Annotated in this window: 95 protein-coding genes, 1 tRNA gene and 1 pseudogene (2 of these 97 cut by a window edge); 38 read left to right on the top strand and 59 right to left on the bottom strand. The window is 39.5% G+C overall.

What is annotated here, in order from left to right:
* Nucleotides 1–197 carry the beginning of an ATP phosphoribosyltransferase gene (gene hisG, locus HUW48_RS10470; protein ID WP_182415619.1) on the bottom strand. It extends 655 nt beyond the left edge of the window, so 197 of the gene's 852 nt are visible here — the first part of the coding sequence; the start codon lies at nucleotides 195–197; its stop codon lies beyond the left edge, outside the window.
* Nucleotides 198–680: 483 nt separating this feature from the next.
* Between hisG and HUW48_RS10465 the strand changes: the two genes are divergently transcribed.
* A complete protein-coding gene (locus HUW48_RS10465) occupies nucleotides 681–1,559 on the top strand; it encodes a DUF2911 domain-containing protein (protein WP_182415618.1) in 879 nt (292 codons plus the stop codon).
* 119 nt (nucleotides 1,560–1,678) lie between these two features.
* Here the strand turns inward: HUW48_RS10465 and HUW48_RS10460 are convergent, their stop codons facing one another.
* The 5 genes from HUW48_RS10460 to mnmA are packed head-to-tail and all read right to left on the bottom strand — an operon-like array spanning nucleotide 1,679 to nucleotide 8,389.
* Nucleotides 1,679–4,129, bottom strand: a complete 2,451-nt coding sequence (locus tag HUW48_RS10460) for a TonB-dependent receptor (protein ID WP_182415617.1) — start codon at nucleotides 4,127–4,129, stop codon at nucleotides 1,679–1,681.
* Nucleotides 4,130–4,139: 10 nt separating this feature from the next.
* Nucleotides 4,140–4,796, bottom strand: coding sequence for a ribulose-phosphate 3-epimerase (gene rpe, locus HUW48_RS10455; protein ID WP_182415616.1), 657 nt, complete (start codon nucleotides 4,794–4,796; stop codon nucleotides 4,140–4,142).
* A gap of 57 nt (nucleotides 4,797–4,853) precedes the next feature.
* Nucleotides 4,854–6,530, bottom strand: coding sequence for a S8 family serine peptidase (locus tag HUW48_RS10450; protein ID WP_182415615.1), 1,677 nt, complete (start codon nucleotides 6,528–6,530; stop codon nucleotides 4,854–4,856).
* 6 nt (nucleotides 6,531–6,536) lie between these two features.
* On the bottom strand, nucleotides 6,537–7,274 hold the full coding sequence (locus HUW48_RS10445) for a hypothetical protein (protein WP_182415614.1): 738 nt from the start codon (nucleotides 7,272–7,274) through the stop codon (nucleotides 6,537–6,539).
* A gap of 11 nt (nucleotides 7,275–7,285) precedes the next feature.
* On the bottom strand, nucleotides 7,286–8,389 hold the full coding sequence (mnmA, locus tag HUW48_RS10440; protein ID WP_182415613.1) for a tRNA 2-thiouridine(34) synthase MnmA: 1,104 nt from the start codon (nucleotides 8,387–8,389) through the stop codon (nucleotides 7,286–7,288).
* 249 nt (nucleotides 8,390–8,638) lie between these two features.
* Between mnmA and HUW48_RS10435 the strand changes: the two genes are divergently transcribed.
* Nucleotides 8,639–9,262 (top strand): phosphoribosylanthranilate isomerase, encoded by a 624-nt coding sequence (locus HUW48_RS10435; RefSeq protein WP_182415612.1) that lies wholly within the window; start codon nucleotides 8,639–8,641, stop codon nucleotides 9,260–9,262.
* 83 nt (nucleotides 9,263–9,345) lie between these two features.
* On the opposite strand, the gene trmB is transcribed toward HUW48_RS10435, so the two are convergent.
* The 9 genes from trmB to holA all read right to left on the bottom strand — a co-directional run bounded on the left by trmB (nucleotide 9,346) and on the right by holA (nucleotide 20,748).
* Nucleotides 9,346–9,999 carry a tRNA (guanosine(46)-N7)-methyltransferase TrmB gene (gene trmB / locus HUW48_RS10430; RefSeq protein ID WP_182415611.1) on the bottom strand — a complete coding sequence of 218 codons (654 nt, stop codon included), beginning with the start codon at nucleotides 9,997–9,999 and terminating at the stop codon, nucleotides 9,346–9,348.
* 6 nt (nucleotides 10,000–10,005) lie between these two features.
* On the bottom strand, nucleotides 10,006–11,298 hold the full coding sequence (locus HUW48_RS10425) for a bifunctional folylpolyglutamate synthase/dihydrofolate synthase (RefSeq protein ID WP_182415610.1): 1,293 nt from the start codon (nucleotides 11,296–11,298) through the stop codon (nucleotides 10,006–10,008).
* Nucleotides 11,299–11,325: 27 nt separating this feature from the next.
* The gene (locus tag HUW48_RS10420) at nucleotides 11,326–12,201 is read right to left on the bottom strand and encodes an energy transducer TonB (RefSeq protein WP_182415609.1); all 876 of its coding nucleotides are present in this window, start codon (nucleotides 12,199–12,201) and stop codon (nucleotides 11,326–11,328) included.
* Between the two features lie 10 nt (nucleotides 12,202–12,211).
* On the bottom strand, nucleotides 12,212–12,613 hold the full coding sequence (locus HUW48_RS10415; RefSeq protein WP_182415608.1) for an ExbD/TolR family protein: 402 nt from the start codon (nucleotides 12,611–12,613) through the stop codon (nucleotides 12,212–12,214).
* Nucleotides 12,614–12,616: 3 nt separating this feature from the next.
* Nucleotides 12,617–13,312 (bottom strand): MotA/TolQ/ExbB proton channel family protein, encoded by a 696-nt coding sequence (locus HUW48_RS10410; RefSeq protein WP_182415607.1) that lies wholly within the window; start codon nucleotides 13,310–13,312, stop codon nucleotides 12,617–12,619.
* 1 nt (nucleotide 13,313) lies between these two features.
* Nucleotides 13,314–14,747, bottom strand: coding sequence for an HU domain-containing protein (locus HUW48_RS10405; RefSeq protein WP_182415606.1), 1,434 nt, complete (start codon nucleotides 14,745–14,747; stop codon nucleotides 13,314–13,316).
* Between the two features lie 11 nt (nucleotides 14,748–14,758).
* Nucleotides 14,759–16,444: a TonB-dependent receptor gene (locus HUW48_RS10400; protein ID WP_182415605.1), complete on the bottom strand. Its 1,686-nt coding sequence runs from the start codon at nucleotides 16,442–16,444 to the stop codon at nucleotides 14,759–14,761.
* Complete coding sequence (locus tag HUW48_RS10395; protein ID WP_182415604.1) at nucleotides 16,444–19,515, bottom strand: tetratricopeptide repeat protein; 3,072 nt, start codon at nucleotides 19,513–19,515, stop codon at nucleotides 16,444–16,446. Before HUW48_RS10395 ends, HUW48_RS10400 begins: the two co-directional genes overlap by 1 nt.
* A 189-nt stretch (nucleotides 19,516–19,704) precedes the next feature.
* A complete protein-coding gene (gene holA, locus HUW48_RS10390) occupies nucleotides 19,705–20,748 on the bottom strand; it encodes a DNA polymerase III subunit delta (protein WP_182415603.1) in 1,044 nt (347 codons plus the stop codon).
* 145 nt (nucleotides 20,749–20,893) lie between these two features.
* Between holA and tyrS the strand changes: the two genes are divergently transcribed.
* Nucleotides 20,894–22,201, top strand: a complete 1,308-nt coding sequence (tyrS, locus tag HUW48_RS10385; protein WP_182415602.1) for a tyrosine--tRNA ligase — start codon at nucleotides 20,894–20,896, stop codon at nucleotides 22,199–22,201.
* Between the two features lie 340 nt (nucleotides 22,202–22,541).
* On the opposite strand, the pseudogene HUW48_RS10380 reads toward tyrS, so the two are convergent.
* Nucleotides 22,542–22,709 (bottom strand): annotated as a pseudogene (locus HUW48_RS10380) (histone H1); the annotation flags it as partial.
* 105 nt (nucleotides 22,710–22,814) lie between these two features.
* Nucleotides 22,815–24,053 carry an aminotransferase class I/II-fold pyridoxal phosphate-dependent enzyme gene (locus HUW48_RS10375; RefSeq protein WP_182415600.1) on the bottom strand — a complete coding sequence of 413 codons (1,239 nt, stop codon included), beginning with the start codon at nucleotides 24,051–24,053 and terminating at the stop codon, nucleotides 22,815–22,817.
* Nucleotides 24,054–24,249: 196 nt separating this feature from the next.
* Here HUW48_RS10375 and accC point away from each other — a divergent pair, with 196 nt between their 5' ends.
* The gene (gene accC / locus HUW48_RS10370) at nucleotides 24,250–25,749 is read left to right on the top strand and encodes an acetyl-CoA carboxylase biotin carboxylase subunit (protein WP_182415599.1); all 1,500 of its coding nucleotides are present in this window, start codon (nucleotides 24,250–24,252) and stop codon (nucleotides 25,747–25,749) included.
* Nucleotides 25,750–25,858: 109 nt separating this feature from the next.
* Here accC and bshB1 read toward each other — a convergent pair whose 3' ends face one another.
* From bshB1 to HUW48_RS10330, 8 genes are all read right to left on the bottom strand, one after another.
* A complete protein-coding gene (gene bshB1 / locus HUW48_RS10365) occupies nucleotides 25,859–26,575 on the bottom strand; it encodes a bacillithiol biosynthesis deacetylase BshB1 (RefSeq protein ID WP_182415598.1) in 717 nt (238 codons plus the stop codon).
* 10 nt (nucleotides 26,576–26,585) lie between these two features.
* Nucleotides 26,586–27,626, bottom strand: a complete 1,041-nt coding sequence (locus HUW48_RS27475; protein ID WP_182415597.1) for a peptidoglycan DD-metalloendopeptidase family protein — start codon at nucleotides 27,624–27,626, stop codon at nucleotides 26,586–26,588.
* A gap of 311 nt (nucleotides 27,627–27,937) precedes the next feature.
* Nucleotides 27,938–28,876, bottom strand: coding sequence for a thioredoxin-disulfide reductase (gene trxB / locus HUW48_RS10355; RefSeq protein WP_182415596.1), 939 nt, complete (start codon nucleotides 28,874–28,876; stop codon nucleotides 27,938–27,940).
* A 154-nt stretch (nucleotides 28,877–29,030) separates the two neighbouring features.
* Entirely contained in the window at nucleotides 29,031–29,894 is an 864-nt protein-coding gene (locus HUW48_RS10350; protein WP_026464485.1) for a sigma-70 family RNA polymerase sigma factor, read from the bottom strand.
* Nucleotides 29,895–30,139: 245 nt separating this feature from the next.
* Complete coding sequence (gene pnp, locus HUW48_RS10345; protein ID WP_182415595.1) at nucleotides 30,140–32,284, bottom strand: polyribonucleotide nucleotidyltransferase; 2,145 nt, start codon at nucleotides 32,282–32,284, stop codon at nucleotides 30,140–30,142.
* Between the two features lie 112 nt (nucleotides 32,285–32,396).
* The gene (rpsO, locus tag HUW48_RS10340) at nucleotides 32,397–32,672 is read right to left on the bottom strand and encodes a 30S ribosomal protein S15 (protein ID WP_182415594.1); all 276 of its coding nucleotides are present in this window, start codon (nucleotides 32,670–32,672) and stop codon (nucleotides 32,397–32,399) included.
* Between the two features lie 106 nt (nucleotides 32,673–32,778).
* Entirely contained in the window at nucleotides 32,779–34,191 is a 1,413-nt protein-coding gene (locus HUW48_RS10335) for an LptF/LptG family permease (protein ID WP_182415593.1), read from the bottom strand.
* Nucleotides 34,192–34,319: 128 nt separating this feature from the next.
* The gene (locus HUW48_RS10330; protein WP_182415592.1) at nucleotides 34,320–34,715 is read right to left on the bottom strand and encodes an START-like domain-containing protein; all 396 of its coding nucleotides are present in this window, start codon (nucleotides 34,713–34,715) and stop codon (nucleotides 34,320–34,322) included.
* Nucleotides 34,716–34,827: 112 nt separating this feature from the next.
* Here HUW48_RS10330 and HUW48_RS10325 point away from each other — a divergent pair.
* A tRNA-Met gene (locus HUW48_RS10325) sits at nucleotides 34,828–34,901 on the top strand.
* Between the two features lie 237 nt (nucleotides 34,902–35,138).
* Here HUW48_RS10325 and rplT read toward each other — a convergent pair.
* The 9 genes from rplT to HUW48_RS10280 form a co-directional block, all read right to left on the bottom strand.
* On the bottom strand, nucleotides 35,139–35,483 hold the full coding sequence (gene rplT / locus HUW48_RS10320) for a 50S ribosomal protein L20 (RefSeq protein ID WP_182415591.1): 345 nt from the start codon (nucleotides 35,481–35,483) through the stop codon (nucleotides 35,139–35,141).
* A gap of 121 nt (nucleotides 35,484–35,604) precedes the next feature.
* Complete coding sequence (gene rpmI / locus HUW48_RS10315) at nucleotides 35,605–35,799, bottom strand: 50S ribosomal protein L35 (RefSeq protein ID WP_106927223.1); 195 nt, start codon at nucleotides 35,797–35,799, stop codon at nucleotides 35,605–35,607.
* Nucleotides 35,800–35,860: 61 nt separating this feature from the next.
* Nucleotides 35,861–36,412: a translation initiation factor IF-3 gene (gene infC, locus HUW48_RS10310; protein ID WP_182416340.1), complete on the bottom strand. Its 552-nt coding sequence runs from the start codon at nucleotides 36,410–36,412 to the stop codon at nucleotides 35,861–35,863.
* A 78-nt stretch (nucleotides 36,413–36,490) separates the two neighbouring features.
* The gene (thrS, locus tag HUW48_RS10305; RefSeq protein WP_182415590.1) at nucleotides 36,491–38,431 is read right to left on the bottom strand and encodes a threonine--tRNA ligase; all 1,941 of its coding nucleotides are present in this window, start codon (nucleotides 38,429–38,431) and stop codon (nucleotides 36,491–36,493) included.
* Entirely contained in the window at nucleotides 38,424–39,575 is a 1,152-nt protein-coding gene (locus HUW48_RS10300) for a tetratricopeptide repeat protein (protein WP_182415589.1), read from the bottom strand. The genes thrS and HUW48_RS10300 overlap by 8 nt, the downstream gene beginning before the upstream one ends.
* A gap of 265 nt (nucleotides 39,576–39,840) precedes the next feature.
* Complete coding sequence (locus tag HUW48_RS10295) at nucleotides 39,841–42,333, bottom strand: DUF5686 and carboxypeptidase-like regulatory domain-containing protein (RefSeq protein WP_182415588.1); 2,493 nt, start codon at nucleotides 42,331–42,333, stop codon at nucleotides 39,841–39,843.
* A gap of 217 nt (nucleotides 42,334–42,550) precedes the next feature.
* Complete coding sequence (locus HUW48_RS10290) at nucleotides 42,551–43,330, bottom strand: tetratricopeptide repeat protein (RefSeq protein WP_182415587.1); 780 nt, start codon at nucleotides 43,328–43,330, stop codon at nucleotides 42,551–42,553.
* Between the two features lie 21 nt (nucleotides 43,331–43,351).
* Entirely contained in the window at nucleotides 43,352–46,096 is a 2,745-nt protein-coding gene (locus HUW48_RS10285) for a DNA gyrase/topoisomerase IV subunit A (protein WP_182415586.1), read from the bottom strand.
* Nucleotides 46,089–47,963 (bottom strand): DNA topoisomerase IV subunit B, encoded by a 1,875-nt coding sequence (locus tag HUW48_RS10280; protein WP_182415585.1) that lies wholly within the window; start codon nucleotides 47,961–47,963, stop codon nucleotides 46,089–46,091. The genes HUW48_RS10285 and HUW48_RS10280 overlap by 8 nt, the downstream gene beginning before the upstream one ends.
* Nucleotides 47,964–48,277: 314 nt before the next feature.
* Between HUW48_RS10280 and HUW48_RS10275 the strand changes: the two genes are divergently transcribed.
* The 3 genes from HUW48_RS10275 (at nucleotide 48,278) to HUW48_RS10265 (ending at nucleotide 51,669) form a co-directional block, all read left to right on the top strand.
* On the top strand, nucleotides 48,278–49,426 hold the full coding sequence (locus HUW48_RS10275) for an AI-2E family transporter (RefSeq protein WP_182415584.1): 1,149 nt from the start codon (nucleotides 48,278–48,280) through the stop codon (nucleotides 49,424–49,426).
* 104 nt (nucleotides 49,427–49,530) lie between these two features.
* Entirely contained in the window at nucleotides 49,531–50,004 is a 474-nt protein-coding gene (locus HUW48_RS10270) for a ferritin-like domain-containing protein (protein ID WP_182415583.1), read from the top strand.
* A 261-nt stretch (nucleotides 50,005–50,265) separates the two neighbouring features.
* Complete coding sequence (locus HUW48_RS10265) at nucleotides 50,266–51,669, top strand: exonuclease domain-containing protein (RefSeq protein ID WP_182415582.1); 1,404 nt, start codon at nucleotides 50,266–50,268, stop codon at nucleotides 51,667–51,669.
* 129 nt (nucleotides 51,670–51,798) lie between these two features.
* Here HUW48_RS10265 and HUW48_RS10260 read toward each other — a convergent pair whose 3' ends face one another.
* Nucleotides 51,799–52,869 carry a DNA topoisomerase IB gene (locus HUW48_RS10260; RefSeq protein WP_182415581.1) on the bottom strand — a complete coding sequence of 357 codons (1,071 nt, stop codon included), beginning with the start codon at nucleotides 52,867–52,869 and terminating at the stop codon, nucleotides 51,799–51,801.
* Nucleotides 52,870–53,032: 163 nt separating this feature from the next.
* Here HUW48_RS10260 and HUW48_RS10255 point away from each other — a divergent pair, with 163 nt between their 5' ends.
* The 3 genes from HUW48_RS10255 to HUW48_RS10245 all read left to right on the top strand — a co-directional run bounded on the left by HUW48_RS10255 (nucleotide 53,033) and on the right by HUW48_RS10245 (nucleotide 55,725).
* Nucleotides 53,033–53,443, top strand: coding sequence for a hypothetical protein (locus HUW48_RS10255; protein WP_182415580.1), 411 nt, complete (start codon nucleotides 53,033–53,035; stop codon nucleotides 53,441–53,443).
* A gap of 236 nt (nucleotides 53,444–53,679) precedes the next feature.
* The gene (locus tag HUW48_RS10250) at nucleotides 53,680–54,501 is read left to right on the top strand and encodes a M48 family metalloprotease (protein WP_182415579.1); all 822 of its coding nucleotides are present in this window, start codon (nucleotides 53,680–53,682) and stop codon (nucleotides 54,499–54,501) included.
* 72 nt (nucleotides 54,502–54,573) lie between these two features.
* A complete protein-coding gene (locus tag HUW48_RS10245) occupies nucleotides 54,574–55,725 on the top strand; it encodes an App1 family protein (RefSeq protein ID WP_182415578.1) in 1,152 nt (383 codons plus the stop codon).
* Between the two features lie 159 nt (nucleotides 55,726–55,884).
* Here the strand turns inward: HUW48_RS10245 and mtgA are convergent, their stop codons facing one another.
* Nucleotides 55,885–56,598, bottom strand: a complete 714-nt coding sequence (gene mtgA, locus HUW48_RS10240) for a monofunctional biosynthetic peptidoglycan transglycosylase (RefSeq protein ID WP_246343813.1) — start codon at nucleotides 56,596–56,598, stop codon at nucleotides 55,885–55,887.
* A gap of 146 nt (nucleotides 56,599–56,744) precedes the next feature.
* On the opposite strand from mtgA, the gene HUW48_RS10235 reads away from it, so the two are divergent.
* Both HUW48_RS10235 and HUW48_RS10230 read left to right on the top strand, forming a co-directional pair.
* Nucleotides 56,745–57,380 (top strand): LON peptidase substrate-binding domain-containing protein, encoded by a 636-nt coding sequence (locus HUW48_RS10235; protein WP_182415576.1) that lies wholly within the window; start codon nucleotides 56,745–56,747, stop codon nucleotides 57,378–57,380.
* A 57-nt stretch (nucleotides 57,381–57,437) separates the two neighbouring features.
* Complete coding sequence (locus tag HUW48_RS10230; RefSeq protein WP_182415575.1) at nucleotides 57,438–58,643, top strand: metallophosphoesterase; 1,206 nt, start codon at nucleotides 57,438–57,440, stop codon at nucleotides 58,641–58,643.
* On the opposite strand, the gene HUW48_RS10225 is transcribed toward HUW48_RS10230, so the two are convergent.
* The 3 genes from HUW48_RS10225 to HUW48_RS10215 form a co-directional block, all read right to left on the bottom strand.
* Nucleotides 58,640–59,545, bottom strand: coding sequence for a diacylglycerol/lipid kinase family protein (locus tag HUW48_RS10225; RefSeq protein WP_182415574.1), 906 nt, complete (start codon nucleotides 59,543–59,545; stop codon nucleotides 58,640–58,642). The two genes, HUW48_RS10230 and HUW48_RS10225, sit on opposite strands and share 4 nt — an antisense overlap.
* A 198-nt stretch (nucleotides 59,546–59,743) precedes the next feature.
* Nucleotides 59,744–60,556 carry a M48 family metallopeptidase gene (locus tag HUW48_RS10220; protein WP_182415573.1) on the bottom strand — a complete coding sequence of 271 codons (813 nt, stop codon included), beginning with the start codon at nucleotides 60,554–60,556 and terminating at the stop codon, nucleotides 59,744–59,746.
* 520 nt (nucleotides 60,557–61,076) lie between these two features.
* Nucleotides 61,077–61,877, bottom strand: coding sequence for a murein L,D-transpeptidase catalytic domain family protein (locus HUW48_RS10215; RefSeq protein ID WP_182415572.1), 801 nt, complete (start codon nucleotides 61,875–61,877; stop codon nucleotides 61,077–61,079).
* A 133-nt stretch (nucleotides 61,878–62,010) separates the two neighbouring features.
* Between HUW48_RS10215 and HUW48_RS10210 the strand changes: the two genes are divergently transcribed.
* On the top strand, nucleotides 62,011–62,412 hold the full coding sequence (locus tag HUW48_RS10210) for a hypothetical protein (RefSeq protein WP_182415571.1): 402 nt from the start codon (nucleotides 62,011–62,013) through the stop codon (nucleotides 62,410–62,412).
* A gap of 65 nt (nucleotides 62,413–62,477) precedes the next feature.
* Here HUW48_RS10210 and HUW48_RS10205 read toward each other — a convergent pair whose 3' ends face one another.
* A complete protein-coding gene (locus HUW48_RS10205; protein ID WP_182415570.1) occupies nucleotides 62,478–62,945 on the bottom strand; it encodes a DUF4199 domain-containing protein in 468 nt (155 codons plus the stop codon).
* A gap of 344 nt (nucleotides 62,946–63,289) precedes the next feature.
* Here HUW48_RS10205 and HUW48_RS10200 point away from each other — a divergent pair, with 344 nt between their 5' ends.
* Together HUW48_RS10200 and HUW48_RS10195 are read left to right on the top strand one after the other, a co-directional pair.
* Complete coding sequence (locus HUW48_RS10200; protein WP_182415569.1) at nucleotides 63,290–64,906, top strand: ABC-F family ATP-binding cassette domain-containing protein; 1,617 nt, start codon at nucleotides 63,290–63,292, stop codon at nucleotides 64,904–64,906.
* A gap of 78 nt (nucleotides 64,907–64,984) precedes the next feature.
* Nucleotides 64,985–65,818: a hypothetical protein gene (locus HUW48_RS10195; RefSeq protein ID WP_182415568.1), complete on the top strand. Its 834-nt coding sequence runs from the start codon at nucleotides 64,985–64,987 to the stop codon at nucleotides 65,816–65,818.
* Nucleotides 65,819–65,983: 165 nt separating this feature from the next.
* Here HUW48_RS10195 and HUW48_RS10190 read toward each other — a convergent pair whose 3' ends face one another.
* Together HUW48_RS10190 and HUW48_RS10185 are read right to left on the bottom strand one after the other, a co-directional pair.
* Nucleotides 65,984–66,136 carry a lmo0937 family membrane protein gene (locus HUW48_RS10190; protein ID WP_106927268.1) on the bottom strand — a complete coding sequence of 51 codons (153 nt, stop codon included), beginning with the start codon at nucleotides 66,134–66,136 and terminating at the stop codon, nucleotides 65,984–65,986.
* Between the two features lie 47 nt (nucleotides 66,137–66,183).
* Nucleotides 66,184–66,336, bottom strand: coding sequence for a lmo0937 family membrane protein (locus HUW48_RS10185; RefSeq protein WP_182415567.1), 153 nt, complete (start codon nucleotides 66,334–66,336; stop codon nucleotides 66,184–66,186).
* A gap of 410 nt (nucleotides 66,337–66,746) precedes the next feature.
* Here HUW48_RS10185 and HUW48_RS10180 point away from each other — a divergent pair, with 410 nt between their 5' ends.
* Complete coding sequence (locus HUW48_RS10180; protein WP_182415566.1) at nucleotides 66,747–67,634, top strand: 3-hydroxyacyl-CoA dehydrogenase family protein; 888 nt, start codon at nucleotides 66,747–66,749, stop codon at nucleotides 67,632–67,634.
* 139 nt (nucleotides 67,635–67,773) lie between these two features.
* On the opposite strand, the gene HUW48_RS10175 is transcribed toward HUW48_RS10180, so the two are convergent.
* Nucleotides 67,774–68,589: a 2,3,4,5-tetrahydropyridine-2,6-dicarboxylate N-succinyltransferase gene (locus tag HUW48_RS10175; RefSeq protein ID WP_182415565.1), complete on the bottom strand. Its 816-nt coding sequence runs from the start codon at nucleotides 68,587–68,589 to the stop codon at nucleotides 67,774–67,776.
* A 53-nt stretch (nucleotides 68,590–68,642) separates the two neighbouring features.
* Between HUW48_RS10175 and HUW48_RS10170 the strand changes: the two genes are divergently transcribed.
* The 9 genes from HUW48_RS10170 to HUW48_RS10135 all read left to right on the top strand — a co-directional run bounded on the left by HUW48_RS10170 (nucleotide 68,643) and on the right by HUW48_RS10135 (nucleotide 78,095).
* Nucleotides 68,643–69,770, top strand: coding sequence for a glycosyltransferase (locus tag HUW48_RS10170; RefSeq protein WP_182415564.1), 1,128 nt, complete (start codon nucleotides 68,643–68,645; stop codon nucleotides 69,768–69,770).
* A gap of 97 nt (nucleotides 69,771–69,867) precedes the next feature.
* The gene (locus tag HUW48_RS10165; protein WP_182415563.1) at nucleotides 69,868–70,869 is read left to right on the top strand and encodes a 3-oxoacyl-ACP synthase III family protein; all 1,002 of its coding nucleotides are present in this window, start codon (nucleotides 69,868–69,870) and stop codon (nucleotides 70,867–70,869) included.
* A gap of 214 nt (nucleotides 70,870–71,083) precedes the next feature.
* Complete coding sequence (locus tag HUW48_RS10160) at nucleotides 71,084–71,740, top strand: metal-dependent transcriptional regulator (protein WP_182415562.1); 657 nt, start codon at nucleotides 71,084–71,086, stop codon at nucleotides 71,738–71,740.
* 140 nt (nucleotides 71,741–71,880) lie between these two features.
* Nucleotides 71,881–73,767, top strand: coding sequence for an Nramp family divalent metal transporter (locus HUW48_RS10155; protein ID WP_182415561.1), 1,887 nt, complete (start codon nucleotides 71,881–71,883; stop codon nucleotides 73,765–73,767).
* A 156-nt stretch (nucleotides 73,768–73,923) separates the two neighbouring features.
* Nucleotides 73,924–74,499 (top strand): thioredoxin family protein, encoded by a 576-nt coding sequence (locus HUW48_RS10150; protein WP_182415560.1) that lies wholly within the window; start codon nucleotides 73,924–73,926, stop codon nucleotides 74,497–74,499.
* Between the two features lie 17 nt (nucleotides 74,500–74,516).
* On the top strand, nucleotides 74,517–75,902 hold the full coding sequence (gene mnmE, locus HUW48_RS10145; RefSeq protein WP_182415559.1) for a tRNA uridine-5-carboxymethylaminomethyl(34) synthesis GTPase MnmE: 1,386 nt from the start codon (nucleotides 74,517–74,519) through the stop codon (nucleotides 75,900–75,902).
* A 94-nt stretch (nucleotides 75,903–75,996) separates the two neighbouring features.
* Nucleotides 75,997–76,368, top strand: coding sequence for a hypothetical protein (locus HUW48_RS10140; protein WP_182415558.1), 372 nt, complete (start codon nucleotides 75,997–75,999; stop codon nucleotides 76,366–76,368).
* 1,062 nt (nucleotides 76,369–77,430) lie between these two features.
* Nucleotides 77,431–77,712: an HNH endonuclease gene (locus HUW48_RS27580; RefSeq protein WP_394368459.1), complete on the top strand. Its 282-nt coding sequence runs from the start codon at nucleotides 77,431–77,433 to the stop codon at nucleotides 77,710–77,712.
* A gap of 32 nt (nucleotides 77,713–77,744) precedes the next feature.
* Nucleotides 77,745–78,095: a hypothetical protein gene (locus tag HUW48_RS10135; RefSeq protein ID WP_182415557.1), complete on the top strand. Its 351-nt coding sequence runs from the start codon at nucleotides 77,745–77,747 to the stop codon at nucleotides 78,093–78,095.
* A gap of 766 nt (nucleotides 78,096–78,861) precedes the next feature.
* Here the strand turns inward: HUW48_RS10135 and HUW48_RS10130 are convergent.
* The 5 genes from HUW48_RS10130 to HUW48_RS10110 all read right to left on the bottom strand — a co-directional run bounded on the left by HUW48_RS10130 (nucleotide 78,862) and on the right by HUW48_RS10110 (nucleotide 81,209).
* On the bottom strand, nucleotides 78,862–79,053 hold the full coding sequence (locus HUW48_RS10130) for a hypothetical protein (RefSeq protein ID WP_182415556.1): 192 nt from the start codon (nucleotides 79,051–79,053) through the stop codon (nucleotides 78,862–78,864).
* Between the two features lie 491 nt (nucleotides 79,054–79,544).
* Nucleotides 79,545–79,805 (bottom strand): hypothetical protein, encoded by a 261-nt coding sequence (locus HUW48_RS10125; RefSeq protein ID WP_182415555.1) that lies wholly within the window; start codon nucleotides 79,803–79,805, stop codon nucleotides 79,545–79,547.
* Nucleotides 79,806–79,985: 180 nt separating this feature from the next.
* Entirely contained in the window at nucleotides 79,986–80,546 is a 561-nt protein-coding gene (locus HUW48_RS10120) for a hypothetical protein (RefSeq protein WP_182415554.1), read from the bottom strand.
* A 108-nt stretch (nucleotides 80,547–80,654) separates the two neighbouring features.
* Complete coding sequence (locus HUW48_RS10115) at nucleotides 80,655–80,879, bottom strand: hypothetical protein (protein ID WP_182415553.1); 225 nt, start codon at nucleotides 80,877–80,879, stop codon at nucleotides 80,655–80,657.
* A 138-nt stretch (nucleotides 80,880–81,017) separates the two neighbouring features.
* A complete protein-coding gene (locus HUW48_RS10110; RefSeq protein WP_182415552.1) occupies nucleotides 81,018–81,209 on the bottom strand; it encodes a cold-shock protein in 192 nt (63 codons plus the stop codon).
* A 446-nt stretch (nucleotides 81,210–81,655) separates the two neighbouring features.
* Between HUW48_RS10110 and HUW48_RS10105 the strand changes: the two genes are divergently transcribed.
* Nucleotides 81,656–82,735 carry a PAS domain-containing sensor histidine kinase gene (locus HUW48_RS10105; RefSeq protein WP_182415551.1) on the top strand — a complete coding sequence of 360 codons (1,080 nt, stop codon included), beginning with the start codon at nucleotides 81,656–81,658 and terminating at the stop codon, nucleotides 82,733–82,735.
* 148 nt (nucleotides 82,736–82,883) lie between these two features.
* Here the strand turns inward: HUW48_RS10105 and HUW48_RS10100 are convergent, their stop codons facing one another.
* Complete coding sequence (locus HUW48_RS10100; protein WP_182415550.1) at nucleotides 82,884–86,234, bottom strand: glycosyl hydrolase; 3,351 nt, start codon at nucleotides 86,232–86,234, stop codon at nucleotides 82,884–82,886.
* Between the two features lie 980 nt (nucleotides 86,235–87,214).
* Here HUW48_RS10100 and HUW48_RS10095 point away from each other — a divergent pair.
* Nucleotides 87,215–89,059: a malectin domain-containing carbohydrate-binding protein gene (locus HUW48_RS10095; protein ID WP_182415549.1), complete on the top strand. Its 1,845-nt coding sequence runs from the start codon at nucleotides 87,215–87,217 to the stop codon at nucleotides 89,057–89,059.
* Nucleotides 89,060–89,654: 595 nt separating this feature from the next.
* On the opposite strand, the gene HUW48_RS27265 is transcribed toward HUW48_RS10095, so the two are convergent.
* On the bottom strand, nucleotides 89,655–89,783 hold the full coding sequence (locus HUW48_RS27265) for a hypothetical protein (protein WP_262891506.1): 129 nt from the start codon (nucleotides 89,781–89,783) through the stop codon (nucleotides 89,655–89,657).
* Between the two features lie 237 nt (nucleotides 89,784–90,020).
* On the opposite strand from HUW48_RS27265, the gene HUW48_RS10090 reads away from it, so the two are divergent.
* The 5 genes from HUW48_RS10090 (at nucleotide 90,021) to HUW48_RS10070 (ending at nucleotide 98,194) form a co-directional block, all read left to right on the top strand.
* The gene (locus HUW48_RS10090; protein WP_182415548.1) at nucleotides 90,021–90,947 is read left to right on the top strand and encodes a Nif3-like dinuclear metal center hexameric protein; all 927 of its coding nucleotides are present in this window, start codon (nucleotides 90,021–90,023) and stop codon (nucleotides 90,945–90,947) included.
* Between the two features lie 414 nt (nucleotides 90,948–91,361).
* A complete protein-coding gene (locus HUW48_RS10085; RefSeq protein ID WP_182415547.1) occupies nucleotides 91,362–92,750 on the top strand; it encodes a TolC family protein in 1,389 nt (462 codons plus the stop codon).
* 66 nt (nucleotides 92,751–92,816) lie between these two features.
* Nucleotides 92,817–96,116: an efflux RND transporter permease subunit gene (locus HUW48_RS10080; protein ID WP_182415546.1), complete on the top strand. Its 3,300-nt coding sequence runs from the start codon at nucleotides 92,817–92,819 to the stop codon at nucleotides 96,114–96,116.
* Nucleotides 96,117–96,163: 47 nt separating this feature from the next.
* Nucleotides 96,164–97,312 (top strand): efflux RND transporter periplasmic adaptor subunit, encoded by a 1,149-nt coding sequence (locus HUW48_RS10075; protein WP_182415545.1) that lies wholly within the window; start codon nucleotides 96,164–96,166, stop codon nucleotides 97,310–97,312.
* Nucleotides 97,313–97,735: 423 nt separating this feature from the next.
* Complete coding sequence (locus HUW48_RS10070; protein ID WP_182415544.1) at nucleotides 97,736–98,194, top strand: DoxX family protein; 459 nt, start codon at nucleotides 97,736–97,738, stop codon at nucleotides 98,192–98,194.
* Nucleotides 98,195–98,384: 190 nt separating this feature from the next.
* Here the strand turns inward: HUW48_RS10070 and HUW48_RS10065 are convergent, their stop codons facing one another.
* Nucleotides 98,385–98,666, bottom strand: coding sequence for a SemiSWEET transporter (locus HUW48_RS10065; protein WP_220464011.1), 282 nt, complete (start codon nucleotides 98,664–98,666; stop codon nucleotides 98,385–98,387).
* Nucleotides 98,667–98,939: 273 nt separating this feature from the next.
* Here HUW48_RS10065 and HUW48_RS10060 point away from each other — a divergent pair, with 273 nt between their 5' ends.
* On the top strand, nucleotides 98,940–99,353 hold the full coding sequence (locus HUW48_RS10060; protein ID WP_182415542.1) for a hypothetical protein: 414 nt from the start codon (nucleotides 98,940–98,942) through the stop codon (nucleotides 99,351–99,353).
* 138 nt (nucleotides 99,354–99,491) lie between these two features.
* Here HUW48_RS10060 and HUW48_RS10055 read toward each other — a convergent pair whose 3' ends face one another.
* From HUW48_RS10055 to HUW48_RS10045, 3 genes are read right to left on the bottom strand one after another with little or no spacing between them, the layout of a single operon-like run.
* Nucleotides 99,492–100,085 (bottom strand): LutC/YkgG family protein, encoded by a 594-nt coding sequence (locus HUW48_RS10055; RefSeq protein WP_246343811.1) that lies wholly within the window; start codon nucleotides 100,083–100,085, stop codon nucleotides 99,492–99,494.
* Complete coding sequence (locus tag HUW48_RS10050; protein ID WP_182415541.1) at nucleotides 100,072–101,460, bottom strand: LutB/LldF family L-lactate oxidation iron-sulfur protein; 1,389 nt, start codon at nucleotides 101,458–101,460, stop codon at nucleotides 100,072–100,074. Before HUW48_RS10050 ends, HUW48_RS10055 begins: the two co-directional genes overlap by 14 nt.
* A complete protein-coding gene (locus HUW48_RS10045; RefSeq protein ID WP_182415540.1) occupies nucleotides 101,453–102,196 on the bottom strand; it encodes a (Fe-S)-binding protein in 744 nt (247 codons plus the stop codon). The genes HUW48_RS10050 and HUW48_RS10045 overlap by 8 nt, the downstream gene beginning before the upstream one ends.
* Nucleotides 102,197–102,551: 355 nt before the next feature.
* Between HUW48_RS10045 and HUW48_RS10040 the strand changes: the two genes are divergently transcribed.
* Nucleotides 102,552–102,827: a hypothetical protein gene (locus tag HUW48_RS10040; RefSeq protein ID WP_182415539.1), complete on the top strand. Its 276-nt coding sequence runs from the start codon at nucleotides 102,552–102,554 to the stop codon at nucleotides 102,825–102,827.
* 172 nt (nucleotides 102,828–102,999) lie between these two features.
* Here HUW48_RS10040 and HUW48_RS10035 read toward each other — a convergent pair whose 3' ends face one another.
* From HUW48_RS10035 to HUW48_RS10025, 3 genes are all read right to left on the bottom strand, one after another.
* Nucleotides 103,000–103,224, bottom strand: a complete 225-nt coding sequence (locus HUW48_RS10035) for a hypothetical protein (RefSeq protein ID WP_182415538.1) — start codon at nucleotides 103,222–103,224, stop codon at nucleotides 103,000–103,002.
* Nucleotides 103,225–103,459: 235 nt separating this feature from the next.
* Complete coding sequence (locus tag HUW48_RS10030; RefSeq protein ID WP_182415537.1) at nucleotides 103,460–103,669, bottom strand: hypothetical protein; 210 nt, start codon at nucleotides 103,667–103,669, stop codon at nucleotides 103,460–103,462.
* A gap of 92 nt (nucleotides 103,670–103,761) precedes the next feature.
* Nucleotides 103,762–105,411, bottom strand: coding sequence for a hypothetical protein (locus HUW48_RS10025; RefSeq protein WP_182415536.1), 1,650 nt, complete (start codon nucleotides 105,409–105,411; stop codon nucleotides 103,762–103,764).
* Nucleotides 105,412–105,646: 235 nt separating this feature from the next.
* Between HUW48_RS10025 and HUW48_RS10020 the strand changes: the two genes are divergently transcribed.
* Nucleotides 105,647–108,802: a CHAT domain-containing protein gene (locus tag HUW48_RS10020; RefSeq protein WP_182415535.1), complete on the top strand. Its 3,156-nt coding sequence runs from the start codon at nucleotides 105,647–105,649 to the stop codon at nucleotides 108,800–108,802.
* Nucleotides 108,803–109,312: 510 nt separating this feature from the next.
* Here HUW48_RS10020 and HUW48_RS10015 read toward each other — a convergent pair.
* Together HUW48_RS10015 and HUW48_RS10010 are read right to left on the bottom strand one after the other, a co-directional pair.
* Nucleotides 109,313–109,963 (bottom strand): hypothetical protein, encoded by a 651-nt coding sequence (locus tag HUW48_RS10015; RefSeq protein WP_182415534.1) that lies wholly within the window; start codon nucleotides 109,961–109,963, stop codon nucleotides 109,313–109,315.
* A 9-nt stretch (nucleotides 109,964–109,972) separates the two neighbouring features.
* Nucleotides 109,973–110,524 (bottom strand): RNA polymerase sigma factor, encoded by a 552-nt coding sequence (locus HUW48_RS10010; RefSeq protein WP_182415533.1) that lies wholly within the window; start codon nucleotides 110,522–110,524, stop codon nucleotides 109,973–109,975.
* 564 nt (nucleotides 110,525–111,088) lie between these two features.
* Here HUW48_RS10010 and HUW48_RS10005 point away from each other — a divergent pair.
* Both HUW48_RS10005 and HUW48_RS10000 read left to right on the top strand, forming a co-directional pair.
* Nucleotides 111,089–111,934 (top strand): class I SAM-dependent methyltransferase, encoded by an 846-nt coding sequence (locus HUW48_RS10005; RefSeq protein ID WP_182415532.1) that lies wholly within the window; start codon nucleotides 111,089–111,091, stop codon nucleotides 111,932–111,934.
* Between the two features lie 423 nt (nucleotides 111,935–112,357).
* Nucleotides 112,358–115,343 carry the 5' portion of a GEVED domain-containing protein gene (locus tag HUW48_RS10000; RefSeq protein ID WP_182415531.1) on the top strand. 1,379 nt of this gene lie beyond the right edge of the window, so 2,986 of the gene's 4,365 nt are visible here — the first part of the coding sequence; it begins with the start codon at nucleotides 112,358–112,360; its stop codon lies off the right edge, out of view.

The following is a 115,343-nucleotide window of genomic DNA, read 5'->3' as shown; positions in this document are numbered from 1 at the left end:
ATTCCAATGTCGGCTACTCCATCAGCAACGTAACCGGGTATGTCATCGTCGCGCAGAAATAAAATTTCAAGAGGAAAGTTGGTGGCTTCGGTTTTAAGTTTTAAAGAAGAATTAACAAAAGAAATACCGCATTCCCGAATGAGATTAAGGGAATCTTCGCTTAATCTACCCGACTTTTGAATGGCTAATCGAATCATTTTTAATTTTTATATGCTTCCTGAATATTAAAGTGAAAAGCTATTGATGAAACAGCTTACAACCAGGAGTTTCCTCCTTCCCGAACGTAAAAACTATTATTCTCCCCGGGAGGAATGATGGTAATGGTGAAAATGGACAGCAAAATCAAACGCGTGAGAAGGCGTTGAAAGAGGAAAAAAATTGTATTGTTTGCTGTATTTCATCATAAGATGATGCAAATGTAAGCCAGAAAATGAATTATAAAAACTTATCCTAAATTTTTCTGTTTCCGCATATAATTTTCTATCATTTTTTGTAATTTGCCTGAAAATTATAGTATTACGCCTTTACTACATCTCAGTAGATTTTAAATTGTCCATATTAATGCTGTATTTTGGCATTATTTTTTACTTCTGAATAAGATAATCTGCTTCGGTTAGTAGTTGATTAAGATTGGTTGTTCCTGAGAAAAACAATTAACTTTTTGAATTTACCTTTGTACTATGCGTGCTATTTTAGCTTTTGCTTGTTTCACTTTCTTTTTGGTCCCGCAATTTGTTCAGGCGCAATTGCGCTTACCCCAACCTAGCCCGGCTGCTATGGTAATGCAAACCATAGGTTTAACAGAAATAACCTTAAAATACCATACTCCCGGAGTAAAAGGGCGAGAAGTTTGGGGAAAATTGGTGCCGTATAACGAAGTATGGCGCACCGGAGCCAACGAGGCTACTCTTATAACTTTTTCGGATGCCGTTAAGTTAAACGGAGAGAATGTGGCGGCCGGAACGTACAGCTTATATTCCTTACCTGAAAGTGCTGATTCTTGTTTGTTTATCTTAAACAAAAATACCAGCTTATGGGGCGCCGAAGGATACGATCCTAAAGATGATATTTTAAGAATTCCGGCGCAAGTAAAAGAAGTTCCTACCCAAGAAACATTTCAATTTGTATTTTCTGATGTACTGCAAAATACCGGTACTCTGAGTTTTTTCTGGGAGCGGAAAAAAGTTTCGGTAAAAATAGAAGTGGACACCGATGCCAAAGTATTGGCCATGTTGCAGGAAGATCTAACCAAAGCTAAACCAGACGATTGGCAAATTTACGCGCAAGCAACCAATTATTTAATTTCAAAAAACACGCTGCACGAATTAGCTTTAAAATGGATTGATAAATCGTTATCCATTAACGATAACTTTTATAACAATTGGATTAAGGCGCAGTTGCTGGCTCAAAAAGACGAATATGAAGGAGCCGTAGACTTGTGCAAAAAAGCTATAAAATTAGGCAAAAAGGACCAGGAAGAATATAAAAAATACGAATCCAATATTGAGCGTAATTTCAATGTCTGGAAGTTTAAGCGCTTTGAAGCGAACATAAACTAAATGGCTTATTTTCAAAGTTTTAATATTTTGATAAAAGCAAAAAGCGGAAGGTATCTTCCGCTTTTTGCTTTTATGATTTAGTAGCCAATTTTACAGGTTACTTTTGCACTTTTACTAATTTAGAATTGAGCGATAAAGCGTAGATTTACTAAACGGGAAGACAAGTAATTGGGTACGGCGTAGGTAATGTTTTGAACATCTTTCACGTAATTATAGGAAACTACGTTGTTTGCCGCAATTAAATTTAGAATTTCTAAACTTATCCAGAGGCTTTCCAGACTAACTGTTTTATCCGTAGTTGAACTATTAAAAGAGAGTAACTTAGAAAATCCAATATCTACGCGCTTGTAAAAAGGCATATTAAATTGATTACGGATAGACTCATTTCCCGGCGGACTAAAGGGTAGTCCAGTACCCACTACTCCGTTCAGGTACATTTTGTAAGACGGATGGTCAGGAATGTGATCCTGAAAAAAAACGCCAAAAGTTACCCGTTGATCAGTAGGCCGCCGAATGTAGTTGATGGGCCTTTTACTTACCGGTTTAAAGGTCCCCAGATCATAAATGGTAGAATCGCCGGATATATTTTCTTTTGTAGTAAGAATTCCTAAGCTAAACCACGATTCAGCTCCTCGTATAAATTCTCCGTTTACGCGTAAGTCAATCCCGGCAGCATAAGCTTTCGCATTATTCTGAGCAAAATAACGTAGCCGCACATTATCTACCTCGTAAGGCACCACGTTCGTCAGTGTTTTATAGTAAACTTCGGCTGTTAGTTTAAAAGGACGGTTCCAGGATAAATACCTGTATTCTGCTCCGGCAATAAAGTGCAGTGATTTTTGCGCCCTTAAATTTAAATTCAAGTCACCTTGCCGGTCACGCAATTCACGGTAAAAAGGAGGTTGATAATAAACGCCCAGCGCCAATTTGTAAGACCAATTTAAATGAGTTGGTACGATTCCCGTATACTGCACTCTAGGGCTAATGAGTAATTCGCGGTTAACGGTCCAATAATTTAATCGTACCCCGTAGGTGAGCGTACGCAAAGAATCTAGTTGCCAGGTATGTTGCCCGTAACCTTGGTAGCGATAAGAAGGCAGTTTTAAGTTAGAAGCAAATTGCTGGTTTACCGTTATATAATCGGCGGAATCCATTAATCTGTATTCCTTTAATTGATCCGTAATATCTTCGCGCGCCGCTTTTATTCCTAATTGCCACTCCTGCCGGTTGGTTGGCTGCCAGGTATACCGGTTTTCTAAAGCAAAAATTTTAGCAGTTAAACTATTCCGGGAATGTTCGAAATCGGTGCCAGCCTCCACATTACGTACTTCTTCGTTCGGGTTCCGGGTTTGTTTATCATCTATTACTTCGTAAAAAGAATAACTCGCCGCTACATCTCGTAATTCCCTCTCACGAGCGATTACAGATGAAGCAGTTATTTCGGTAAAAAACTTTGGGGTAAAGCGATGTATTAAATTCAATCCACCTTGGTACGATTCATACTCCATTCGCTCGTGCCCGTTGTAGTCTATACCTAATTGCACCACCCGGTCCCTGGTGCCAAAGGAAGTTTCCCGGTAAAAAGGTATAACTTCGTATTTATTACGAGCTACACTGGCTAGTATTCCTAAAGTAGTTTTGGGTAATTCTAATGATCGGCGAGATTTACGGGTTAAATCTATTGTAATATAACTTTGAGCATCTGTGAAACTAGGCTGGTAGTTGCCGTTTGTTTCCAGAGAGTTAAAAACTAATTGTGCATTTTTATAACGTACTCCGGCTAAATAAGTAATTCTTTTATCTTTAGAAGCAGCTTCCAGGTGTACCCCTCCACCAATTAATCCGCCATTTACAGAGCCGGCCAGCTTTTTAGGAGTTTTATAAGTAATATTTAATACCGAAGAAAGTTTATCGCCCCATTTAGGTTGCCAACCGCCCGATGAAAATTGCACGTCTCGCACTAAGTCTGGGTTTACGAAGCTAAGCCCTTCTTGCTGCGCGTTACTTACTAAAAATGGCCGGTAAATTTCAATGCCATTTACATAAACTAAATTTTCATCGTAATTACCGCCCCGAACGGAATAAGTTGAAGTAAGTTCGTTATTACTAGATACACCCGGGAGAGTAGCTAAAATTTTATTAAAATCGTTGAATGCAGAAGGCAATTGCTTGGTTATACGCGGATTCAGGCGCATAATACTTACTGCAGAGTTAGCATTAGTAAAATTTTGATCGGTGACAACAATGGTGGAAAGCGCGTTACTTGCCGTTAGAAGCTTTACTTTAATTTCCCGGTTTTCTTTATTTTTTAATCTAAGCTGAATTTCCTGATTCTGATAACTCAAGTAATTTATTACTAAAACTATGTCTTTTTCAGCAGGAACCGTAATCTTAAACATTCCGGCAGCGTTGGTTTGACTTCCGTAGGTCTTTCCTTTTATAATTATACTAGCGTATTCAAGCGGAGCACCGGTTTCATCCATAACCAGGCCCGTAACAGTTGCTTGTTGGGCATAAACTAAAACAGGAAAAAATAACCAGGCCAGCCATAAAACCAGTCTCAGATGCATAAAAAATAAATCAGGAAGCGATATTTTGTAAATTAGCGATGGTCTGTAACGGATCACTCGCTTGAAATACAAAGGACCCGGCCACCAAAACATTTGCCCCCTGTTCTAAAAGTAAGGGTGCTGTTTCTTCGTTTACTCCACCATCTACTTCAATTAGAGCATGCGCGTTTTTTGATTGTATTAACTCGCGCAAAGCAGCCACTTTGGTATAGGTATGCGGAATAAATTTCTGGCCACCAAAGCCCGGATTAACAGACATAATGAGAACTAAATCCACATCATTAATAATGTCTTCGAGCAAAGCAACAGGGGTATGCGGATTTAACGCTACTCCCGCCTTGCAATCTACATTTTTAATCTGTTCAATAACCCGGTGTAAATGCGGGCAAGCTTCATAATGTACCGTAATACTATTGGCTCCGGCTTTTTGAAATTGTTCAATGTACAACTGAGGGTCAGCAATCATTAAATGAACATCCAATGGCTTTCGGGCATGTTTATGAACCGCTTGCAACACTGGTAAACCAAAAGAAATATTAGGCACAAACCGGCCGTCCATTATATCACAATGAATCCAGTCGGCAGCACTTTGGTTAAGTAATTCAATTTCGGTCTGTAAATTAGCAAAATCAGCTGCTAAAATAGAAGGAGCAATAATTGGTTTCATGCAGCAAAGATAGGCACTTTGTTAGTACTACTCGGAGTAATTTAGCTGATAATTCAATCAGAGTTTTAAAAACCGAATTGTTTCGGAGCGGTTCAAGCTAGTAATAACGCATTGATACATACCCGCAGAAAGCCCGGTGATTTCAAAAGTAACGAAAGTACGGTCGGTTTTTATTTTATCGTAATGGTAGGTAAATACGTTTACTTCCTGCCCAATAGCATTAAAAATTTTGATTTCCGTGTTCTGGTCGGCATTTACGGGCACTAATACGGTAAAATGATTATCCTTGACTGGGTTGGGAAACAATTTAAATCCAGTTAGATTTTTTTCAGAATCTTGTTGAGCCAATAACTGGGCTCTTTTAAAATGCGGTATGCCAAAACCTAAACGATTATCGGGCTGTGTAGCTTGCGAACCTGATAATTTCAGATAATCCATTACTTGTAAATTGGTTAACTGCCGGTTGGCTTGCCAAAAACCAGCGACCAAGCCACATATAATGGGGCTAGAAAACGAAGTACCATTGGCACCAATTATTTTTCCGGTTGAATCAATAACTGCTGATTTTAGTCCTTGACCTGCTAATTCGGGTTTAATGCGCCCATCAGAAGCGGGACCAAGCGAACTAAATATGGCCCGGTTCCCTAATGAATCAGTTGCTCCAATACTTAACACCGAATCAGCATCGGCGGGAGCGGTAATATATTGCCAGCCATTGTTTCCTTCGTTGCCGGCGCTTACCACTACCAGCATGCCCGTAGCGGCCGCAAAATCAGCAGCGCGGGTACAAATAGCTTTATCCCCGTTCATATCCTGGTAAGAATAGTTACCACTGGAACCATCAAAAGTATTATAACCTAAAGAGGTTTGGATAATGTCTACTCCAGCGCTATCGGCAAACTCTGCCGCCAATAACCAATTAATTTCTTCGATCTTCTGCTCTCGTTTTACATCTTCCGTAATAAACAACGAATATACTGCCTGAGGAGCCGTGCCCACAAATGTTCCCGGCTGATTTGCTGCCAAGGTAGATAGAACTTCGGTGCCGTGGTTATCTTTCTTAAATACATTGGCATTCTTATCCACGAAATCAAAAGTCGCTTTAATTTTTTTATCTCTAAATAAGTGATTAAAAGCCGCGATTCTATTTACTCCCGAAAAGCCACCATCAAATACAGCAATACTAATTCCTTCGCCTCGGTACCCATCGGCGTGCATGGCTGGCACACCAATTAATTTAGCCTGGCCGTAAGATTCCCCGAATTCTTGTTGGATTTTTACGAACGAAAGTTTTTGATCATTTTGATTTTTTAGGGTGATGTAATTTTGCCCGTTAGTTGAAGGATTCTTACTAGCTCTTAACCCAACCGTTTGGGTTTCTTTAACAAAAGGTAAAGCTTTTATTTTGCGGTACGTACTTGTATCGCATTGCACTAAAGCACCATTAAACCATCGAGAGGTATACCACACACGGGCACCATTTGCTTTGAGTTGAGCTACATACTCAGGCGTAACGGGTAAATCGCGGGAAACAACGGGTATTTGGTAGCGTTGCCGCCGGTCAAGAGCAGCTGTTGACAGAAATGTTTTTGGTTCCTGAATAGAAAAAGGAGTATTAGTTTTATCTTTAAAATAAATAAAATGTTTGCTTAAACCAGTTGAGCCAGGGTTTATTTGGCTCTGACTAGTCAATGCTCCTAGAATTAAAATACTCGTCAGAATCCAAATTTTCATTTATGGTTATTTAATGGAACCATGTTCCTGTAATTTCTCTGTCCGTTTTATTCCGGTAACGATAAATTGTTTTCCTACTTCACAGCCATTTTGCCGGTCCGGATCCGAACAATAATTAAAGTCTATTATTTGTTTATAAACTCGACCTACCCCGTAGGCATAGATTTCAAACGCTTCCTGTTTTTCTATTGCATTGTCGTTTGAAAATTGTTCTACTTTTACTGTATTCGGGTAAGTAAGGCCATTTAGTAAAAATGCTACGTTCTGGTTGGCAAAAGAGTAAAACTTTTGTTCGGAGGTGTTGTTTACTCCGGATTGCGTATTATATATGTTTGCATTCCACTTTTTACCTTCTTTAACCGGAAAAATAAACTTAACTACTCGTAAATTATTTTGCGTTACGCTTACATCAGAAGCTGATTTATTTACTACGTACACCGAATCTGAACTCCATTCTTCGGCAGTAGAATTGCGGCGCGAACGAATAATTTTATACGTGTCTTCATTCGTTAAGTCTTTAAAAACCGTATCTACTCGTTCGCGCACAAAATAATTAACAGAATCGCTGGCTTGATGGGCAAACTGGTTTTGGTAACTTGTTTCGGTAACATGGTAAATCCAATAATCGCCTACTTGCAAAGGGTAATATTGTAATCCTAGCCCCTCTGGATTAGGATCAATCTTTTCGGTGCAGCCGATAAAAAAGAAACAAATAAACAGAACCAGCAGCCCTTGTTTTAACATTATTTAAGCTACTAAACGTTATAACTGGCTTCAATCCAGCCACCGCCTATTACATCGTTGCCTTCGTAAAAAACAGCGGCTTGCCCGGGAGCAATGGCGTGTACTCCCCGTTCAAAATGCACTTCCATTTTGTCTCCTATTTGCTCAATTACCGCCTCCGTACCCGGATCGTTGTAGCGTACTTTCGTAACAGAAGCAGTAGGTTTATCCATCAGGTCGGCATATTTACTTAAAGTTAGCTTACCCACCCGCATGGCATTTTTAGCCAGATTATCGTAATTACCTAAAACTACCCGGTTTTTATCTTTCTCTATTTTAGTAACATAAGCGGGAAACCCTAAAGCAATACCTAAACCTTTGCGTTGCCCAATGGTATAAAACGGATACCCCTCGTGTTTACCTACTACTGTTCCATCTTCCAGCACAAATTCACCACCGGCTACTTCTGTTTGTAATTCCGGCACCCGACGTTTTAAGAAACCCCGGTAATCGTTATCTGGAATAAAGCATATTTCGTAAGACTCTGGTTTTTGCACCAGTTCCATAAAACCACGTTCTATGGCCATTTGGCGAATTTCAGTTTTACGAAGATTACCTAACGGGAAAATAGTACGGCTTAAACTCGCCTGAGAAATTCCCCATAATGCATAAGATTGATCTTTATTCTCGTCTAAACCTTTCGAAATTACAAAGCGGTCATTTTCTTCGCGGATGTTCGCGTAATGCCCGGTAGCAATAAAATCACAACCTAATTTATCCGCCCGACGCAACAAAGAATCCCACTTAATGTGCGTATTGCACAGTACACAAGGGTTTGGGGTACGACCGGCAATATATTCGTCGGTGAAATGATTAATTACATAATCGCCAAACTCCTCACGGATATCAATTATATAATGCGGAAAGCCTAAAGAAACAGCAATATTACGGGCATCATTAATAGAATCCAGGCTACAGCAACCAGTTTCTTTTTTATTTCCTCCGGCAGAGGCATAATCCCAGGTTTTCATGGTCATGCCTACTACTTCGTAGCCTTGTTCATGCAGCATTACAGCGGCTACCGAAGAATCGATCCCACCACTCATGGCTACTAAAACCCTACCTAATTTACTCATTATTAAAGTTATGCTAAAAATTAAAGTTATTGCAATAAGTTGCAAATATACCAACAAGCTTTCACTAATATAAGTTTAGGAATTGTTTTTAGCAGTTAATTGTTGATTGCCAACCTTATCTTTCTTTAAACACTATATATTTTTATTAGAAAAGCTTACTCATTTCCCAAATACTTACTTATTTTGACTTTGGAATACTTTGCAACAATGTTATAGTATAAATGTTAGCTAAACTTCATTTTCTTCGTTATGGCTTTAATCACTTCGGTAATAGTAAATAGTATTAATAATTTAAGCGATGCCCGGTATTGTGCCGGTATGGGCGTGGATATGCTTGGTTTTTGCCTCGACGAAAGCCAACCAAATTATATATCATCCCAGGAGATAAAGGAAATAGCCGGTTGGGTAGCTGGTGTACAATTGGTAGGTGAATTTAAAAAGGCTACCGTAGAGCAAATAAATGCGTTAACCGAAGCTTGCCAACTAGATTACGTACAGCTTGAAAAGCAATATTTAATTGATGAAATTCAACAAATTAATTGCCCGGTAATTCAACGGGCACGCTTTACCAAAGACACCATTGAAAGTGAGCTAATTGAAGAAATGCATTTGTATAAAGATCATGTGGCTTCTTTTTTGATTTTCTCGGATGATTACCAAACCATTGATGAAACCAACATTCGTTTTCTGCAAGATTTAGCCCGGGACTTCAAAATCATAATTGGTTTTGGAATTTCAAAAGAAAACGTAAACGAGGTGTTACAAATTATAAAACCTGATGGTATTGCCCTTAAAGGCGGCCAGGAAATTAAACCAGGCTTGAAAGATTTTGATAAGCTTCAGGAAATTTTTGAAGAACTAGAAGAAGTTTAGTCAATAGACGATAGTCCACAGTCCCTAGTAAATGTTATGAACTATTTTCTGTCGACTATGGACTATAGTCTATCGTCTACCTTCTATATGGTATACTGCAAATATTTAATAGTTTGTCTTTCCGAGAGAAAACGTTTTTCGTACGTAGTCTGAATACCAAGGGTATGATGCTGCAAATCGGATTGGTATAAATCAAATGTATAAAGCAGGTTTTTTGCTTCGCGCATTTGCAACAAATTCAGGGTAAATTCAAATAAAACTAAATCATCGGTTTTAAAATGAATAATCCCGTCTGGTTTTACCAAAGACTGATAAATATCTAAAAACCGGACGGAGGTAAGGCGTTTTTTCTCATCCCCTCTTTTAGGGCGAGGATCCGGAAAAGTTACCCAAAGTTCACTAATTTCTCCGGGAACAAATTGTTCCGATAACTGTTCAACAAAATTCCGGAGAAAAGCTACGTTAATTAAACCATGCTTTTGCGCCAAACGACTACCTTTCCATAATCGGGAACCTTTTATATCTACACCAATAAAGTTTTTATTCGGAAATAAATTAGCCATGCCAATGGTATAATCTCCTTTGCCGCAGCCAATTTCTACTATTATTTCGTGGTTATTTTTAAAGAATTCTTCGTTCCAGTTTCCTTTTATCTGGTCAAAAATTGATTTTCCTGGTTCTACTACAATATTATTTTCTGCAATCTCTTTAAATCTTGCTAGCTTCGATCGGGCCATTTTGTATTATAATTCTTCTATTTCAGCGACGACAAACGTACTGCCGCCAATAAATATAACTTCGTTTTCTTTAACATTAATTTTTGCAGCTTTAACAGCATCACTCACGGTTAAAAAAGGCTCCCCTTTCAATCCTGCTTCATCTGCTAATTTCATTAGCTCATCTACCGGTAAAGCTCTAGGAATTTGCGCCTGACAAAAATAATACCGGTAATGTTTGGGTAAAAGCTGCAGAATTTCACTTACGTCTTTATCCTTTACCGCTCCAAACACAAAATGAACCAACTTGTTGGTTGTAGTTTCCAACTGAGCTAATACTTGCTTTATACCATCCGGATTATGTCCGGTATCGCAAATAATCAATGGATTATCCTGTAATATTTGCCAGCGTCCTTTAAACCCAGTTATGCTGTGTACGTGAGAAAGCCCGTCTTTAAGATTTTTTTCGCTAATATCGTAACCTTTCTCTTGTAAAATATCCACTGTAGCCAATACTCCTGGTAAATTATCACGCTGATAATTTCCCATTAAATCCAGTTCCAGATCTTCCCATAATACCCGTCCATTTTCTCTTACCTGGAAGTACTGTTTCCTAAAAGTTCGATGGTTAAAATGAATTTGATACTGTTGATCAGCAAATAAAATAGTTGCATCCACTTCAGCAGCCTTTTTAATAAAAACTTCACTCACCTCCGGTTGCGTTTTGCTGATTACAACCGGTACGTTAGGTTTAATTATACCAGCCTTTTCCAAAGCAATGCTGGGTAAGTCATCGCCTAATAAACTTTGATGGTCGAGGCTGATGTTGGTAATAAGGGAAACCAATGGGGTTATAATATTGGTAGAGTCTAACCGGCCACCTAAACCAACCTCTACAATAGCAATATCCACTTGTTCATCGGCAAAGTATTTAAATGCCAAGGCAACCGTCATTTCAAAAAAGGAAGGTTTAATCCGGGCAAATAATTCTTTATTATTTTCTACAAAAGCTACAACGTACTCCTGCGGTATATCCTTGCCGTTAATTTTAATTCGTTCGGTAAATTCTTTTAAATGGGGAGAAGTATATAGCCCGGTTTTATAACCGGCCTGCTGTAAAACAGCCGCTAACATGTTCGAAGAACTACCCTTTCCGTTAGTGCCGGCCACATGTACCGACTTAAAGTTATGCTGCGGATTATCTAATACAAGACACAGGCTTTCAATATTTTCTAAGCCTTTATTAAAAGCAATATTGCCGACGCGGTGAAACATCGGCAAGTGCTGGTATAAATAAGAAAGACATTCCGGATAAGTCATGCCCGAAACTTAGTTGAATAGTTGATGTTACTTTGCCCGGATAATAAACCGAATTGTTCCGGTAGCTCCCACATTAGCCGCTGCACTAGAATTAGTACGCGTAAAAGTAGATCGATATACTTCATCGCGGTATAATTTTTCTAAAGCCGGTGAAACGTTGCCGCTTACTTTCACTACAGATTCCACTTGGCCATCTTCGTCAATTTTGATGCGGAAAACTAATTCTCCGGTTTCACTGGAGGTATCGTTCGGTCGTGGTTCACGGTCGTAACCCCAGCCCGGCATGTTTAATGAACCGGAGCCACTTCCCCCGGATCCTGTTCCAGGTTTACCATATAATGCCTTCGAGTTTAATGACCCATTCGAGTCGCCCTGATCCCCAACCTTTCCGGGGCGGTCACCGTTGTTATTACCCGTGGCCGCATTGCTGGACCCGGCATCCCCATTTCCAGTACCATTGGTAGCTTTGGATTTACCCGGATAAAGGGCTTTTGGTTTTTCCTCGACCTTTATTTCCTCTTTAGGTTTTTCAATAACTTTTGGCTGCGGTTTCTCTATTACTTTAACGTTCACCGGACTTTCTTCAGTAGTAGTAAGTAATTTTTCTTCTACCTCTTCTTTTACCGGTTCTGGCTTTATTTCGGGTTGCGCCGCTTTAGCAGGGCTAGCCGGAGCAGGCCGGCTATCTTCGGTATTTTTGGATTCGTTGGCAGGAGCTGTAGTTTGCACATCTCCAAAACCTTCTGCATCTACGCCATAATTAAGAACAATTCCCTCGCCACCGGATAACGGCGGTTGCGGTTGCCGTAATATTATAAAGAAAAATAAAGCTATTAGTCCACCGTGAAACAGTAAGGTAACTAACAAGCCGTATTTTCGATAATCCTGTTCATTTACGGTCATAGCCTTTCCCCTAACCTTTTGGCGTTTGAGTCGCCATAATCATTTTAATCTTTAATTTATTACCTACCTCCAGAATATCCACCAAAGTTTGTACGTTTAAAGTCGCATCAACCCGTAAAACAACTGTTGGCTCAGCTATACCGGCTACCACCGCTCCCAATTCCTGTTCTAAATTTTCCGGAGAAATCAAGCTTTTGTTGATATAGTATTCTCCTTTTTCGTTTACCGATAAATTTATTTGTTGTTTTGTTACAGATTTACCGCTGTTGGCACTAGGTAACAAAAGTTTAATTACATTGGGGTTCACCATGGTAGAAACAATAAGGAAAAACAACATCAGGAAAAACATGATGTCGTTCATGGAACCCGTTTCTACGTGCGAGGTCACCCTCCTACGACCGCGTAATTGCATATTTTAATTCTCCTGTAATAAATCGGTAAATTCAATGGCGTTATTCTCCATTTTAAAAACTACCCGATCTACCATCAAGCTTAAATAATGATAACCAACGTGCGCTATAATACCCACAATTAAACCAGCCGCCGAGGTAACCATTTTAGTGTACAAACCACCCGAAATCTGGGCAATACCAAAATCTCCGGAAGCCGAAATAGCATAAAATATTTTAATTACGCCGATAATGGTTCCAATAAAACCTAACATGGGAGCAATACCGGCTATAATACCCAGAATACTAATGTTCTTTTCCAGTTTAGTTACTTCCAGTTTTCCAACATTTTCGATTGAGGTTTCAATATCTTTTAATGGTTGGCCAATCCGCTTAATACCTTTTTCAATCATGCGGGCAATGGGTGTACGGGTTTGACCGCAAAGCAACAAAGCTCCCTGCAAATCGTGGCGCAGAATTAACCCTTTTACCTGATTCATGAATGAATCCGGGTTTTGCGAAGCTCTTTTAATGGCCACGTAGCGTTCGGCCATAATGTAAATAGAGATAATAGAAAGAATTAGAATCGGGATCATTACCCAACCGCCTTTAAAAAGCAAATCAATAAGCGATAATTCAGGATCTACGGTTGCGGCCGCAGTTGCTACATTGTTTAAAGAATCGGTGGCAGTGGTGGAAATTTGTAAGAGAAAAGAATTCATGTTAACGTTTAAGTATCCAGATAGTATTTCCGTATTTATTTTTTAATGCCGGTAAGTTTTGCAATGCCTGCTCCCGGGAAGTGTATTCTGCAATAGCAATCCGATAAAGTTTGGCATCTCCAAACGGGGCAATAATCTTGCCCGGCCTACCCTTTTTCGCAATTATTTTCCGGTTACGTTCGGCACTCTCATAATTAGAGTATCCGTTTACAATAATGTAGAAACGCTCCGATGTAGTATTAATTGTAGCCGGGATATTTGCTTTTGCGGTACTTTCTTTCCGTTCCGTTACTTTGGCAGGAGGATTTACTTTTGGAGTAGTTGTACTTGCGGTTGCGGTTGATTTAACGGTGTTGGTCGATTCTGATTTAGAACCAGTGGCTTCTTTACCTAAAGCCGCATTAATTTCGTCAATGCTAAAATTACGTTTAACCTCGACGGGTTCAGTGGAAGTATTAACTTTTTGAGGAGCTTTGGCCGGAGAGTTTTTTGTTGCGCTCGCTCTCGCCGAAATAAGAACCGCTTCACCGGGAGCAATACTTACTTTTTTAAGAACTTTTTGGTTTTTCTCTTCCGCATTATCCGTTTTTACTTCTTCTAAACTCTTTTCAGGCGTAGTATTTACTTCTCCTATTTCCTTGTTGGCAGAACTTGCCGAAGTGGATGCAATTATAATATCTGAATCCGTGCTTGAAGGTGAATCTTCATAAGAACCCAGGTTGGTGTCATCCGTAGTTAAATCAACAACAGTGTTATCGATAGTGGAAGAATCATCTACATTAACTGGTTCTTTTAAAGTAGAGATTGTTTCGCTGGTTGGTTGAAATAAGGTAATAGGATTAATGGCGCTTATATTATAGTCGGTCTGTAAAGAAAGTAAATAAAGACCGGTTACTACAACCCCTCCAATCATTAAGGCTGCCGCCGCCCGGTAATACTGGCGAACTTTATTCCGGAAACCTTTTTTAGATTTAACTGATTGATCTTTTAACAAAGTCCGGAGAATAACCGGCTCAGAAGCTATTATTGGTTTAGAAATAAGCTCGGGCAAGCCAAAAGAATCACTTAAGTAATTTTCATTTTCTACGTATTCAAAAATAACTTTACTTTCTTCATTTAACCGGAAAATGCCAATTCCTTGTAAATCAAACCGACGGTTTTGATTCAGCTCCCGTTGTAATTCGTGCACAAAATGCATTACCTGCAACTGGGCTTCTTCCGCGCTTAATTTATAATTGTAAGCCAGGGTACTAATTAGTAAGCCATCGTTCAGCTTTAACTTTTCGTTAAAGGCAACGCGCTTAGCCGGTGGCAAAAATGTATGACGAATGGGATGAATTTTTGCTGGCTCATAATGCGTTATCAGGCCGCCAAAATCGGGCATAATCACGCAGTCATGGTCAAACAACAATTTTTGAATATGTTCTAATACCATAAGCTAGGCTTTTAGAAAGAATACGAAATACCACCAATTACATTAAGTCCTTTTGTAGGATAGTTCACATAACGCTCGTATTTCTTATTTAAAATATTATTCAGCATCACGAAAGTCGAAAACTTATCTGAGAACCGGTAATCAGCTTTAAGATTTAAATCTACTATGTTGTCTGTTTTTTTCAGTATCCGGGAAACAGTTGTATTATCCGAATTAGTTCGGGCAATACTGCCGTAGGAGCTGCTAATATAGTAAAGTTCGCCGTTAAAGAAGAGCTTATTGTAAATATTATACGTTCCAAAAAAACTAGCCTGGGTGGCGGGACGGTGAAATGGCTTGGCTAAACTTGCCGTTTTGTACTTATTGTATTCTGTACGGGCACCTAAACGTAACTTTTCGGATTGATTAAATACCAGTTCGCCAAAAAAGGTTAACACATTCGTGTTATCATTATCATAAAAAATATCGAAACGGGAAGAATCGGAAGCGGCATTATTAAAGAAGTATAAGTTACGATAGCTTAAATAAGACACCCGGGCCGTAAAACTTAAATTTTTACTAATGTTACCCGTTAAACCACCGTTTACATCCAGTGCCTTATTTACATCGGCAATTTGTAAATTACTATTCAGGTAAGGATTTTCCTGAGTTAATTGGTACAAAGACGTGCGCTGCAAATCGCCGGATAAATTTCCGAATAAAACTAATTTATCATCGGCTACTTCATAAGCTATTTTTAATACCGGATAAATATTCATTTTTTTTGCATCATTTACCTTATCGCCGGTATATGCCAAATTCACGCCTACACTGTAGTCAAACCGATCACCATCTACTTCGTAGGCCGGTTTTAATTTAAAAAATCCGCGGGTAGTTTTGCTGGAGTCCTGGTAAGAAATGCCCGAAAAATCGGCATTAAGGCTAAACCGGGAAATAGCCGATAAAGCATAAGTTGCGCCTAAATTAATGGCGACATTACTTTCCCGCGCCTCAAAGTTGTCCCGGAAAATAGAAACACCTACGCCTGCCTGGTACTGCAAAGGGCTTTCAGTATTCTTATTATTTAGATAACCTTGGAGCGAAATACGGTTAAACAATTGCTTAATTGAATCTTCTTTAACACTCTCATCTAAAGGAGAATATCCGTAGAAGTTATACTTATCGTGTCCGTAGTTAAACTTACCTCCAATAGTTAAGCCATTAGTGTACGATTCGCCGTTTAGGCCAATGCTGCTATTGCTTACCCCGGAATTTGGAACAGGTCCTTTTGAAGATGAAATATGGCTAATATTGGCACCGTACGAATACTGCTCATCGCGGTTATTATGGAAATAACCTTTTACGTACGGAGTGCCATAATTCCCATAACCTAATTTTAAGTAATTACCAGGAAGCGGAGTTTGGTCTTCCGGCTTAATGGTTAACACGCGCATGTTCAGGTTAAGGTCCTGCTGGGCAAGTTTGTAGTCCGTAAATTTATACGATACGGCCGTTGGTTTTTTCTGCGGCGGATCTACTTTAAACTTTTCAAAATTCCGGCTCGCTTCGGGTAATTCATTAACCCGGCTTTTTTCTACTACAATTTCAGCATCTTCTAGCTTACCTGTATTTTTTTGTGCCCAGACGGGTGAGGCAATCAAGGTACAAATTCCAGCTAATAATGCTAAGCCCGCCGTCTTCATTTTTTTATTTTTCATTATTTAATAGAATCCGTCAGAACGTTAGTTAAATCAGTTTTTGTAGAATCTTCTTTTTTCAGGCTGGTGTTGGCACCGGGTTCAAGAGCGGCCAATTTAGCTTTAGCTTCTTGTACAATCTCCTGGTTCGGGGAATTTTCGATTACAGAATTTAAGGTAGCTTTTGCCTGAAATAATTCGTTAGTAGCAGTATAATTATCGGCAATTAAAATAAAGGCTTTACCGAGCCAATATTCATAAGCCGAGTAATTGCTGCTAATTTTAAATAAATCGTTCAGCGATTCTTTGTATTTCTTTTGTTTATAATGGATTTCACCTACTAAATACTGCGCCTCAGCTCCGTTTGCATCGGTGGCAGAACCTACGGTGGTAGATAATTCATTAAGAGCTTGTTCTAAATTTCCGGCTGCGTAAGAAGCTTTACCTTTGAATAAAAGCGCAGAATTGTACGCATTTAAAGAAGCATTTCCTTGGGCAATTAATTCATCAGCAATTTTACTGGTATTGGTATAATCGTTCGTTAAAAAATAACTTCGCATTAAACCCATTAAGGCATTGGATTGATCTTTCTTGCTGGTAGCTGTTTCGTGTAGCCGGTTATAGTAAGTAATGGCTTCCGGATAATTCTTATTTTCGAATTCAATTTCGGCCGTCCGGTAAATGGCACGGCTTAGATATTCGGATTTACTTTCAGCTACCACTTCTTTAAAGGTGGCTAAAGCGGCCTCTTTATCGTTATTTTTTAAGTAAGCATCGGCTAAAAAGTAGCGGGCTTCCGGAGCGTACGGGCTGGTTGGGTAAGATTTTAAATAAGTTTCCAGGCGCGGAATAGCAGGTTCATATTTTCCACCAAGGTACAGGGATTTAGCTGCTTCAAACTCTACGCTTTCTAAGGCACCGTTTTGTGGATTAGCTGCCTTGAATCGGGCCAGATAAACATCAAATTCTTCGCTCTGATTAGTGGCTGCCAATACTTCCTGCAAACTATACAAAGCGTTTTGTGCTACTTTAGAAGAAGGATAATCGTTTAATATGCGTTTAAAATCAGCTAAAGCTTCGGTAGGTTTATTTAAGTTGGAATAAGCTACTCCGCGTTTATGTAAGGCATTCGGTATTAAACGGCTATCGGGTCTGGTATTAATCAAGTTAGAGAAACCCGTTATAGACGGCGCATAGTTCCCTGCTTCAAAATCAATTAAAGCCCGTTGGTAAGCGGCTTCGTCGGCATATTGCGAACGTGGGTAGTTGGCTACCAGAGTGCGCAGGCTTTCAACAGCCTGTTCCCGTTTGCCCTGAATACCATAAATTACGCCTTTCTGGAAATAAGCAAAATCGGCATCAGCAGCTTTTAGCTCGATGACTTTATCGTACAAGGCTAAAGCCTGGCTGTAGTTTTTCTGAATATAATAGCAATCGGCTAAACGAATGGTAGCATCGTTAATATTAGAATTATTAGCCTGCGCTCCTGCATCGCTGATGAAAGTTCTAAAATGCGGTAAAGCTTTATCGTACTGCTGGGTATTGTAATAAGCGTACCCAATTCCATAACGGGATTTAATGTAATAATCGGTTTTAGAAGCGTTGGAGGTTTTAAAAACGGCTCCGTAACTCGCTATAGCTTCGTCCCACAACTGCGCAATGGATTGAGCTTCGCCTTTTAAGAAAAAGCTAGCCGCCCGGATTTCGCTATCGTATTTATGTTCCAACGACTTATTCAGAGCGGTTAAAGCTTCCTGAAAACGTCCATCGTTAAATAATTGTACGGCCTGGAAATAAGTAACCCGCTGATAGGTTTCGTTAATGCGCGATGAACGATTACTTAAAGACTCAATGTGCCGAACCGCATCCCCGTAATTACTGGTATTTAAATACGATTCACTTAAAATATCGTCGGCTTCCGAAATTAACTTTGATTGGGGAAATTTCTTCCGGAATTCACCTAAAGCATTTATTGATTCGTTGAAATTGCCATTCTCATAATTTAATTGGGCGTATTTAAGCGTAGCCGCTTCAGTAACGGGCAAGTCAAAATTTACCCGGCGCGCTTGGTCAAAGGCCGCCATAGCAAATTGCTTATTTTCTTCTTTTATGTAACTTAACCCTAAATGATAGGCCGCATTTTGTCCTAAAACTTCTTTCTGCGACGCAACCGGCTGAAAATATTGAACAGCGTTTTTGTAATCACCGGTTTTGTAATTGGCGTAGCCTAACTTATAAGTAACCGTATGATCTAATTTCTTTTTACCCTTAGCGTACTCGTTAAAATAAGTAAGTGCTTTTTTATAATTGTTTTTCTTATAATAGCCATCTCCTACTAAAATTCTAATTTCATCTGCATTCTGAGGTTCCGGCTGTTGTTTGAGCACCCGCTCGCCGTAGGAGATTACTTCGTCTGTATTACCTTCTTTATAATAAATTTCGGTGAGCATATAAGGCACAATTTGCTTATAGGCTTCATTTTGCTCCGCTACTTGTAAGTCTTTTTTTGCTTTGGCATAATCAGCATTCCGGTACGATAAATAACCAGCGTAATAATTAGCCGCGTACACGTAGTTATGATCACCCGTTTTGTTCCGATCGAAAAGTACTTTGGCTTTGTCGAATTGTTTTTGGGCAAAATAAGAATACGCTAATTTAAATTCTGCTTCCCGCATTTGCTTATCATTCAGGCTAGCGGAAGGAGTTTTCTCTAAATATTCAATTGATTTCTCGTAATCTTTTTTATTAAAATAGAACTTACCCAATTCCATGTAAGCTACGGAGGCTTTAGGATGCGCCGGATAATTGGCTGCAAAATCTAAAATTAATTTCTCGGAATTGGCGTGCATTAAGTACAAACCACTTAAAGCATAATAATATTGGGCATCAATGGTTTTGGTATTATCCCCGATAAGACTGACGTATTGGGCAAATGCTTGTTGGGCAGCGCCATATTTCTCCCGGTCAAACAACTCAAGTCCTTCCTGATAGTAATGATCTGGGTGGGAAAAAACCTGCGTATGTTGGGCTTCAGCAAAGGAAGCACTTCCCAAAAGGGCAGATGTTATTAATAAAGAATGGAGTTTTCTCATGGTAAAAGAACCGGTTAAATCCGGCGCGGCGCAATTAAAAAATCAAAATTAATAAAAACCGGCAAAGCGGCGCAGCATTTTTTTATATTCCGGTAGAGCTGTTATATAAAAGCGGCCTTTTGGTTGTGGAATAATAACGGCAAGCAATCACATAAATTTTACCTGAATATTAAATTTTACAAATATTATTTAATAAGCGAGTATTTCTTCCGGCATGGGATGTAAAATCTTAAAAACTAATTCCTGCATTATTTCGCCGTCCGTCATATTTCCTCCTTCAATGCCTTTACTCTGCAAATCGGCCACTCTAATAAAGTGAATAATCTGAGCCGTACGATAATAAGTAAACGTTCGCATGGCTTGCTGGTACTCTTTTACCAAAAAGCTACGATTGCCTAAGCTTTTACTAATTGCTGCCTCAGATTTATCCGGAGAAGCGTGCAGGCACAATAATTTAGTAAAAAAAGAAAAGAGTAACGTTAAATTGGGTATGATGGGGTTGTTTTTAGGATTGGCTTCGAAGTACTGAATAATACGATTAGCTTTTAAAACATTGCCCTGAATAAGTGCTGTTTGCAGTTCAAAAATATTGTATTCTTTACTAATACCCACATTTTCCTGCACCATCCGCTCATCGATGGTTTGCTCCGGTTTTAAGTTAAGGGCGAGTTTATCAATTTCATTTGCCAAACGCGAAATATCTGCCCCAATATATTCACTTAACATTAAGGTTGCCTTTGGTTGAATTTGTAAATTTTTTGATTTTACGTATCCGGTAATCCAAGTGGGCACCTGGTTCTCGTATAACTTCTTAGTAGTAAGCAAAACGGCATGTTTGTTTACTGCTTTGGCTAATGACTTACGCCCATCCAGCACTTTTAGCTTGTAGCAAAAAACCAGAATGGTAGAAGGCAAAGGATTTTGCAGATACGCCTCGAATTGCTTCATGCCCGCCTCACGATCAATATCTACAATGGATTGGGCTTCTTTCACGATTACCACCGAGCGCTCCGACATCATGGGGTAACGTTTGGCTTGCAGTAAAATAGTGCTGATATCCACATCTTTGCCGTATAAAATCACTTGATTAAAACCTTTTTCGCTTTCGGCTAAAGCATGCTGTTCAATGTAATTAGAGATTAAATCAATAAAATAAGGTTCTTCACCTTGCAAAAAATAAACAGGGGCATACTGCTTATTTTTTAACTTTTGTAGTATTTCCTCGGCCGTCATTTAACAAAAATATGGGAAGCAGTAACAAGGAACAAGGAACAACTGATATCTTTGCGCCCGAAAATTACTTTTATAATAAAGTTCTTACCTAAGTAATTTTTAATCTGAGATTATACCTATTCACCATATAATGGAAGGCTCTTACATGAATCTAGTACAAGAATTAAAATGGCGCGGCATGTTTCATGATGCTATGCCAGGCACCGAAGAACAACTTACCAAAGAAATGACTACCGGTTACGTTGGCTTTGATCCTACGGCTGCCTCTTTGCACATTGGTAATTTAGCCACCATTATGTTGCTGGTGCATTTACAACGTTTTGGCCATAAACCTATTGCCTTAGTAGGTGGTGCCACCGGCATGATTGGCGATCCTTCGGGTAAGTCCGCTGAACGCAATTTGCTCTCCGAAGATACCCTTCGCCAAAATCAGGATGGAATCCGGAATCAGTTAGAAAAATTTTTAGATTTTAACTGTGGACCTAACTCGGCTGAAATGGTAAACAATTACGACTGGTTCAAAGAATTTAATTTTCTGGGCTTTTTGCGGGATGTTGGCAAACACCTCACCGTAAATTACATGATGAAAAAAGAATCGGTACAAAAGCGGATACAAGTTGATGAAGAAGGTGAAGGCCGGGCCGAAGGCTTGTCTTTTACGGAGTTTTCGTACCAGTTATTGCAAGGGTATGATTATTACCATTTGTACAAGCACAAAAATGTGCGGTTGCAAATGGGTGCTTCTGATCAATGGGGCAATATAACTACTGGCACCGAATTAATCCGGCGGATAGATGGTGGAAAAGCGTATGCTTTAGTAGGGAAATTAGTTACTAAATCTGATGGTACTAAATTTGGGAAATCCGAAGGAGGTAATATTTGGCTGGATCCCAACTTAACTTCACCTTACAAATTCTATCAGTTTTGGTTAAACTTAGCGGATGATGAAGCCCAAAAGCTGATTAAAGTTTACACCTTATTGCCGCAGGAAGAAATTGACACTTTAATTACGCAGCACAACGAAGCGCCTCATTTGCGTACTTTGCAAAAAGCGCTGGCAAAAGATGTAACTACCCGGGTGCATACCGAAGAAGATTATTTAGCTGCTATTCAGGCCTCAGAAGTTTTATTTGGCAAAGGAGATATTAGCGCATTACGCGCCTTATCTGAAGATTTACTTTTAGCGGTTTTTGAAGGTGTACCACTTATAAAAGTTTCGAAACAATCTTACCAAGAAGCTGGTTCTGTAGTAGAGTTTTTAGCAGATACTACTCATTTTCAAATATTTGAATCAAGAGGCGAAGCGAAACGCATGCTGCAGAATGGTGGGGTAAGTATTAACCGCGATAAAGTAGCTGCTTCTGCTACAGATTTAAATTTTGAGCTTCTGCAAGGTAAATATTTAGTTATTCAAAAAGGTAAAAAGAACTACTACTTGGTGGCAGTGGAGTAGTTAATTTTTGGTTGCAGGTTGCAAGTTTCTTAATTAAGTAACTAGGCTAAATCAGTTTACTATACTGGTTGTTTGGATTGATGTAATATAATATTGATATACAATCATTTATTTACAAAAAATCTAACATTTAATATCTTGTACTTATATCTTTTTACTTATAAAAAGTTATTCCAATGTAACTTTTAACCTGCAATTTGTAAACATATTAAAGCAAAAAAAGTGGTCCTGTGAGGGCCACTTTTTTTGTTGGTTGGTGTGGAAAGTTCTTGAATTACTTTTTAGCCTTTGAAGTGCTTTTTTTAGCACCAGCATTCTCCTCAGAGCCACCAGCCGCATTGTTCTTCATGTCTTGTACCTCTTTTCTAAGGTCTTGAGCAAGGTTTTTCAGGTCTTGCATCCCTTTTCTTACCCGGGTACCAGCTGCTGAATTTCCTTTTTCGTAGAACTTTTCGAAATCGCTCTCCAAAGACATTACTAAGTCTTTAACACTGCTAAACTTGTTCATTAGAGTTTTATTAGTTGTGGAACATAAATATTTGATCGCTCTAATATACACAATATTCAATACGAAGCAAAAAAAAGGGGCTTTTTATAATATTTTTCGTAAGTTCTAGACAGTTAAAGCTGATTTTGAATACAGACCTTTGTCCAACTTCTCTGAAATTCGTTCAAAAGCTTCAATAGTTTCCTTTACATCTTCCAAAGTATGCGCGGCAGTTGGGATTAATCGAAGCATGATAACATCTTTAGGCACCACCGGATATACAACTATAGAACAAAAAATACTATAATTTTCACGCAAGTCTAAAGTAAGTTGGGTAGCATCCGGAATCTGGCCTTTTAAAATAACCGGAGTAACGCAGGATTGGGTAGTACCTATATTAAAGCCTTTTTCCCGTAAACCATCCTGTAAGGCATTGGTAATTTCCCAAAGTTTATCTTTTAACTCCGGTTTACTCCGAAGTAATTCTAATCTTTTAATTGCTCCTACTACCAAAGGCATCGGTAACGATTTCGCAAATATTTGCGAACGCATATTATAGCGCAAATATTCTATTACCTGCTCCGGACCTGCCACAAAAGCACCTATGCTGGCCATAGATTTAGCGAAAGTAGAAAAGTAAACGTCAATTCCGTCCTGTATCCCAAAATGCTCGCCGGTACCGGCGCCGGTTTTACCCTGAGTACCAAATCCATGCGCATCATCTACAAACAAACGGAATTTGTATTTTTCTTTCAGAGCTATAATCGCCGGAAGATTACCTAAATTACCCGACATTCCAAAAACACCTTCGGTAATTACTAAAATGGCACCTCCGGTTTCGCTGGCTAAACGGGTAGCTCGTTGTAATTGCTTTTCCAGGTTTTCCATATTATTGTGCGTATACACAAAGCGTTTCCCCTGGTGCAATCTTACTCCATCTATAATACAGGCGTGCGATTCTGCGTCGTACACAATTACATCGTGGCGACTTACTAAGGCATCAATAATGGACACTACGCCCTGGTAACCAAAATTCAGCAATAAAGCATCTGGCTTCATTACAAAATCGGCTAATTCTGCTTCCAATTGCTCGTGTAAATTAGAATTACCCGACATAATCCGAGCCCCCATTGGGTAAGCCATACCCCATTCAGCGGCGGCTTCCGCATCCACCTTACGAACCTGCGGGTGGTTGGCTAAACCTAAATAATTATTTAAACTCCAGGTAAGCACCGGTTTACCCCGAAATAACATACGGGGAGCAATCTCTCCTTCTAATTTAGGAAATGTAAAATAACCGTGTGCGTAATGTGAATGGCTGCCTAATGGTCCTCGGTTGGCTAACAGTTTATCAAATAAATCCACTCTGTCTTGTATTAAGTGATGGAAAAAACAAATTAATCTTTAAATTCAACCGGCAAGTTACCGGTCACTAAACCCCGGCAAATTTAGGATTTAAATGTTTTATAAACAATTTTAATAATTGACGGGAATAATATAATTAGTAATACTATAAGCTTAGTAGAGATTACGTTATTAAAGCCAAATTGTACACAGCGGCATGAGAAAAATAAATAAAATTTTAGTAGCTAACAGAGGCGAAATTGCTTTACGCGTGATGCGGTCGGCCCGGGAAATGGGCCTGAAAACGGTAGCCATTTACAGCGAAGCCGACCGTAATGCATTACACGTGCAATATGCCGACGAAGCTATTTGTGTAGGAAAAGCAAAATCCGCCGAGTCTTACTTGCGGGGAGATAAAATTATTCAAGTTTGCCACCAGTTGCAGGTAGATGCCATTCATCCGGGGTACGGGTTTTTATCTGAAAATGCGGATTTTGCGCAAGCTGTTCAGGATGCTGGAATTATTTTTATTGGCCCTACTCCTGCCGCTATTGAACTAATGGGCAGTAAACTAGCTGCCAAAGCAGCGGTAGCAAGATATAACATCCCCATGGTGCCCGGCACCGAAGAAGCCATTACCGATGTTGAAGCGGCCAAAAGAGTAGCGCAAGAAGTAGGTTTCCCCATTTTAATAAAAGCCAGCGCTGGCGGAGGCGGCAAAGGTATGCGTATTGTTTCGGAGGTAAGTAGCTTTGAGCAACAAATGCAGCTTGCGGTAAGTGAAGCAACGTCGGCTTTTGGTGACGGTTCGGTGTTTATTGAAAAATATATTGGCTCGCCCCGGCACATAGAAATTCAGGTTTTAGGTGATACGCACGGCAACATTGTGCATTTATTTGAACGGGAATGTTCTATTCAACGGCGACACCAAAAAGTTATTGAAGAAGCTCCTTCGAGTGTGCTAACACCTGAATTACGCGCAGAAATGGGCCAGTGCGCGGTTAACGTAGCCAAAGCTTGTGACTATGTGGGAGCCGGCACCGTTGAGTTCTTGTTAGATGAGAATAATTATTTTTACTTTTTGGAAATGAATACCCGCTTGCAGGTAGAGCATCCGGTTACCGAGCAAATTACGGGTTTGGATCTGGTGAAAGAACAAATAAAAATTGCCGAATGCCAGCCCTTATCTTTTAAACAGGAAGATTTAAAAATTAACGGGCATGCTTTAGAACTGCGGATTTATGCCGAGGACCCACAAAATAATTTTTTACCGGATATTGGAAATTTAACCACCTATAAACGTCCGCAAGGTTTAGGTGTGCGCGTGGATGATGGCTTTGAACAAGGAATGGACATTCCCATCTACTACGATCCTATGATTGCCAAACTAGTTACTTTTGGGGCTAACCGACAAGAAGCAATTGCTAAAATGTTGCGCGCCATTGACGAGTATAAAATTACTGGTGTCGAAAATACGCTGGAGTTTGGCAAATTTGTACTGCAACATCCGGCTTTTATATCGGGTAATTTCGATACGAAATTTATTGAACATTATTTTAAGCCCGAAGATTTACAAGCTCCGGCTAATCCAGCGGCGGAGCAGGTGGCTGCTGCTTTAACCGCCTGGCTGTATGAAACAGCTAAGCCTAAAACCGTTACCACCACAAATAATTCTTCTCCCGTAACTTCTAATTGGAAAAAAAACAGGGTACGTTAGAAACAAGAATACCTGTAAGTACTAACGAGTAGACTAGAACTTAAATTAATTCTTTGAATTATTTATCAGCTAGTAGGTGGTATGCTTTTAAAGCTTATTCGATTTAGTATTATATTAAATCGAATAAGCTACGTACCCCAAGGTGCCTTTCTTTAGTAAAACCTTCGCCGTATGTTGTGCCAATTAAATGACCCATTTCGCGACTACGGGCTTCAATGAAATCTAAAAAATCGGGGTTGGAAATATAAGTATTAGGCTCCGAATTAGTAGGATCATAAAACTGGGATTTAAAAGCCTTAATGGCTTCCAGTTTAATATTCCAATAAGGAGTAATATCTACTACAAAGTCAGGTACCAAAAGGCGGTCTTGTATGTAATGGTAAACTGCCTTTGGGCGCCAGGCCACTTGCGTTGTATTTTCATCTTCAGTTTGAATTTGTTTCAAACCTGCTAAAAAACATGCTTCCGAAACCAAAATGCTTCCTCTCCCATGATCCGGGTGGCGGTCGGTAACAGCATTGGCAATTACAATTTCAGGTTGGTAACGCCGCAGCATTTTAACTACTTCTAACTGATGCTCCCGATCGTTACGAAAAAATCCATCGGCAAACCCCAGGTTTTCCCTTACGTGCAGCCCCATAATAGTAGTTGCTGCTGCAGCTTCCGCCTCTCTAATAGCGGGAGTTCCGCGGGTACCTAATTCACCTTTGGTTAAATCTACAATACCTACCTTTTTTCCGGCCTTTACATGAGAAATAATCGTTCCGGCGCAAGACAGTTCAATATCATCCGGATGAGAGGAAAAAGCAAGAATATCTAATTTCATATTTACTATTTTATTTAACGCGCAGCCTACGCCCGGCCCGAATAGTAGTTCGGGCAGATATATGATTTAACCGCGTAAGTTGGGACACTGAAATCCCGTATTTACGGGCAATAGAACCTAAAACTTCTCCCCGCCGGACAGTATGGTAAACGGTTCGGCGGGCTTTATGTTTTTTGACAGAATTATAGTAATTGAATAAAGCTGATGTTATCACAAAATCATTTTGAAGTAACTTATATTCCGGAAAATCATATAATCTTTCCGGATCTATGGGATTACCTTGATAACGTACTTCATAATGTAAATGCGGCCCGGTGCTGCGACCAGTACTGCCACCTTTACCTAGGAGCTGACCAGCTTTAACAAATTGTCCCACTTTAACCAAGCTTTTACTCATATGGCCATACAAAGTTTCTAAACCATTGTAATGCCGCACTACTACGTAATTACCGTAACCTCCCCCATCCCAGGTTGCAATACGCACCACCCCATCAAAGGCAGCTAAAATAGAATCCCCGGTATCCAGATCCAAATCAGTACCATAGTGCCAACGGTAACCTCTGAAACCAAAATCAGAAGTTATCGGGGTGGTCTCGAGTGGCATTTTACTAAACCGATTACGGGCTTCATCAATCAGTTTTATTGGAATAGCCTCTTTTATCTGGCGACCATCCATGCGATATGGATTCACGCTGCGGGTATCCCAAATGGCATAATAGCCTGCTATTTTAATCCAGGAAGAATCAATCAGTACTTCTTCCGACATTTCTACAATACTTTGTTCCCCCAAATCCAGAGTAGTAGTATCTTCGCTAACAATAGATAGTTTTCTGGCCGGGCTAAATACGGATTTGCTGGCTTCCGATTTCTCATCAGGAAATTCCTGGTACTCGATTAAAGTAGTGGTATCCGGCTTTACATATTGAATCTTAGGGGTTTTAATTTTAAAAAAATCCTTTGATTTTTTCTTCTGTGCCCAGCCTTCGCTAACACTTAACAAAAGAAGCAATATGGTTATATAGTAAGTTAAAGCAGATTTAATTGAAAACATTCGTGCTTGAAGTTTAGCAGTAACGTTAGGTAGTATTCAGATGACTCTTAAATAAACCTCATTACTGCCATTTTTATTGTGAGATAGCTATTCATTACCTCTTATTACTTTCAGACCTTTTTTATTATAGAATTAGTAACCAGTTTCGCTTAAGTGGTAATTAGAATACTTTAAAACATATTACCATTTTAACTTCTCCCCTAATAGAAACAGGACATCCGAAAATACGCGCCAGTTGCCACTCGTATAGAAAGTTAATATTAAAAATATAGTAATTTAAACCAGAACTAACTTCTGATGATTACTTACTTTTAATGTAATTCATTGGCTACTAAATAACGTTCTGCATCCAAAGCTGCCATACAGCCGGAACCCGCTGCGGTAACTGCTTGCCGGTATACATAATCCTGAACATCGCCGCAGGCAAATACCCCGTCTACGTTCGTCTGCGAAGTACCCGGAATTGTTTTTAAATAACCATTAGCATCGTGGTTAATAAATTTTTTAAAAATATCAGAATTAGGTTGATGCCCAATAGCCACAAAAAAGCCTTTTACATCTAAAACCCGATATTCCCCGTTAACTACGTCTTTAATTCTGACTCCATCCACGGTATGCTCGCCTAAAATTTCGTCGGTAACTGAGTTATATATTAATTCAATGTTATGGGTTTTCTTTACGCGTTCCTGCATAATTAAGGAAGCACGCATTTCGCTTTTTCGAACAATCATATACACTTTGCTGCATAAGTTAGCTAGGTAAGTAGCCTCTTCACATGCAGTATCTCCCGCTCCTACAATAGCTACATCCTGCCCCCGGTAAAAGAACCCATCGCACACAGCGCAAGCCGATACGCCACTGCCATTTAAGCGAGCCTCCGATTCTATTCCCAGCCACTTAGCCGATGCGCCGGTTGCTAAAATAACAGCATCCGCTAAAATTGATTTCGAATCATCAATAACAACTTTATGCGGCTTTCCGGAAAAATCTACATCTGTGGCAATACCGTAGCGAATATCGGTACCGAACCGTTCTGCTTGCGTACGAAAATCTTCCATCATTTGGGGGCCATTAATTCCTTGCGGATAACCCGGATAATTTTCTACATCGTTTGTAATAGTAAGTTGTCCGCCAGGTTGTAAGCCCTGGTACATCACTGGATTTAAGCCCGCCCGAGCCGCATAAATAGCAGCAGTGTAACCGGCCGGACCAGAACCTATAATTAATAATTTTACTTTTTCTTCTTCCATTTATATAAAGAATAATCAAATGCGGGGCAAAACTACAAAATAATAACAATTCAAACAGTATTTGTTCTAACCTCGCATTGATAAAACCTAACAGCTTTAAAAGCAAAAAGCCTTAACATGTAGCTAAGGCTTTATTAAAATAATTCTTAAAAAACTAGCCTAAATATGGCTTCAAAGCTTTGCTACGAGAGGTATGACGTAAGCGACGAATTGCTTTTTCTTTTATTTGGCGTACGCGCTCCCGGGTTAAGTTAAACTTCTCTCCGATTTCTTCTAAGGTTAAGGAATGTTCGCCATTCAAACCAAAATACAAGGTTATCACATCAGCTTCCCGTTTGGTTAACGTCGATAAGGCCCGCTGTACTTCTTTCCGAAGAGAGTCGTTCATTAAACCTGTATCCGGCGATTCTTCGTCTTCGTTTTCTAATACGTCTAATAAACGGTTTTCTTCGCCTTGTACAAACGGAGCATCCACAGAAACGTGGCGACCAGATATTTTTAAAGTATCTACTACTTCTGAAGTTGTTAATTCCAGTACTTCCGCAATTTCTTCCGGTGAAGGCTCTCTTTCAAACTTTTGTTCAAGCTCCGAAAAAGATTTAGATATTTTGTTTAAAGAACCAACCCGGTTTAAAGGCAAACGCACAATCCGGGATTGCTCGGCTAAAGCTTGAAGAATAGACTGACGAATCCACCAAACGGCGTAAGAAATAAATTTAAATCCCCGGGTTTCATCAAAACGTTTAGCTGCTTTAATCAAACCTAAGTTACCTTCGTTGATTAAATCGCCTAAAGATAAACCTTGATTTTGATACTGTTTCGCTACCGAAACCACAAAGCGTAAATTAGCTTTGGTCAATTTTTCAAGAGCAAACTGGTCGCCCTCTTTTATTCTTTGAGCTAACGTAACCTCTTCATCAGGAGTAAGCAAATCAACTTTACCAATTTCTTGTAGATACTTATCCAGCGACTGACTCTCGCGGTTAGTGATTTGTTTACTTATTTTAAGTTGTCTCATTAGAGTATGTCGTAAATTTTATTATTTGGTATTAAAGTGTTTTCAGCAAAAAATGTTTAAAAAATGAATTTAGATTTACTAATATTTTATGAAAATATATAAAGTACTTAATCTTCAAAAATATTAAATGAAGCTAAAATCAAATTTCAGGTGAATTAAGCCAAGGAACTACTCGCATTAAGTTAAACCAGAAAACGGTGGCCCCAGAAAGGAAACCACCGCTATACCAGAATAAGTTCGATTCTTTAAGAATTTGTTTGGGCTTGTTCGCCGGCTTTAGGTATTAACACTTTACGCGACAACTTAAATTTACCGGTTTTTTTATCTACATCAACCAGTTTTACTTTTATTTCTTCGCCAATTTCTAAAACGTTATCCATTGATTCCAAGCGTTCCCATTTTACTTCGGAGATATGCAGCAAACCATCTTTGCCCGGCATAAACTCAACAAAAGCACCATAAGGCTGAATTGATTTTACCTTACCAATATATACTTCCCCAATTTCCGGAACGGATACAATAGCCTTTACTTTACTTACGGCTTCATCCATAGCTTGTTGGTTATTGGCAAAGATATTTACATGGCCTTTATCGTTTTTCTCTTCAATAACAATGGTAGCACCCGTATCTTTTTGTATTTGCTGAACTACTTTTCCGCCTGGTCCAATAATAGCTCCGATAAATTCTTTATCAATAACAATATTGTAAGAGCGTGGAGTATGCGGCTTATAATCCGGATTAGTTTCGGCAATGGTTTTAGCCATCTCACCCAGAATATGTATCCGTCCCGCTTTGGCTTGTGCCAGAGCTTGGGAAAGAACTTCAAAAGATAGCCCTTGAACTTTGATATCCATTTGACAGGCTGTAATACCGTCTTTCGTACCAGCTACTTTAAAGTCCATATCGCCTAAGTGATCTTCATCGCCTAAGATATCGGATAGTACAGCAAATTTACCGCTTTCTTTATCGGTAATTAAACCCATAGCAATCCCCGATACGCCACTCTTTATTTTTACGCCGGCATCCATTAAAGCTAAAGAACCCGCACAAACAGTAGCCATAGAAGAGGAACCATTTGATTCCAGTATATCAGAAACAATACGGATTGTATATGGGTTTTCGGTTTCGGATGGCAATACTTTGCGCAAAGCCCGCATAGCTAAGTTACCATGGCCAACTTCGCGCCGTCCAGGCCCCCGGTTTGGCTTTACCTCGCCCGTTGAAAAAGCAGGGAAATTATAATGTAAAATAAATTTGTTATAGCCCGAAAACATAGCGCTATCGATCATTTGTTCATCCAGCTTGGTTCCCAGAGTAACTGTGGTTAATGATTGCGTTTCGCCACGGGTAAATATGGCGGAGCCATGCGTAGAAGGCAAGTAATTGATCTCAGACCAAATAGGCCGAATTTCATCTAACTTACGTCCATCCAAGCGAACCCGTTCGTCTAAAACTACGTTCCGTACGGCTTCTTTTTCGATGTCGTGGTAATACGTTTTTAGTAATCCTAAATTAATTTCGTGCTCTTCGGGCAAAGCAGCAATGAATTCATCAATAATCGCCCGGAAAGCAACTTTACGTTCTGATTTTACACTATTACCTGATCTGGCAACCGCATAAACTTTATCGTATAATTCAGCACGCAAACGTTCTTTTAAGTCTGGGTCGTGTGTTTCGTGTGAGTATTCTCGTTTTTGCAACTTACCCACTTCCTGCGCTAATTCCACCTGAACCTGGCATTGAATCTTAATAGCATCATGCGCTACGCGAATAGCTTCGAGCATTTCTTCTTCCGAAACTTCGCTCATTTCACCTTCTACCATGGCAATGCTATCCGCCGAACCACCTACCATAATATCAATGTCGGCCCGCACTAAGTCTGATCCTAAAGGATTGATAACGTATTGTCCATCAATCCGGGCTACCCGAACCTCAGAAATAGGTCCGTTGAAAGGAATATCCGATACAGCTAAGGCCGCTGAAGCTGCTAAACCAGCTAAGGCATCAGGCAAAATATCTGTATCAGCTGAAATTAAATTTATTAAAATTTGTGTATCGGCGTGATAATCTTCCGGGAACATAGGACGAAGAACGCGATCGACTAGCCGGCTAATAAGAATTTCGTAGTCAGACAGGCGCGCTTCCCGCTTTAAAAAACCTCCCGGAATTTTACCGGAGGAAGCAAATTTTTCTTGATAATCAACGGATAAAGGTAAGAAATCCGTGCCTTCCCGGGCTTCTTTCGCCGAAACCACGGTAGCCAACAACATGGTATTACCCATCTTTACGACTACTGCTCCGTCGGCTTGTTTGGCGAGTTTGCCGGTTTCAATGGTTATCTCCCGGCCATCGGTTAAAGTTATTGTTTTATATATAGCGTTATAAGACATATATTATGGAAAATACATAAAAGGGCCGTTTGCCCTTAAACAAATTTAAAATTGAAAATAACGGGCATGTAAAAAAGATTAGGGAATCCGTAAATTGAATTCCCTAATCTTTTTATTTTCTAATACCTAATTCGCTGATAATGGCCCGATATCTTTCAATTTCGGTGTTGGACAGGTAGTGGAGTAACCTTCTTCTTTTACCTACCAGTTTTAATAGACCTAAACGGGTAGAGAAATCTTTTTTATTTTCTTTCAAATGCTCCGTTAAGTGATTTATACGGTGAGTAAACAAAGCAATTTGGGATTCAGCAGAACCTGTTTCGGTTTTAGACTTTTGTAAGCTGTTCTTTTCAAAAATTTCTTGTTTCGCTTCGGTAGTTAATTTCATCGGGTATTGTTTACTTAAAATATCTTTCTTTGTCGTTTCTATTAGGCGGCAAAGGTAAGTATTTTTTTAGATTATTTAAAATAATTTACTTTATAATTGCCGGGTATTATAATTTATTCCGCTTCAGGCGTAAAGTTAAACGGCGCCAAAAATCAATTTCTAACAAACTAGAATCGTTTCGAGCCTGGAACAGGAAAAATAAGCCGATAGGAAGCAGTATTAAATTAGCAGCCCACATTCCGGCTCCCACCATTACAATACCTTCGCGCCCCCATTTTTCACCTAATATGGTTAATACGTAGAAGATGATAAAAAACAAAATAGAGATAAGTACGGGCATTCCTAAGCCACCTTTCTTTATAATTGCTCCTAATGGTGCTCCAATTAGAAACATAATCACGCAGGCCGCTGATTGCGTAAATTTGCGAAATATCTCAATCTGGTAATTATTGCTTTCGCGGTACGTTACTTTCATTTTTTCGGTATATGCCGTAGTAAAGCTTTTTATATTCCGCGCTTTGTTGGCAGCCAAAGAAATAATATTAGGGTTTGGTGCCGGTAAAGGCCTTTTAGAAATAGCCGTTATCTTTGGCGTCTGCAATCTTCTAAGAGAATCTGCTTTAAAATAGGCGTAATAAGGGCCTAAGTTGGGCGCTACTAATTTGCGTTCCTGCTTTAATTGCTTTTGTAAAGAATCGGTTACGTGCCGGAGCTCTTTGATATTTAACATCATCCGGCTACCTTTAAACAAATCCTCGCGGGTACGATCGAGGTTAAAGGAGGACAAATTAAATAACATTTTCTGAGAGGTAAATTTCTGGCGAACAAATCCCGCTTGGTTATCATTACCAGTATTAGAAGTCTGTTCTGCGTAAATTTTACCCCGAAACAAATCGAAAGCTAAATACTGGTCGTTGAATTTGGTATACATCCGACCGGAATCCGCGATAATAACGCTGGTGTTTCCTCTACCGCTGGAATGATCATAAATCATTACCCCTTTCAAGATATCGCCTTCATCTCCTAATTTTTCAGTTACTTTTATACTGTAACCCGGAATGCCATTATAAAATATATTCTCCCGAATATCCAGCGAAGGCTTTTTTTGCCGAATATCCCATAGTAAACTGTAGGCTTTTAAATTCGCCTTAGGTACTATTTTATTGTTAAAATAGAATGCTGCAATACTCAGAAAAAAAGTAAAAATAAAAACGGGTCGCAGGATACGAATAAGAGAAATACCAGAAGTTTTAATAGCCGTTAATTCGTGGTGTTCGCCTAAATTGCCATACGTCATCAGGGAAGAAATCAGCACGGCTAAAGGCAAGGCTACCGGGGCCATGTTTAAGCTAAAATACATTAAAAGCTGCGCAATTACAAAAAAGCCTAAGTCTTTACCTACTAAATCATCGAGGTATTTTAGCATGTATTGGGTAAGTAAAATAAATTCTACTACCGCAAAAGTTAACAAGAAAGGACCAATAAAAGAGCGTAGTATAAGCTTATCTAATTTTTTCATACAAGCAAGATCATTCCGTATACCTTTGAAAATAGTATACAAAACAAATCGTAAATTTAGGTTTAACAGGGTAAAGCAAAATGCAACTCATAAACAGGCACTCTGCATTCACGAGTATATAACGTTATTTAACCGCCAATTATATCCCGTAAACCTTGAATTAAACCATCCCACATTTCATTCAATTCCACTAAGTCCGTTTCATCGGAATAATCAATTACTCGAAGATAATGCTCTTGGGTAAGTTCACTCGTTTCGATGCAAAAATCCATGTAATTAGGATCTGGCTCGTGGAGCTTCTGATCATTTAAGAAAACAAACCGCACCGACTTATTCGTTCGATGACTGTTCATTTCAGCATAATGATTTTGGTTATCCCAAATAAAATTAAATAGTTTATCTTCATTTAGCCGAACATCGTGGCAGAACCATTGGGCTAAACCAGAGGCAGTGCTTAAGTACGGATAAATCATCCGGGCTGAAGCATTGATTGGGTATTCATTGGTGTACTTAAATTTGCTCATAATCATAAGCCTGGTAGTATTAAATTCGCTCCTTTAATTAAATCAAATTATTTTATTTTAAAAACTTGCTTATATAATATTGTTATGTCTACATTTGCACTCCGAATTTCAAGGCGGGGTAGCTCAGTTGGTTAGAGCACAGGATTCATAACCCTGAGGTCAGGGGTTCAACTCCCCTCCCCGCTACAAGCCTCTAAACTTTATGTTTAGAGGCTTTTTTATTTCGAAGCGGTTCGTCTTAAGGTTTTTAACGGTTAAACTTTTTAATCAAAAAGCAAACAAATTGCAGATGAATGTAAAAATCCGTTAGAGAACTTCCTATTTACTAAATGTATACCGAAAACTTCTAAAAAGAAAACAATAACTAAAAAGCAAAAAAAAAGCTTAACCCAAGGTTAAGCTTTTCTTCCTTTCTTTAAAGTACTATTTAACTTTCTCAACAATACCTCTAAAAGCTTCCGGGTGATTCAGGGCTAAATCAGCTAAAACCTTGCGGTTTAAGTTAATGTTAGCCTTTTTAAGGCTGCCCATAAATTGAGAATAAGATAATCCATATTCCCGGACACCCGCATTAATACGTTGAATCCACAAACCGCGGAAATCTCTTTTCTTAGCTTTTCTGTCGCGGTAAGCGTATAATAAACCTTTTTCTACGGCATTTTTGGCTACGGTCCAAACGTTTTTACGACGTCCGAAATAACCTTTTGCCAGCTTCATGATGCGCTTTCTTTTTTGTCGGGCAGCAACGACGTTTACTGATCTTGGCATTTCTTACTGTTTTTGGAGAGTGGTGATTTTTACAAATACTTTTTAAACCAGGCCCCGGGTGATAAATAATTTAATTACAAGAAAATTATTTAACCAATCTAAACTGGTTAGCTATTTTCTATTAAAGGTTAAGCATTGCTTTAACCCGTCCCAGGTCAGCATCACTTACTAAACCAACATGAGTCAGACTTCTTTTCTGCTTCGTTGTTTTCTTTGTCAGAATGTGGCTTTTAAAAGCGTGTTTGCGCTTTATTTTGCCCGTTCCGGTCAGAGAAAATCTCTTTTTAGCACCAGATTTAGTTTTTACTTTAGGCATTTTATTTATTTAGTTGTTAAAATTCTTTTTAAACGTAGTTGCACAAATACTGCAGCCAGATTTATTTTTTTGGTTTAGGAGCTAAAAACAAAAACATTCGTTTTCCTTCCAGCTTAGGCATTTGCTCTACTTTGGCATATTCTTCTAAAGCCTGGGCAAACTTAAGTAACAACAGTTCACCGCGTTCTTTAAATACAATAGTGCGGCCCACAAAATGGACGTAAGCCTTTACTTTAGCACCCCCTTCTAAAAACGCTTTGGCGTGTTTTACTTTAAATTCAAAATCGTGGTCATCTGTATTAGGGCCAAAACGTATTTCCTTTTGGACTACTTTCTGCGTTTTAGCTTTTAATTCCCGTTGCTTCTTCTTGATGTCGTACTTAAACTTAGAGTAATCTACAATACGACAAACCGGTGGTTCTGCTTTGGGCGAAATCTCAACTAAATCCAGATTTTGCTCCCGGGCAATTGCCTGCGCCTGGGTAAGCGAATAAATACCTGGCTGAATGTTATCACCAACCAAACGTACTTCCCGCGCTATAATTCGGTTATTTATCTTATAAGGCTCCTCTACGACCGCTCTGGGTCCGGGGCGTTTATTTGTAGGATTTATAGTTTTACTCGTTTAAGTTTAACATTTTACAATTAAGGTGCGAATATCGCATAAAATAATATATTTTGAAAGTAAATTTTACTTTTTACTTAAAATATCCTCTACCATCGACTTAAAATTACTGATAAAAAGGTCCACTGTTAAGTTTCCCATATCGCCGATGCCGTGTTTCCGAACCGCAATAATATTATTTTCCTGCTCCTTCTCCCCTACAATAATCATGTAAGGAATTTTTTGTACTTCTGCATCCCGTATTTTACGGCCAATTTTTTCGTCCCGGGTATCAATATGACCACGAATATCTTCCTGTAACAAGCGCTCGTAAACTTCCTGGGCATAATCGTGGTACTTTTCCGAAATAGGTAAAATAGCAAATTGCTCTGGACTTAACCAAAGGGGGAAGTTACCGGCACAATGTTCAATTAACACTGCTACAAAACGCTCCATCGAACCAAAAGGTGCCCGGTGAATCATAACAGGCCGTTGTTTAGTGTTGTCAGACGCGGTATATTCTAATTGAAAGCGCTCAGGCAAATTATAATCTACTTGAATAGTACCTAATTGCCACTTTCTTCCTAAAGCATCTTTTACCATAAAATCCAGTTTAGGACCGTAAAAAGCAGCTTCGCCGTATTCAGTAACAGTAGGCAAACCTTTTTCTTGCGCTGCTTCTATTATAGCACTTTCGGCTTTTTCCCAAACTTCGTCGCTGCCAATGTACTTAGAGCGGTTAATTGGATCACGTAAAGAAATTTGAGCGGTATAATCTTCGAATCCAAGGGCATTAAACACGTATAAAACCAAATCAATTACCTTGTTGAATTCCTGCTTCACCTGATCGGGCCGACAGAAAATATGCGCATCGTCTTGGGTAAATCCCCGTACCCGGGTTAAACCGTGCAACTCCCCACTTTGTTCGTAGCGGTAAACGGTACCAAATTCAGCTAAGCGAAGAGGTAAATCGCGATATGAACGGGGTTTAACTTTATAAATTTCGCAGTGATGCGGACAATTCATGGGTTTTAATAAGAATTCTTCGCCTTCATTTGGCGTATGAATAGGCTGAAAGGAATCCTTACCATATTTTTCGTAGTGCCCGGAAGTAACGTACAATTCTTTACTACCAATATGCGGCGTAACTACTTGCTGATAGCCAGCTTTCACCTGAGCCCGCCGCATAAAATTTTCAAGGCGTTCGCGCAAAGCAGTACCTTTGGGCAGCCACAAGGGCAAACCCATGCCTACTTTCTCCGAAAAAGCAAATAATTCCAGTTCTTTCCCTAATTTCCGGTGATCGCGCCGTTTAGCTTCTTCCAGTCTTTCGAGGTATTCCGTTAAATCTTTTTGCTTAGGGAAGGTAATAGCATAAACCCGGGTAAGCTGTTTACTTTTTTCGTCGCCTCGCCAATAAGCACCCGCCACGTTCATGAGCTTCACTGCTTTTATAAAGCCCGTATTCGGGATATGCGGACCGCGGCATAAGTCAGTAAAATTACCTTGGGTGTAAAAAGTAATGGTACCATCCTGCAAATCTTGCAGTAAATCTAATTTATACTTATCTCCTTTTTCGGTAAAGTAAGCTATAGCATCGGCTTTGGAAATTGCTTTGCGTTCGTAAGGGCTTTTTGTTCGGGCCAATTCTAACATTTTCTGCTCAATGGCCGCAAAATCATCTTGCGAAAGCTGGCGATCACCTAAATCAATATCGTAGTAAAAACCATTTTCAATGGCAGGACCTATGCCAAACTGAACACCCGGATACAAAGCTTCCAGAGCTTCGGCCATTAAGTGGGCCGAAGAATGCCAATACGTAGCTTTTCCTTCCACGTCGTTCCAGGTCAGCAACTGAACAGTAGCATCCTGCGTAATTGGCCGATTAGATTCTACAATTTCATTATTTACTTTAGCAGCCAAAACATTGCGCGCCAAACCTTCACTAATTCCGGCAGCAATTTCGTGACCTGTTACGCCGGCCTCGTATTGTTTTACGGAGCCATCGGGTAATGTAATATTAATCATTCTTTATTTTTTGTATTTTCTTATTTTCTGCCTGCGCTTGCCGGCGCGCTCTAAATATAGCCAGCAAACTATCTCGTCTTTCTTTTTCGTCTTGACGCAAACTATCGCGTTTTATTTTATATAACTGGTACATGGTGCGCCGTACGCCCCACATGGCTTTTATGTTCTCCGGTTCCCGTTTATAAATCCATTGGTAATGGGCCAAGGCTTGTTCTAATTTTCCGGTTCTTTCATAGCTTTCACCTAAAACTAAATGTGCCTGGGGTAAATTATCCGAATGTTTTAAGGCCTTTTCTATTTCAGCAGCAGCTTCGGAATATTTATTTTTATTAAAAGCTAATATTCCTAGTCTTTGGCGGGCAAGATATAACAAAGAATCGTATTTTATTGCATTTCGGTAACTAATGTAAGCGCTATCTACCTGCTTTAAGTTATTATAGTACTCGCCTCGGTAGAACCATAAATACGCGTTAGCAGAATCTTGTTTTTGCCCCGCCCGCAGGTAGTCTAAGGCAAGAGCATCTTCTTTTCTGGCAAAATAAATTTTTACCAATTGGTTATAAGCTTCTACTAAATCCGGTGACCGGCGAATGGCCGACTTAAAATTACGAATGGCAGCCATAGTGTCTCTGGTTTGAGCGTAAGCTAAACCCCGGTAAAAATAAATGTATTCGTTTTGCGGAGTTTCTTCGGCTGCATCGTTCAAATACTGCAATGCCATGCCATATTTTTTACTAAATAAATAGAGTTCTCCTAATAGCACATCTAAATCTGTACTCCGGAAATTTAAATCTTCGGCCCGGGTTGCGGCAGTAAGAGCGGCGGCGTAATTTCCTGTTTTACGTAGAATTTGTGCTTTCCGAAAATAGTATTCACCTTTTTCTTCGTCCTGAGCAATGGCTTGGTTGATATCCTTTAGCGCTGCTGTATAGTTATTGGCCTCCACATAAAACTGAGCCCGCTTAAAATAATGGGTAGCATTATGAGGATCGCGGTTAATGGCGGCGCTAATTTCTTTAAGTGTATAAGCAGGATCGTATTTTACTTTTTGAAAATCAATCATTTTATCCTGACTTTGTTCCGGAGAAGAACAGGACGAAAAGAAAAGACTGCCAATAAAAAAAAGTAAAATTTGTTTTAACATGCTGCCGCTAAAGCTTAATGAATATACCTGCAGGAAAATTATCGATTTTTGATTTTTAATGTGATACGTTTGAGTGGATAGTTTTTAAACAAAATTCAGAAATAGAAACCTTAACTTCGGGCAACTTTACGTGCGCATTTCAGAATAGTTAAAATATCTAAGTTTTATGTACTTACTACTTACTAAATAATATGGGCAATTCTAGCAGATATTCGCATTATTTATATTTGAGATATTGTTCTCTTCTGAGAAAAGTAAAGCTATTTTACAACTTAAACTGCAAAGAAAATTTTAAACCAAATTTCTTAACATCTGGATTTTGCAAATAAGTTACCCGGTGAAAAGCATCAATTCGCAACACTTTAAAGATGTTTTCTATGGCGTAACCAGCTTCAACGTAAGGCGTTTTGTTTAAGGTTCCAACGGGTTCCTGTGGAGTTCCATTATAGCCAACGGGTGAGATTAGAGCTTGATTTTCTTTACTTAACTGGCCGTATAACACATTAGAAGTACCTACTATTCGCCATTTTAACTTCTTGATTAAAGGCAAGCGGTTAAAAAGTAAACCTTCAAAATATTGCTCGTAATGCAACGAAGCGTACGTATCACTGGCGAATTCAAAATAATTCATCAGGTTAAACGTTTGAGCATAATAAAAAGGCGTTTCGTTACCCAAATGATTTTCTAACAAAGGATACGGTACGGGAGAATAAATTTTACCTGCTTCTAGACGGTATATTGCATTTCCTAAACGGCCCATCACAAAATCATGTTTTACCCCCACATCAATACGTTGGTAATCTACTGTAGAGCCAAATAAACCGTTTAAACCTAAAGTGTATTTAAAAGTAAAAATTGGCCAATGCGTAGTTGATCCTAAACTTATCCGTTCGTTGTCGTTCTGTACAAATACTTCGTTCTGGGCGTAACGAGTAAAAAAAGTTACAGTCGTACTCGAAAAATCACGGGTTAAAACTTTTGGTTGTTCGCCTTCCTGCCGGTAATATGCAAAATCATATTCCGGTTTGAAAATGCGGTTACTAAGTGAAATGCGCTGCCTTAAACCCGGAAAAATATCACGTTGCAAATACCCGCTCGTTTGGGTTAAATAAAAAGGGCGTCTTAAATCGCCAAACCGGGAAAAACCCGTCAAAAAGTAACTATCCTCTAATTTCTCCGACATTAAACCAACTCGTTCAACATCTTCTTTGCGGGTAAAACCCACTTCGCTCCACTTTTTGCGGGAAATTATAAAGCGAGCCGATGTTTCGTATTTAAATCTTTTATCCAGAGTGCCGTAAGCTGCAAAACCTTTTAATTCCCATTTATTACTAAAATCAATGTTGGTTTTGCCTCCCACCTGAAACCGATGCCCTTCCACATTATTGTGGGCGTAAAAATACGGATACCGACCAATGTTAATAGGCCCAGCTTTAAAGTAACCGGTGGCTAATACCGTAACTACTTTGGTAATGTGTTTAATGCGGGGAGTAGATTTAATTGAATCTATTAAAGAATAAACCTGCTTTTCGACGGCGGTTAAAGTGTCGTGCCGGCTTTGTTCCCAGAAACTTTCCGAACTACTATTTGCTTTATCAGCCAGCACAATGGGTTGATCAAAAAAGCTTTGTTTTTGCTCTTGATTAACTAATATGTTTTTACACGAAGTATTAATTTTAGCAATAATTCCGGGCCGGGATTCACTAATACGAGCCAGATTCATGGTTAAATCCGTTTTGGAGGGTAACCAAGTTCCTCCGGTAACGGGCAAAGCTTCCTGAACCAAATGAATTTTTTCCACAAAGTTAATATTGGCCGCTTTACTGACCAGTACATCAATCTTTCGTAAGGCAAACGACGAATCGGCAATCCAGATAGAGCCGTTAAAAGCTAAATCCTGAGCCCGTTTAGGTTCTATTTTAATTTTATAGCAACGGGTTTTACCAATGTAAACACTATCTACTAAATCATACTCATAGGCACTTTTCCACCCATCGGCCATTGGACTAATAAAGTTTTTTTGCAGAACACTTACGTAGTTTTGGTAAAAATTATAATCCTGATACGAGTTGCCAATTACCTGCGCTACTAAATTACCGTCCTGAATACCATAACCCGTAACTTTAGAGGCTTTCACAATTTCTTTGGTTTTGCGGGGGTCACGGTTATAGTAGAAATCTGATACGGATTCAGAAATAAAGAAAGGTAAAACTTTCTTCCCATCATTGCTTTGGATATACATTTGCGAATCTACTACAGCAGATAGTGCCGTACGTAAGCCAATTTTCTTCTTTTTAGGCGCCAGGTTATCAATATCAAATTGCATTTTGGTGTACGCCTCAAATTGGTATGCCCGCAAGCGCCTTTTATCGTTCGTTTTTTTATGTTCGATTACCTGGCGCATAATCTTAAAAGCAGGATTTTCGCCGGGCCGAATTACTACTTCCTGCAGATTTAACGTGCTGGCAAATAGTTTAAAGTTAAGTTCCTGTACGCTTACACCTCTTTTAAGTGCTTTAGATAAAGTACGATAACCAACAAAAGAAACAGTTAGCGAATCGGGGAGTTTAGAAAGCTTAATGTTAAACGTGCCTTTATCGTCGGTAGTGGTACCAATGTTAGTGTTTTTTATATAAACATTTACAAAAGGAAGTACTTCGCCGGTTGCAGCATCGGTTACTTTACCAAAAATTCGGTTTTGAGCTCGAGAAGTTAATACCGAGAGTACAAGAATTGCTATAAATAAAAACTTATACAAAGCTCAAAGAATTAGAAGGCAAAATTAAATTCAAATATTTAAAATAACCTTATACCGGTTCATTAGTTTTCAACAAACCAGTTTTTTTATTCATATGTTAATATTTTTTATAAATTTTAAAATGAAGATAATTAAAACGTGCGAAAGTAGTGTATAGAATAGCACATAAAAAAAGCCGGCATTAACCGGCTTTTTTTTTTTTTAAGATATTTACTTGTTAACTAGGACTCAGGTTATTAAGCATCACTTTGCATCGACGGCTAAGTTCTAAATCTTCAGTGGTGATGGGTTGCACTTGCATAGCGTTTTGTAATATGGCAATACTCTGGTCTACCTCTTTCATTTCGCGGTAAACAATTGCCAGATCATAATAATAATTAAGATTGCTACCATCTAATTTTATGGCTTTTTGAAAGCAATTAACCGCTTGTTTGTTACTTGCCTCCGACTTAGTACAGCCTTTAATTAATTTAGAGATGGCACACTCAAATACATTCATGTTGGCCACCTTATAATGCCAGCGACCTAATAAATGCCACGAATTGGCGTAGTTAGGATTAGAAGCTAAAGATTTATCTATATAAGATTTAATTTCTTTTAAATTACTAATCCGCGCTTTAGCACCAGAAACAAAAGATAAATTTGACAGAGCTAAGGCCATTACATAATTAGATTCAGCACCTTGTTTTTTTACTTTTAAAGCTTTTTCAGCAAAGTCTTTTGCTAAAATAAAATGCTCTCCTTTTTGTAATTCATCCGAGTAGCGTAATCCAATCCGGGAGTGTAATAAACTAACTTTATACAGGGCTTCGTAATGATCAGGATTTACCACCAAAACTTCTTCAAATTTTTGAAGCGCTTCAGCATCTTTGTATTCGCCTAATAGTTGATTAGCCTCCCGAACAAGTTCATCAGAGGTGTTAAGAGAAAAGGCCCGGCAACAAATACACATCAACACGAGCCACACACCAAACGATTTGTTCCAGACCTTTATCATACTAACTTTGAAATTCTATAATTAAAATAAATTTAGTTGTCGCTTCTTTGGTTTTGATTCCGGAGAAGCAGCATTATCTTCTACGGAACTATCTACTAACAGTTTTTCAGTATTTTGAGAATCAGGTTGCACTCCCACCAGATTATCTTCCAAAGCAAGAGCTACGGCGTCTGGTTTTGCTATCCGGCGCGGAGACAAACCTTTTACAGGTTTACTTATAATATCTTCGGAAGTGGGTTTGAGTAGGCTGATGCCAAAAATTCTGAAGTAATTTAATTTATTACCAGTAGCTTTCCAACCTTTTACGTCAATAAATTCATTTAACAATATATTTTCAGTTTCTTTTTCTGATTTTTTATCGCCCTGAAATTTAATTTCTACTTGTGGTTCCGGGTGAGCGGAAACGGAAACCAATTTAGAACCTTTGTTTTCACTGATAAATACAAATCTTTTACCAATGGTAGAAGTCTCGATTTTAAAACGTTTTACATAGGTATATTTATTTTCCCCATCGTAGTGAACCGCTGAGATTACGCTTTCCGGATCGAACTTTTGAATAATTTCGATATTAGCTACATCATAATGGTTAGTTAATTCAAATGACGTTTGTTCATAGGAACCATCTTTATATATCACCAGAATAGTATCTTCTGTATTAAACGAGCCCAGGTATTTGCCACGCGATTCAGTGTTTAAACGGCCAATTACTTCGTCGTAATAAATTTCCCGGCCACCTAAAGTAGATTCACCCCGGCTTTTCTGCACTATTTTCTTAACCGGGTATTTAGTAACGGTATTCCCCAAGGAACCTTTGCCTTTAATCATTAACTCAGCAAAGTCAAAATCAAAAGATTTAACCCGCGCCGTGGAAGCTGGGGTAAGCGTTATATTCACCACTTCTGATTCGCTGTTGGGATTGGCGGTTAGATAATGTACTTTGGTGCCTTTATTGCCTTTCGTTAAATCATATTCTTTATCACGGGTAATACCGGTTACAGAGAAACGTTTTGCGAAGGAAATACCGGTTTTACCATCTACATAAATCATGTTGTACACCATGTGTTCATCATTTTTATTGTAGATACCTGCATAAATAATGTCTTTGCCCACAAAGGTTTTCTCCGCAATTCTGGTTACCCGGAACTTACCGTCTTTGGTAATCGCAATAACATCGTCCATATCGGAGCAATCGGTTACAAACTCTACCGATTCATCTTTTTTCAAGCCATAACCTACAAACCCATCGGTTCGGTTTACATACAACTTCTGGTTAGCAATAGCTACTTTTTGCGCGGTTATAACATCAAAGGTGCGAATCTGCGTTTTGCGGTCTCTACCAGTACCATATTTCTTAATTAAATTTTCAAAATAAGAAATAGAGAAGCGAATAATGTTAGCCAGATTATCGGCGGTTTCGGCCATTTCCTCTTCCAGCTTTTTAATGTACTCGTCCGCTTTAAAGGAATCGTATTTCGAAATTCGCTTAATTTTAATTTCGGTCAGTCGTAAGATATCTTCAGTGGTAACATCCCGGCGTAATAACTTTCTGAAAGGCTTTAATCCTTTATCAATCGCTTCGAGTACTGCCTCCCACGTTTCACATTCTTCTATTTTGCGGTAAATACGGTTTTCGATGAAAATTTTCTCCAAAGACGACATATGCCATTTCTGGTCGAGTTCGGCCAACTTAATCTCTAGTTCGCGCTGTAATAAATCTACCGTTTTTTGGGTAGAAATTCTTAGCACTTCCTCTACCGTTAAGAAATGAGGCTTATCATCAATAATAACGCAAGTATTAGGCGAGATTGAAATCTCACAATCGGTAAAGGCATACAGCGCATCAATTGTTAAGTCGGGAGATACACCAGGTGGCAATTGCACGTGAATTTCCACGTTAGCCGCGGTGTTATCGATTACCTTTTTAATTTTGATTTTATTGTTCTCGCTGGCTTTTACAATGGACTCCATCAGCGCCGTGGTAGTGGTGCCGTATGGCACATCCCGGATAATGAGTAAAGTTTTATCAACTTTCTCAATTGTAGCCCGAATTCGGATGCGGCTCCCCCGAACTCCTCCTTTGTAATCCGTAACGTCTACCATTCCAGCCGTTGGGAAATCCGGAAATAGCTGAATAGGTTTTTTCTTTAAAACATCAATAGATGCCCGGACCAACTCCTTAAAGTTGTGGGGCATGATCTTGGTAGATAAACCTACCGCTATACCTTCCACACCTTGGGCCAGCAGCAATGGAAATTTAACCGGTAGAGTCACCGGTTCATTTTTGCGGCCATCGTAAGATGCCTGCCAGACTGTGGTATCGGGGTTGTAAACTACATCTAAGGCAAATTTAGACAACCTTGCCTCAATGTAACGGGCAGCGGCTGCACTGTCGCCGGTGCGCACATCGCCCCAGTTTCCTTGAGTTTCAATTAGTAAATCTTTCTGACCTAAGTTCACGATCGCATCGCCAATAGAAGCATCGCCGTGCGGGTGATACTGCATGGTTTGCCCAATAATGTTGGCCACTTTGTTAAAGCGACCATCATCCATTTCTTTCATGGCGTGCAGGATGCGACGCTGCACAGGTTTTAAGCCGTCTTCAATGGCGGGTACGGCCCGCTCCAGGATTACGTACGAAGCGTAATCCAGGAACCAATTTTGGTACATGCCATCAACGGCGGTAATTTCGTGTATCTTTTCTTCGCCGGCAAACGGTTCTTCTCCGTTCAACAGCGCATCATTCTCATTTTCAGTATCCTTAAGCATAAACTTCCTCTTCTACGTCCTCAACAATGTCTTTTTCTACCTTGAGGTTGTCGATAATAAAATTCTGACGTTCCGGTGTGTTCTTACCCATAAAATAACTCAGTATTTTCTGGATAGAAGTTTCGGTATTTAAAATAACCGGTTCTAATCGAATATTATCGCCGATAAACCTACCAAACTCATCCGGTGAAATCTCACCTAATCCTTTAAACCGGGTGATTTCTGGGTTTTTACCCAGTTTTTTCATGGCCGCCTGCTTTTCTTCTTCGTTGTAGCAGTAAATAGTTTCTTTTTTGTTGCGCACCCGGAACAAAGGCGTTTCCAGAATAAACAAGTGGCCATTTTTTACTAAATCCGGGAAAAACTGTAAGAAGAAGGTAAGTAGCAGCAAGCGAATGTGCATGCCGTCTACGTCGGCATCGGTAGCAATCACAACCCGGTTATAACGTAAATCTTCCAGGCTTTCTTCAATATTCAAGGCGTGCTGGAGAAGGTTAAACTCTTCGTTTTCGTATACTACCTTTTTCTTTAAGCCAAAGCAATTAAGCGGTTTACCGCGCAAGCTAAAAACTGCCTCGGTATCTACGTTGCGCGATTTAGTAATAGAGCCACTCGCCGAGTCCCCTTCCGTAATAAATAAGGTAGAAAGCAGGTGTTTTTCGTTTTGCTCATCGGTAAAATGTACCCGACAATCGCGCAATTTGCGGTTGTGCAGGTTGGCTTTTTTGGCGCGTTGATTAGCTAGTTTTTTAATCCCGGCCATGTCTTTGCGCTCCCGCTCACTTTGCTCAATGCGGCGTTTCATGGCATCAGCCACAGCCGGGTTTTTGTGCAGAAAATTATCGAGGTGTTCTTTTACAAAATCATGAATGTAATTGCGCACGGACGGACTATCTGGCCCCATTTGAATAGAACCCAGTTTAGTTTTAGTCTGAGATTCAAATACCGGTTCCTGTACCCGTATGCTGATAGCTCCTATTATAGATGCCCGCACATCCGAAGCCTCGTAATCTTTCTTGAAGAATTCTTTAACAGTTTTGGCAATAGATTCGCGAAAAGCCGCTAAGTGGGTTCCCCCTTGGGTAGTATACTGGCCATTAACAAAGGAATAATATTCTTCGCCGTATTCATTACCGTGAGATAAGGCAATCTCAATGTCTTCGCCACTTAAATGGATGATTTCGTATCGAAGGGCTTCTATATCGGTTTTATGGGTCAATAAATCTTTCAGGCCGTTTTCGGAATAAAATTTCTGACCGTTAAAGTTTATGGTTAAGCCCGCATTCAGATACACGTAATTACGGATCTGGTTTTCCAGGTATTCCGGGATAAAACGATAATTTTTAAAAATGGTATCGTCCGGCACGAAGGTAATGGTGGTTCCGTTACGCTGGTTAGTTTCAATTACCGGATGGTCATTCAGTAACTCCCCACGTTCAAATTCAGCTACTTTCATCTGACCGTCGCGTACAGACTGAACTTTAAAATAACTGGCCAGGGCGTTAGTAGCCTTGGTACCTACCCCATTTAAACCAACTGATTTCTGAAAAGCTTTGCTGTCGTACTTACCGCCGGTATTAATTTTACTCACACAGTCGATTACCTTGCCTAACGGAATACCACGGCCGTAATCGCGCACCTGTACTTTATGATCGGTGATTTTAATTTCAATGGTTTTACCGTTCCCCATCACGTATTCATCAATGGAGTTATCGATAATTTCTTTTACCAGAATATAAATACCATCATCCTGCGAGGAGCCATCGCCCAGCTTACCAATGTACATACCGGGCCGGAGCCGGATGTGCTCACGCCAATCTAGGGAGCGGATACTATCTTCGGTATAATTGTTTGTTACTTCAGCCATTCTAAAGAAAAGACGTTTTAAAAAAGATTTAATGTTAAAGTAAAGAAAAAAATTTATAACCCCGAAAGCGGGGCACGTATAAGGCCTAGAGGTTATGCATCAGAAATGCTAATGAAATTTGCATTACAAAGCAAGAGTTGAGTTTCTGTTACTTGTTTATGGTAAACTAATTTTACATCTTACAGGTTCAATAAAAACGCTATTTGTTGGCTGTTTGCCCCTACTTTATAAGTTAAAAGCTAACATTTATTTACATGAATTTAGCTAAATTTTCTGGAATTTAAAATACTAAATGCTAAAAATTTTACTAAAAAATGGAAATTTCCTTCCCTAAGTACTTTAAGTACACTATTATTTTGCTGGGCCTGGTTTTGCTGATCTGGTTTTTGCAAACCTTTAAATCTATATTAGTACCTATTTGCTTTTCCGGTTTGTTTGCTTTGTTGTTGGTGCCGCTTTGCGAACGTTTAGAGAAGTGGCGTATTCCCCGGCCAGTGGCGATTTTAATTTGTATAATTGTAGTAATAGCATTTCTGGGGGGACTTATCTGGCTGTTGTCTTCGCAATTAATTGGCTTTATTCAGGAATTAGGTACTTTATCCGATAAGGTAAATGAGTATATTCAAAAGGTACAGGTGTTCTTGCTGAAGAACTTTGGCATTAAACCTACCAACGGTCGGGAATTTCTTACTAAAAATATTGGATCGCTGCAACAAACCGGCACCACCATTTTAACGGGCACTTTATCTTTAACTACAGGTGCCTTAAGTGTACTTACTATTATTCCTATTTACATTTTTTTTATGCTCTATTACCGCGACCACTTCCGGCGGTTTATGTTTAAATTTATTACCCGCGATAAACGATCTACTTTAATTACTACCATTGATAATATTCAAAAAGTAGTAGAAAGCTACATCTCCGGATTAATTATAGTAATTGTTATTGTTGCCCTACTCAACATAACGGGCTTAATGATTATGGGTGTTCCGTACGCGGTGTTCTTTGGTATTTTTGCCTCAATCCTTACTATTATTCCTTACATAGGTATATTAATTGGAGCAGCTTTACCTGCCTTATACACGTTAGTACAAACCGGGTCGTTGGTAGATGCGATTATTGTAATTGGTATTTTTGCGTTTGTGCAGTTCCTGGAAGGTAATTTTATTACGCCTAATATTACCGGTTCTAAAGTAAGTATTAATCCGTTTGCGGCGGTTTTGGCTTTAATTATTGGCGGCGAAATTTGGGGAGCCGCCGGAATGATTTTATCAATTCCGATTATAGCCATTCTAAAAGTATTGTTCGACGCCTATGAGCCTTTGGAACCATTTGGTTTTTTACTGGGCGATATTAACAGCAATTCAGAAAAGCCTAATGTATTTACTACGCTTTCTGACCGGGTAAAAACCATTTTTAATCTGAAGAAAGAAAAAGAAGAACAGGATAAAGTATCTAAATAAGTATTAATAAGTAACTCTTTCATTACTAAAACTTAAACTTTTAAATCAAGTATAGATTACTATTCAATATGCTTATTTAAAAACTCTTTATTTTATATAAAAAGATGGAAGTAAATCAAAATGATAATTTTTCGCGGGCGCTTAACGACCTGGTTGAAACTTGTAAGGACGGCATGAAAGGCTACGAAACTGCCGCCGAAAACGTAAACGATCCGCAACTAAAGGCTGAACTTAGCAATTTAGCTCAACAACGGGCGCAGTTTGTAAGCGAATTACAAAGTCAGGCGCAGCAATATGGTATTAGCGCTCAAACAGATACTACCATCGAGAGTGTTGCCATGGAAGCGGCCGGTGCCGTACACCGGGGCTGGATAAACCTGAAATCTGCTATTGCGGGAAACAGCAACGATGCCATTCTGAGTGAATGCGAAAACGGCGATGCTGCTGCTCTAAAAACTTACGAAACCGCTTTAAATGCGCAAGGTTTACCCAATGAAATCCGAAACATTGTAGAAAAGCAACACAGCGAGATTTTAGAAGCTAAAAATCGCCTCACTACTATGAAGCGTTCTATTTAATAAAAATACTTTAATACTTATTGATTGGAGCAGCTACATTAGCTGCTCTTTTTTTGCCTACACAAAGACATTTAAGTTAGCCTGCTAATAAAATGAAGCCCTACTATTTAGTAAATACTAGTTTTTTTAGTAAATTTAAAGCATTCTTACTCATTAATTAAGGGTTTATTACTCTAAAATCAAGTACTTAAGTTGAAACTATGCATTGGTTCGCATTTGTTATGCTTTAACATACTTCTTTTAAAACTAAAATTAGCCGCATTGTACGCTATTATTGATATCGAAACAACCGGAGGGCAACCTACCCAGGACCGGATTACCGAAATCGCGATTTTTATTCACGATGGCAACCAGGTAGTAGACCAGTATAATACCTTGATTAATCCGGAGCGGCCTATTCCTTTTTTTATAACGCAACTTACCGGCATCACCGACGATATGGTACGGGAAGCACCCAAGTTTCATGAAGTAGCAAAAGAAATTGTGCAGTTCACCGAAGGAAAAATATTCGTGGCCCACAACGTGCGGTTTGATTATTCTTTCATTAAAAAAGAATTCGCCGATTTAGGTTTTAACTACCAACGTAAAACGCTTTGCACCGTGCGCTTAAGTCGGTCGCTTATACCGGGTTTGCCTTCTTATAGCTTAGGCAAATTGTGTAAAAGCGTGGATATAGATCTACAAATGCGGCACCGCGCTATTGGCGATGCCGAAGCCACGGCTAAGTTATTTGATAAATTAATAAAATTAAATCAACCGGCTATTGCTAATTCTGATGATGCTTTAGCACCGAGCAGCAAAAAATTACTGTCGCAAGAAATGCGGACTTCGCTTTTGCCGCCCGCGATTTCCAGATCTCAAATTGATGCGCTGCCCGATTCGCCGGGAGTATATTATTTTTATGACGAAACAGGCGAGATAATTTACGTAGGTAAAAGCATAAACATCCGGAAGAGGGCGATACAGCATTTTAACATTGATGTTAAAAGCCGTAAATCTATTGAATTCAAAAACCGCATTGCTGATATATCTTTTGAGTTAATGGGAAATGAGCTGGTAGCTTTGCTTTTTGAATCGGATGAAATAAAACGCTTAAAACCACATTATAACCGGCAGCAGCGACGCAGTGTATTTAATTCCGGCATTTATGCGTATTACGACCAAAATGGCTACAAGCGCTTAACGTATCAAAAGGTATCCTCAACTAATCCGCCCATAATTGCTTTATCTAATCATTTTAAATCGAAAGATTTCCTTTTTCATAAAGTAGGTAAATTCAATTTGTGCCAGAAACTCTGCGATTTATATAAAACCAATGGCGCTTGCTTTGATTACCAGGTGCACCAATGCAAAGGAGCCTGCATTAATAAAGAATCGCCGGAAGAATACAACGCTCGCGTAGACCAAGCCATAGAATCGTTTACCTACGAGAATGATTCTTTCGTAATTATTGGCAAAGGCCGGGAACCTGGTGAGCGTACCATTGTTTGCGTAGAAAACGGCCGCTACTTAGGTTTTGGGTTCGTTGACGAAACTTTTAGCGCTTCTAACATAGAGGATTTTAAAAGCGTCATTAAACTATACAACGATAATAAAGATATTCAGCAAATAATTCGCGGCTACCTGCGCACCAAGCACCGCGATAAGGTTATTATATTTAGTTGAATTGCCGGCTTGTTGATTTGTTAAATGGTTAAAGTGCGAGATTGCTGTTCTTGTAAGAATTAATGCTAGTAAATTTAATTACTAAAAAATTAGCGCTCTAACCATTTAACCATTGAGCAATTCAATCATTTAACTATTTGGTAAAGCACTTTTTAGCATTTGGATCACCATTTTCTCTGTTGAGGACAAATAAGGATCGCTGGGTTGGTCGGCGGCGTGTTTTTTTAAGTAATCGAGTAATTGATCGTTTTTAAAAATTTCCAGAATCTGCGGATGCACGTAGTACTTACTGCAAACAGCGGGAGTATTGCCTAATCCTTTAGCCACTGTTTTAAAAGCATCTTTTACCGACTTTTCTTTTTCCAATTCCGGTTTTTCGTCGAGTAACTTTTCTAAGCATTCTACCATTAACACCGTTCCGCCCCAGGTTCGGAAATCTTTGGCCGTAAAATCAGCCCCGCTAATTTCCTGAATGTACTGGTTTACTTGCCCGGACTCCAGCGTTTGTCGGGTTCCATCTTCGTCGTAATACTGGAACAAGTCGAAGCCCGGAATATCTTTACATTTTTTCACCAGGCGGGCCAAACGCCGGTCTTTAATATCAATTTCGTGGCTCACGCCTTTTTTACCCACAAACTGAAATTTCACCTGGTCGCCTTCAATTGCTACGTGTTTATCGCGCAAAGTAGTAAGGCCATACGATTTGTTCGCTTCGGCATATTGGCGGTTACCAATCCGAATCAATGATTGATCTAGTAGATTTAGCACTATAGCCGTTACTTTCCGCTGGTTTAAGGATTGTATTAGTAAATCTTTTTCTATTTGCTGGCGAACGGTGGGTAGCGTTTCTCCAAAAGAAATCATCCGGCTAAATTTAGTTAAGCTACGGGTGTTGCGCCACTCCGGATGATAAATATACTGCTTACGTCCTTTTGTATCGCGGCCCGTTACCTGAATATGCCCGTTCGGCGAAGGGCATATCCAAACATTTTCCCAGGCCGGCGGAATGATTAATTTCTTTAACCGATCCAGAATTTTAGGGTCTGTAATTTTTTCGCCTTTTGTATCCAGGTAAGTAAATCCTTTTCCGCTTCTTTTGCGATTAAATCCTTTGCCCGTATCTGGGATGTATCTTAAACCTGCTTCGGCTGCCGATTGTACCGGATCAGCGTAAAGTACATGTACGTCTTTTTCTTCCATTAACTATAAAGTAACTCGTTTACTTTACCTTACCTGGCACATAAAAGTTATGGGTAACATTTAAAACTTTAAAAAGTAAATGAAAACAATTTTTTAGATGAAGTTTGTGGTTCTATTTTGCGGGTAAATTTTAACTTAATTAACAATTTTTATTCAATTAAACATGACATATAAAGGAGCTTCTTTACTAGTTCTTTTTTGGGGAATAGTTAGTCTTATAAGCGGAGCCATTGCGTATTACTTCATGGGCTCTTTTGCGAAATCTATTGCTATTCAAGGTCTTCTAATTGGTTTTTTAGGATTCAGTATCGGGCATTTTCTGAACCGAGGTCGTAAACAGGCGTTTATTCTGGCGGTTGCTGGCGGTGTGGTATTTGTTTTTTTACTAGGCCATTTAACCTCAGCTGCCTTTAATCAGGAGCAAAATTTACTATTTACTGATGCTTTTGCTCCGCAGCCTCAAAATATATCCCTGCTGGTTACCTCGGCTATGTTTACATGTACCGTTTTAACGCTGTTGCTACTAGTAATTTTTGCGCGTTCCATTTATATGAGTTTCCGGAAAGATGTTTAATTTTTAAAAATCCATTATTTAATAAACCAAAAGAAATTTTCCACCCGCAATGCAATTAGGTTGCTGCTTCAGTAAACCGCTTTAGTTCAGTTATTTCCTTTAGGATTACTTGTTAAACTTAATGGTGAAGTAAAAAAGTAAGTTTTCCTACTATAGTCTGCCACAATAAAATGGCACAATTTTCTATTATAGGTTACTATAATTACCATCGTTTCCATTTAAAGTTAACGCATTTTATGATTCAAATTTTTAAGAAAATTTCCTTACTGGGTTACTTAGCCACCCTATTAAGTGTAGGAGGTTGTACCGAAGATAAGAACGGCGACCGATTATATTTTTCTATTGAAGATGATATTAAATTAGGCGCTCAGGTTTCGCGCGAAGTAGATTCTACTTACCAAGCCAAAGGCCAACTGCTCGACCCCGCCAACCCCAGAAACAAAGTAGCCTACGACCATTTAAATCGTATAGTAAATAAAATTTTAAGCTCGGGTAAAGTAAGCTACCGCAGTGAGTTTACCTGGGACACTAAAATTATTAAAGATGATAACGTATTAAATGCTTTTGCCACTCCGGGTGGCCATATTTACGTTTTTTCTGGTTTAATAAAATACTTGGATAACGAAGATCAATTTGCCGGCGTACTGGGGCACGAAATTGCGCACGCCGATCATAGGCATTCTACTAAGCAATTGCAACGGCAATATGGCTTAACCATTTTATTGTCCGTAGCACTAGGAGATAATCCGGGTACTTTAACTCAAATTGCAACCAATCTGGCTACTCTAAAATTTGACCGCGATGCCGAAAAAGAAGCAGATGCGTATTCGGTTGATTATTTAGGTGCTACTAATTACTATGCTTGTAATGGTGCGGCGGGCTTTTTCGAAAAAATTATTAAAGAAGGCCAGCAGGGCCGCACACCGGAGTTCCTCAGCACGCACCCCGACCCGGGTAATCGCGTGGACGCCATTAACAATAAAGCCGCTGCCGATGGCTGCAAAACTCAGCCTTCCGGAGCTACCACTTATCAGGAATTTAAAAATAGCCTGAATTAACGAATATAACCCAAATACCAAGTACACGTAAATCCTAAGGAGAATTCTTCTTAGGATTTTTACTTTCCGCCCATGTCAGACTGGAAAACTACTTTCGTTCATTATATCAGCCAGATAGAAGAGAAATTTGATGATCTTACTTTACGGCTAAGGCAAAGGTTAAATTACTTTCATCCGATCCAAATTGTACCTTATCGCAGTTATGGTACTCAAAACCGGCTATATATTAAAGGCCGGGTACTCGAGAACAAAGGCATTGCTCAGGCCGGCGATAAAGACACCGTGCTGAATAACTTGCTGAACATGTATAAGCGATTCGAAAGCGATGAGGTAATAAATGCCCGATTAAAAATTGAGTTTCAAGGCAAAGAGCACGAAATTGTTTCGGATAGAGAAGGTTATTTTGTAATCAACATTGAACCTTCTGAAACCTTGCATCTAGACAAAATCTGGCACCCCATAGAAGTAAAACTCTTGGAGGCACCCATTCCTTACACCCAGGATATATACGCTACCACCGAGGTTTTAGTACCCCCTCCGGATGCGGAATACGGTATTATCAGCGATATTGATGATACTATTATTCATAGTAACGCTTACAGCGCATTAGGCATGTCGCGGATTGTTTTCTTAAACAATGCCCGTACCCGTTTACCTTTTGCCGGCGTCTCAGAGTTTTACAAATCGCTGCAACTAGGCCGTAACGGCAAGCGCAATAATCCGTTTTTTTACGTTTCCAGCAGTCCCTGGAACATGTACGATTTACTCAAAGATTTCCTGGATTTAAACGAAATTCCGGCGGGTCCGCTCCTGCTCCGTGACTTTGGACTATTGCAAAATAAATTAATAGGCTCCAGCCACATGGGCCATAAGTTTAAAGAAATACAGAACATACTGCTTACTTACCCGGAGCTAAATTTTGTTTTAATTGGTGACAGCGGTCAGGAAGATGCCAATATTTACCGCGAAGTAGTAAAGCAATTTCCGTCGCGCATTTTAGCCATTTACATCCGGGATGTGCAACTTCCCGAACGTGAAAAAATAGCCATAGCTGTTTCCGAAGAGATGAAAGATCATAAGGTACCTATGCTGGTAGTAGATAATACCGTGGAAGCCGCCGAACACGCAGCCCAAATCGGCTTAATTTTCCAGGAAGCTATTCCGGCCATAGAAACGGAAAAAGAAAAAGACAAAGGCCAGGAACCTGGCAAAGAACCGGTTTAGTTTTTCGTTGTTAGTTATTGGTTGTTAGAGTTTCTTTGTTTCCAGTCCATTCGCTAGGTTATATATTCTTTAAATAGATCAGCTTCATTAAAATGGCAAAAAGAAAAACCTTAATTTTTAGAAGAATATAACTAATAACCAGCAACCAACAACCAGCAACTAAATAGCGTCTTGCATTAGTAATTTTACACTTGTAATGCCGCCCATTAGGCGCATGTTACGCGTTACAAACCGGCGTTTCTTTAACGTGTACGAGGATGGTTTTTTTACCGAATATTTTATTGGATTGGGTAGTACAGAAGCAATTAATGCTGCCTGCGAAGCCGATAAATTTTTGGCCGAGGTATGGTAATACTTTTGAGCGGCAGCTTCAATGCCAAAAACCTGATCTCCCATTTCAGCAATATTCACGTATACTTCCATAATCCGGTGCTTGCTCCAGAAAAATTCAATGAGCATGGTAAAATAAGCTTCTACCAGCTTCCGGATGTAACTGCGGCCATGCCATAAAAAAACGTTCTTAGCTACTTGCTGACTAATCGTACTTCCTCCAGCAATACGTTTGCTTTTTAAGTTTTTTTTAAAAGCTCCTTTAATGGCTTTGTAGTCGAAACCGTCGTGCACTAAAAACAGTTGATCCTCAGCGGCCATTATCGCCAATGGCACATTGGGGGTAACATCTTCCAGCGAAACAAAGTCGTACCGAATGCGGGGATTTACTTTTTTTTCCTGCCCTGCTTTTGCCCGACGCTCAATCATATGCAGGGTTGCCGGAGGCGTAAACCATTTGTAAACCAGTACCCATAAAATACTTAATACAAATAATAGTAAGACCAACTTTAAAGTAAGGTCACGGATAAGTTTCAGATTCATTACCATTGCCCAAAAATACAAAGGTTCTCCGCACAGAAATAACTAAATTTACATACATTTTTTACCTTATTTAATCATACATACCATTAACTTTCCGGGGCGGAGTTGGTTAAATCTATAAGAGGCTACACCATTCCATTCGTACTATGGCAAATTTTCTACCTTTATTTCCTTTAAATATTGTTGTTTATCCGGGCGAAAAGATAAACCTGCACATTTTTGAGCCCCGCTATAAACAACTGGTAGAAGATTGCTTCGCGGCGGGTAAACCGTTTGGCATTCCCGCTTTTCTTAAAAAAGGAGTAAGCGAAATCGGTACCGAAGTGAATGTCCAAAGCATAGATAAAACGTACCCAGGTGGCGAAATGGACATTAAATGCAAAGGAGGCAACTTGTTCCGGATTATTAATTTTTACCGGCAGTTACCTTTTAAATTATACGCCGGCGGTGAAGTAGAAGTACTTCAAGATACAGATGATGAAGATTCTATAATGAAGGTGCAAATTCAGGAGAAAATTCAACACTTGTACGAAATTCTAGGACTCGCCACCCTATACATTAATTTGCCCGAAAATTTTAAAATTTACGACATTGCCCACCAACTAGGCTTAACTTTAGAACAAGAGTACATTCTGCTACAGTTTCGGCGGGAGAGCAAACGCCAGGAAATGGTATTGGCTCATTTAATTGCCATTTTACCAGTGATAGAACAAACCGAACGCTTAAAAGAACGGGTTAAATTAAATGGCCATTTTAAAAACCTGATTCCCCCGAACTTTTAAGTATTTATTAAGTAAACTTTACTTTTCTGATTATAAACTAAATGCAGCTTTTAAGTTATGCATATTCCGGAATATATTTTACCGGCCTTACTCCTCCTGGTAGTTGCTATTGGTCTTTATGCGTGGTACCGCGAGCGTCACTTACGGTATAAACCCTATTATAAACAAAAAGCAAATTCGTTCTTTTCTGATGCTCCTTCTTACCCCAAACAAGCACCCCAACATTCTATTTGCTTAATTGGGGATACCGGTAATATTACCGATGCCCAAAACGACCCGGTTGTTAAATTGCTGCGTACCTGGTTAACTGAAAATCCGGATAATGGTACACTTATTTTTTTAGGCGACAATATTTACCCGGTTGGTTTACCTCCCATTGGCCATAAAACACGGGCGATAGCCGAAAAGCGATTAAAAGTACAGTTAGATTTGGTGCGGGAATATCCGGGGCAGGTTTTTTTTATCAGCGGAAATCATGATTGGAACAAAGGCCGGGCAAATGGCTTGGAATACGTACTGCGGCAAGAAGAATATATTACTAAATATTTAAACCGGCCTCATTGCTATTTACCAGCGGGTGGTTGTCCTGGCCCGGTAGTTCGACATTTGTCGGAAAACATTATGTTAATTTTTATAAATACGCAATGGTGGGTACAAAAAGGAGTTCGGCCAATAGGAAAAACATTTAACTGCAGTACTCAATCCGAAGCTGATTTTTTCCGGCAGTTAGAAGAATTGCTGGTTCTTTACCCACAAAAGCAAATTATTATTGCGGCTCATCACCCTTTGTACAGTAATGCCATGCATGGCGGTAAATTTACTTTAAAACAACACCTATTTCCGTTAACCGCCGCTCACAAAAAATTTTACGTACCGTTACCAGTAGCAGGTTCTATTTACCCGGTTTACCGTAAACTCTACGGCCCCGAAGAAGACATGTCGAACCCGCGTTACCGGCGCCTTCGCAGAAAGCTTTTACAGATATTTCATAAACATAAGAATATTATTTACGCCGCCGGCCACGATCATAATCTGCAGTATTTTGCCATTAAAAACAACCATTACCTGGTAAGCGGCTCGGGATCTAAAACTGCATTCGTGCAAAGTGGCGGCCGGGCTACCTTTGTGCACGAACATAAAGGCTTTTTTGTGGTAGATTACTTTAATTCCGAAAATATATGGTTAAGCGCCCTGGAACCTCCCCGACCCGGAACACCGGATAAGTATACCGTTGCTTTCCGCAAGAAAATGAATCCGCTTTAAGTGAGCGGCTCGGTGGGCACTACTACCCGCAGGCTTTTTGGCAGCAGTTTTACTTCAATTTTTCTTCCTAGTTCTACCACTTCGCCGTCTATTTGCGCCAACGTATCAGTATAGTTGTATATGGTAGCCGTTTTACAAGGCAAAATACGTGTGTATTCCGAGTCTTCGGGCGTTTCGGTGTACAAGTTATACATTAGCTTAAAAGCGGCCATTTTCGGGAAAGATTCAATTAAACAGATTTCAAAAATGCCATCGTCAATTATTCCGTTCGGGTTAATTTTAACGTTGCTTCCAAAAGCGTTAGAATTAGTAATAGTGAGCATAAAAGCATCCCCTTCAAAGGTTTCCTGATCAGTCTCAACCCGGTATTTATGGCATTCGTAATTTAAATACTCCTGCAGCGCAATTAACGCGTAGGTTTGCGGTCCCCGAGATTCGGCCTCGCTGTAGCGGGCTACCACTAAAGCATTAAAGCCTAAATCGCTGATGTGAAAACACGGGTGCCCATTTAACTCTAAAGTATCAATTCCTTTTATGGTATGATTCGTGATGAGAGCCAGAGCCTCCTCTATGGTTTGCGGAATACCCAAGTCTTTGGATAAACCATTGCCGGAACCAAGCGGAATAATACCCAAAGGCAGTGAGGTGTGATTTACGGCCCGGGCAGCCAGGCTTACTGTTCCGTCGCCGCCCGCAGCAAAAACCGCGTCCGGATCATAGGTCTTTATTAGTTGTTTGAGTTTAGCAAAATCGCCTTCCCCGGTAGTTTTGTAAATTTTATATTTAAGATGATACTGATGACAATATTCCGAAATAACAGTTCCCAGATCACTTTTATCCACATCTCCTGAAATCGGATTGATTACAAATAAGATTTTCTGGAAGGATATGTTTTTTGGCATAGGAGTTTTATACGGATGTTAGAGTAAGTATAATATACTTTCTTAAAACGATAATGTTAAATCTAATTATTGTTGCTTATTATTAAACTAAGCAATAGAATTAAAAATTAAAGAGAATAGGTTAATAAAAACAATAAACCGCCTAATGGTTACACAAGGGCGGTTTATTGTTTTTAAAATTATATTTAAATAATGTTACTAGGGAGTAAGCCCACTGGGTAAGCCGTTCGGAAATTCCTGAGTAATGGCTTGTTCAATTTTTGTAATTCGGTTTTCCGGATTCGGGTGGGTTTGAAAAAATTCAGGTGTGCTGGAGTTGCCGCCGCGCGAAGAAGCCAAAATATTCATAACCTCTACCATGGCTCTGGGATCGTAGCCGGCAGATGTAGTAAACCGTACCGCTAAGTTATCTGATTGAAGTTCATCATCCCGTCCGTATTTCAAGGTCATTAGCTTGGCAATTGCGGCGGCAGCTATAGGTCCGGCTACACTGCGCGGATTATCCGGGTCGTAGGTAGCCACTCCTGCTGCTCCTGCTAACCCTTGCGTTAGCTTGGCTTTTGCTAGTTGTTGCGCCGAATGCCGGGCTACAACGTGTCCGATTTCGTGCCCCAGTACGCCGGCCACTTGGCCTTCCGTTTTTAATTTACTTAATAGCCCCGCCGTAATAAACACCTGACCACCTGGTAAGGCAAAAGCATTTATGGTTTGTTCATCGGCCAGTAAATGAAAATCAAATTGGTAGGGAGTTTTACCGGCATCGGTTTGTTGCACAATACGCTGCCCAATTTCTTTTACCCGGGCGGCTGCCTCCTTATCGGGGTGTAAGCCGCCGTATTGCGCCGCCATTTGGGGAGCTGCCTGTAAGCCGAGAGCAATTTCCTGATCAACGGTCATATCTATGTGCTGCATTTCGCCGGTAACGGTATTTTCTTCGCGCTTACACCAATATGTTACCAGCGAAAAGCCGGCAATTAGTAAAGCAATAATGTATCTTAATCCTCCTCTCATAATAGTTTTAATTAGGTTACATACAAACCAATACTTTTGAAATTAGTATATTTCCGTTTGCCTTAAATGTGGAAAAAATAAAGCAAGTAGATCCGTAGAAAAGGCGAAAGCTCTTCCAAAATTTACTATTTCTTAAATTGGTTTGTATTAGTACAATAAATAAGTTATCACTCTATGAACGGCTTTTAGTAAGGATAGTTTCAGCCTGATTAGCTATGCCATATTAACTCTTTTATATTGAAAAGTAAATTCAGGAAATAAGGCCAAGTAGCTGATAATCTTACGTTTATTAATTAAATATCTTTAACAGTAATTAGTATTTAATGGCAGATGCAAGAAGAATACTATATTAGCTAAGTAGCTAAAACTTTTAATTTTAGTTTAGAATTAAAGGCAGTGTTTGGGTTATTTTAACCGATTTAAATAGAATTTTAAATGCAATGATTTAGATTAATTTCTAAATAGAAAAGCCATTCTGATTTAAATCAGAATGGCTTTGTTTTAATATATGGTGAACTTCTTAACTGGCGCTTAACGAGAAAAATTGTGCAGCAAAAGAATCAATTGCTGAAGCTTCGGTTAAGTAAGGCGACGAATAGGTTTTATCCGATCCGTAGATGTACAAACAAGTATTATTTTTTATTTTATTGATAATGGGCTTCGTTTCTTTTAGCGGTAATGCCGGGCACCCTAAACTACGTCCCAGACGACCATAACGTTGAATAAAATTGGCACTGACGTAATCGGCCCCATGGATTACTACGGCCCTGGCAAGTGCATTGGTGTTATAATTTTGATCGAGACCATTTAACTTTAAAGACAAGCCATGCTTACCCAAATACGTTTGAGCTGTTAAATAAAAACCCAGACTGCTTTTAAAAGAATTAGGTTCATTAGAAAAAGCCCGGGCAAATTCATCGCCGGTACCTTTACCGTGCGCTACCCAAGTATTAAACAATAATTTATGATTTTTCAGGTCTATTACCCACAACCTTTTTTGCCGGCTCGATTTAGTAAAATCTACAATGGAAAGAATGGGTTTGATGAAACTACCGGGTTTACTTTGAATATTATAATACCCTACTAAGGCCTTCCGGAAAAGAACAAAGTCTAAATTAGCTTTGTCTAAGCCGGTTTGCGTAAATAAAGTATGCAAATGCGTTTCGAAAGCTTGGGTTTTAACAGCTACTGATATTTCATCAGTGGAGCTGCTTTTTGCCTCGAATTTGTTTTTAATTGAATAACCCGGAGCAAAACTATTAGCCGGATAAGAAAAACTCACAATAACAAAGCACAAGTAAAAAATATATCTTTTAGCCATTAGCCAGTAATAAATGTATTTTCTGAACGACAAACGCAGCTTTTTATTTAATTTGTTCCGAAAAATGTCCTTTCAAAGCAAAAGTTTTTCACTTAACATTATATCTAAAGTAGTTAGTTAAATTTAAAAATGAATGATTTTATCTAAAAAGTTATTATACCACTTATCTTTTTGTTTGATTATTTGGACCTTAGCCGGAAGTTGTCGGTCTAAAGTTACTTTTCCGGATTTTGATTCGAAAGCCTGGAAAAATGATAAATATGCTTGCCAATCGGTACGAAATAAAATGATTCCGGAAGTTAAAAAGATAACCCCAAAGCTTCGTGGGTTAGCTATTTCGCAATTAATGGGAGTGCTGGGCAAACCGGACAGCGAGGCTTTGCTGGCCAACAATGAGCGCATTTATTATTATTACGTGCAACCGGGTAATCAATGCCAAAATAAACTCGAATTATCTACAGCAAATAAATTACTGGTACGGTTTAATGCCTTAGAACAGGTTAGTGAAATAACTTTTGAACAACCTTTACCCTAATAAATAAAAATGCCGTAATCAGGTGATTACGGCTTTTAAACAATATTAAATTTTTACAGAAGAAATTAAAAATCTTTAGCTTCCCGGCGCGAACGATCGAAGTACATCATGGTAATATAGCCGGTAAATGTACCTACAATCATGCCCAATAAAGAATTGGCCCCAAAAATCATTAAAGGCGATAGGTTAGATCCAAAAAGGTCCATCAATCGCAAGTCGGCTGTAAAGCTCTGATCAATAAAGTAAGAGTAAATAAATAAAAATATACCATAAAAAACGGATCCGACCAAGCCTACTAAAAAGCCAATGCCCAATCCATTCAAGTAAAACATGCCTTTTACTTTATGCTTAGAGAAGTAGTAAATAGCCATTGTAGCGGCAATAATAATAAAAACCATGGCCAGGAACCGGACGGTGTCATTTTTATCTAAACCGATTACTTTTAAGATTAAAAAGTAAATCATCATTGCTAAACCGCCGTAAATACCGTAGCGGAAACCAGTTTTTTCAACAGAAGGGTTATTCGAATTCATAAATCCAATGCTTTTTAAGTGAATTTGCTAGTTCAAATCTGCTTTGCTTACTAGCAAAATATTATTAAACCCATTTACTTAAATTTAAGTCAGCTAGTTGTGTTTTAAGTTAAAATTTTATTTTATAATAAAGCAAACGGGTGTTGTTCAGTAAAATAAACACAAATAGAAGGTAATTTTAAATAGCAATAAGGCGGAGCATATTAGGCAATTTATATATATAAAGGGTGATAAAGTATAGTATAAAACTAAGTTTAGCAATAGGTAAACTCTACTAAAAACTGGACAAAGTGGTTTTAATTTCGTACTTTTGCACCCAATTTTAATATAAGCATTCGAAATTTATGATTAGTACTTCCAATGTAAGTTTATCTTACGGTAAGCGGACATTATTTGAAGATGTTACCATTAAGTTTGTTCCCGGCAACTGTTACGGTTTAATTGGCGCAAACGGAGCGGGCAAATCTACCTTTCTTAAAATACTTTCCGGCGAAATTGATCCGCGTACCGGGAAAGTAGAAATTCCGGCGAATCAGCGCATGGCGGTTTTAAAGCAGAACCATTTCGAGTTCGATGAGTTTCCGGTAATTCAAACAGTAATTATGGGACATAAACGCCTGTATGATATAATGCAGGAAAAAGATGCTATTTACGCCAAAGCCGATTTTACCGAAGAAGATGGTATTCGGGCATCGGAGCTGGAAGGTGAGTTTGCTGATTTAGAAGGGTGGAACGCTGAAAACGACGCGGCTACCTTACTTAGTGGTTTAGGCATTGGCGAGGATTTACATTATTCTTTAGTTAAAGATTTAAGCGGTAACGAGAAAGTACGGGTGTTATTAGCCCAGGCGCTTTTTGGTAATCCAGATATTTTACTGCTCGATGAGCCTACCAACCACCTGGATGCCGAATCGATTATGTGGCTGGAGAATTTTCTGGATCAGTTTAATAATACGGTAATTGTAGTATCACACGACCGGCACTTTTTAGATTCGGTGTGTACCCACGTAGCTGATATTGATTTTGGGAAAATCAGCTTGTATGCCGGTAATTATACTTTCTGGTACGAATCTAGTCAATTGGCTTCTAAACAGCGTTCCGAAGCCAACAAGAAAACCGAAGATAAAAGGAAAGAACTCGAGGAATTTATTCGTCGTTTCAGTGCCAATGCTTCCAAATCCAAGCAGGCTACGTCACGTCAGAAATTATTAAATAAACTGACCTTAGAAGATATAAAACCTTCGTCGCGCAAATACCCGCACGTACAGTTTAAGCAAGAGCGCGAAGCAGGTAATCAATTGTTGCACCTGGAAGATATTAGTAAATCTACGGAAGATGGTACCTTATTATTTAAAGATGTAACCTTTACGGTAGAAAAGAAAGATAAGATAGCCATTTTAGGACGCAATGATTTATCGGCTTCTACGTTCTTTAAAATATTAATGGAAGAAACCCAGCCGGATAAAGGTACTTTTAAGTGGGGAACTACTACCAATGTGGCCTTCTTTCCGAAAGATAATGCCGAATATTTTAACACGGATTTAAACTTGGTAGATTGGCTGCGGCAATACTCCGTCGAAAAAGATGAAAGCTTTATCCGCGGATTTTTAGGCCGGATGCTGTTCTCGGGGGAAGAGTCGTTGAAAAAAGCTAATGTTTTATCGGGGGGTGAGAAAGTGCGGTGCATGTTATCCCGGATGATGCTGCAAAGCGGTAACGTTTTAATTCTGGACGAACCTACCAATCACTTAGACTTAGAATCGATTACGGCTTTAAATAACGGGTTAAAAGATTTTGCGGGCACGGTGTTATTTGCTTCACACGACTTACAATTTGTGGATACTATTGCCAACCGCATTATTGAATTAACGCCAAAAGGTATTATCGACAAACGAATGAGCTACGAAGAATACCTGGCGGATGAAAACATTAAACAATTAAGACTAAAAATGTATTCGTAGTTTAATTTGTTTATGCAACCATTTAAACAAAAATGGCATCTACAAGTAATGAGTTTAACTTAATACTAATACTATAAAATGACTATCTTATTTATAAATAAAAAAGCTTTCGGTATTTTACTGGGAGCTTTATTTTTTTACTCGGTATCCGGAGTGCAAGCCCAGGTCAAGGATTCTACCAACCAAAAACCAGCCTTAAACAATGAACTGCCCGGAGCACCCGTACCGGTACCAAACCAACCAAATCAAACAAGTCCGGCTACGCAGCCCACGGCTCCGGTTCAACAACCTACGCCGGAAAAAAAACCAACTCCCAGAACTACTCAGCCAGAGAAGGATGACTCAGACGCTCCGGTTTATCAGGCTGATCCTAATTTAGAGCCTTTACATCGTAAATCAAAAGCGGAAATGGGACAATCCGGTGAAGAAATGCCGAAAACTTTCCTTGACCGGACGTTTATAGGTAGTACCGGTGGTATTGGTTTTGGCTCCAATTCTTATTCGGGTTCGTACTTTAACATAAGTTTATCGCCCTTTGTTGGATACCGGATTTTAGATCGTTGGGCAGTAGGCCCGGGAGTTACGTACGAATACGTAGGCAGCAATGGCTATCACCTATCTACTTACGGTGGAAAATTGTTTACGCAGGTCGATTTGTTTAAAGGCATCTTGTTTCATGCCGAACATGAATTTTTGAGCGTAGCCGACTTAGAATTAAATCCAAGCCGGCAAATTGTAGAAACGCGCCGCAACATTAGTTCTACCTTAGCGGGAGGCGGTTACCGCCAAATGAATGGTAATTTCGGAATGGACTTGTACGTACTTTTTAATTTAAACAACGGCGTGTATCAATATCGGTCTAACCCAGTGGTACGCGTAGGCTTTATCTATAATTTACATTCCCGCAGGTAATCATTTACTAATTATCATTTACCATTTACCAAACACTTATAAATGTTAAGAATTTATTATTTACTGGATAAATAATAGACCATTGGTAAATGGTAATTGGTAAAAAACAAAAACCACCTGTTTTACGAGGTGGTTTTTTTATGCCAATAAGTTATTACTAAACTATCAAGCGCCTCGAATTAATCTTAACAGGATGGCAATTACTGCAATAACCAGCAGAATGTGAATTAACCCTCCAACGGCATCCGGAAAGCCCAGAAAACCAATTAACCATAATATAATTAATACAACGGCGATAATATACAAGGTGTTTCCCATAGTTTAAGGTGTTTGTTTAGTTTATAATGTTTGAAGATTAACTATTGTTAGGCTCGCCGTATTAATCCTAAAATAATTGAGATTACCGCAATAACTAACAAAATGTGAATTAAGCCACCTACAGCAGAAGGAAAGCCTAAAAAGCCAATGAGCCAAAGAATAATTAATACAACGGCGATAACATAAAGCAAATTTCCCATAGTTTTATTTAGTTTAGTTTGGTTTGGATGAATAAATTTGCTCACTTGTAAATTTTAGAAGAAGCTAAATTTATCCGGTTTTTAACATTTACGCACAAACATCAGAAAAGATTTATATTGGATTATTTTTTAGTAGTATTAGGTAATTGGCCTTTTATTAAAATTTTTAAAGGTATAGCTTAAACTTTTCACATATTTTTACTAAATAATTAATAATCAGCCACTTTAATATATTTCTAAAAACGTAAAATACTACTCATACCAATTAAAGTATCAAAATTAATTTTAGTCAATTATTTAACAATTCAAAGGTAAATAGCCATTTATTTCAATATTATAAACTATATATTTGGATTTTTTAGGAATTCTTTATATAGTTTAATATTTATAATAAATAATTAAAAAATTCTATGAAAAACATTGCGGTAATTGGCTCGGGTACTATGGGCAACGGCATCGCGCACGTTTTTGCGCAGCATCAATTTAAAGTTAACTTAGTTGATATTTCAAAAAATGCTTTAGAAAGGGCTCAACAAACCATTGCTAAAAACCTGGATCGCATGGTGGCCAAAGACCAATTAACCGCCGAACAGAAAGAGCAAACTCTTCAAAATATTACTTTACAAACCGAACTTGCCCTTGGCGTGCAGGAAGTAGATTTAGTAATTGAAGCCGCTACCGAAAACGTAGAGTTAAAAAAGCAAATTTTCCGGGAGTTAGATGAAAAATGCCCGGCTTCAACCATTCTGGCAACTAATACTTCTTCTATTTCCATTACGCAAATTGCTTCCGTTACCAACCGCCCTGAAAAGGTAATTGGGATGCATTTTATGAATCCGGTTCCCGTAATGAAGCTAGTAGAAATTATAAAAGGCTATAATACCACCGAAGAAGTTACCGAAACAGTTCGGCAGCTTTCGCATACACTAGGAAAAACTCCGGTGGTAGTTAATGATTATCCGGGCTTTATAGCTAACCGGATTTTAATGCCTATGATTAACGAGGCTATTTACAGTTTATACGAAGGTGTGGCGGGCGTTACCGAGATTGATACTGTCATGAAATTAGGCATGGCACACCCCATGGGACCGCTTCAACTTGCCGACTTTATCGGCCTAGATGTATGCTTATCTATTTTGAGAGTATTACACGAAGGTTTTGGTAACCCGAAGTATGCACCATGTCCTTTATTAGTAAATATGGTACAAGCCGGACACAAAGGAGTAAAATCGGGCATTGGTTTTTATACCTATACCCCCGGCAGCAAAGATTTACTAGTAGCCGAGCGGTTTAGATAGTTGCAGGTTGAAAGGTTGAAAAGTTAAAAGGTTGTAAGGTTAATATTCTAAAATTATAGTGTATAAAACCTTACTAAATAGTTCTTTTGAATAAACAATTTACTAAATCAACCTTTTAACCTTTCCAACCTTTCAACAACTAAACCGCCACGCTATTTTCGCGCAGTGCTTCGTTTAAGGAGGTTTTTAAATCGGTACTTTCTTTCCGCTGACCAATGATTAGGGCGCAAGGTACCTGGTAATCGCCGGCTGGGAAAGTTTTATTGTACGAACCAGGAATAACTACCGAACGCGGCGGCACATAACCATTGTAAATAACCGGCTCGGGTTGCGTTACATCAATTATTTTAGAAGAACCAGTAATACATACATTGGCACCAATTACGGCTTCTTTACCAATATGGCATCCTTCTACTAAAATGCACCGGGAACCAATAAAAGCGCCATCTTCCACAATCACCGGTGAGGCTTGCACGGGCTCTAGTACACCTCCAAGTCCTACTCCCCCACTTAGATGCACATTTTTACCTACTTGCGCGCACGATCCAACGGTAGCCCAGGTATCCACCATGGTTCCTTCGTCTACGTAGGCGCCAATATTTATATACGACGGCATCATAATTACACCTTTCGCTACGTAGGCACCGTAACGGGCAACAGCATGGGGTACTACCCGCACGCCTAATTGTTCGTAATTTTGTTTTAAAGCCATTTTATCGTGAAACTCAAACGGCCCGACTTTAATGGTTTCCATTTTCTGAATCGGAAAATACATTAAAACCGCTTTTTTAATCCATTGATTTACTTGCCATTTACCATCGCCCGTTGGTTCGGCCACCCGCATTTTACCTTTTTCGAGTTGTTCAATTACTTCGCGGATAGCATCGGTGGTGGCTGCTTCCTGCAATTTAGTCCGGTCGGTCCAGGCTTCTTCAATTAGTTGTTGCAATGTCATATTCGTCGTATCTGAAAGTATATTCGTGGCGTAAAAGTAGCAGATTCTCCCTAATGAAGAAAACCCGCATCTTACTATCTTCTGTGTTAAAGCCAATAAACGACACCCGGATGTTGGAAAAACTAGGTAGTTCGTTGGCCCAAATACCGCAAACGGAGATACACATTGCTGGTTTTCCAGTAAAAGAACCTCAAACAATTTTGCCTATTCAATTTCATTCCTTTGCTTATTTTAAAAGGTTAAGTTGGGGCCGGGTAAAAGTACAATGGCAATATTGGCAATTGTTGCGGCGGTTAAAACCCCATTTAATAATAGTAAGTACCCACGAACTTTTATTTATTACTTCGCTGTATAAACTCCTGCACGGGGGTAAAATCTGGTACGATGTGCGGGAAAATTATTTTCTGAATCTTATCACTCAAAACGCTTATCCTTATATAATTAAGTATTTATTGGCTTATGCTATTCGCGGGTTCGAATACCTATCGTCCTCTTTTATAAATTTTTATTTATTAGCCGAAAAATCGTATGCTGCGGAGCTTCCTTTCTTAAAAAACAAATTTATCCTTTTGGAAAATAAGTTTAAGCAAATGGCCAAGCCACCTTATTTACCTAAGCGTTACCCGATTAAAATAAATACACAGCAAGTTAAACTCTTGTATTCGGGTACTATTTCCGAAATGCATGGTATTTTTGAAACAGTAGAACTATGCCGGCACTTGCATCAGGAAAACGCCGGTTTTTCGCTCACCATAATTGGCTATTGTGCCATTGCTTCCACTTTACAAAAGTTAAAATCAGCAATCAAGGACAAACCTTACATTACTTTAATTGGGGGTGATAAACTTGTTCCGCATTCTGAAATTATAGAATATATTCAACAAAGCGATTTAGGTTTACTGCCCTACCAACCGCATCCGAGTACTTTTAGTTGTACTCCCACCAAATTATTTGAATACCTGGCAAATGGTTTACCCGTATTAGTGCAGCAAAATCCCAATTGGGCGAATCGCGTAGATCAATACCAGGCCGGAATTAATCTGGATTTTAGAACAGTAGATTACCAGCAATTACTTCGGCAATTACAGGAACAAGTGTTTTTTCCAACTGGTGTTCCGGAAGATGTATTCTGGGAAACAGACGAATGCAGATTAATTAAGTTATACAACAAGAATTTTTAAGGTTATATAAATAAAATAATCTAAATTATTAAAATAAATTTTTAGACTTGTCTAAATTTTAAATAATTAATGTATATTTGTTGTGAATAAGAAGGTTATGAGAAAATCTAAAATTGCCGGAGTAGGCCATTATGTACCTGAGAAGGTGGTAACCAATGCGGACCTGGAAAAAATAATGGAAACTTCTAACGAGTGGATTATAGAACGGACTGGCATAGAAGAACGCCGGTATTTTGAACCCGGTAAAGATACTACCGCAAACATGGGAGCTAAAGCGGCCAAAAAAGCTTTGCAAATGGCGGGTTTAGATAAATCTCAATTAGACATGATTGTGTTTGCCACTCTAAGTCCGGATTATGTTTTTCCGGGTTCGGGGGTATTGTTGCAACGTGATATGGGCTTAAAAGAAATTCCGGCCCTGGATGTGCGTAACCAATGTTCCGGTTTTATTTATGCGTTGTCCGTGGCCGATCAATTTATTAAAACGGGTATGTACAACAATGTGCTGGTAGTTGGTTCCGAAATTCATTCTTCGGGTTTAGACATGACAACCCGCGGCCGGGCAGTATCGGTAATTTTTGGGGATGGAGCCGGAGCCGTGGTACTTACTCCTTCCGAAGATGAAAATACGGGTATTTTATCGACGCATTTACATGCCGATGGTGAACTGGCCGAAGAATTATCTTGTCTGGCCCCCAGCAGTAATGCCCCCGAGCGCCTTACCCAAGAAATGATCGATAATGGTTCTATTTACCCTATTATGAACGGCCAAACAGTTTTTAAAAATGCGGTGGTGCGGTTTCCGGAAGTAATTATGGAAGCTTTAAACAAAAACGGTTATAAACCCACCGATATCGACATGCTTATTCCGCACCAGGCTAATTTACGGATTACGTCTTTCATTCAGCAAAAAATGGGTTTACCTGCCGAGAAAGTATTTAGCAATATTCAGCGGTATGGCAATACTACGGCGGCTTCGGTGCCTATTGCTTTGAGCGAAGCCGTAGCGCAAGGAAAAATAAAATCGGGCGATTTAGTGTGTTTGGCGGCTTTTGGTAGTGGATTTACCTGGGCTTCTGCCCTAATCAGATGGAATTGATTACAGTTGATAGTTGCTGGTTGTTAATTATTTGCATTTAGACCATAGTCGATAGTCCATGATCAACAGCCACTAAGTGAAATGATTGATGGGTTATTAGATTGCTTGGTTGTTAAATTCTAAATTCCTAACCGCAAAACCTTACAACTTTCTAACTTTTTAACCTTCTAACTTGCAACAATTAATAACGACCAACAAACAACTAAATTAAGAAGTGCTGAGTTATACCGAAGAAAATTATATTAAAACCATTTATAAGCTTTCCCAGAGCAATAACCGGGAGGTAAATACCAATGCCATTGCCGAAGCACTGCAAACTAAAGCGGCTTCGGTAAGCGATATGTTAAAAAAATTAAGTGGTAAAAATATTATTTTTTATGTTAAATACAGGGGAGTCTCCTTATCGCCGGAAGGGCAGCAAATTGCTTTACAGATTATCCGGAAGCATCGCCTTTGGGAAGTATTTTTAGTAGAGAAGCTGCGCTTTAACTGGGACGAAGTGCATGAGGTAGCCGAAGAGCTGGAACATATTACCTCACCCCTATTGGTACAACGCTTAGATGAATTTTTAGGATTTCCCAAAATTGACCCGCACGGTGATCCTATTCCAACTGATGAAGGCATTATTCATCAACCCGAACAAGTACTGGCTGCCGATTTATCTGTTAATGCCAGCGGAGTAGTAAGCGGCGTAAAAGATAAGCAACCTTTATTCTTACAACACCTGGACAAAATAGGAATATGCCTGGGCATGAAAATTACGGTTCTGAACCAGATTGCTTACGATAAATCCATGGAAATTAAATTAGAAGATGATAAAAACCTGGTGATTTCGCACGAAGTAGCCCGCAACCTTTTTATCACGATCTAAAAGCTGGTTAATTTTTATTGCGGCAATAAAAGAATAATAAACAATCAATCTTTCCCAGAAGCCGACAAGGCTCACTAGTTCAACATGACGGATTAATGCCACAGGATTAAACCTGGATTAAAAATTTTACAACCCTGCCTATGTTAAACCAAAATACTATATCAAGGAGTAAATCTTTAGAAGAAGTAAATGCCACTGTAGACACTACCGGACAGAAAAGCTTCTGGCGAAAATTATTTTCCTTTATGGGACCTGCTTACCTGGTGAGTGTAGGCTACATGGACCCTGGTAATTGGGCCACCGATATTGCCGGCGGTAGTCAGTTTGGTTATAAATTAATTTGGGTTTTACTCATGTCGAACCTGATGGCTTTGCTGTTGCAAAGTTTAAGTGCCCGCTTAGGAGTAGTGCAGGGAAAAGACCTGGCCCAGGCTTCGCGGGAGTTTTACCCGGGAATTATTAATATACCGCTTTACATTTTAGCCGAAATTGCTATTGCCGCTTGCGACTTAGCGGAGGTGCTGGGTATGGCCATTGGGTTACAGTTGTTATTTGGATTGCCCTTAATTTGGGGCGTTAGTGTAACCGTGCTCGACACGTTTTTACTTTTATTTTTGATTAACCAGGGTATGCGCAAAATGGAAGCCTTTATCTTGGTACTGGTAACCATTATTGGGGGTGCTTTTGTGCTCGAAATGTTGTTTGCCAAACCCGCTTTCAGTGACATTGCATCCGGCCTGGTTCCGAGTATTCCTAATAACGAAGCTTTGTACATAGCAATAGGTATTATTGGCGCTACCGTAATGCCGCATAATTTGTATTTGCATTCGTCGTTGGTGCAAACCCGTAAGTTTGAGCGAACCCTGGATGGTATTAGAAAAGCCATTAAATTTAATTTTATCGATTCGGCTATTGCCTTAAACCTGGCTTTATTTGTAAATGCCGCCATTTTAATTTTAGCGGCTACTGCTTTTCACAAAAATGGCATGTATGCCGTAGCCGAAATTAAAGATGCGCATAAATTTCTGGCTCCTTTACTCGGTACCCAATGGGCTCCAGTATTGTTTGCTGTTGCTTTAATTGCTGCTGGCCAAAGCTCCACTCTTACCGGCACGTTGGCGGGTCAGATAGTAATGGAAGGGTATTTAAACTTGCGCATTCAGCCGTGGCTCCGCCGCATGATTACCCGTTTATTAGCCGTTGGTCCAGCCTTGTTTGTAATTGCCTATTTCGGCGAAGAATACACGGGCAAGCTATTGGTTTTTAGTCAGGTTATATTAAGTATGCAGTTAGGTTTTGCAATTATTCCGCTTATTCATTTTGTGAGTAGCCCAAAGCGCATGGGCGATTTTGTAATTGGGATCTGGGTTAAAATTGGGGCGTGGGTTGCCGCTACTATTATTGTTATTTTAAACATTAAATTGGTTTTTGAAGAAATTTCCGGCTGGCTGGCATCCACCTCGCATCCTACCCTGATCTGGCTTACGGCAGTACCCATCGCAATAGCAGCCTTAGTACTGCTCCTGTACATTACTTTTCAGCCTATGGTAGTAAAAGCGTTGCGGCCGCATTCGGTAGCCCCGCACCATCGGGCCGTAGAATACCAACCTTTAGCCAAACCCATTTACTCCCGCATTGCTATAACTTTAGATTTCAGTGAAGTAGATAAATACGTTATAAATAATGCTTTAGCTATAGGTAACCAAGGGGCAGAATACGTGTTAATTCACGTGGTAGAAACGGCCGGGGCCATGGTTATGGGCGAAGATATCGAAGATTTTGAAACGAGCTCAGATAAACAAAACCTGGATCGTTACGCCAAAGACTTGCGCGAAAAAGGCTACCACATAAAGGTAGAACTAGGTTACGGCAATCCCAAAAAATGTATTCCCAAAATTGTAAAGAATTTTGAAGCCGAACTATTGGTAATGGGCTCCCACGGCCATCGTTTAATGAAAGATTTAATTTTAGGTACCACCATCGATTCTGTGCGGCACTCCGTCAAAATTCCGGTGTTGGTAGTGTAGAAGTTACCACAAAGCTTTCTTTATTATATCAGGATTAAACCAACGGAACAAATACGGACTTCCCGCTTGTTTCGTTAAAAAAAGGAACTACAAGTTTGCTAAGCTAAAAGCCTCACCAAAACTGTGGCACACCTTTTACTTTTTGAATTATAAACTATGCCTTTCTTCCGATTTCTATTCTTCTTTTTAGTTTTAATTTACTTGGGTGTATTCCCTTGTAAGGCCAGTGCCGAAACTAAAAACTACAATAAGCCGGATAAACCTAAAAAAGCAACTATTCAGTGGCTTACCTTTGAAGAAGCCGTAGCAAAAAGTAAAAAAGAACCACGTAAAATTTTTATAGATGTATACACAGATTGGTGTGGCTGGTGCCGCAAAATGGAAAAAAGTACCTTTGCGGATCCCACCGTTGCCGATTATGTGAATAAGAACTATTACGCTGTGCGGTTAGATGCCGAAGGCACAAAACCCATTACCGTAGAAGGAAAAACCTACAAGTTTAATGAAGCAAACCGTTCGCATGAGCTAGCCTACGCTTTACTTCAAGGTCAATTAAGTTTTCCGACTACCGTTTACCTCGACGAAAATTTAAAAATTATATCACCGGTGCCGGGCTACCTTGACGTAAAAACGTTCCGGAATATTATTACCTATTTTGGGGAAAACCATTATAAGAAAGTAACTTTCGAACAATTTACCGCCGGCCAAAAGCAAGCTGGCAAACAAAAATAAACTTTGTATACTCCGTTTTGTCAAACGCATCTTTTTTTTCTAACCACGATACCATTGTAGCGGTAGCTACTGCTGCAGGTAAAGGCGCAATAGCCGTAATTCGATTATCTGGGCTCCAAGCCGTTCAAATAGCAAATTCCGTTTTTAAGGGGAAAGATTTACGTACCCAGGCGTCGCATACCATTCATTTTGGTACCATCCGCGACGGAGCCAGGCTCGTAGACGAAGTGCTGGTATCTTTGTTTTTAGCGCCTCACTCCTACACCAAAGAAAACGTAGTCGAGATTTCCTGCCACGGCTCCGATTATATTGTGCAGGAAATAATAAAATTACTGTTAAAAAATGGTGCTCGTTTGGCCCAGGCCGGCGAATTTACTAAACGGGCTTTTCTGAATGGCCAGTTTGATTTAGCTCAGGCGGAGGCCGTAGCTGATTTAATTGCTGCCGATTCTTCTAAATCGCACGAAGTAGCTTTAAAACAAATGCGTGGTGGTTTTTCTGCCGAGATTAAAGCCCTGCGGGCCCAACTGATACACTTTGCCTCGTTAATTGAACTGGAATTAGATTTCGGAGAAGAAGACGTGGAATTTGCTGACCGTTCGGCATTAGAAAACCTGATTCACGAATTACAAAGGCTCATCCGCAACTTATTGCAATCTTTTGCTTTAGGCAACGTAATTAAAAACGGCGTACCAACCGTAATCGTGGGAAAACCTAATGCCGGGAAATCTACTTTGCTCAACGTTTTACTCAACGAAGAAAAAGCCATTGTATCCGATGTACCGGGTACTACCCGCGATTTTATCGAAGACGAAACTTCCATTGAAGGAATCTCTTTTCGGTTTATTGATACCGCTGGCTTGCGCGAAACCCAGGATAAGGTAGAAGCTATTGGCGTGGAACGCTCCCGTCAGAAAATAGAAGAAGCTGCCTTAATTATTTATTTATTTGATGTAAATGAGCTTACTCCCGCCGATCTGGCTTTAGAGCTGCAAAGCTTAAATTCGAATGGCAAACCCGTTTTAGCCGTAGCCAATAAAGTAGATTTAGCGAGTAATTTAAATCAAGCTGCCTATGAAGCGGTTACCCCCATACTGTTTATTGCTGCCGCGGATAAAACCGGCATCGAACTGCTGAAAGAAAAATTAATTTCTACGGTAAACCAAGGTAACCTTAATACCGGTTCCAGTACCATTGTTACCAATCTACGACATTACACTAGCTTAGAGCAAACGTATCAAGCCCTTGATGCTGTTTTGCAAGGTTTATCTACTGGCATCAGTGGCGATTTCTTAGCCGCCGACATTCGCCGGGCTTTATATGCTCTAGGTGAAATTACTGGCGATATAACTACCGATGATTTATTAGAAAATATTTTTAGTAAGTTTTGTATCGGAAAGTAATTTAAGATAAACCAAATAAAAATAAAGTCAAGGGTTTTTTTCAGATATTTCGGTTTAAGTTAAACCTTATATTTTTAACTGTTTAATTATAATTATGCTATCAGAGGAAAAGTTTTTATACAAAATACTTAGAAATTATAAAGATACAGTTAAAAACAGGCGTTTAGATCAGGATTTTCAAATAGTAGCACTGTCAATGCAGTTGTTGACATTATCATTACAAGTGAAACCTTCAGAAGGCAATAAAAATTTAAATAAAACATTACGAGATTATAATAAATTAAATAGCAATTTAGAAGCTAACAATATAGATTTTGATATTTTAGTAAAAGAGAAAGTTTATATAAATACATATTTTCATTTTGAAGAATTTATTTTTAAAACCTTTGAGGCACTTTACAAATATCTTCCTAAGTTTTTAATGTTAGATGAAATAACGATTGATTATGAAGACTTGTTTGAATAAAGCACCATAAGATATATAAGAAATAAAGTAATAGAAAAGAAAGTAAAATCAATAATTCAAGGTTGCAATGTTTATAATCTATTAAGTAAGTTCAATTCAATATTTAAGATTGATTTTAACTATGATAAAGTCTTACTTGATAGACTATTCATTTTATCCCAGAACAGAAATATTCTTGTTCATAACAAGGGGATAGTAAACAACATATACCTTATTGAGCTTAATAAAAAATCATTGATTACTAATTTAAATTTAGGTGAATATGTATTAAAAGATTTAGATCATACTGATGAAATTAGTAAAGCTTGAGATTTGATTGATGATCTATTTAAACATATTAGATTAACTATTATAAAGGATCACACTAGATTAGTTAATTATCATAATAATTTAAAGAAAAAATAACAAGGAAAATTTATTAGATTAGAAAACCTTCGTGATTAAATTAATTTACAAGTCACACAAACTAGTTTAATGTTGATTTGTGTTTTTTATGCATTAAAAAATAATCTACTACGGTTTTATAGCTTTCATTTTTTGAAGTTAGACCAATGTAAAAAGCTTTAGTTTTAGAGGTAAATTTTTTAATTACATACTTCTTAATTTAAAGCCCATTTAAGCTTGTTTAAAAACATTTTTATAATTGTATGGGCATACCATTATTTAAGCTTTTAATGCAGCCTTCAAGCCATAAACATTAAGTTAACCTATTTTAAACTATGGGCAATTAATTATTTAGTTATAATTTGTTAAACATTGTTATAAGTTAAAGTCTAAAAATTATTATTAAATAATATTTAGATAGTAATTGGATGAGTTTAGCTACATGTAAAAATTAAATTGCACTTCAACATGTTGGATAAATAAGGGAGTTATTTAATAATATTATTTAAACATCAATATTGTTTATTTTCGAGACATGTATAAGAAAAAATATACTAAAATGATTTTCAATCAACTATTAAATCAACAATGAGTAGAAATGATAATAAAAGAAAAATACTTTTCGATAAATTCGCTAATCACTTAAATTTATTAAAATAAAATAATTTTTTACCTGAATTGGAATTACCCTTTAGCAAGACATACATTTGTCCAATTTGTTTAATCAAGTTTTCAGAAGAAGCATTAAGCGAGAAGGTAAAAAACAATCTTACATTGGAGGACGCTCCGCCAAAATCTTTAGGTGGTAGTCAAATTGCTTTAACCTGTAAGAAGTGTAACAATACATGTGGTCATAAAGTAGACTTCCACTTATCAGTTAGGTTGCGTGAGCTTGATGAAAGGGCATTTAAACCTAATACAACTCAAAGAGTGACCCTCGCAAGGATGGTAAAACTGTAAATGGTTATGTTAAAGTAGATGACCATGGAAAAATGCAAGTTATTCACAGCATAAAGTACAATAATCCCATTATCCTTAAAGGATATATTGAATCCATAAATGCAAATACCTCAAATGGTATTGTTGAATTGATTCATAAGAAAACTAAAGTCGAACAAAGGTTATTTGGCATCGCTTTACTTAAATCAGCTTATATTTTAGCTTTTGCTAAATTTGGATATACATTTATTCTTAACAATGTTTATGATAGGTTAAGAGAACAACTTCTTAATCCAGATAAACAAATCTATCCAGAGCACTTTTGGACCGAGCAATCGGTTTTTTCTAAACAATATGAAGGGGTTCATTTTCTACCAAAAAAGGGTTTGAAAGTGTTTTTGTGATTTTCCCCCTAAAGAATGGTTCAACAATTAAAAGGTTCGGTGTATCGCTTCCATTTTTTACAAAGCCATTTGAAAATATTGTTGATAAAATTATTAATTTTCAACCTGGCCAATACTTGAGCTTTGATCCAATGGTAGGTGGCGACTATTTATATGACTTAAATGCAATAAATAAAGCAATGATTTGGATCCAAAATTTAAAAAAATAAAGAATTTTACATAAAGTTAAGTTTGATGTGAAGTTACCGGTGAAATCACTTTATATACAATAGTAAAAAAACCAATATACCTTTTTTTGTTGTTAATTTTACTTTTAAAATAAAATAATATTTACAATATATTGATTATAAGCTGATTAATACTCCCAATTTACCTTTTGCATTGGAAAGTAATCTAAGATAAACCAAATAAAAATAAAGTCAGGTGATAACACCTGACTTGGCTAAAAGAAGCGTTTCCTTTAATATTCCTTCCATACTAAAAGCTTGAACGAAATGGTTCACCTTTGAAAAGCTCCATTAGGTATGCAAAAGAGCAAGGCTTACCGGAGCTCTTTAGATTAATGCAGTTTAAGATTGTGGGGAGCGAATATACCATGTAGATTATCCAAGCCTACACAGACAGGCAGCGTCCATAAATTAAATTCCGAATTAATTCCCTAAACATCACTACTAGCCGTGAAACCTTAAGGTACTGGGGGCGGATTATTCAGGTCGGTGATAGGAATGGCATATTCTACCGCTACGAACTTCAGCGACTCGTTACCCTAGAGAGCATACAGCAATAACTCCGGTTTATCTATTTCAAATTCAACATCTAACAAGGAGGCATTGATATAGTAAAAGCCCATATGTTGGCGGTAACCTGTAACTTCGGTATTGTAACCGGCAGCAATGGCGTTTTGGATATTAGTATAGGGGGAAACTGTTAATCGTAGCTGATTAATTTTTTTATCCACCACGGGCGGCCCCTAGTCTATTTGATAGTTAAACAAAGCTTGCCCCGACAAGAAATAAGGTAGCCATAAAGCCTCTTATCAGGATAAAATTTACTTTTTTTAATAGCAATTACGTTTAATTAATTCATGACTTAGCCTTTTGATTGTTTATTATTGGGAAAGCGATAAAGAAGGCCGGGTAGTATTTCTTTCAGAAGCCACAGATTAAACAGCTATTATTAAACCCCATCGTGAGGCGCATGGTTTATTTCCGGCTTATGTAGTTCAGGGAAAGCAGGGAAAATAAATCAAATTAATATGCTTAAGGTACTGGATGGTGTTTGTTGCTTTTAGCCGGGCAGCCGCGATACGGCACATTCCTTACGCTCCGCGCCTATCCCTTGGTGCGCGCAGCAAACTATAATTTAGATGGCGGAAGCGCCCATGATCCATTTGCACTACACCAATTAAGTATTTAATAATCGGTACTTTACAAAAAGAATGGTTCTTTATTAATAAGCAATGGCTTTTAGGTAATTCAACCCTTTTTGGGTAATTACAAATTTACCCTGCCGGGAATGGCGTTTATCCAATAAATTACTTTTAATAAACCGTTGCGTAAGTAGGGCACCAATATAACGGCTATAATTAAACGAGGTACAACCTACAGAAATGTATTCCAGAATATCGGTCCGGCTTTTTGCCTGTAAACAGAATTCTAAAATTTCTTTTTTGACATCTTCTAACAGGGGAATTTCTTTTGCTTCTATCATAATTTGCTCTTTTCTTTAATTACTAAATAAATTGCATTCAGGAAGGTCAATGCCCTAAAGCCAGTATCTATCTTATAACGTTTAAATAATGATAGCGGATGCCTTTATTTAAGATACCTGGGCGGCTGTATTAAGGCAGAAAATAATAGATAGTATGTAAGGTATTTGATACCCTAGAAATTATAATCCTCTACCCAGCCCATTCGTTTGGGTTTGGAGAGCATATTGTTCTTCCAACCCTTGAATCTTCGATTGTAAAAGAGTTGTATAACTATCCACATTTTTCTTCTCTTCGTTCAGGAGACGATAAATCTCTTTTGATTTCTGGTGAATAAAAGTAGATTGGGTTTGATGTTCGTCTCTCAATCGGTCTATTCGGTTATTTTCCAATTCTACCGCCGCCTGCGTTACAGATAAGATCTGGTTTAGCACAACCGATGAAGTAACACTTGATTCTGACGGTAAACTTTCGCGTTTACTTTGTTTAACTTGCAAGGGAGAGCTGCTTGGCTTTATCACCCCTAAAATAGGTTTGGCTAGAGCACAATAAGCCGTATAACTTAATTCTGTGGCAGCCATCACCGCATCTATTTCTTTTAAGTCCGCCCGAAAGGTTACGATTCGGCCCGACCATTCGGCACTTTTCTTTTTCCAGCTATTCAAGAGTGCAACCAGTTCATTTTTAGTATTATCCAGCTCATATTTAAGTTGCATGGGGCTTTTTATCATTTCACTGGACATAACAAAAAATTAAAAAGTTAAAGAAAAAAAATGGAAGTTAATAAAGTGCGATTCGAGTGATTTACTAAAAACTAAAACTTTTACTTTCTAAAAAGTTGTTTCCCGGACTTAGCGCAATAAATAATTAGTACCGTTGCGGATCCACTTTTCAAAGAAGGAATTATCGTTAAATTCTCCGGTTAATAATTCAAAATCAGCCTTATTCTTTTCCGGACGAGAATCCATGAAATTTTGAAAATGCTTTTGATTATTGTCCACCCAATCTCTACCTTTTTTTAAAGCAACACATAGGTATTCACTGGTGGTAGTATCTACTAAATATTTTCTGTTCATCTTAGGTAATTTTTAGAATAAGTTAGAGTAATATTTTTAATGGCATGTGATAGAAAAAAGAAGAAACTTCTATTAGGCACAAATAATAAAAAAGCCTTACTGTTCGTAAGGCTTTCGTATCAGATATCTTATTTACAATTAAGCGAGTTTCACGTTTATTGCATTTAATCCTTTTCTTCCTTCTTGCAGGTCAAAAGTTACCTGGTCATTTTCTCTGATATCTTGCAACAAGCCAGATACATGGACAAAGTAATCTTGATCTGAATTTGCTTCTTTGATAAACCCGAACCCTTTCAGGTCATTAAAGAATTTTACTGTTCCGTTATTCATGTGATATTGTTATTTATACAAGTACCACATTTTTAAAGCAAGATAGGTTCCTTTATTTTTTACAAAATCAAATAAATATTTTTCAATTCAGAATAAAAAAGTAAAAACCGCGAAGAATATAGTGAAACGTTAGTCGAGGTAAATAATTAAGCCTTTGATATTTGCGCTCGGATAAATAAGAAAAAACAGGTCATGGGCTTAATGAATAATAATTACTAATTTAATTTATTTTTCTTCCTAAAACCGTAAAAATTTATTTAAACATTTTTCTTCGTAAGCAGTTTTTTCTCTATTAGAAAGCCTGTAATGTAAGTCTTAAAAGTATCAACTTATTACTTTATGTTTTCTTTCAGAAGAATTATGTCTAATTTTCCTAAATAATGAAGCGGTAAAATGTTTTATTATCAAACGTTCTCTTTAGGAGTTATTACTTTATCTAATTCTACATGCTAGCTACCATTTTTGATCAATGGAGTCAATCCAGTAAAAAAGTTCTGTTCCTCTTTAATATGGCCACTGGCCATTTTGATTATTTAAGCCCTTCTTTAACAACTCTTTGGGGAATAAAACGCGAGCAGGTTTTACATGATCCTAAGCAGCTAATCACGGCTATTGATCAGGATGATCAGGAAGCAGTTACTTTAAGATATGAGAAAGTACGCCAGGGTATTTCTATTGAAATTGAATTTAATATTTCGCTACCAGAAAACCAGCAGAAACAAGTTAAAGTAGAAGCCCAGCCTATTCTGGATGATAACCACGTGATAACCCACCTGATGGGCCAAGCCGAAGATGTTACTTTACAAGCCCAGTATCGCGAATATTTGATGGAGTTTAGCCGCAAAAAGAATAATACCTTGCACATTGTGGCCCACGATTTACAAGGCCCATTAGCTATTATGAAAAGCGTGGCCTCTTTACTAGATGCCGACCATGCCGAGCACCGGTATGAAGAACTGACCAACTATACCCAAATTATTAATAAGGCTTACCATGATTGCACCCAGCTTATTCATGAAGTACTATTAGACGAACATATTCATTCGGTGAGTACACCGGTAAGGCGCAATCGATTTGATGTTGTAAATAAGGTGCGACAAACGGCATCTACTTTTATCAAGTCCCAGGTGGTAAAAATACCCATTCACATTGAATCTCCGGAAGAAAAAATTATGGTGGAGTTGGATGAGGTAAAATTTACGCAAATCATCAATAACCTGATTACGAATTCCATTAAGTATACCCCACCGAAAGGAGAAATAACGATATCCCTGGTTTCGGAAGGGGCCAACTTACTGTTAACTCATGCAGATACCGGAATAGGTATTCCGGTGGAATTGCAACCTTATTTATTTGATAAGTATAACTCTAAAGCCCGGCGCCTAGGTTTGAACGGCGAAAAATCAAATGGTATTGGCTTATCCATTATTAAGGACCTGGTAGAGCTACAAGGCGGCAAAATAGAAGTGAAAAGCGAAGAAAATCAAGGTACCACGTTTTACCTTACTTTTCCTCTCCTTACTTAATCTCCGGATTCGGATATTTACTAAATGGCAAATATTCCAGGTATATCATCAATTTTTTTTCGTTCTTCTATAAGATTAAATTTTATAGAAAATACCTTTCTGAAGCATTTAAATTCTTTAGAAAGGTAATTCTTATTTTTAGTTAGGCTTACTTTGAGGAAGTAGATTGTTTAGAGTCCACGGATTGATTACTGGTAGCAATTACTTTCACCGGTCCCATCAATCCGGAAGGCAATAACTTTGCATCGGCTTGGTAGAAAGGCATAGTTGTAAAAGTAATTTTGTTGGTTACTCCTGGTTGCGCATCTCCAATTAGTCGGTTTACCCACAGGTTGGTTACTTTTATCTCCACGCTATTTTTTCCTTTTTTCAAACCATCAGTTATTTCTAACTTGAATGGCTTTTTCCAGACGGTACCCACATTCTTCCCATTTACAACTACTTCGGCAATGTTTTTTACTTCGCCTAAATCCATTACGTAACGAGCTTTTTTATCTAGTTTCGTCAGGTTAAAGTTGTTGGTATAAGTAGCAGTGCCCGAAAAATACTTAATACCGGCGTCCGGATTCTCCGACCAGCAGCTTAATTGAGGAAAACTGACACTTTGGGGAGCGCCTCTGTCTTCCTGAAAACGAACGTTCCAGGTGCCACCAATCTGCGCAACTTCCGATTCGAAAGTTTTTGGCTTCGTAAAGGAAGTTATTCCTGTATTTTCGCGGAAAACAATAAAATAGGCATCCCAGGATTCAAACTGCAGCGGCACAATGGTACGCCCGTCTTTTATCTGGTAAGAAACTTTTTCCACCTTTCCGGTTTGCGGGTGCCATAATTCCGGCACTTTGCCTGTTACCCGGAAACTAATTTCGGCACTATTCGGGTCCTCGCTGCGGCTATTTAGCCAGTATAAATCGCTATCGCCAGTATTACGGTGCACATACAACACTTCGGCTTTTGCATTATTTACTATTACATCTTCCGGCACGCTTACAGATTTAAGCACATCTACTACGGACTTGTTAGCCGATACATTCGGATTACTCCAGATTTCATTTACTAAAGCAGTAAAAGCGGCCGGATCATCTGCTAGGCTGGGTGATTTTTCGGGTTTAACTCCGGTAACTTTCGCTCCTGCTTTAACTAAAATAGCCAGTTTTTTCAGGACGGGCAAAGTCATTTGCCTGGCACTTTCATCCAGCACCAATACGCTGTAAGCCATTCCGCTGGGAGTTACAATTTTGCCGTTTTTTACGTTTAGTACATTCAACAGAGCAGTAGCATTTACAAAATCGTACTCGTAGCTAGGAAAACCAGGTAATTTATTAGCATAGGCAGAAGTAATATTATAATTCTCTCCGTAATAATACAGCACATCTACCACCGGCTTACCTTGCTGCAACAAATAACAACTCCGGCCCAAGTAATCCGTCCAGGCTTTTGCTTGTTCGGCCCAGGTTTCCTGACGGTTAAAATACTGACCAAATGGTCCTAGAGAAAAGCCCGGTTTTTTATCATCTAAGGGCTGATGCACCGAAGTGTGAATCACAAAACGGTTTAAGCCGGAAGCCATTTCCATATCCGCAGTTCGTTTCAATTTTTCCGGATGAAAAGAAAAAGCATTCCCCACAGAAGTCATGGATTCGGCGGCTACATATTCTTTACCGTAGATATGGGCCACCGATGCAGATTCCCGGATGTCGGCTTTGCTTCTTACTTCTTCCTCGCCCCCACCCGCTAAACTACCAGGCGTCCACATGGCCGACATAGGTATATCGGCGTTGCGTTTCACATCCATGCCATCGGCCAGGTAAATCCGCTTGTTTTCGTGCGATTCGGTGTAGCGTTTCATGCCGCGCTGGTGCAAGGCTTCTCCAATGGCATCATAATGGTTTTCGGTTATTAATTCCCCAATAGTTTTTCTGAAATCCCACAAAAACTTTTCGCTGTCTTCTGTACTTTTCACTATTCGGCCAGTTAAAACAGGAATCCAAGGTTTAAGGTCATAGCCCCGGCGCTTAGCAAATTCTTCCGGTAAGGCTTTCGTCCAGGTCATGTGGCCGGCTTCGTAGCTGTCCAGAACCATAAATTGCAATCCTTTGGCTCCCATCTGGCCGCCGGTGGCATCTTTATACATATCCAGGTAAGTGTTTATGTATTTCGTAACCGCTCCCTTGTCCAGTTTATCTACTTCTAATCCGGTAGCTTCGGGCGAAGCCGGGTGATTCTGACGACCCGTTAAAGAATATCCTAGTCGGATAACAGTCCAAATTCCGGCTGGCGCTTTCCAATCCAAAGAGCCATCCGCTTTCATTTTCGAGGTTAAGTCCAATACATTCTCCGGGGTAATAACATCGGCTTTAGCAGAAGCCACTAAGGTAGTTTCCTTCCAGGGAGTAAAACCGGCTTTGTCCTCAAAAAGATGAATCCGGTCGGTATTGTGCAGCACTATTTCAGCTACATTTACTCCTTCCGTTTTAGGTGGTTCTACTTTACCACCGGCCATGGCAGCAAACATATTTACCTGGGGTGGTAAGGTTTTAAAAGTAAAACGGAAATATTTAGCAGTTATAGACGGAATGCTTAACGTATTTTGCGGAACAATGCTACCAGGGATGGTTGCTACTTCTTGGAAGTTTACGCCATCATTACTTACTTTCAACGCCCGGTTCTCTGGTCCGCCATTAAATTCCTGCAAAGCAGTTTGGCTGGCTCCGGCAATAGTAAAAGCTTTAAAAGTTTGCGGCTTGTCGAAAGCATATTGAATCCACATATCTTGACCTACTTCGGCAGGAGGTAAAAAGCTGGAATTAGTAAGATTTCCATCCGTCAGGTCAGTTAGGTTAAAAGTGCCGCCGCTGGAACTTACTTTTGGCTTAAAATTAACGAATGTTTTATCATTTTCCGGTAATCGATAGGCAATTACCAATGCATCCTGATAATAAGTTGGCAAAGGCTTGGTAGACCCGCCCAACATCGTAGAATTACCCATTTTTACTTGCTGAAAAGGACCGGTAGCAGAGGAAGGTTGGGGTAATTTACCTGAAAAAGGTTTGCCTCCTTGTACCCGGGTTTCCGTCCAGACGTATTTTTTCATGCCATCCTGAGGTTCTACCCAAGGTCCGCCCGTTACGCTCCAACCTGGTGACCCAGCAATAGCCATTTCTAGTTGTAATTTCTGCGCTAAATCAGTGGTATATTTAAAGGCTTCTTTCCATTCGGGCGTCATAAAAACCAGCTTTTTGGGTACCACCAACGGAGTAAATAAACTGGCATCAAAATTCTGGAAACCGCCAATACCGCTGCGGTTCATCCACTCTAAATCTTTTTGTATTCCTTCTTTGGTAATATTACCGTTCATCCAATGCCACCAAACGCGCGGCTTGGCCGCATTGGCTGGACTCATAAACCCAGCATACAATTTATCTTTCTCTGGCTGCGTGGTTTGAGCCAGAGAAGCAGTGAATAAAAACAAAGCCGTAGCGATAGTAAAAATTGCTTTCATTATAGAATAATATGGTTGGAATTATTAAATCAGGTAATCTTTGAAAAAATAAGCACATTAAAAGCAGGTACTGTTTTTACCAAATAATTACAAATAGGTACAAGAATTACGAGCTGCTAATCACTCCTTACTTCTTGCTTTTACCCTTATAACTAATTTGTAAAATTGAACTGACAACCTAAATCAAGTGCCTGAACCGTAGAAATTTTAGCATTTGGTTCTTGCTTGGCTCCTTAATCTTAATTCTAATTTGATGAAGATCAGAAAAGTAAGTATCCTGTACTGTGCTGAAAGACGCCTTAGTAATAAAAGGTGAAATTAAATAAGTTTATCCTAATAGGTGCGTAATTTTTACACATTACAACAGAATAAACTTTTTTATGCTAAATCTTCAATCATTGATTTCTACAGTTGAAAAAAAAATATTTTTATCTGAATGAAGATTTATGGGAATATCGCTAAAGAATTTACTAAAAAGGCTGAATGAATTAATTTGAGACAGGAACTATTAAGCAAAAAATATTAGAATTAATTGAAAATTAAGATCATACCTTTTTAATAAAAATTTTTATTAATTTAATGATAGTTTTTATCTGTATTACGTATAAAACTATATTTTTTGATTAAAGCCTTAATCCGCTATTCGGTGAAAATGGATTGTATAAAGGCTATATTCAGGAAAGAAGTAAGGTAAATAATTGAAATTTAATGGATTCCTTCTATTTTAATCTGCTTCATTTGTTGAGAGCTAAAAGCAAGTAATTATTATAAAAATTGCTAATTACGTAGTGCTTTTACCTCGGGTGTGTCAGGATTATGTAAGGTTTTAAAATTCTTATTTTTTATGAGTTGTTAGTTCTTGTTTTGGTAAGTATTGGCAGCTTTTTTGTGCATTGTTTCAAAAAACTTTTATTTTAGAAATAATTTATTGTAAAATATTAATAATCAAATCAATTAATATTTTTTTACTGCTTACGATTATGCTTAAAATTTACTCTTACCTTTCAGTAGTTGCAAATGCTGGATATCTAAAATGGTTAGTTGTATCTGCTATTTGCTTGTTTCTTAACCTTCCGGTACGTGCTGATGAATTAGTTTACCGCATTAACGCTGGTGGCAGTAGTACCAGTAGTTCTGTAGGCACTTTCGCAGCCGACAAATATTACTCCCCGAGTCCGGGTTATATTACCTCCACCACCAAAGCTATTGCCAATACCAATGATGATGTAATGTACCGAACGCAGCGTGGCTCCAACACTAACAATGGTACTTTCAACTATAACTTGCCGGTGAGCAACGGACAATACCGGGTAAAACTTTTTTTAGCTGAAATATACTGGACCAAGGTAGGGCAACGGGTATTTGACGTAACGGCAGAAAAAACCAAGGTATTAGATAATTATGATGCTGTACGTAGAGTAGGCGCTTTTACTGCTACCAATGAAACTTTTACCATAAATGTTTCTGATGGTACATTAAACCTTTATTTCAGCGCATTGGCGAGCGATGGCGGCGTAAATCGCCCTCAAATTTCAGGACTCGAAATAGTAAAAGTTACCACTACAAGTACGGATTTTACTCGTATTACCTGGGGAACGGCGGCCAGTCAGCCTTATGGTACCCACGAAGTTCACGGCGAAACGGTTAATGGCAAACTGTATATTTTTGGAGGTTACGATGTTACTAAATCTACATTTACTCCTACTAAACGGGCTTTCTGCTATGATCCCAAAACCAATACCTGGAAAGCGATTGCCGATTTACCGCATACACCTAAAGGCACTAATTTTGGTGGTATTACCCACGTTGGTACGGCTACGGATGGTACTAATATCTTTTTTGCGGGTGGTTACCCATCTAATTCAACTGGTACCGGACAAGTTTTTGGCACCAGGCAAGTTTGGCGGTACAATGTAGCTAATAATAATTATACTGCTTTACCCAACTTACCCGCCGAATTAGCGGCCGGGCAATTAAAATACCTGAATGGCAGACTTCATTATTTGGGAGGAGCCAACAAATCCCGGGCCGATGTATCGGTGCATTATACGTTAGATTTGAACAATCTTTCGGCCGGTTGGAAAACACTAGCCTCTTTACCCAATGCTACTAACCATGGGGGTTCCGTTGTATACGGAGGTAAAATTTATTACATCGGGGGAGCCCATGGTCAAAATGATGCAACGGTAGCCCAGAAAACCGTTCAGATCTATAATCCTGCTACCAACTCCTGGACGAAAGGAGCAGATATGCCAACTGGCCGGGATCATATTTCATCGTCGGTGGTAGTTTATAATAACCGGATTTTAGTATTAGGCGGACAGACTTCTTACAATGTAAGCAGCGCTTTAGTGTCGGCTTATAAGCCGGCAACTAATACTTGGCAGGAGTTAACTCCCTTACCGGTTAAAAAGTCTACGGGGGTTGCGGCTGTAATAAATGGCATTATTTACTACACCGGTGGTATTCGATCTAAGATAAACTATAAAGGCGTGCCGGTTCAAACCGCTTCCAGTACCTCCGTTGCCGAAGTATCTGAAATCACTGACCAGAATTTATCCCAGCAAATAGTAGTTTACCCGAATCCCATTAAAACGAACGCTAAATTTTCAGTAGAACTACATCATTTTGCCCAGGAAGAACAGGTTTCCGTTTGGTTAATTGATATGCTAGGCCAAACTCTTCAATCTACCTCGGTTGTTACTAACGCCCAAGGGGACGCTACCGTAGCATTTCCATTACAAGCAACCATAAACCCAGGTATGTATATTATAAAAGCTCAATCTCCGTCTGGTAAAGCGCAAACCAGAATAATGAAAGAATAAACCAGAATCGATTAAAATTACATTTATATAAAAAGGAGGTTCAAAGCATGAGTCTCCTTTTTCTTTTTATATTCTCTCCGGATTTCGTAAAAATAAGCCTTGTACTTCGTATATCTTAAAATATTTCCGGGACAAGTACCTATATTCAATAGCATTAAGTAGTTTTTATAGCAGACTTTGATGTTGTTCTTTAGAGCCTTTCCAAGTCTCCAGGTACTGGTGCTAACTTGTTTGACAAGCCTAAGTTTTGCCTCGTGGCCGGCGGGCCCCATTTGGCTCTTCCGCCCTCGCTAGGCTTCCTTTCCTCGACTGCGTCTGCGGAATGCTTCGCACCGGAAGTCTAGCAGGTGCTCCACAGCCAAACGGGTGACTGTTTCTCTTAGCGCTGGCTTATCTTTTTTTAGTATTATTAGGTTGTTTTAAACTGATTTTATCAGGAATTGCTAAGAGGGGAAGCAGAACCAGGAAGTTTAATTCCGTTAATCTTGAATTTATTATCAATCATAAAAACTATTTTCCTTCTCCTTAATGATACAAGTTAATTATACAAGAGGTGGAAGAAAAGCAGTAGCTAAGAGCAAAGACACCAGTTTGGCTATGGAGGGCCTTTTAGCGTTCCGGTGCTGCAGAGCAGCATGGCGCAACGGAGTGAGCCAAGGTTCGCTAAACTGCCCGAGAGAGCCAAACGAGGCCCGCCGGCCAGGAGGCAAACTTGAAATATCAAACAAGTTAGCACCAGTACATGGAGCCTTGAAAAGGCTCCACAGAAAACGCTTACCAGCAAGCAAAATCTATATAGCTATTTGATAAGATTTGATATTATAAGTTTTACTTTTAAGTAAACAATTTCTAACATTAGGCAAAGTTGTATTCTAAAATCAAAGGCATATTACCTGCTTCGTTAAGCAAAACTTTTTACATTTCTGTTTTTAATTAGGCATTACCAAAAGAATAAATTTCCATGAAGAAAAATAATTATGGTACCCGTACGGGAAGAAGAAAATTTTTAACTTTCGTCTCTAAATTAGCAGGTACCTCTCTGGTATTGGCCTTGCCGGGCGTAAGTCTGGCCGAAAAGGGGAATCCAACACAAACAGCATCTTCGGTAAAACAAATTATTGATATAATTTTAAAAGAGATGCCCAATGCTCCTCTGGCTACAACCGTAGACCAATTAAGATCGGGCAGTATGGATCAGGAAGTTACCGGAATTGTGACCACCATGTTCCCGACTTTGGAAGTTATTCAGAAAACGATTAAAGCAGGGGCTAATTTTATTATAGCGCACGAAACTCCTTTTTACAATAACCAGGACGAAGTGGATTGGCTACAACAAGACGATGCTTATAAATACAAAGTAGATTTACTAAATAAACACAAAATTGCTATTTGGCGCTTCCATGATTACTGGCACGGGCATAAACCCGATGGCATTATTATGGGCAACTTAATTAAGTTGGGTTGGGAAAAATACTATGATGCAAACAATCCCAGAATACTAACTTTACCTAAACCCATGACCATTAAAAACATTGCGGCCTTAGTCAAAAATAAATTAGGCATATCTTCTGTTCGGGTGGTAGGTAATTTAACCCAGAATTGCAGTACTATTTACCTGGCATTTGGGTATATGGATAGCAAAAGACAAATAGCAGCCATTCAGGAATACAAGCCTGATTTAATTTTAAGCGGTGAAACCCGAGAATGGGAAACGGTAGAACGAGTAAGAGATGGTTTACTGATGGGGCAGAAAACATCGTTACTGGTGCTGAGCCACGCCGTTAGCGAAGAAGCCGGAATGGAGTACGCGGCAAAGTGGTTGCAGCCTAAAATTGCGGGCATCAAAATTACGCATATTGCTTCTAAGAGCCCTTTTGTATTTTTATAAGTCTAGGTAATTCATTTTCCCCCAAGTCAAAAAACTTCCTAATGGGATAAGAAATACTTTAGCTTATCCTGATTCTTACTTTCCTATTATCTGGTTTTAAAAGCAAATTTAGTTTTGCATTAAAAAAAGTTTGAAAATCGTAAATAATGATTTAAAATTTGTTTTTAAACAATTTTAAATAAACTTCATTTGCAGATGGGAAAGCTTATTTAGCTTAATCGATTAAATTAGTAAATTTTTCATTTATAAGAAGGCAATCAATGCGTAAGGGTAAAACTTTTTTTTTAACAAAGCGGGAGCACGGAAATAATTTTTAAGGACTTTCCTAAATAAAATTGAATTCATTCTTCCGAAGTAAAAAAGGATTGTAACGTCACTAATGTAAGCTTGCCATTAAGAAGTCTTTTTCTATTCATGCACAAACATTACTTGGTTTATCTTTTTTTGTTTTTATTGGTGGGGTTTCGGGCAAATAGCCAGCGGTTAACGTTACCGGAGGCAATCCAAACCGCCGTAACTCATTACGGTACCATTCAGGCTAAAACCAATTACTTAAAAGCTTCTCAGGCTTCGGTTAAAGTTAGTTCATTCGATTATTTACCCAATGTAAGCTTAGCCGCGCAGCAGGCTTACGGTACGGTAAATGGTCAGTTTGGGCCTTTAATAGCTAGTGGCGGCTTAAATGCTGCTTCTGGCGGTCCTCCTTTTCCAAGCCAAAACTGGAATGCTGCTTTTGGCGCTTTATATCTGGCCAACGTAAACTGGGATTTTTTTACTTTTGGTCGGGTACACGAAAGAATTCGAGTAGCGCAGGAGCAAGTACAGCGCGAATCGAATGATCTGCAACAGGAGATTTTTCAGCACCAGGTACGGGTAGCCGGCGCTTATTTAAATTTATTGGCTGCTCAACGGTTAATGTTATCGCAACAAAAAAACCTGGTACGAGCCACTGCCCTGAAAAACGTAGTGGTGGTACGGGCCAAAAACGGCTTAAATCCCGGAGTAGATTCTTCGTTGGCGAATGCGGAAGTGTCCAGCGCTAAAATAGCCCTCACCAATGCTCTTGATTACGAGCAGGAACAAGCCAACCAACTAGGCCGCTTAATGGGCCTGCCTCAGCAAAGTTTTTTACTCGATACGCTTTTTGTTAACCAGATTCCGGCTTCCTTAAACGCTTCTGCTCCGGCTATTGAAGAACATCCCATTTTAAAGTTTTACCAGAGCCGGATCCGGGTAAGTCAGGAGCAGGAAAAATATTTAGATCGGTTTAAATATCCGGTTTTTTCTGTTAGCGGGGTAATGCAGAGCAGGGCGTCGGGTTTTGAAACTACGTATAATGAGCTTCATCCGGACGCTTACACTCCAAATTATTGGAATGGTATCCGGCCAACCCGCAGTAATTACCTGATCGGTGTAGGAGTAACCTGGAATATAATCAGCCCTTTACGGGTGCGGCAACAAGTTACTGCCCAAGCCTGGACATCGCGCGCGTTGCAAAACGAATTAGAGGTGGTTAACCAACAAATTCAGGCGCAGCAAGCACTGGCCGAACAAAAAATAGTAAATGCCCTTAATAATACCCGCGAAGCGCCGGTGCAATTAAAAGCCGCCCAAGATGCCTATCTGCAAAAATCGGTATTGTACAAAAATGGTCTTACTACTATTGTTGATATTACCCAAGCATTGTACACACTTAACCGGGCAGAAACTGACCGGGATATTTCTAATAACAATGTATGGCAGGCCTTATTGTTAAAAGCAGCGGCCAACGGGGATATAAACTTGTTTTTAAATCAATTTTAGTAAATTTTAAATAAGAAGTAAGTGGTTGATTAGTGATTCTTACCGGCTTAGTAACAAATTTTTCTCATGAATTTAATCAGAAGCGCCCTTCGAAATCCTATATCTATTTTAGTAATTGTAATAGGCTTATCCTTTTTTGGAATTAACGCCGTTCGTAAAATCAAGGTAGATATTTTCCCGGATTTGAATTTGCCGGTTATTTATATATCCCATCCTTACGGAGGTTACACGCCTACCCAGATGGAAGCTTTTTTTGGTAAGCAATACGTTAATTTGTTGTTGTATGTATCGGGAGTTAAAAATATTGAAACCCGGAATATTCAGGGATTAACCTTAATTAAACTTACTTTTTACCAGGGCACGAATATGGCGCAGGCCGCCGCCGAGGTAACAGCTTTTACAAACCGGGCGCAAGCTATTTTCCCACCTGGCTCGCAACCGCCCTTTATTTTACGCTTTGATGCTTCAACTTTACCCATTGGTCAATTAGTGTTGAGCAGCCCCACCCGGTCCAATAACGAATTAATGGACATGGCAAACGTGTATATTCGTTCTTCTTTTACCTCCATACCGGGTTTAGTGGCACCAGCGCCTTTTGGCGGTAACGTACGTACCGTAGTCATTAAAGTAGATCCGGAACTGTTAAGAGCCCATCAGCTTACCCCCGATCAGGTTGTAGAGGCCTTGCGCATAAATAACCAAACCACCCCCGCCGGAAACGTACGAATCGGCGATTATAATTATTATACTCCGGCCAATACCATTATCAAGAACATAAAAGACTTTGGCGCTATTCCGCTTTTCCGGGGGAGTGTGCAAAACGTGTATTTGCGCGATGTGGCTACCGTAGAAGATGCGGCAGATATCACCAGTGGTTACGCCCTTGTAAATGGGAAACGCTCTATCTACCTGCCCATTACTAAATCAGCGGATGCATCAACTTGGGAAGTAGTCCAAAACTTAAAAAAGGCGATACCACGTTTTCAAAGTTTGTTGCCCGAAGATGTAAAATTATCCTATGAATTTGACCAATCGGTTTATGTTATAAACGCGGTTAAAAGTTTAATTACCGAAGGTGCTATTGGAGCGGTATTAACGGGTTTAATGGTATTGTTGTTTTTAGGCGACCGACGCGGGGCTTTGATTGTGGTATTAACCATTCCTGCCTCTATTATTTCGGGGGTTTTATTTTTGCATTTGTTTGGTCAAACGATCAACATTATGACGTTGAGCGGCCTGGCCCTGGCAATTGGAATTTTGGTAGATGAATCCACGGTTACCATTGAAAATATTCACCAGCACTTAGACATGGGTAAACCCAAAGCATTGGCCATTTGGGATGCCTGTAAAGAAATTGCGTTTCCTAAACTGCTTATTTTACTTTGCATTTTGGCGGTATTTGCCCCGGCTTTTACTATGACCGGTATACCCGGCGCTTTATTTTTGCCGTTGGCGATGGCCATTGCTTTTTCCATGATTACGTCTTATTTTCTGGCGCAAACCTTTGTGCCGATTATGGCTAATTGGTTAATGAAAGGACCTCACCATACCTCCGCCAATGACGGGCATGTATTAACCGATGAAGAAGAATTTTTAGCCTTGGGTTATACGGCAGCAGATGAACACGATACCTGGGGCCAGAAACAAAAATTACTGGAAAAACAACGAACTAATAAAAGTGTAAAACTAAGCCGCTTCGACAAATTCCGGAACCGTTTCCTGCGCTTTATAGATCGACTTTTTCCGCACCGGAAATTGGTTGTGCTGCTGTACGGTGTTTTAACTTGCGGAATTGTTGTTTTACTATTCGGAACTATTGGGCGCGATGTTTTGCCTAAAGTAAACGGCGGTCAGTTTCAGGTACGTTTGCGGGCAGCAGATGGTACCCGCTTTGAAAGAACCGAAGACAAGACTGTGCAAGCTTTACGCATTTTGGAGGAACTGGTAGGAAAGCATAACATAGCCGTAACTTCGGCGTTTGTGGGGCAGCATCCGGGTCAATTTTCTACCAGCCCCATTTACTTATTTATGAGTGGCCCGCAGGAAGCCGTGTTGCAGGTAGCTCTAAAAGAAGACTATAAAGAAGATTTAGATGCATTAAAAGAACGTTTCCGCAAAAAGGTAAAGGCAACAATGCCTGAAATCAGGGTTTCCTTTGAACCCATTGAGTTAACCGACAAAATCCTGAGCCAGGGCTCCCCTACCCCGATTGAAGTACGAATTACCGGCAAAGACAAAAAGCTTAATGAAGAGTACGCCCGTAAAGTAATTAATAAATTAAACCAGATTGCCTACTTGCGGGATGTTCAGTTAGCCCAGCCAACCAAATATCCAACCTTAAACATTTCTATTGACCGGACCCGGGCCGCTCAATTAGGAATTACCGTATCGGATATTTCCCGCTCGTTAATTGCTTCTACTTCGTCGTCTAGGTTTACCGAGAAAAACGTATGGATCGATCCTAAAAGTAACCAAAGCTACAGCGTGCAGGTGCAGATACCCGAAAATCAAATGAGCAGCGTGAATGACATTAAAGAAATTCCGGTACTGAGCAATCAACCACGGCCATTATTAGGAGATGTAGCCGATATACAGCCGGGTACTACGTACGGCGAAAACGACAATTTAGGCGCTATTCCCTTTTTGTCTGTTACGGCCAACTTAAACGAAAAAGACCTGGGGACGGCCACCACCGATGTAGCCACGGCTCTCCAATCCATCGGGGAACTGCCCCGGGGACTGACTATTCAAACTAAAGGGTTAAGTGAAGTTTTATCCGATACTTTAGACAGTCTGCAAACCGGATTGCTGACGGCTATAGTGGTAATTTTCTTAATGCTGGCAGCTAATTTTCAATCCTTCAAAGTTTCCTTTGTTGTTTTATCCACCATTCCGGCTGTATTGTTGGGAGCCTTAATTCTTTTAATTCTTACCGGTTCTACCCTTAATCTGCAGTCGTACATGGGTATTATTATGTCGGTGGGGGTTTCTATTGCCAACTCGGTTTTATTAATTACCAACGCCGAACAGTTGCGGCGGCATAACGGCAATGCCTTATACAGCGCCAGAGAATCGGCCGCTCTGCGGTTACGCCCTATTTTAATGACCAGTGTGGCCATGGTGGTAGGAATGATACCGATGGCATCTGGTTTGGGGGAAGGCGGCGACCAGGTTGCTCCTTTAGGCCGAGCCGTGATTGGAGGATTAATTGCCTCAACTTTTGCTGCTTTAATTATTTTGCCGCTCGTATTTTCCTGGGTACAAGGCAAAGCTTCTACTGCCTCCGTATCGCTTGATCCGGAAGATGAAGAAAGTATACATTACATTCCTGAATTAAAAACATTGCCTGTTATTGAGCGGGTTTGATTTGTTAGCTTAGAAAGAAAATAATTTATCTTGTACAGAAATAAACCATGAATTGGTATTCTAATCATTTATCCCGTTTAAGTTTTGTTGTAGTTCAGAGTTTTTTAGTAACTGGTTTGCTGGCCGGTTGCCAAAAAAAAGAAACCACTTCGGAAAATAATACCGATACCCAAACAAATATTACTAAAACTCCGGTAACGGAAGTTTTCTCCCTGCAAAGGGGCCGCTTGTCTTCGTCTTTGCAAATTCCGGGTGAGCTGATAGCCTACCAACAGGTAGACTTGTACGCCAAGGAAAGCAGTTTTGTCAAAAAGCTTTTTGTGGATGTGGGTTCGGAAGTAAAGACAGGCCAACTCCTGGTTACCATGGAAGCGCCCGAACTAGGTTCTCAATTAGCCGGAGCGCAATCGAATATTAAGTCACGGGAAGCGATTTACCTGGCCAGCAAAGCTAATTACGACCGTTTACACGTTACCAGTCAAACCCCCGGTACTATTTCACCGAACGATCTGGAACAGGCTGCCGCTCGCAAAAACTCGGATTTAGCTCAATTAGAAGCAGCCAGAGCGGCTTACAAGCAAATTGCGCAAACCCAGAACTATTTACAAATACGGGCACCCTTTAGCGGGGTAATTACCACCCGGAACGTAAATCCGGGTGCGTATGTGGGACCTTCGGATAAAGGATCGGAAGTACCCTTATTCACGTTGCAGGAACAGCAAAAACTACGTTTAGTAATTTCGGTGCCGGAGTCGTACACCGGTTATCTGAAGCAAAATAATGAAGTAAGCTTTACCGTAAAATCACAACCAAATCAGGAGTTTAAAGCAAAAATCAAGCGGATGGCCGGGGCTATTGATAGTCGGTTTCGTTCGGAACGGATTGAAATGGATGTGATTAACCGGGATAAAAAATTATTACCGGGCATGGTGGCCGAAGTGAACCTGCCTTTACCGGCGCAAGACAGTACGTTTATGGTGCCTAAATCGGCGGTGGTTAACTCTACCGAAAGCATTTTTGTAATACGCGTAGCAAATAATAAAGCCGAACGGGTAGATGTAAGAACCGGCAGAGAAAATGAAGGTACCGTAGAAATTTATGGCGATTTAAAACCCGGCGATCAATTACTAAAAATGGCATCGGATGAAATAAGAAATGGCAGTGCCCTGCAAAATATAAAAACAGCCTCGCTTTAAATACCAGTTAATAGCTAAAGAAATTTAGATTTCAAGTAATTGATCATAAATACTACTATGCGCGCCCAAGATACCCAAGCATTTAAATGGAGGCCTACACCCGTGTATTTTGTTATTAGTGAAAAATTTAACTCCAACCATACTAAAGAATCTCAGGTTTAAAACTGGTAGATGTTAGCCTTTTGCATAAGTAAGTAGTCGCTTATTAATCTACTATTTCGTCCATCTCAACCTCCGAAATAATCAGTCTATTTAAGATTCCTATTTAAGCTTGAGTCCTTTAAGCCACAAATTTAGTAAATACCAGGTCCTGCTGGGTGGTATAAAAGAGGTAGCTAATTCCTTAAATCCAGACTATTAAAAGTCGTTTAAAAATCGTATATTTATTTGGAAGACGATCCTTCAATTAAAACATACAGTACCATGAACGCAGCTCAAGATCTCCATTCTTCTCCCCATTTAAACAGCGCGAGTAATCCTTTATGGATGGATGGCTTACGCATTGTACTCGGGCTATTTTTATTTGCAAAAGGCCTGATGTTTTTAGAACATAATAGCGATGTGTTCTATGTATTCAGCAATAGTCAGAATTTAGTGTCAATGGAAAAAGCCACGCTGTTTACTAGCGTAGTTCATATTATCGGCGGTTTGATGATTGCGGTTGGGTGTTTAACCCGTTTCTCGCTGCTTTGTCAGTTCCCCATTCTGCTGGGTGCCATGCTGATTGTGAATCCCCAACGGGGTGTTCATTTAGGTAACACCGAACTTTGGCTCTCTATTCTGGTGACGGGATTATTGTTATTTTTTATGATTGTAGGACCTGGCCGTTATTCCGTGGATAATAAGATTCTACGTCCAAGGCAGCCTGAATTGGAAGAATAAAACATAAGATTTAAATTTATAGGAGTTAATATAAGAGCTGGACTTTCCTAAAATGCAGTGAAAGTGCTGGCTTAAACTTAACGCTTATAGAATAGCCGAAAATAGCAAACCTAATTTCAGAGTTTTAGACTATAGATTTTTCGCAGAGATCAAGCTGCTGATAAAGTTATACATGTACCTCAGCAATATTTTACTGCGCTGATGCCGGAACCGTTTCATCTTTATTTCTATATTTCATTTTAAAATAAAGCATCATTCCGTGAAAAGATAAGGCAATAGCGTTAGTAATAATAATAGGTAAATCCGACTTAATAATACCATAGGTGAGCCACAAACTCATGCCTACTACGTAAAGCAGGAACATTTTCGTAGAAACATCTCCCACCTCTTTTGTTTTCCAGGTTTTAACTAATTGGGGTACGGCTGCCAGCGAGGTACAAGCTCCCGCAACTAATCCTAATATTTGAATCATATCCATAAACCCGCATACGCGAAAAAGTGCGAGAGTTTTAGGTGTAAACTACTCATTTTAACTGTTTAATATACCTAATTGTTCTTCCTAACCTCTTCCTGTTAATAGTATATAAAAGCTCACATTGATTAATTTTGCCTTTTTCCTTAATTTATTCAGTCAAATCCAAAAATTCAGGAAAATTGACATTTTGGTATTGCAGGAAACAGGAAATTACTAGCGGTACCATTTTTAAATTAAATTCGTATTTAAACCAGAATAAGAGTTAAGCTGATGAGAATTAATTTAATAAAGCAAATTCTACTTTCCGGTTGCTTTTTAATGGCAATAGGCATTTTTGGCTGCAAAACCAGTGCTGGAACAAATAGCGCTGCCAGTGCTACCAATAACAGAAATTTGCCCCCTGTAAATGTTGATATAAGAGGAAGCATAATCATGAGCCGGTATAACCAAGGACAAGTTATGTTGGAAATTGAAAGTTTTGCTGCCAATAAAGGAACGCGCTATAACCGGGCTTATGTACTTGTTTTACCAACCACCCAAATAATTGGCCCGGATGGAGGTTCTATTAGTTTAAGTGAATTGCGCCAGGGACAAAATGTAGCCGGCTTTTTAAGAGGTGGAGGAAAAGGGAATTTAGTTGGAATTGGGGTCGCCCGCAAGTTGTGGATAGAGGAAGGGCCATAACCTAATAGAGTTCTTTGAAGATTCTTTTCATTCTTTCAAAAATATTTCGCTGGCCCGGATTTACTTATGTTGATTTCAATAAAGACTAATTTTGAGTTTGCTTATTTAGTACCTTAAACTGATGCAATAAATCTACTTCTATAAAGGCCTAATTAGAAAAACCAATAGACTTTTAGGGCCATGGGCCCCTAATACTAAGGATTGCTCAATATCGGCAGTTTTAGAGGGACCAGCAATAAAGGTAGCAAATCCGTAGTCCAGGGTACCAATTTTACCGTACGCTTCGTGCATGGTAGGTACAATGGTTTCGGCAGGTATAATCAAGGCTAAGTGCTGGGCAATAAACGGTAAAGCTCGTTCTTGTATTAAATCTTCGGTTACCCAAACAGCCCCATTTTCGGCAACGGCTAAATTAGCTTCTACTACGGCTAACTCCAGATCGGCAAAAGCGTGGGCGTTCTTGTAATCTAAACCTGTTTGTACCAACTCAGCTAATTCTTTGGCCGAAGAGAATATGGTCTTCGTTCCAAACTCTTTTTTTAATATTGTATTTATTTCAGCGTACGAACTTACCTGGTGTACCTCGCCCCCTATTGCTTGTACCACTTCGCTAAATTTTCGAACCGAGTCGGTAAAAGGAGGTTCAAAAAACGGAACTGTTGGTAAAGGGGTATTTTCGGGTTGATTTCTTTTAACGGCTTCTAATATTTTTTCGCGGCTACCCATGGCCATTCTCCTTTCTGTTCTTCTTGTACCAATCGTGGAAAGATTCTTTGGGTGGTTCGGGCATGTCGCGTTGTTTATACCAGGGGTTAAAATTATTATTCACCATAAAAGGTGTCGTTTTCATGAACCATTTACCTGTTTTGCCAGCCATGCGGTAAAAAGCGGGGTGACTAAAAGTAAATGCCATTCCTTGCATAGCCGCTTTCTTGGCGGCTGGGGCGTGCCCTTCTTTTACTAAAACCTGCCGCCATTTATACAACTGGTCGTGAATATCAATTTTTACCGGACAAACATTGCTGCAAGAACCGCATAAGGTAGAGGCAAAAGGTAAATCGGCGTAATCTTTCATATCCAGATTAGGCGCCAGAATAGAACCTATCGGCCCGGCAATCGCATTGTGGTAACTGTGTCCGCCACTTCGGCGGTAAACCGGACAAGTATTCATACAAGCCCCGCACCGGATGCATTTTAAAGAATTACGGAAATCTTTACGCCCTAATTGCCGGCTACGGCCGTTATCTACCAGTACAATATGCATTTCCTGGTCAGGGCGAGGCTTTTTAAAATGGCTGCTGTAGGTAGTAATGGGCTGACCGGTAGCGCTGCGGGTTAACAGGCGCAAAAATACTCCTAAATGCTGCCGAAGCGGAATAAGTTTTTCTATACCCATACAAGCAATGTGCACATCGGCCAGATGGGCACCCATATCGGCGTTGCCTTCGTTCGTACAAACTACAAATTCGCCGGTTTCGGCCACGGCAAAATTTACTCCGGTTAAGGCTATTTTCCGGGTCAGGAATTTTTCACGTAAATGCAAACGCGCTGCTTCGGTTAAAAACTGCGGATCGGCATTACCGGCCGGGGTACCTAAATGCAGGTGAAACAACTCTCCTATTTCTTCTTTCTTTTTATGAATGCAGGGTAACACAATATGGCTGGGTGGCTCCTGCGCTAATTGCACAATGCGTTCTCCTAAATCGGTATCAATTACTTCTACTCCTTCTTCCTGCAGGTAATCGTTTAAATGGCATTCTTCGGTGAGCATAGATTTACTTTTTACAATTTGGGTAACTCCATGCTTTTGTAAAATACTCTTTACGATAGCATTATGCTCCTGGGCATCAGCGGCCCAATGCACCTGAATACCATTCTTTAATGCATTTTCTTCGAACTGAATTAAATATTCGCTTAAGTTAGAAAGAACATTATGCTTTATTTGGGAAGCCAGGTTCCGCAAATCCTCCCACTCGGGCAGGGTGTGCGCGGCTTTATCGCGTTTGGCCCGTACCCACCACAAGGTCTCATCGTGCCAGTTTACTCTTTCTTCGTCCTGGTTAAATTTATCGGCCAGGGTTGGGTGTTCGGCTATTGTTTTATGCATAGCTATTTAAAATTTCAGCAATGTGTTTTACCTGTACTTTACTATTTTGCCGCCGCAAAATGCCTTCCAGGTGCATTAAACAACTCATGTCGGCCCCGGTTATGTACTCGGCTCCGTGTTCCAGGTGGTCTTTTACCCGGTCTTTGCCCATTTTGGCGCTTACGGCTTCTTCGGTTACGCAAAAAGTGCCCCCAAAACCGCAGCATTCATCTTTCCGGTTTAAATCAATCAGCTCCAAACCCTCTACCATGCGTAATAACTTCTCGGGCTTAGAGAAAGGATCCGCTACTAATTCTGTCATTTGCGACAGTTTTAATCCTCTTTGTCCGTGGCAACTTTGGTGCATCCCTACTTTATGCGGAAACCGGGCAATTATGTTTTCAACCTTTACCACGTCCGTCAAAAATTCGGTAAGCTCATAAATTTTTTTCCGGATGTGCGTGGCAGCTGCTTCCTCTTTACCTACTTCGGCGTGCAAATGGTCTTTTATGTGCAATACGCAACTACCCGAAGGCGAAACGATATAATCTACCTCTTTAAAATTCTGAATAAACAAATTGTTGCATCCTTGAGTTAAGTGCTCAAAACCGGAATTTGCCATGGGCTGGCCGCAACACGTTTGATTTAAAGGATAAACCACTTGTAAACCTTGCTTTTCTAAAAGCTCTAAAGTGGCAATTGCTACTTTCGGGTAAAACTGATCTACGTAACAAGGAATAAATAAACCTACTGTCATGAGATAACGGGGTGCAATTGGGCGTACTAATCTAGTTTAAAATTATTCTTTATAAAAAGTAGAGTGTCAAAATCACAACCTTTTCAGGGTAAATACATTCCATATTTAACTTCTTTCTCTACCTGCTTTATTTTGAATCAATCTTCAACTAATGTAGGAGAATCGCAAGTGGTAAGTATCCTGTACTGTACTGCTAATTTTTAGCGCTCTTATTTCCGTAAACTATTTACTTTATTTTCCATCTGTCTTTTACCTTTTTAATAGCAACTTAAAATAATTGGCTATTCGGGCTATCAAAGTTCTAATGCGTTCGTAAGACCTTAGAAATAAATTTTTTAAGTAAAGGTTTACAGCTATGGATGATAAAATAGAAGGAATGGACGAAAGTATGAAAGCCATGCAACGCCGACTGGATGAAGTATGGGAAGGCAAGGAAGATGAAGTAAATACTGGCGGTAATACAAAAATGCAAGCCAAAGATCAGGATAAAATAAATCCGGGTGCAATGGCCGGTGCCGCCGGTGGAACGGCTGATTTAGGAACAGATAAAAATTCGGGTGGCGAATTGGGTGCCCCCACAGGAGAAGGTTACAACGGCCATGTAGGCGGGACTGGCACCGAAAACGGTTAAATTTGGGTTTTCTAAAACGAAGGACCCTTCTTTCACTTAAGCAGGGTCCTTAGTTTTAGAAGAGTTATATCTAATTATCTGCTCTGAAAAGCTAAAATGGATTACTTCGCTGAAACTTTAGGAACCATTAGTTACGCCAACCAAATTAAATGGTAATAGATTTATTAAAATACTAAAGAAATGCGATTGGAACTACGGTTACTATTTTCAGTAAAGAATTTAAATAGATCAGTCGTTTTTCAATTTCATCTTTCATTTTCATGAACCTCATTACTGTCTGAAAATTGCCTTCGCTGTCCAGATGAAAGTCAATATAAAATAAAGCTTTTTTTGCTTCTTCTACACTTAACTTCTCCACGTCAAGATTATCAATAATATGTTTTAATAATCTAGCCATTTTAGAACAATTTATTTAATTAGTAAATTTCAATAAAAAATAGGAATGTAACAATTGTATGTAATACGGTATTTGCGGAGTATTGACTGAGTAATTATACTCATAATTTCATATAATATTGGTTTATAGACACCTATATAAGTACTACCCCTAAAGACTCAGGCAAAAATTCAACTTTAAATTGGGTGGCTAAAGAGAAGAGAAAGGATCTGCAAAAAAGAAAAGTACTCCTAAGTTAATGAATAAAGAGGTCCTTGTTATTATCGAGAACTATTAATTTATTAATTAAATCAATCTTTAAAAGACAGTATTGAATCATTTCAGCACTATCTTCTGGTTCTTCATAAATGTAGGTATCAATATAAAGGATGGCTTCATTGATTTGAGTTTTGGTAAGTTTTTCGAGTGGGCAGTCTTGAAAAAAACCTTGTAGTAGCTGTTTCATCCTTTTACATTTCTTTCTTGAAGGTAAGGATAATTATAATAATTACAAGGTAACCAAAATGTTAGAAAGTAATGAAGGCGCTTAGGCGAATATTAAAGCGTATTGGCATAAATTAACCAATTATTAACTTGTTTGTTCGGGCTTATTTCAAAGGCAAGTTTGTGATTTAAGTAAACCCAATATTCCCCCGAATTACCGGAGAAAGTACAGTTGGGTGGTCCGTATTGTTGCATTAACTCGGTAACCGAACTTCCTAACCTGATTCCTTTACTAGTTTTACCCGCGTAATTTTTAGGAGTGTATCTTACTAAATACTGGCAGCACGTTGTTTGAACACTAAAAAGTAATTTTTCGGTGTCGGGCTTGTATTGCAGCAGCAGGTACGGTTTTTCGCTCACTTTTACGGTGGATACTGGATTCGGCAGGGCAATTCTGGCGGCTTCCCCCATTATTTGTTCTGGTTTGTTTCCCTTTGCTTTTAAAGGCGGGGTAGTAATTTCTTCCTGATCAAACCAACTCTTAATCCAATCGGTTACATTAGCTAGTAGTGGTTCCTGCAACTTACTAAATAAATTCTGGTTGTAAAGAGCCATGTAGGCTTGCTTTTGCCGGGCTTGTTCAAAATCTTGCCGGGCTTTGTCGGGTTGTTTGTCTTTGTAATAAGCAATGGCTCGCATGGTGTGCGCATTACCCGATAATTTGGAGGGTTCCAGTTCATTAATAACCCCAATGGCAGCTGCCTGATTACCCTGAAGCAAATAGATGCAAGCCAGATTAATAAAAGCCGGCACGTAACCCGGATCTATTTCCCGCGACTTTTCGGAGTAACGGCGGGCATCGGTTAATAATTGGGCAAATTGTTTGGCCTTAAACGAAGTGGGCGCGGCTCTATGAATAGCCGTTAACCGGCTGCGCGCGTCTAATTCAATCGGGTAAATAAATCCGGGTGGTTCGGTGGCCTGGTACAATACCAAAGCTTGTTGCAATTTTGCGGCGGCTAAATTATTCAGGATTTCCCGGCTGGGAAAACGGTTTAGTAAGTAATCAAAACAAGAGGCGGCATATTCAAACTCCTGAAGCAAGTAGAGAAACTGACCAGCTTTAAATATGGCCAGCATTTGTCCGGCTTCAGTCTGTTTTTTATTATAAATGGCTTTGCGTTCTTCTTTGGTAGGATAGCCCTGCAACTGATCGGCTAAACGGAAACGCTGGTATAAAACGTCTATTAACTGCGGAAATACCCGGCCGGTAGAAAAACCAGCTAATTCCCCGTAAAAACAGCCGTAAAAATCAGCCTCCGATTCAAAGCGTTCAATATCTTTCTTAGGCGTTTGTACCGAAGTCTGGCCAATGCCAAAAGTATAATACCAATCGTGTTTTTCGTAATGATGCGCTAGTTCATGGCTTAGCAAAACCGCTAATGCGTTAAGAGAATCTTTACCCAGGCTGCGGCACAAATCATATACTTCTTCGCTTAATTGAATGATGGGCCGGTTACCGGGTTGGTACTGCGCAATTACTTTGGGCAAGCTTAGTTTTCGGGCTATAATTGTTAATTGAGGTTGCGGCCGACTATTGGCGTACACGTAAGTTAAGCGATCCATTACCTGGCGGGTTATCTTATACTTAGGTGAAGTTTCCGGTAAATTCTGCGCGTTTAATTTTCCGGCTACACTCAACAAAAGCAAACAAAGCGCTCCCCAAACCACTTTGGCGAAAAAATGACTATACGGATTTGCCATGTTCGGTATACTTTAAATGGTTTATCGCTTTATTAAAAATGGTCTCTTCAATTTCCTATTAGTATCTAAATTCTCCGGAGGTTAACAGCCTTTTAGTAAAAAATTAAATAAAAATTTCAAGATAGAATCAGATTTAGTAAATTAACTTAAATTCGAATTTAATTAATAATTACCTGACATACACTAGTTTAAAATGAATTAACGGGCAAGCACCACTTTTAAGTTTACCAGGCTAATGAAAACCGCTCCCCTTCTTGCCTTATTCTTCTTTACTCTGGGTAACACTTGGGTAGAGGCTCAGAAACTGACCTGGTTATCGGATACTACTCAGGCCCGGAAGTGGTACCAACAGGCGCTTACCTTAAAACAAAAAGGCAACCCCGACAGTGCATACTTGTTTCTTCAGAAGGCAGCAATTATTTACCAGAAAAATAAACTATGGCGCCTGAAAGTCAGCTGCTCCAATGAAATTACCCGCACTTTGTTAATGAAAGGTAAATACAAGGCTGCCTTGCAAAATGCCTTAATAGCTTTACAGGAAAGCCAGACCAAGTTAAAAAAAGTAAATTTTACATCTGCCGATGCCCTTCATGTTATGGGAATTGTGCAGTATTACCAGGGCAATTACGATAAGGCCTTGCAATATTATCAGCAAGGCTTACAACTCAAACTTACTTTACTGGGCGATTCGCACCCTAGTATTTCTTCATCTTATAACAATATTGGAATTATCTATTACCGCAAAGGTGATTTTACTCAGGCCTTAGAATATTTTAATAAGGATTTACAGGTTTGCTTAAAAACAGCCAATAATAACCGCTTAGGGATAGGGGCTTCCTACGGCAATATAGGCAATGTTTATTTTGACAAAGGCGACTATGAACAGGCGCTTACTTACACTCAAAAAGCGTTGCAATTTAAACAAGAAGCGCTCGGAGAATTTCACCCTGATTTAGCCAGTACTTACAATAGCTTAGGCAATATTTACTCTTCTAAGGGCGAGTTAGATAAGGCTTTGGAATACAATTTTAAGGCCTTGTACCTTTGGCAACAAGCTTTAGGCGAGGCGCATCCAAATGTAGCCGCCGCTTATAATAACATCGGAACCATTTACGAAGAAAAAGGTGAATATGAGAAAGCAACTGATTATTATCAGAAAAACCTGCAAATTCTTCTCAAATCCTTCGACGAAAATCATCCGGATTTAGCGAGTGTTTACCATAATTTAGGTACGGCCTATACTAAACAAAAAAAGTTTGAGCTGGCCCTGCAAAATCTTCAAAAAGCCTGGCACATCCGGCGCTTGGCCTTAGGAGAACAGCACGACGATGTGGCTGATTCGTACATGGGCATTGGAAATGTGTACTGTGCGAAAGGTGAATACGATAAAGCCTTGGACTATTACCAAACCAATGTCCGGATTGTGCGTCAAACTTTGGGGCAAAAAAATCCGACAATGGCGGTGGCTTATAATGCGCTAGGTTCCGTTTATCTGGCAAAAAAGAATTATCCGGCTGCTCTGCGGTATTACCAGCGCGCATTGGTAGCCAATATTATTTCCTTTCAGGATACTGTGCTTACTTCTAATCCTATTCTAGGCCGCAACGCCAATATTTATCTCGATGGAAGTTATTTACTTACTTCGCTTCAATCAAAAGCAGAAATCCTGGAAGAGCAATTTACCCAATCGCATGCTATTCCGGATTTACAATTGGCTTACCGCATCTACTGCACCGCTGATACCTTAATGACCCAGATTCAGCATAACTATTCAAGAGAAAATGACAAAGTAGCCTTTACTAAAAGAACCAGGGAAATATACCAATCGGCTTTACCTTTAAGCCTGGAACTTTACCAATTAACCAAAGATAAGATTTACCTGGAGAAAGCTTTTTATTTTGCCGAAAGAGGAAAAGCCTTGGTTTTATCGGCTACTTTAGCCGAGTCGAAAGCGAAAACATTTGCCGGTATTGCAGATTCGCTGCTCTTGCAAGACCAACTACTCCGAAGCCAAATTGCCAATTACTCCCAACAAATAGCCCAACAACTCCTGCAAGCCGAAGCTGCCGACAGCGCCAAACTACAACACTATCAAACCCTTTTATTTACCGCCCATCGCCAACAAGAAAACTTAATCAGTAAACTGGAGAAAGAATATCCGCAGTATTATAATCTCAAGTACCGGCCCAACACAGTTGCCTCAGCCGACATGCAAAAATTAATGGACGAGAAAACCGCGGTGTTGGAGTATGTGGTATGCGATTCGTTTTTACATGTATTTACCTTAACCCGCCAAAATTTTGAGTTGCAATCCCTGCCCATTGACAGCACCTTTCACCGGAAAATAGTAGCTTTTCGCCAGGCTATTCTAAACCAAGAAGAAGATTTATACCAGCAAGTTGCTTATTCATTATTTAAAATTTTGCTGCCTGCTTCTTTGCCAAAATCCATTCAGCGGTTACTCATTATTCCGGAAGGGGAACTTACCACTTTGCCTTTTGAAGCCCTACTTACCCGCAACAAAAGAATAAAAAGTAAATTCGCTCCGTACTTACTAAATAAATATGCGATAAGCTATGCCTACTCTGCCCGATTGCACTACGAAAGACTTACTCAATCTCCCGAAAACACCCAAAAACACCTGCTGGCCTTAGCTCCTATTTTTGCGGATTCCGGTACAAGTGCGATGGTAACCAGGGAACGGCCCCTATTAGCGTACCAGGATACCAGTAATGATAAAAATACAACTAATAATAACCTTAACTCATCCGGCTTTGCTCCTCCAGAAATTTCCAGAGGTTGGTTACGGAACGGTCAGTACGTATCGCCTTTGCCGGCTTCAAAGCGGGAAGTAGAATCCATTGCGCAACAGTTTGAGCAGCGGGGAAATTCGGCTACCATTTACTTGAATAACCAAGCCCAGGAAGAACAACTTAAATCAAGCGATATCACGCACTACAATTACTTACATTTAGCCACCCACGGCATGGTAAACGAAGACTATCCGGAATTGTCGGGTTTACTCCTGGCGCAGGATAGCACTTCTGCAGAAGACGGAATTTTATACCTGGGTGAAATCTACAATTTACGCTTAAAAGCAGAGTTAGTCACCTTGTCGGCTTGTGAAACCGGTTTGGGAAAACTGGCGAATGGCGAAGGTGTAATTGGCCTGACCCGCGCCTTATTGTATGCCGGCGCTCGCAACGTAGTAGTTTCTTTCTGGAAAGTACCCGATACCTCTACGGCCGATTTGATGGAAAACTTTTATGCCGCCTTCCTTACCGGACAAGACAAAGCCCAAGCCTTACAAACAGCTAAACGAAAAATGGCTCGTAACCAAAAATACAACCATCCTTTTTATTGGGCTCCTTTCGTGTTAGTAGGCAAATAAAATTCGCCTTTTACTCCTGGAACTAACCTGAAAATGGGAAATATGGTTGAATTCTCTATAATATGAATCCTGCCGATCTTGCTAATTCTACTGGCGCGAGCGTCTTCGCTCGTGTTTAGCCATTTGGTAGGCCTCTGGCCGGGCAAACCTAAAAACTTCAGTACGGAGCAATGTAGGAATTGCTAGCGGCCAGAGGCAGGACGATATTCATCAGGAGCGAGGACGCTCACGATATAATTGGTTTTGAGTCGACAGCTTTTATTTGGAGCCTAAACCCATATAAAGTAACAGAATGGATTATCTGAATTCGTTCGGAGGTTTGGGAGTCTTGCCTGCCTTTTTCGCACTTGCTATCCTATCTTTCGGCTTGCCTTAAGAATGTTAAAGTGCCTGAAATTTACAAGACTCTTAATAGCTAAAATAAGGTCAGGTTTTCTTAGCACAACCAATGAAAGGTTAATTGCTCTTATATTTTTCTCTTTTCACTATCCAACAACTAACAACTAATAATTAACGCTTTAAGGATTGTTTAGGGCGATAACGTTGTAAGGGATACCCAATCGAATCAACGAGTAAAGTATATTGTTCTTTGGCCTGGTTATATTGCAGGGTAAGCTGACTAGCCGTAAAATTTCCGTACAAACGCAACGTATCATCGAACTGGTAAGCGGAAATGGAAGATTGATACAACAAAATAGTAGTAGTGGAATCCGAAGTTGCACCTGAAAATCCCAAAGTTGGGTCTTGTTCTTTTACCTGATAACGGATTATAAGGGGTTTTTTCAACAATTTCTCCTCTTTCACCTGAGAAAGGACGGGCGTTCTTGAGTTAGGCTGGTAAATAAAGTAAAATACAAACGCTGCCGTTAACAATATAAGAATGGAAGCCGCTACCCCATAATTAGTATAGGAAACAGATTTACTTTTTACTTCCGCAAACCCTAATTGGCGGTGCAAACTTTTTAATTGCTGCTGCAAATCTTGGCGGCCTACCAGTTGCGCCTGGTCTACAATGGAGCGCTGCACGGCTACTTCCTGCCGAAAAGCATTATCGCTGTGTAAACGATGAATAAAATTTTCTAACTCCTCCCCTTGTAGTTCACCCGCCAAATACCGCTCTATCCATTCGGTATGAAAATGGCCCTCATTTACCGGCATCATTTTATTTAATTATTTAAGTTCTGGAAGAAATTTCTTTTTTAATCGCTCCACACAACGAAACTTTTGTTGTTTAGCGACATTGGCATTCGAATAATTTAATGTTTCAGCTATCTGCTCTAAACTTAATTTATGGTAATAATATCCGACAATAACGGTCCGGCACGGTTCTCCTAAACCTTCTATCGCCAATTTCAAGGCTGCGTCGTCCAGGTAAGGAGTTTCGGCAATGGGTTCTTCCGCCGGAATTTGCTGGATATGTTCTTCTAAATCGGTAATGGGTACTTGTTTTTTCAGCTTACTCAACCATTTATTCCGGCAAATGGAGTATAAATACGTTTTGACCGCAGAATTCATGTGAAAATTTCCTTTTCTTACCTGTTCGTAAAGAGTAATAATTCCTTCCTGGTACAAATCCTCGGCTTCCTGCGAATTACCGTGATTTAGCCGGACAAAATTGGCAATCATGGGCCAGTACGTGCTGTAGATAAACTCCAGCGCCTTAGGACTTCCATTTTGAAGTCCCTGAATCAATACTTCATCCGATTGGTAGCTGATCTTCAAATTCTGTAGTACCTGGTTAGAATAATTGAATAAAATTGTCTTTGGATATTAGTGTCTGGTTCGGCGAAAGGTTAACACCGGTACTTAGAAATTTTATTAGCCGCAAGTAGGTTATCTGGAATAAATTCGGCAAAAATCATCCGAACTTCTGCTGTGCATAAATTCAAAATTATTTTCTCCCTCTTATTAACCTTTTTCAAACTGGCTAAAAACTTGTAATTCTAAAAGAGGCCTTTGTTTAACTTGTACATTTTGCTCTAATGCCATACCCCTAAGCCAAGCTGGTATTAAACTCTTAAGCAAGAGCTTTATTGAATAGATAGTTAAAGATAATTATAATATCAATTATAAATACTTGTTCTTTAGCATTTTATTTATGTAAACGCTTATTTAATTATTGTTGCGAGTACCAGATTTTAAGTTTTTCAGAAATTATAAAAAAAATTTCTTTTTACCTGTTAACCTTTTTTTCAGATGGCTACTAATCTGCAAATCAGGATAAAACTTTGGTCCCCTGATAAATCTCAACTATCAAACCTTAAACAATTAATTAATCATTTAACAATGGAATTAGCATTAGAACAAATCAGAGAACAACAAAAACAAACCTGGAACAAATTTTCACCAGGCTGGCGCAAATGGGACGACTTTACTATGGATTGGCTAAAACCTATGGGAGAGGAAATAATTCAATCTTTACAACTCAAACCCACGGATAAGGTTTTGGATATAGCTGGTGGCACCGGCGAGCCGGGACTTAGCATTGCTAACCTGGTAACGCAAGGGAAAGTAATTATTACTGATTTAGCCGAAGGAATGCTGGAAGTTGCCCGCGAGAATGCCGCTAAAAAAGGTATTACCAATATAAAAACCGTAGTTTGTGATGTAAGCGAATTACCCTTCGCAGACGAGTCGTTTGATGCGGTAAGCTGCCGTTTAGGATTTATGTACTTTCCGGATATGCTGTTGGCTGCCAAAGAAATTGCCCGGGTATTAAAACCTAGCGGTAGAGTGGCCACCGCCGTTTGGGGAACACCTGACAAAAATTTCTGGGGAACTGCTGCCATGAGTACCATCAATAAAACCATGCAATTACCAGGTCCGCCACCCGGTGCTCCGGGTTTGTTCCGGTGTGGGAACCCAGGGTTTATTGCTGATCTATTTTCTCAGGCTGGTTTTAAAAATATCTCGGAAACTGAAATTGGAGGTAAACTAGAGTGTGGCAACAACGATACGTACTGGAACTTTACCAACGATGTAGTTGCCCCCGCAGTAGCCGCCCTGAGTAAAGCCGACGAAGCAACCATTGCTAAAATAAAAAGTGACGTATTTCATTTAGTAGATCAGAAATGCCCGGATAAAAAAACAGCTCTGGATTATGGTGCGGTTGTTATAAGCGGCCAAAAATAATTGAAATTACTTTCAACCTAAACAATCAAATCTTGACATTTGGTGCCTGCTGGCAAACACAATAATTAATGCATTGTAAATCCAGTGTTCATTTATTTACTAAATATTACTTTTCTAACAACTTCATTTTACCTGTACATCATTTAGTAATCAGTTAAGAAATAAGTTAAGTTGTAAATAACGCTAATCTTGTATTAAAATTATTAATATAAGGTTAGCGTCTTCGAAAATTCACCTTCCTTCCATTAATACTTTTAGTAGAATAAAATTTAACAATGGCATTAAATTAACCATTGCTAAGCCTTGTTAATATTCAATTTTCCTATAATAAAATCCGGAGATGCTAAATAACATTTTCAGCCGACCCGAATCTCCCCCTTAAAACAAGAATCATTTTAACAATTAATTATTATCTACAAAACCATGAAAATCAAAATTTTTACTTTTTACTGGTGTTTAGTACTATTTAATTTAACTACGCTGGCACAAACAAAAACAGAATTACCGGCAGAGTACGCATATTACCGGAACGGGAAAAAAGTACTCTTAACGCCAAAAGCCGACGAAGTATTTGTCACGTTTGCATCTAAGGTGAACTTGGCTAAAGGGAAAACCCTCGGCATTCCGTTGCAAAATCAAATAACAAAAGTAAACCAGCAAGACGTATTTGCGCCGATGAATGCGGTAAGGTACAAGGTTAATTCTTCAAAAGCTGGCTTAACCGGTAACTTATCTAACGTTACGCAACAATTCAACTCCAATCAGGATGTTATTACTGCTTATCCGGCATTCAAAATTGGAAAAGAAACCGTGTACGTGGGTAATAAACTTACCTATACCCTGAAAAAGGACGGCAACCAGGAACTAGTAAAAGCTTTCTTGAAAAGTAATAAAGCTACTTTAATCGAAGAAATTGACCTGGGAGACCGCAAATTGTACGTTGTAGCTATTTATAAAGGCGGTAACGTTTTTACAGTAGCAAATGGCTTATTTGAAAAAAGCTTAGTAGAATACGCCGAACCTGATTTTACTTTTACCGGCCATTCCGACTATTTGCCTAATGATATCTTCTATCCCTCGCAGTGGTTCCTGAGCCAGGACTCGGACGCCGATATTGATGCCCCGGAAGCCTGGGATATCACAGCGGGTTCTTCTTCGGTAGTGGTAGCCGTTATTGACGGGCACGGCTATGACCTGAGCCACCCGGATTTAGCTGGCCAAATAGTAAATCCCTACGATGCAACGAATAATGGTAATTCACCTCTGCCCCAGAACGAGTACGCCAACCACGGAACTCCTTGTGCCGGTTTAATAGCCGGTGCCACTAATAATCGTATTGGTGGGTCAAGCGTGGGAAATAACATTAAGGTAATGCCGGTTATGATGGGCTACAACGTAGAAACAAACGGCCGGTGGCATACCACTGCCGACATTATTGCCCGGGCTGCCTCCCGCATAATTAATACGCCCGGGTTAGTGGCGGTAAGTAATAGTTATACGTTCGGCTCCAACGATTTTGCTGCTACCGTAGAAGTTAGTTTTTCTGCCATGCGCTACAACAGCAGGAGTGGCTTGGGCGCGGTTATCCTGGGTTCCACCGGCAATGACAATAAAAATACCCCTATCTTATATCCGGCCAATTATGATTTTGTGGTAGGCGTGGGAGCATCTAATGTTAGTGATAAGAGAGCCAGTTTTTCTAATTACGGAGGATACGTTGATATAGTAGCCCCCGGTGTGAATACCATTACTACCGACCGGAGCGGCATAGCCGGATACGTTAACGACGATTATACATTTTTTGATGGTACATCGGCAGCCTGCCCCGTTGCAGCAGGAGTAGTGGGTTTAATGGCCTCCCTTCGTCCGGATTACGGTGCCTCTAATTATATGATTGCTCTCCAAAAATCAGCGGAGAAAGTAGGCGGTTATGAATACCTAACGCTCGCCGGACACCCTTATGGCACCTGGAACAACGAAATGGGTTATGGTCGGGTGAATGCTTTTAGAGCTTTGCAGTTTATTCAAGGGTTACCTTTGGTTTACAGTTTTGAACCGGTAGGCGGACCCGTAGGTACCAGCGTTAAAATTAAAGGCAAGAATTTTCTGGGTGCGGGTTCGGTTACTTTCAGCGGGGTTAGTGCCCAGTTTACGATAGTAAACGAATCCACTATTATCGCTACATCTCCGGCCGGGGCCGGCACGGGCTACATCCAGGTAAGTAATGCCGCCGGAACTGGTACCAGCCCCAATCAATGGTTAATATCGGCTTATTGCATTCCACTCTACGAAACTCCTTGTACTTCCGGAGATTTTATTAATAATTTTAGCTTAAATACGCTGGCTAACAATAATTCTGGTTGCAACGGACAAGCCGGCAACTACATTAACTATGACCCGGTAGGCACCAATACCACCTGTCTCTTAAAAGGGCAGAGTTATACTATCAGCATGCAAGGTGGGCCAAACCTCTCGCAAGGTTTTGGAGTTTGGCTGGATTGTAATAATGACGGCGACTTTAACGATGCTGGAGAGTTTATTTATAAATCTCCTACTCCCGGCAAAGGTGTATTTACCGGCACCGTAACTATTCCATCCAATGCCACTACTGGTTTGCGACGCCTGCGGGTCCGGACAAAGTATTTTTCTGTGTTGGCTGCCAACGAATCCTGCTCTACATTTAACGTAGGCGAAACCGAAGATTATACCGTGGCCATTGGGTATTGCGTGCCTACCCTTAACTGTCAGCAGGGAGATTACATTAATAATTTTAGTTTTAATACTTTGGTTCATGATGATTCAGGCTGCGACGGCACCATTGGTGGTTACACTAATTTTCCTGCTACGGGCTCGCTTACAACTACTGTAGCTAAAGGAAAAAGATACTCGCTTAAAGTACAAGCCGGTTCTTTCCCGCAAGGCTTCGGAGTGTGGATTGATTATAACAACGACCAGGATTTTGAAGATGCCGGTGAATTAATTTACGCCTCTCCTACTGCAAGCACGGAACCCTACAATACTACTATTACCATTCCGACCAATGTTTCTACCGGGCAACGCAGGCTGCGGGTGATGAGCAAATACAACACCTTGGTAACAAACACCGATGCTTGTTCGGATTTTGCGAACGGCGAAGTAGAAGATTATACCATTACAATTGCTAATACCGTAGTAGCTTCTTCGCAGTGGAACAAACGCTTTGGTGGCTCCGGAACCGACAACTTTTCTAAAGTAATCCGCACCAAGGATGGCGGGTATTTGCTCGGCGGCCACTCTCCTTCTCCGGTTACCGGCGACAAATCGCAAGGTAGCCGCGGCGGCAACGACTACTGGCTGGTAAAAACCGATGCTCAGGGCAATAAACAATGGGACAAACGCTACGGCGGCGATGATGACGACAACCTTAATG

Origin of the sequence: Adhaeribacter radiodurans (assembly GCF_014075995.1) — a bacterium.
Lineage (GTDB): Bacteria > Bacteroidota > Bacteroidia > Cytophagales > Hymenobacteraceae > Adhaeribacter > Adhaeribacter radiodurans.
The sequence above is the reverse complement of the archived record's forward strand: the minus strand, read 5'-3'. Positions and strand labels throughout refer to the sequence as shown.

Excerpts from the sequence above, each read along its gene's own strand:
- HUW48_RS10060 (WP_182415542.1), top strand. The coding sequence starts at position 98,940 with ATGAGAATTAATTTAATAAAGCAAATTCTACTTTCCGGTTGCTTTTTA.
- HUW48_RS10445 (WP_182415614.1), bottom strand. The coding sequence starts at position 7,274 with ATGTTAAAACAAGGGCTGCTGGTTCTGTTTATTTGTTTCTTTTTTATC.
- HUW48_RS10090 (WP_182415548.1), top strand. The coding sequence starts at position 90,021 with ATGAAGAAAAATAATTATGGTACCCGTACGGGAAGAAGAAAATTTTTA.
- HUW48_RS10120 (WP_182415554.1), bottom strand. The coding sequence starts at position 80,546 with ATGTCCAGTGAAATGATAAAAAGCCCCATGCAACTTAAATATGAGCTG.
- HUW48_RS10205 (WP_182415570.1), bottom strand. The coding sequence starts at position 62,945 with ATGAATTCGAATAACCCTTCTGTTGAAAAAACTGGTTTCCGCTACGGT.
- HUW48_RS10055 (WP_246343811.1), bottom strand. The coding sequence starts at position 100,085 with ATGGCCATGGGTAGCCGCGAAAAAATATTAGAAGCCGTTAAAAGAAAT.
- HUW48_RS10425 (WP_182415610.1), bottom strand. The coding sequence starts at position 11,298 with ATGACTTATCCGGAATGTCTTTCTTATTTATACCAGCACTTGCCGATG.
- HUW48_RS10105 (WP_182415551.1), top strand. The coding sequence starts at position 81,656 with ATGCTAGCTACCATTTTTGATCAATGGAGTCAATCCAGTAAAAAAGTT.
- HUW48_RS10270 (WP_182415583.1), top strand. The coding sequence starts at position 49,531 with ATGGAAGTAAATCAAAATGATAATTTTTCGCGGGCGCTTAACGACCTG.
- pnp (WP_182415595.1), bottom strand. The coding sequence starts at position 32,284 with ATGTCTTATAACGCTATATATAAAACAATAACTTTAACCGATGGCCGG.
- HUW48_RS10005 (WP_182415532.1), top strand. The coding sequence starts at position 111,089 with ATGGAATTAGCATTAGAACAAATCAGAGAACAACAAAAACAAACCTGG.
- rpe (WP_182415616.1), bottom strand. The coding sequence starts at position 4,796 with ATGAAACCAATTATTGCTCCTTCTATTTTAGCAGCTGATTTTGCTAAT.
- HUW48_RS10115 (WP_182415553.1), bottom strand. The coding sequence starts at position 80,879 with ATGAACAGAAAATATTTAGTAGATACTACCACCAGTGAATACCTATGT.
- HUW48_RS10080 (WP_182415546.1), top strand. The coding sequence starts at position 92,817 with ATGAATTTAATCAGAAGCGCCCTTCGAAATCCTATATCTATTTTAGTA.
- rpsO (WP_182415594.1), bottom strand. The coding sequence starts at position 32,672 with ATGAAATTAACTACCGAAGCGAAACAAGAAATTTTTGAAAAGAACAGC.
- HUW48_RS10220 (WP_182415573.1), bottom strand. The coding sequence starts at position 60,556 with ATGAGAGGAGGATTAAGATACATTATTGCTTTACTAATTGCCGGCTTT.
- mtgA (WP_246343813.1), bottom strand. The coding sequence starts at position 56,598 with ATGAATCTGAAACTTATCCGTGACCTTACTTTAAAGTTGGTCTTACTA.
- HUW48_RS10040 (WP_182415539.1), top strand. The coding sequence starts at position 102,552 with ATGGATGATAAAATAGAAGGAATGGACGAAAGTATGAAAGCCATGCAA.
- mnmA (WP_182415613.1), bottom strand. The coding sequence starts at position 8,389 with ATGAGTAAATTAGGTAGGGTTTTAGTAGCCATGAGTGGTGGGATCGAT.
- HUW48_RS10450 (WP_182415615.1), bottom strand. The coding sequence starts at position 6,530 with ATGAAAATTTGGATTCTGACGAGTATTTTAATTCTAGGAGCATTGACT.
- HUW48_RS10415 (WP_182415608.1), bottom strand. The coding sequence starts at position 12,613 with ATGCAATTACGCGGTCGTAGGAGGGTGACCTCGCACGTAGAAACGGGT.
- HUW48_RS10110 (WP_182415552.1), bottom strand. The coding sequence starts at position 81,209 with ATGAATAACGGAACAGTAAAATTCTTTAATGACCTGAAAGGGTTCGGG.
- HUW48_RS10190 (WP_106927268.1), bottom strand. The coding sequence starts at position 66,136 with ATGGGAAACACCTTGTATATTATCGCCGTTGTATTAATTATATTATGG.
- HUW48_RS10020 (WP_182415535.1), top strand. The coding sequence starts at position 105,647 with ATGAAAACCGCTCCCCTTCTTGCCTTATTCTTCTTTACTCTGGGTAAC.
- thrS (WP_182415590.1), bottom strand. The coding sequence starts at position 38,431 with ATGATTAATATTACATTACCCGATGGCTCCGTAAAACAATACGAGGCC.
- HUW48_RS10335 (WP_182415593.1), bottom strand. The coding sequence starts at position 34,191 with ATGAAAAAATTAGATAAGCTTATACTACGCTCTTTTATTGGTCCTTTC.
- rplT (WP_182415591.1), bottom strand. The coding sequence starts at position 35,483 with ATGCCAAGATCAGTAAACGTCGTTGCTGCCCGACAAAAAAGAAAGCGC.
- HUW48_RS10075 (WP_182415545.1), top strand. The coding sequence starts at position 96,164 with ATGAATTGGTATTCTAATCATTTATCCCGTTTAAGTTTTGTTGTAGTT.
- HUW48_RS10135 (WP_182415557.1), top strand. The coding sequence starts at position 77,745 with ATGCAAGTTATTCACAGCATAAAGTACAATAATCCCATTATCCTTAAA.
- accC (WP_182415599.1), top strand. The coding sequence starts at position 24,250 with ATGAGAAAAATAAATAAAATTTTAGTAGCTAACAGAGGCGAAATTGCT.
- HUW48_RS10095 (WP_182415549.1), top strand. The coding sequence starts at position 87,215 with ATGCTTAAAATTTACTCTTACCTTTCAGTAGTTGCAAATGCTGGATAT.
- trxB (WP_182415596.1), bottom strand. The coding sequence starts at position 28,876 with ATGGAAGAAGAAAAAGTAAAATTATTAATTATAGGTTCTGGTCCGGCC.
- HUW48_RS10245 (WP_182415578.1), top strand. The coding sequence starts at position 54,574 with ATGTCAGACTGGAAAACTACTTTCGTTCATTATATCAGCCAGATAGAA.
- HUW48_RS10035 (WP_182415538.1), bottom strand. The coding sequence starts at position 103,224 with ATGGCTAGATTATTAAAACATATTATTGATAATCTTGACGTGGAGAAG.
- HUW48_RS10125 (WP_182415555.1), bottom strand. The coding sequence starts at position 79,805 with ATGATAGAAGCAAAAGAAATTCCCCTGTTAGAAGATGTCAAAAAAGAA.
- HUW48_RS10420 (WP_182415609.1), bottom strand. The coding sequence starts at position 12,201 with ATGACCGTAAATGAACAGGATTATCGAAAATACGGCTTGTTAGTTACC.
- HUW48_RS10210 (WP_182415571.1), top strand. The coding sequence starts at position 62,011 with ATGATTTTATCTAAAAAGTTATTATACCACTTATCTTTTTGTTTGATT.
- HUW48_RS10260 (WP_182415581.1), bottom strand. The coding sequence starts at position 52,869 with ATGGAAGAAAAAGACGTACATGTACTTTACGCTGATCCGGTACAATCG.
- HUW48_RS10300 (WP_182415589.1), bottom strand. The coding sequence starts at position 39,575 with ATGTTAAAACAAATTTTACTTTTTTTTATTGGCAGTCTTTTCTTTTCG.
- HUW48_RS10175 (WP_182415565.1), bottom strand. The coding sequence starts at position 68,589 with ATGACATTGCAACAACTAATTGAAGAAGCCTGGACCGACCGGACTAAA.
- HUW48_RS10155 (WP_182415561.1), top strand. The coding sequence starts at position 71,881 with ATGTTAAACCAAAATACTATATCAAGGAGTAAATCTTTAGAAGAAGTA.
- rpmI (WP_106927223.1), bottom strand. The coding sequence starts at position 35,799 with ATGCCTAAAGTAAAAACTAAATCTGGTGCTAAAAAGAGATTTTCTCTG.
- HUW48_RS10140 (WP_182415558.1), top strand. The coding sequence starts at position 75,997 with ATGCTATCAGAGGAAAAGTTTTTATACAAAATACTTAGAAATTATAAA.
- HUW48_RS10405 (WP_182415606.1), bottom strand. The coding sequence starts at position 14,747 with ATGGTATTAGAACATATTCAAAAATTGTTGTTTGACCATGACTGCGTG.
- HUW48_RS10350 (WP_026464485.1), bottom strand. The coding sequence starts at position 29,894 with ATGAGACAACTTAAAATAAGTAAACAAATCACTAACCGCGAGAGTCAG.
- HUW48_RS10230 (WP_182415575.1), top strand. The coding sequence starts at position 57,438 with ATGCATATTCCGGAATATATTTTACCGGCCTTACTCCTCCTGGTAGTT.
- HUW48_RS10030 (WP_182415537.1), bottom strand. The coding sequence starts at position 103,669 with ATGAAACAGCTACTACAAGGTTTTTTTCAAGACTGCCCACTCGAAAAA.
- HUW48_RS10275 (WP_182415584.1), top strand. The coding sequence starts at position 48,278 with ATGGAAATTTCCTTCCCTAAGTACTTTAAGTACACTATTATTTTGCTG.
- HUW48_RS10400 (WP_182415605.1), bottom strand. The coding sequence starts at position 16,444 with ATGAAAAATAAAAAAATGAAGACGGCGGGCTTAGCATTATTAGCTGGA.
- HUW48_RS10100 (WP_182415550.1), bottom strand. The coding sequence starts at position 86,234 with ATGAAAGCAATTTTTACTATCGCTACGGCTTTGTTTTTATTCACTGCT.
- HUW48_RS10165 (WP_182415563.1), top strand. The coding sequence starts at position 69,868 with ATGAGAAAATCTAAAATTGCCGGAGTAGGCCATTATGTACCTGAGAAG.
- HUW48_RS10180 (WP_182415566.1), top strand. The coding sequence starts at position 66,747 with ATGAAAAACATTGCGGTAATTGGCTCGGGTACTATGGGCAACGGCATC.
- HUW48_RS10085 (WP_182415547.1), top strand. The coding sequence starts at position 91,362 with ATGCACAAACATTACTTGGTTTATCTTTTTTTGTTTTTATTGGTGGGG.
- HUW48_RS10410 (WP_182415607.1), bottom strand. The coding sequence starts at position 13,312 with ATGAATTCTTTTCTCTTACAAATTTCCACCACTGCCACCGATTCTTTA.
- HUW48_RS10200 (WP_182415569.1), top strand. The coding sequence starts at position 63,290 with ATGATTAGTACTTCCAATGTAAGTTTATCTTACGGTAAGCGGACATTA.
- holA (WP_182415603.1), bottom strand. The coding sequence starts at position 20,748 with ATGACGGCCGAGGAAATACTACAAAAGTTAAAAAATAAGCAGTATGCC.
- HUW48_RS10195 (WP_182415568.1), top strand. The coding sequence starts at position 64,985 with ATGACTATCTTATTTATAAATAAAAAAGCTTTCGGTATTTTACTGGGA.
- HUW48_RS10460 (WP_182415617.1), bottom strand. The coding sequence starts at position 4,129 with ATGCATCTGAGACTGGTTTTATGGCTGGCCTGGTTATTTTTTCCTGTT.
- HUW48_RS10395 (WP_182415604.1), bottom strand. The coding sequence starts at position 19,515 with ATGAGAAAACTCCATTCTTTATTAATAACATCTGCCCTTTTGGGAAGT.
- HUW48_RS10170 (WP_182415564.1), top strand. The coding sequence starts at position 68,643 with ATGAAGAAAACCCGCATCTTACTATCTTCTGTGTTAAAGCCAATAAAC.
- HUW48_RS27475 (WP_182415597.1), bottom strand. The coding sequence starts at position 27,626 with ATGTTTTCAATTAAATCTGCTTTAACTTACTATATAACCATATTGCTT.
- HUW48_RS10045 (WP_182415540.1), bottom strand. The coding sequence starts at position 102,196 with ATGACAGTAGGTTTATTTATTCCTTGTTACGTAGATCAGTTTTACCCG.
- HUW48_RS10330 (WP_182415592.1), bottom strand. The coding sequence starts at position 34,715 with ATGAGCAAATTTAAGTACACCAATGAATACCCAATCAATGCTTCAGCC.
- HUW48_RS10465 (WP_182415618.1), top strand. The coding sequence starts at position 681 with ATGCGTGCTATTTTAGCTTTTGCTTGTTTCACTTTCTTTTTGGTCCCG.
- HUW48_RS10290 (WP_182415587.1), bottom strand. The coding sequence starts at position 43,330 with ATGATAAAGGTCTGGAACAAATCGTTTGGTGTGTGGCTCGTGTTGATG.
- HUW48_RS10015 (WP_182415534.1), bottom strand. The coding sequence starts at position 109,963 with ATGATGCCGGTAAATGAGGGCCATTTTCATACCGAATGGATAGAGCGG.
- HUW48_RS10025 (WP_182415536.1), bottom strand. The coding sequence starts at position 105,411 with ATGGCAAATCCGTATAGTCATTTTTTCGCCAAAGTGGTTTGGGGAGCG.
- trmB (WP_182415611.1), bottom strand. The coding sequence starts at position 9,999 with ATGGCCCGATCGAAGCTAGCAAGATTTAAAGAGATTGCAGAAAATAAT.
- HUW48_RS10435 (WP_182415612.1), top strand. The coding sequence starts at position 8,639 with ATGGCTTTAATCACTTCGGTAATAGTAAATAGTATTAATAATTTAAGC.
- HUW48_RS10235 (WP_182415576.1), top strand. The coding sequence starts at position 56,745 with ATGGCAAATTTTCTACCTTTATTTCCTTTAAATATTGTTGTTTATCCG.
- tyrS (WP_182415602.1), top strand. The coding sequence starts at position 20,894 with ATGAATCTAGTACAAGAATTAAAATGGCGCGGCATGTTTCATGATGCT.
- HUW48_RS10225 (WP_182415574.1), bottom strand. The coding sequence starts at position 59,545 with ATGCCAAAAAACATATCCTTCCAGAAAATCTTATTTGTAATCAATCCG.
- HUW48_RS10255 (WP_182415580.1), top strand. The coding sequence starts at position 53,033 with ATGACATATAAAGGAGCTTCTTTACTAGTTCTTTTTTGGGGAATAGTT.
- HUW48_RS10280 (WP_182415585.1), bottom strand. The coding sequence starts at position 47,963 with ATGGCTGAAGTAACAAACAATTATACCGAAGATAGTATCCGCTCCCTA.
- HUW48_RS10285 (WP_182415586.1), bottom strand. The coding sequence starts at position 46,096 with ATGCTTAAGGATACTGAAAATGAGAATGATGCGCTGTTGAACGGAGAA.
- HUW48_RS10250 (WP_182415579.1), top strand. The coding sequence starts at position 53,680 with ATGATTCAAATTTTTAAGAAAATTTCCTTACTGGGTTACTTAGCCACC.
- HUW48_RS10050 (WP_182415541.1), bottom strand. The coding sequence starts at position 101,460 with ATGCATAAAACAATAGCCGAACACCCAACCCTGGCCGATAAATTTAAC.
- HUW48_RS10185 (WP_182415567.1), bottom strand. The coding sequence starts at position 66,336 with ATGGGAAATTTGCTTTATGTTATCGCCGTTGTATTAATTATTCTTTGG.
- HUW48_RS10065 (WP_220464011.1), bottom strand. The coding sequence starts at position 98,666 with ATGATTCAAATATTAGGATTAGTTGCGGGAGCTTGTACCTCGCTGGCA.
- bshB1 (WP_182415598.1), bottom strand. The coding sequence starts at position 26,575 with ATGAAATTAGATATTCTTGCTTTTTCCTCTCATCCGGATGATATTGAA.
- HUW48_RS10215 (WP_182415572.1), bottom strand. The coding sequence starts at position 61,877 with ATGGCTAAAAGATATATTTTTTACTTGTGCTTTGTTATTGTGAGTTTT.
- HUW48_RS10070 (WP_182415544.1), top strand. The coding sequence starts at position 97,736 with ATGAACGCAGCTCAAGATCTCCATTCTTCTCCCCATTTAAACAGCGCG.
- HUW48_RS10150 (WP_182415560.1), top strand. The coding sequence starts at position 73,924 with ATGCCTTTCTTCCGATTTCTATTCTTCTTTTTAGTTTTAATTTACTTG.